The following is a 115,343-nucleotide window of genomic DNA, read 5'->3' as shown; positions in this document are numbered from 1 at the left end:
CGCGCAGCTCGCCGCCACCTAGGTCAGGAATAACTGTCTCTTCTAACAGCTTTTTGGTGGCTTTGTAGTCACCTTTCGCGACGGTAAAGGTAAAATCGGTGTAGTCGCCAGCCGGAGCCACATTCTGGACGATCATATCGACTTCAATATTGGCATCCGCAATGGGGCCCAAAATACGCGACGCAACGCCAGGCACATCGGGTGTGTGCAGCAGCGTCAATTTGGCTTCGTTTTTGGTAAAGGCGATACCGGAGATTAGCGGTTCTTCCATAGAATCCTCGTCTTGGTCTGAGTCTGCAACAATCAGGGTGCCTGGGCCGTCTTCAAAACTCGACAGTACCCGCAGCGGCACGTTGTACTTACCGGCGAATTCAACAGCGCGAATTTGCAGCACTTTAGAGCCCAAGCTCGCAAGCTCGAGCATTTCCTCTACAGTGATGCTTTCAAGGCGCTGTGCTTTGGAACATACCCGTGGGTCGGTGGTGTAAACACCGTCGACATCGGTATAGATTTGGCACTCATCGGCACCCAGAGCGGCCGCCAGCGCCACACCCGTGGTGTCGGAGCCGCCACGACCCAGCGTGGTGATGTTGCCGTTTTCATCAACCCCTTGGAAACCGGCGACAACCACCACTTTACCTGCATCGAGATCCGCTTTGAGGTCATCGGTTTCAATGCGCTGGATACGTGCTTTGGTGTAAGCACTGTCGGTATGAATCCCTACCTGAGCACCGGTGTGAGAGGTTGCCGATACGCCGATTTGCTGCAGCGCCATGGCCAGTAGGGAAATTGTCACCTGCTCCCCTGTTGAGAGCAGCATATCCATTTCACGGGGGGCTGGATCTTCGTTAAGGGCGTTGGCCATATCGGTCAGGCGGTTGGTCTCGCCACTCATGGCGGAGACCACTACCACTACCTGATGACCCTGGTCGCGAAAGCCTTTAACTTTTTCCGCCACGGCCTTGATACGGTCGACAGAGCCCACCGAGGTGCCGCCGAACTTCTGTACGTATAGTGCCATATGCCGTTTTTCCTTTACGTTCGGGAATGGAGGGTGAATATTATTATTGCTAACTTTCCTAACTAGCAAAAAGGCCGGTAGCAAATAATGCCACCGGCCTCTCTATTTAGCGAAGCGTGTTTTCCAACCAAGCCGGTACGCTGTTCAACGCACCCGGCAGGGCCTCTGGCTGGCTGCCGCCTGCTTGCGCCATATCCGGGCGACCGCCTCCTTTACCGCCCACTTGGGAGGCCACATGGTTGACCAGCTCGCCCGCTTTCACACGGCTGGTTAAATCGGCAGTAACACCCGCAATCAAGCTGACCTTGCCAGCAGCTTTATCAGAGGTGCCCAGCATAATAACCCCGGAGCCGAGTTTGTTTTTCAGCTGATCCAACACGCCGCGCAGGTCTTTACCAGAGACGCCTTCTAACTCCGTCACCAGCAGTTTTACGCCGCCCACTTCCTGCACTTGGCTAAGCATATCGCTGCCTGCCGCGCTGGCGAGTTTGGCTTTGAGCTGCTCTAACTCTTTTTCCAGGCTGCGGTTACGCTCCACAAGCGATTCAACACGTGCTTCCACCTGCTCGGGCTTGGTTTTTAAGCGTTCGCCAATCCGCTGCACGCGAGCTTCTTGCTCACGGAAATACGCCAGCGCGTTTTCGCCGGTGATGGCTTCAATACGACGCACACCCGAGGCAATACCTACTTCGCTCACCACGTGGCAGCAGCCAATGTCGCCACTGCGGTTAACATGCGTACCGCCACAAAGCTCGATAGAGAAGTCATCGGCACCAATGGTCAGTACGCGCACATTATCCGCGTATTTCGCTTCAAACAGCGCGGCGGCCCCTTTGGCTTTAGCGTCGGCCAAACTCATTTGCTCAGTCTTGGTCGGCGCGTTCGCGAGGATCTGCTCGTTGACGATACGCTCTACTTCAGCAATCTGCTCGGCGGTCATCGGCTCAAAGTGGCTAAAGTCGAAACGCAAACGCTCGGCGTTAACCAGCGAGCCTTTCTGCTGCACGTGGTCACCCAGCACCATACGCAGCGCTTTATGCAACAGGTGAGTTGCGGAGTGGTTACGAATGGTCGCGCCGCGCAGGCTGGCATCTACCTCACCGCGCACGTTAGCACCCACGTTCAGCACGCCTTCCACCATCACACCCTGGTGAAGGTGGTGGCCGCTCTGCTTCTGGGTATCGGTGACCTGGAAACGGCCGCCATCGACGTGCAGGTAACCGGTGTCGCCCACCTGACCGCCGGACTCACCGTAGAACGGGGTGCGATCCAATACCACAGTGCCTTTTTGGCCTGCTTCCAGGGCTGTTAAGGCATTGCCTTCACCGTCCACCAGCGCGGTAACGGTGGCTTGATCAGCAAGCAGCTCATAGCCGGTAAACTGGGTCTCGCCCTCTAGATCAATCGAGGCCGTGTAGTCAGCACCAAACTGGCTGGCCGCACGGGCGCGCTCGCGCTGCGCTTCTAGCTCACGCTGGAAACCTGCCTCATCCAAGCGCACTTCACGCTCACGACAAACATCGGCGGTTAAATCGAACGGGAAACCGTAGGTATCGTAGAGCTTGAACACGGTTTCACCGGGCAGCACGTCGCCCTGAAGCTCTTCAAGCGCCGCATTCAGCAGACCCATACCGTGATCCAGCGTGCGCGCAAACTGCTCTTCTTCTTTTAGCAGCACGCGGGCGATCTGGTCGCTGGCATCGCGCAGTTCGGGGTAGGCATCGCCCATCTCGGCGTCCAGCGCGCTAACCAGCTTGTGGAAGAACGGCTCAGACGCGCCCAGCTTGTGGCCGTGACGAATGGCGCGACGAATAATCCGGCGCAGCACGTAGCCGCGGCCTTCATTGGAGGGCAGTACGCCGTCGGCAATTAAGAAGGCGCAAGAGCGAATGTGGTCGGCGATGACGCGCAGCGACGGTGTGGAAGTATCGCTGTGACCCGTGGCTTCTGCTGCCGCTTTGAGCAGATTCTGGAACAGATCAATTTCGTAGTTGGAGTGCACGCCCTGCATCACCGCCGCCACGCGCTCTAAGCCCATACCGGTATCGATAGAGGGCTTTGGCAGCGGGTTGAGGGTGCCTTGGGCATCGCGCTCGAACTGCATGAAAACGAGGTTCCAGATTTCGATGTAGCGGTCGCCATCCTCTTCCGGGCTTCCGGGCGGGCCACCCCACACTTCCGGGCCGTGATCGAAGAAGATCTCAGAACTGGGGCCGCAGGGGCCGGTGTCGCCCATCTGCCAGAAGTTATCTTCATCCAGCTTGGAGAAGCGCTCCGGGTCGATGCCAATCTCATCTTTCCAGATGCGTTCGGCTTCATCGTCGCTGATATGCACCGTGACCCACAGTTTCTCTTTAGGTAAGCCCAGGGTTTCAGTCAGGAAGGTCCAGGCGAAGCGGATAGCGTCACGCTTGAAATAGTCGCCAAAGCTGAAGTTACCCAGCATTTCGAAGAAGGTGTGGTGGCGAGCGGTGTAGCCAACGTTATCTAAGTCGTTGTGCTTACCCCCCGCACGGACGCAGCGCTGGGAAGAGGTGGCGCGTACATAGGGGCGCGGGTCACGGCCCAAGAACACATCTTTAAAGGGCACCATACCGGCGTTGGTGAACAGTAGCGTCGGGTCATTACCCGGCACTAGCGAGCTGGACGGCACCGTGGTGTGGCCGTGCTCTTCAAAAAACGTTAAAAAAGCCTGTCTGATCTCTGCGCTTTTCATAGGGTATCCGTAACAAGAAAGCGTGATGCCCCAGGGCGCTGTCGCCGCCACCCGCTGGGGTCGCAAAGGATCCATTATAACGCAGTTGTCAAACGACTAAAGCCGCAGTTAGTGGCAGAACCCAAACAGACTGCGCAAACCAAGGAGAAGTGGGCATCACCATAGGGCGACACGTCTCAGTAGAAACCACTATTGAGGAGGAGCGTAAAACGCCCAGAGGGAACTACAAGCAGGAGAGCGCGTAGCGAATTTGCTCGAAATTGAAGCCGCGTGTTGCTAAAAAACGCTCGCGCTTGGCGCGCTCTTTCGGTGTCTCGCCTGGGGAGTCATAGCGCCTTGCCAGCGTTTCTTTGGCAAGTTCAAACCAGTCGATGGCCTCACGCTCTTCAACGGCGGCCAACGCCTCTGAGAGCGTTTCCTGATCCACGCCCCGTTGGCGCAACTCGCCTTTAATACGAATCACGCCCTGCCCCCGCGCAATCCGCGAGCGCACAAAACTTTCAGCAAATCGCGTATCCGACTGCAGCGACTGCTCTGCCAAGGCATCCAAGCAGGCGTCAATGTCATCGGCTTCAAACGATTTTTGCTGCAGCTTACGCGCAAGCTCGGCGCGAGAATACTCGCGCCGAGCCAGCAGTTGTATCGCCACTTCTCGTGGTGAGGCGTCTGCATTAGAGGAGAACATTGCACCCTCCTCTTGGCTCAGGCCTCAATAGATATAACTTAGAGCAGATCATCATCGCCATCAGCGGCCACATCGGCAGCAGGGGCTTCTTCTTTTTTCGGCTCAGCTTTGGCCAGCAGCTGCTCACGAATCTGGGTTTCGATCTCGTTCATGATCTCAGGGTGCTCTTCCAGGTACTGGGCTGCATTGGCTTTACCCTGACCAATTTTGCTGCCTTTGTAGCTGTACCAAGCGCCCGCTTTATCCACCAGGCTGCACTGAACGCCCAGGTCGATCACTTCGCCCGCATGGTAAATACCTTTGCCGTAAAGGATCTGGAACTCCGCCTGACGGAACGGCGGTGCCACCTTGTTTTTGACGACTTTAACGCGCGTTTCGTTACCGGTGACTTCATCGCCTGACTTCACGGAGCCCGTGCGGCGAATATCCAGACGCACGCTAGCGTAAAACTTCAGCGCATTACCGCCGGTAGTGGTTTCGGGGCTACCGAACATCACACCGATCTTCATACGAATCTGGTTGATGAAAACCACTAAGCAGTTGGCGTTTTTGATGTTACCAGTGATTTTACGCAGCGCCTGGGACATCAAGCGTGCCTGCAGGCCCACGTGGGAATCCCCCATTTCGCCTTCGATTTCTGCACGCGGCGTCAAAGCAGCAACGGAGTCGATGATAATCACATCCACACCACCGGAGCGCACCAGCATGTCGGTAATTTCCAGCGCTTGCTCACCGGTATCCGGCTGGGAAACCAGCAGGTCATCCAGGTTCACGCCTAGCTTCTCAGCATAGCTGGGGTCCAGCGCGTGCTCGGCATCAACAAACGCACACACCTTGCCCTGCTTTTGCGCTTGCGCAATCACCGAGAGGGTCAAGGTAGTTTTACCTGACGACTCTGGGCCAAAGATTTCGACGACACGACCAAACGGCAGACCACCAATGCCGAGGGCGATATCCAGCCCCAGTGAACCGGTGGAGACAGACGGCATGACGACGCGGGGCGCATCGCCAAGGCGCATAACGGTCCCTTTACCAAACTGGCGATCAATCTGGCTGAGTGCAGCATTAAGCGCTTTTGTGCGGTTGTCTTCCTGAGCCATGCAGAGATTCCTCATAACAAGCTGTATAATTAGCCAGTAGTATGCCAAAGATTAGCGGCTAAACAAATCCTCAGCGGCAACTTTAACGATTATTTCTTTTGCGCCTGGGCACTCAGACGAGCCACTAATCCTGCCAGCGCCTCACGCACGGCCTGTTCACGCACGGCTTGGCGGTCGCCAGGGAAGTGGAAGCACTCGGCCTGCTGCTGCTCAGAGGAGCCCCAGGCAATCCATACAGTGCCTACCGGCTTTTCATCGCTGCCGCCGTCTGGCCCGGCGACACCGCTCACCGCGACAGCAACGTCCGCGCCACTCTCCTGGCGGGCACCCGCCACCATGGCGTTAACCACTTGCTCGCTGACAGCCCCATGGGCATCAAGCAGGGCAGGCTCTACGCCCAGCAGGCGGGTTTTAGCGGCATTGGAGTAGGTGACATAGCCCGCCGTAAAATAGGCAGAACTACCGGCCACCGACGTAATGGCACTGGCAATCCCACCACCCGTGCAGGATTCTGCGGTGGTGACCTCGACGCCAAGCTGAAGGCATTGCCGACCCAGCCGCTGAGCAAGCAGCGATAAATCGAGATTCTTGAGGCTTGAAACGCTGGGGGCCATGGTGACTCCTTCATGTAAGACCTTAGGGTAGCGTAGAATACTGCGTTTAGCTTTCTCAACGAAATTGCCCAACGAACATGCCGTAAGCCAATGCTTGCGCCACGCTCAATCAGGACGCCCATGTCACAGGCCAGCCCCGCCCATACGCCAATGATGGCGCAATACCTAAACATTAAGCGCGACCACCCCGAAGTACTGCTGTTTTACCGCATGGGGGATTTTTACGAGCTGTTTTTCGACGACGCCAAACGCGCCGCGGCGCTGCTGGATATCACGCTTACTCAGCGCGGACAGTCAGGCGGCAAGCCCATCCCAATGGCGGGCGTGCCCTACCACAGCGCGGAAGGCTATTTGGCTCGCTTAGTAGCAGGCGGCGAGTCGGTCGCCATTTGCGAGCAAATCGGCGACCCGGCGACCAGTAAAGGCCCGGTAGAGCGCCAAGTGGTGCGCATTGTCACGCCAGGCACGCTGCACGATGAGGCGCTACTGGACGCCCGCCGAGACAACGTCTTGGTGGCCGTTGCCCCCGATAAAGCGGGCTGGGGGCTTGCCTGGCTAGAGCTCTCTAGCGGACGTTTTAATGTGCTGGAGGTAGAGAGCGAAGCGGAAATGCTGGCGGAACTCACCCGCCTCTCCCCTGCCGAGCTGCTGGTGCCCGAGAGCCTCACGCTACCTGATGCGTGGTCACAAAAACGCAGCCTGCGCCGCCAGGGCGAGTGGCTGTTTGATTTAGACAGCGCCACCCGCAGCCTATGCGACCAGTTTGAAGTCAGCGACCTGCGTGGCTTTGGCTGCGCGCACCTCTCTAGCGCGCTGATAGCGGCAGGCGTACTGATTGACTACGCTCGCGACACCCAGCGCTCGCGCCTGCCCCACGTGACTGCCATCAGCGTGGAAAACCGCGACGATGCCGTGGTGATCGACGCCGCCAGCCGCCGTAACCTGGAAATCGACATCAACCTGGGGGGCACCAGCGACAACACCCTGGCCAGCGTACTGGATACCTGCACCACGGCCATGGGGTCGCGGCTTTTAAAGCGCTGGCTGAATCGCCCGCTGCGCCAACGTGAGATTGTCGAGGGCCGCCAGGCAGGCGTTGCCCTGCTCTCTATTGATGCGGCTTATATGAGCCTGCGAGATACGTTGAGCGATGTGGGCGACGTGGAGCGCATACTTGCCCGAGTCGCGCTCTACAGCGCGCGCCCACGAGATTTAGCACGCCTGCGGGACGCGTTAACTACGCTGCCTGCGCTGGAAACACTGCTGGCCGATATTGATAGCGGCAGCGCACTGGATAGCCTGAAGCCGCACATTCGCCCCTATCCAGAACTAGCCGACACCCTGACACGCGCCCTGGTGGAAAACCCACCCGTGGTCATTCGTGATGGCGGCGTCATCGCCAACGGCTTTGATGAAGAGTTGGATGAACATCGTGGCATGGCCGAGAACGCTGGTGACTACCTGGTTCAGTTGGAACTGCGCGAACGCGAGCGCACGGGGCTTGCCAACCTGAAAGTGGGCTACAACCGAGTGCACGGCTACTTTATTGAACTGCCACGCAGTCAGGCCCAGCATGCCCCCGCTGACTACATTCGCCGCCAAACGCTGAAAAATGCCGAACGCTTTATCATCCCTGAACTAAAAGAGTTCGAGGACAAGGCGCTTTCCGCTAAGTCTCGCGCCCTCACCCGGGAAAAATGGCTCTACGACCAGCTGCTGGCCGAGCTCAATGCTCAACTGCATACGCTGCAAGCCACTTCGAGAGCGCTGGCCGAGCTGGATGTACTGTGCGCCTTCGCCGAGCGTGCCGACGCCCTCAACTGGGTGCGCCCGCAGTTGGTGGACGCCACCGGCATCACGATTACCGCAGGCCGCCACCCGGTCGTGGAGCAGGTCAGCGACAAGCCGTTTGTACCCAACGATGTGCTACTAACACCCGAGCAGCACATGCTGATTATTACCGGCCCTAACATGGGCGGTAAATCGACCTATATGCGCCAAACTGCGCTGATTGCGCTGCTGGCCCATAGCGGCAGCTTTGTCCCCGCCGATGCCGCCGAAATCGGCCCGGTCGACCGGATCTTTACTCGTATTGGCTCCTCTGATGATCTGGCGGGTGGGCGTTCGACCTTTATGGTGGAAATGACCGAAACTGCCAATATTCTGCACAATGCCACTGAACACAGCCTGGTGTTAATGGATGAAATTGGCCGTGGCACCAGCACCTTCGACGGGCTCTCCTTGGCCTGGGCAAGCGCCGAGCACTTGGCCAGTGCCAAGGCACTGACGCTATTTGCGACTCACTATTTTGAAATGACCGCGCTGCCCGAGCAGGCGGAGGGCGTCGCCAATATTCACCTGACAGCGACAGAGCACGGCGACGGCATTGTGTTTATGCACCGCATCGAAGCGGGCCCCGCCAGCCAGAGTTACGGCTTGCAGGTAGCCCAACTGGCGGGGGTGCCTAACCATGTTATTCGCCGCGCGCGTGAAAAACTGATGATGCTAGAGCAGCGGGATGTGGACGAGCAGCAGCGCCCCTCCCCCCGCATGGACGCACCGCAGCAAAATGACCTGTTCGCAAGCGGCCCCCATCCGGTGGTAGAAGCGCTCGATAAAGCCGATATTGACGATTTGTCGCCCCGTGAAGCGCTGGCGTTGCTGTATCAGTGGCGCGAGCTGCTATAGACAATGGGTATAAATAGACAATGGATATAAAAAGCGGCGGTAATCGCATCAACAGATAAGCGCGAGCGCTTGCCGCCGGGTAAGGGCACCACTAGAATGTCGCCCATACTTTTTTATCTTATAAAAAACCGCTGATTTATAACCATTCACGATTGACCACGACCGAGAGTCTTCTCGGTCTCGCAAGAGGGATAGCAAGATGACGTTTGTCGTTACCGAGAACTGCATCCAATGCAAATACACCGACTGTGTGGAAGTGTGCCCGGTCGACTGTTTCTACGAAGGCCCCAACTTCCTGGTCATTCACCCAGACGAGTGCATCGATTGCGCGCTGTGTGAGCCAGAGTGCCCGGCTGAGGCGATATTCTCCGAAGATGAGCTGCCCGATGGACAGGAGCAGTTTATTGAGATTAATGCTGAGCTGGCCGATGTGTGGCCCAATATCGCTGAGAAGAAAGACCCGCTGCCCGATGCCGAAGAGTGGGACGGCAAAACCGGCAAGCTGGAAAAGCTGGAGCGTTAATCGCTGCAGATCGCCAGCCAACAAAAAACCAGCGTTCGCGCTGGTTTTTTGTTGGCTGGCAGATAGGATACTGACCATTCGGCAAATGGCAGGCATAAAAAAAGGCGGCCCGTAGGCCGCCCGCTCCAAGCACTTCCTCTGACCACTCCCTGTGTCAACCTCCTCAGGTGACGTCCTTGCCAGGGCTCACATCACTGTGTCACCCGGCGCACCTACCTGCATCCCGTTGCATCCTGCCTGAAGCATCCTTGCCTCCCCTTGTCCTGCATGCATTGTGGCAGAACAGCGTGAGTTCTCAAGCTGACCCAAAACGCAAAAGGCGAACCCAAGCGGCTCGCCTCCTCTTCACTAAAATATTTAATATCAACCACTTAAATTAAGATTAGTGAAAAATTTCGCTTTTTCTTACATGGTTCCGAGCGAATGTCGTCGGCATTTGTAAGAGATCTCTTACAAATTTTTGAGAGATCTCTTACACGCGGAGGCTATTTTCTCCGCTTACTGACCTTTAATCGCTTTCAAACCGGGGTAGCTAACGTTGCCAAGCTCAGCTTCAATCACCAGCAGGCGGTTGTACTTCGCGACACGGTCAGAGCGGCACAGCGAGCCGGTCTTGATTTGACCCGCACAGGTACCCACCGCCAGATCAGCAATGGTGGTGTCTTCGGTTTCGCCACTGCGGTGAGAGATGACCGCTGTAAAGCCCGCATCCTGGGCCATTTTGATCGCGTCCAGGGTTTCAGACAGCGAGCCAATCTGGTTGAACTTGATCAGAATGGAGTTACCAATCTGCTCATCGATACCGCGCTTGAGGATTTTGGTGTTGGTCACGAACAGATCATCACCCACCAGCTGAACTTTATCGCCCAGCTTATCGGTCAGCGCTTTCCAACCTGCCCAATCAGACTCATCCATACCGTCTTCAATCGAGACAATGGGGTAATCTGCACACAGGCCTGCTAGGTAGTCCGTAAATCCTTCGGCGTCGTAGCTCTTGCCTTCGCCGGAGAGGCTGTACTGGCCATCCTTGTAGAACTCGGAAGAGGCGCAGTCCAGTGCCAAAGTAACGTCGCTACCCAGGGTGTAGCCCGCATCGGCAACGGCCTGCTTGATCACCGCCAACGCGTCGGCGTTAGACGCTAAGTTAGGCGCAAAGCCGCCTTCGTCACCGACGGAGGTAGACAGCCCTTTCGCGGACAGCACCTTTTTCAGCGCGTGGAAAATTTCCGCGCCCATCCGCAGGCCTTCACGGAAGTTAGCGGCACCCACCGGCTGCACCATGAACTCTTGAATATCGACATTATTATCCGCGTGCTCGCCGCCGTTAATAATATTCATCATCGGTACCGGCATGCTGTACTGGCCCGGCTGACCGTAAAGCTCGGCAATGTGCGCGTAAAGCGGCACACCCTTCGCATTGGCTGCCGCTTTGGCCGCTGCCAGGGAAACCGCCAGAATCGCGTTAGCCCCCAGAGTGGCTTTGTTTTCAGTGCCATCCAGCGCCAGCATGGCGTTATCTAGGCCACGCTGGTCCCGCGCATCCATTCCCAACAACGCATCACGGATCTTGCCATTCACGGCCTCAACGGCTTTCAAAACGCCTTTGCCAAGGTAGCGTGATTTGTCGCCATCGCGCAGCTCAAGCGCCTCGCGGGAACCTGTTGAGGCACCGCTTGGTGCACAGGCCTCACCCACGGCACCGCTTTCTAAACGCACGGTCGCATGAACGGTCGGGTTGCCGCGCGAATCGAGCACTTCCAGCGCACTGATTTCAACAATTTTAGTCATGACAGAGTCCTTTGGTTGTCGGTCTAATAGATGATAGGCCCAATGGTTACGACGTTTTAGCGGCGCAATTAACGGATGGTTAAGGAGTCAAATCCCTTCACCAGCGTATCCAACTGCGACAGCTGTGTTAAGAACGGCTCTAACTGGTCCAGCGGCAGCGCACAGGGGCCATCGCATTTCGCGTTATCTGGGTCGGGGTGAGCTTCTAAAAACAGCCCCGCCAACCCTACCGCCACCCCGGCACGCGCAAGCTCTGCTACCTGCGCACGGCGACCGTCTGCGCTATCTGCCCGCCCGCCAGGGCGCTGCAGCGCGTGGGTCACATCGAAGAACACGGGATAGCCAGTCTGCTTCATATCACCCACACCGAGCATATCCACCACTAGGTTGTTATAACCAAAGCTGGTGCCTCGCTCGCACAGCATCAGGCGGTCGTTACCGGCTTCCTGAAACTTGCTGAGAATATGGCGCATTTCGTGGGGCGCTAGGAACTGGGGCTTTTTGATATTGATCGCCGCACCGGTTTTCGCCATCGCCATAACCAGGTCGGTTTGGCGGGCTAAAAACGCCGGCAGCTGGATAATATCAGCGACCTCGGCGGCAGGCGCGGCCTGACAGGGCTCGTGCACGTCAGTAATGATCGGCACGTTGTAGCGGGCTTTTATATCGGCCAGGATCTGCAGGCCTTTCTCTAATCCTGGCCCGCGATAAGAGTGGATCGAGCTGCGGTTCGCCTTGTCGAAACTGGCCTTAAACACATACGGCATACCCAGCTTTTGCGTCACATTCACGTAGGCCTGTGCCACTTCGTCAGCAAGCTCCGCCGACTCCAGCACGTTCATACCGCCCAATAACATGAGCGGCAAAGAATTGCCGGCGGTTAAGCCGGCAACGTTAATGTGATGCTCTGGGAATTGAGACTGAGAAGACATGCTTCCCCCTTTATTCCTGAGGTGCGGCGTGTGCACGGGTGCGTGCAGCTTTATGCTCAAACGCAGCGTTCACAAACCCTGAGAACAGCGGGTGACCATCGCGGGGCGTGGAGGTAAATTCCGGGTGGAACTGACACGCCACGTACCAAGGATGGTCGGCAAGCTCGACCACTTCAACCAGCGACTGGTCAACGCTCTTACCGGAAATCACCAAGCCGGCGGCTTCAAGGTCGTCAATAAACTGGTTATTGACTTCGAAGCGGTGACGGTGGCGCTCAACAATTTCGTCGGCGCCGTACGCTTCACGGGCTTTGCTACCCGATGTCAGGTGGCAAACTTGCCCGCCCAGACGCATGGTGCCGCCCAGGTCAGAGGCCGCATCACGCAGCTCGATTTTGCCTTCAGCGTTGATCCATTCGGTGATCAAGCCCACCACCGGGTGCTTGGTGTCATGAGTGAACTCGGTAGAGTTGGCGTCTTTCCAGCCAGCCACGTTGCGGGCAAACTCAATGACCGCCACCTGCATGCCTAAACAGATACCCAGGTAAGGGATGTTGTTTTCACGGGCATATTGGGCGGTCAGAATCTTGCCTTCCACGCCGCGCTCGCCGAAACCGCCGGGCACCAGAATGGCATCTTTACCTGCCAGACGCTCGGTGCCGTGACGCTCGATGTCTTCAGAGTCGATGTAGTCGACGTTGACCTTAATACGGCCTTGAATGCCCGCATGGATCAGCGCTTCGTTTAGCGACTTGTAGGCATCCAGCAGCTCCATGTACTTGCCGACCATGGCGATGCTGACCGACTTCAGCGGGTTCAGCTTGGCGTCCAGCACCTTCACCCACTCAGAAAGATCGGCGGGCTCGGCTTCCAGGCGCAGCTTGTCGCAGACGATATCGTCCAGGCCGTGCTCGTGAAGCATCAGCGGAATGCGGTAGATGGTGTCGGCGTCTTGCAACGGAACCACCGCACGCTCTTCCACATTGGTGAACAAGGCGATCTTGCGACGCTCGCTCTCCTCAAGCTCCACTTCGCTGCGGCAAATCAAAATATCCGGCTGGATGCCGATAGAGCGCAGCTCTTTGACGCTGTGCTGCGTCGGCTTGGTTTTAGTTTCGCCAGCGGTCTTGATGTACGGCACCAAGGTGAGGTGCATGTAAATGGCGCGGCTTGCGCCCAGCTCGCTGCGGATCTGACGAATAGATTCTAGGAAAGGCAGCGATTCGATATCGCCCACCGTACCGCCGATCTCTACCAGCGCCACGTCAAAGCCTTCACCACCGGCATAAACGCGCTGCTTGATCTCATCAGTGATGTGCGGAATGACCTGCACGGTGCCGCCCAGGTAGTCGCCACGGCGCTCTTTGCGCAGTACGTGTTCGTAAACACGGCCCGTGGTGAAGTTGTTGCCCTGGGTCATTTTGGTACGAATAAAGCGCTCGTAGTGACCTAAGTCCAAGTCCGTCTCGGCGCCATCCTCGGTGACGAACACCTCGCCGTGCTGGAAAGGACTCATGGTGCCCGGGTCCACGTTGATGTACGGGTCGAGCTTGAGCATGGTGACCTTAAGGCCGCGGGCCTCGAGAATCGCCGCCAGCGAGGCCGACGCGATGCCCTTGCCAAGAGAGGACACAACGCCGCCGGTCACGAAGATATATCGTGTCATGGAAAACCTGTCGAAACGTGATCAAAAGGCGTAACAGAAAGCCACACCAGGATGGGACGACAGAATAGCAGAAGACGCCTTAAGGCTCAATTTGAACTGCAACGGCGACAGCTCTCGGTCGCGAGCTAAAGCTGCCTCCCACTCTAGCCACTGGCTGCACATAAGCAGTGGGAGGCCGATTTATCGGGCGAAGGGGTGCCGCAGGCACCCCTTTCCAGCCACCACTTTACAAGCTTAAACGCCCAGGTAGTCCAGAATGCCTTCAGCGGCCTGACGCCCTTCATAAATAGCGGTGACCACGAGATCAGAGCCGCGCACCATATCGCCACCGGCAAAGATTTTCTCGTTGCTGGTTTGGAAAGCGTACTGGCCGTGCTCGGGGGCTTTGACCAGATCCCATTCGTTGACGTCGATATTGGCGCTATCGAACCACGGTGCTGGGCTTGCCTGGAAACCGAAGGCCACCACCACCGCGTCGGCAGCAATGATCTCCTCAGAACCGGGCACCACCTCAGGACGGCGACGGCCGTTCTCGTCTGGCTCGCCAAGGCGAGTGCGTACAACCTTAACGCCTTCGACTTTCTCTTCACCGACTACCGCGACGGGCTGACGGTTGAACAGGAACTCAACGCCCTCTTCCCGCGCGTTCACCACCTCACGGCGCGAACCCGGCATGTTCTCTTCATCGCGACGATAGGCGCAGGTCACGCTGGAGGCACGCTGACGAATCGAGGTACGGTTACAGTCCATCGCGGTATCACCACCGCCCAGCACAACAACGCGCTTGCCTTCCATCGAGATAAAGTCGTTAGGATCTTTCTCAAAACCCAGACGACGATTGACGTTGGCAATCAGGAAATCCAGCGCTTTGTAGACACCGGGCAGGTCTTCACCCGGGAAGCCGCCCTGCATGTACTTATAGGTGCCCATGCCCAGGAATACGGCATCGTACTCCTGCAACAGCGTCTCGAATTCAATGTCGGTGCCGATCTCGGTATTCAGACGGAATTCGATGCCCATCTCTTCAAATACCGCACGACGGCGCTCCATGACGTTCTTTTCCAGCTTGAACTCAGGAATCCCAAAGGTCAGCAGGCCGCCAATTTCCGGGTACTTATCAAAGACCACCGGCTTGACGCCGTTGCGCGCCAGAATATCGGCACAGCCCAGGCCCGCCGGGCCCGCGCCTACAATCGCAACCTTTTTATCGGTCCACACCACCTTGGACATATCAGGGCGCCAGCCCATGGCAAAGGCGGTATCGGTAATGTACTTCTCAACCGAGCCAATGGTGACCGCGCCGAAGCCGTCGTTCAGGGTGCAATCGCCTTCACACAGGCGGTCTTGCGGGCACACGCGGCCGCACACTTCCGGCAGCGAGTTGGTTTTGTGAGACAGCTCGGCCGCTTCAATGATGTTGCCTTCCACTACCAGCTGCAGCCAGTTGGGAATGTAGTTATGTACCGGGCACTTCCATTCGCAGTAGGGGTTACCACAGTGCAGGCAGCGGTGCGCTTGGCTCGCGGCATCAGTCGGTTTGAAGGGCTCGTAAATCTCCGCGAACTCTTTTGCACGGGTATGCGCCAGCTTTTTTTGTGGGTCTTTACGACCCACGTCGACAAACTGAAAATCGTTATTTAAACGGTTGGCCATGATCTCTCTCCTCGAAGCGTAGGGCGCTGACGGTTATTGCGGCTGACGCCGAGACTGATCCAGCAGACTGCCAAGGCTTGCCGCCTTTGGCTTCACCAGCCAGAAGTGGCGCGCGTAGTCGCTGAAGTCTTCCAGAATCGCCGCACCGCGTGCGGAACCCGTCGCGGCCACGTAGGCCTCGATCATCTCGCGCAGGTGGCGGCGATAGGCTTCCATCGCTTCGGTGTTGACTCGGTGGATCTCGACCAGCTCGTGGTTGTACTTGTCCACAAAGCTGCGCGCTTCATCCAGCACGTAGGCAAAACCGCCGGTCATGCCCGCACCAAAGTTAACGCCCGTTTCACCCAGCACGCAGACCAAACCACCGGTCATGTACTCACAGCAGTGGTCGCCAGCACCCTCGATCACCGCGGTCGCACCGGAGTTACGCACGGCAAAGCGCTCGCCAGCGGTACCGGCAGCAAACAGCGTGCCGCCCGTTGCCCCGTAGAGGCAGGTGTTACCAATAATGGCCGTTTTGTGGCTCTCAAACTGGCTGACTTTCGGCGGCACAATCACAATGCTGCCGCCGTTCATGCCTTTACCGACGTAGTCGTTGGCATCGCCTTCCAGGTAAAGATTCAGGCCGCGGGCGTTCCACACCCCAAAGCTCTGGCCTGCCACACCGGTAAAGCGTGCGGTGACCGGCGCAGCTTCCAGGCCATCTTCACCGTAACGCTTGGCAATCGCCCCGGAGGTGAGCGCCCCAACGCTGCGGTCGCAGTTGGTGATCGTGAAGTCGAAGGTGCCACCCGACTGAGACTCAATGGCCTCTTTCAGCGCCGCCAATACTTCCTGGTTTTTGGCACCCGGATCGTGGGGCACGTTGCGGCTCACTTCGCAGAACTGCGGTGCATCTTTGGGTACAAAATCGTTGGCCAGCAGCGGCGTAAGATCCAGCTTGCGCTGAGACGCCGTACTGCCTTCGACTACTTCCAACAGATCCGTACGGCCAATCAGATCAGTCAGTTTGCGAACGCCCAGCATGGCCATCAGCTCGCGCACTTCTTCCGCGATAAAGCGGAAGTAGTTCTTCACCATATCCACAGTGCCGCGGAAGTGCTCGCCGCGCAGGAAGTCATCCTGCGTGGCAACACCGGTGGCGCAGTTATTCAGGTGACAAATACGCAGGTACTTACAGCCCAGTGCCACCATCGGCGCGGTGCCAAAGCCAAAGCTTTCTGCACCCAGAATCGCGGCCTTGATTACATCCAGGCCGGTTTTCAGGCCACCGTCGGTTTGCAGGCGAATTTTGTCCCGCAGGCCGTTAATGCGCAGCGCCTGATGCACCTCGGGCAGACCCAGCTCCCAAGGGGAACCGGCGTGCTTGATGGAGGTTAATGGGCTGGCCGCCGTGCCGCCGTCGTAGCCAGAAACGGTGATTAAATCCGCGTAGGCTTTGGCGACGCCGGTTGCAATAGTGCCAATCCCTGGCTCGGAGACTAGTTTTACCGAGACCTGTGCTTCTGGGTTGACCTGCTTAAGGTCAAAGATCAGCTGCGCCAAATCCTCGATGGAGTAAATATCGTGGTGCGGCGGTGGTGAAATCAGCGTCACGCCGGGCACCGAGTAGCGCAAGCGGGCAATCAGCTGATTGACCTTACCGCCAGGCAGCTGGCCGCCTTCGCCCGGTTTCGCGCCCTGGGCTACTTTAATCTGCAGTACTTCAGCGTTCACCAAGTAGGCCGGCGTCACGCCAAAGCGGCCAGAGGCGATCTGCTTGATTTTGGAGCTACGGATGGTGCCGTAACGGGCTGGGTCTTCGCCGCCTTCACCAGAGTTGGAGCGACCGCCCGCCTCGTTCATGGCCTGTGCCAGCGCCTCATGGGCCTCAGGCGACAGCGCACCCAGCGACATACCGGCGCTATCAAAGTGCGGGATTAGCGCTTCGATGGGCTCGACCTCCTCCAGCGGCACCGGCGACTCAGAAGGCTTGAGCTTCAGCAGGTCGCGAATGGTGGCTACCGGGCGCTCATTGACCAGTTGGGCAAACTTCTTCCACTTGGCGTAGCTACCCTCCTGCACGGCGGCTTGCAGCGACTTCACCACGTCCGGGTTATAGGCATGGTACTCATGGCCATGCACGTACTTGAGCATACCGCCTTGAGAGATGCCTTTACGGGGAATCCACGCGTCCTTAGCCAGCAGCTCTTGCTGCAGCTGCAGCTCGGCAAAGCCCGTGCCCTGAATACGCGAAGCCATGCCCACGAAACAGGTGTCCATGATTTCATCAGACAGGCCTACCGCTTCGAACAGCATAGAGCCACGGTAGGAGGCCAGCGTCGAGATGCCCATCTTCGAGAGAATCTTGAACAGCCCTTTCTGAAGGCCTTTACGGTAGTTCTCGCGGGCGTCTGCCGGGTTGCCGGTCAGCTCGCCGGTGCGGTGCATATCCGCCATGACTTGATATGCCAGCCACGGGTAGACCGCCGTGGCGCCTACGCCGAACAGCACGGCCATCTGGTGAGCATCGCGGGCGTAGCCGGTCTCTACCACGATGTTGGCATTGGGACGCAGCGCCAAGCGGCCAAGGTGGGAGTGAACGGCGCCCACCGCCAGCGCCGCCTGAATGGGCAGTTGGCCTTTGGGCAGCTCCGCATCGCTCAGCACCAGGATCACTTTACCCGCTTTTACCTGCGCTTCGGCTTCTTGGCATAGCGCAGTAATCGCCTGCTGCAAGCTGGTCTGCTCAGGGTCGTAGCCCAGCGGCAGCATGTGGCTGGCAAAGGCCGGATCATCCTGGCTTACCAGGGCGGTGAATTTACGCGGCGAAAGCACCGGCGTGGTCAAAATCAAGCGGTGAGCGTGTTCCGGCGTGGCCTTGAAGACGTTCAGCTCGGCACCACAGCAGGTTTCCAACGACATCACGATCGCTTCGCGCAGCGGATCGATCGGCGGGTTGGTGACCTGAGCAAACTTCTGGCGGAAGAAGTCAGTCAGCAGACGCGGACGGCTCGACAGCACGGCCATGGGCGTATCATCCCCCATGGAGCCCACCGCTTCCTGGCCGCTCTCTGCCAGCGGGCGCAGCACCTGGTCGCGCTCTTCGAAGGTGACCTGGTACATCTTCTGCTGCACGTTCAGTGCATCAGTGTCCATGGTCTGGAAGCGCGCCAGTTCGGTCAGCGCCGACTCTAGGTAGTTCGCTTCCTGCTTCAGCCAGCGCTTGTAGGGGTAGGCCGACTTCAGGCGGTCATCGATATCCTGAGTGTGCAGCACTTCGCCTGTTTGGGTATCCACGGCAAGCATTTGGCCGGGGCCCACGCGGCCTTTTGCTACGACGTCTTCCGGCTTGTAGCCGTAGGTGCCGATTTCGGAGGCCAGCGTGATGTAACCGTTTTTGGTAATCACCCAACGCGCCGGGCGCAGGCCGTTACGGTCCAACATACATACCGCTTGGCGTCCGTCGGTCATCACCACACCCGCGGGGCCGTCCCACGGCTCCATGTGCATGGAGTTGTACTCGTAGAACGCGCGCAGCTCGGCGTCCATGGTCTCGACGTTTTGCCAAGCGGGCGGCACCATCATGCGCACGGCGCGGTGCAGCTCCATGCCGCCGGTCAGCAGCACTTCCAGCATGTTATCCATACTGGAGGAGTCGGAGCCGGTGGTGTTGACGATTTCGTCCAGCTTGGCGATATCCGGCAGACGCTCGTTAACGAAGTTCGCCTTACGCGAGTTCGCCCAGCCACGGTTGGCTTCGATGGTGTTGATTTCACCGTTGTGCGCCAGCAGGCGGAACGGCTGCGCCAGCGGCCAGCGCGGTGCGGTATTGGTCGAGAAGCGCTGGTGGAAGACGCAAATGGCGGTTTCCAAACGCGGGTCGTTCAGGTCTTTGTAAAACGCCGGTAGATCTTCCGGCATCACCAAACCTTTATAGGAGACCACCTCGGTGGAGAGCGACGCCACGTAGAAATCTTCATCGCTGCGCAGCGCCTGCTCGGCGTAGCGGCGACCCATGAAGAGGTCGACATCGAAGTTTTCGCTGCTGCCAGGGGCTACAAATATCTGTTCAATGCGGGGCAGGCAGTCCAGCGCCATGGGTCCACAAACGCTTGAATCAGTAGGCACTACACGCCAGCCGAGTACTTCCAAACCACGAGCACTCAGCTCGCGGGCCATAGTCTCTTTGGCTGCGCTTGCACGGGCGTCATCGTTGGGCAGAAAAACTGACCCAACGGCAAAACGCTCGCCTAGCTCAACATCAAGCGCTTCTTTAGCAGCGGCACGCATGAACTGCGCGGGCATTTTCAACAGCAGACCGCAACCGTCACCGGTTTTGCCATCTGCCGCGATGCCACCGCGGTGGGTCATGCAGGTAAGTGATTCAATAGCCGTTTTCAGCAAGTCGTGGCTGGCCTGCCCTTCCATATGGGCAATAAGACCGAAGCCACAGTTATCGCGAAACTCGCCTGGCTGGTGAAGACCTCTATTCATGGGCGTGCCTCTAGTCAGCGTATTTTGTCAGCAGCGTTTTTATGGTATTGTTGCGGGTTTTTCTTTTTTTATGGGTCTTGTTACCCGCCCAAAATAGGGTGTTTTCCGCATTCGCTGCTGCAAGAAAATGGTCGCTCAGCATAGCGATTTGCCACCGCGTAGCGCAATCGTCCGGCGCGCGCCAATCACCCAAAACCCTTGGCAAAACCCGTATTTGCATTACCGTTCAATAAAAAAACGGTTACACTTCAATAGCTTGCACACATAAGAAACGATTTTTTAACGACAAAATTGCATAATTAGACTTTAGTCTAATTATGCAACAAAACCCCATGCCGATAGCGCATAAGGCATACGGATTACATCACTCGACCTTTCAAGCGACGGTTTGAGCATAAAAAAACCCGCCGTTAAAAGGCGGGTTGTTAACGATCAGGCGACCCCTTGCCCTCGGGGATAGTGGTCAAGTAGCTGGCGCAGCGTTTCTGCTGGCGTTGCATCACTCACACAGGCATCCCCCAGGTCGTTAAGCAGCACAAGACGCAGACGCGCATCCACGTTCTTTTTATCCAGCCGCATACGTGCCAGGAAGTCATCAGGCGACATTCCCGTTGGCGCGACCAGCGGAAGGCCCGCGCTTTCAATCACCTTTTTTGTGCGCTCAAGCGCATCAGCGCTGATCCAGCCAAGCTGGTGAGAGAGCGTGGCGGCCATGGCCATGCCTGCCCCCACCGCTTCACCGTGCAGCCAGTTGCCGTAACCTTGGTGCGCTTCAATGGCATGGCCAAAGGTGTGGCCAAGGTTGAGCAGTGCTCGCACGCCCTGCTCAGTTTCATCTTCCGCCACAATATCGGCTTTGATTTGGCAGCTTCTGGCAATCGCTTCTGCAATAACGTCAGGCTCCACTTGGCGCAGGGCGTCCATGTTCTGCTCCAGCCACGCTAGGAAGGCAGCATCACGGATAAAGCCGTACTTCACCACTTCTGCAAGCCCAGCAGAGAGCTCTCGGGCGGGCAGCGTGGTGAGCGTGGCAATATCCACCACGACCGCTTTTGGCTGCCAAAACGCACCAATCATGTTCTTACCCAGCGGATGGTTCACGCCGGTTTTGCCGCCTACCGAGGAGTCCACTTGCGACAGCAGCGTCGTAGGCACTTGAATAAATGCTACACCCCGCTGATAGGACGCCGCCGCGTAACCCACCATATCGCCAATCACGCCGCCGCCCAGCGCAATTAGAGTGCAGCGGCGGTTAAAGCCTGCTTCCAATAGCGCATCCCAAATGCGGCCAACCTGTTCAATGGTTTTATACTGCTCGCCATCCAGCAGCACCACGGTACGCACATCCAAATGATCGGGTAGCGTGTCTTCCAGCGCCTTTAAATAGTGCGGCGACACCGTCTCATTGGTCACAATCATGACCTGACTACCCGCGAGGTAGGGCACAAAGCTATCTGAGCGATTGAGCAGCCCCACGCCAATATGGATGGGGTAGCTACGCTCACCCAGCTCAACGGTTAACGTACGCTCATGGGCTTGCTCGGTCATTGGGATACCTTTTTGTGCGTGGCGCTGACGGCTTCTAACGGATCAACCAACCGGTATACGCGTCGTAGGATTTCATTTACAACGGCACGCGGGCTGCGTCGATCCGTGCGTACCGTAATATCAGACGTGGCGCGGTAAAGCGGGTCGCGGGCGGCAAACATATCGTTGAGCACCTGTTCGCGATTCGCGCACTGTAACAGCGGACGATTGCGGTCTTTGGCCGTACGTTTTAGCTGCTGCTCGACGGTTGTCATCAAATACACCACCGTGCCGCGCTCGCGCAGCGCCCGGCGATTCTCCTCTCGCAATACGGCACCGCCGCCGGTGGCCACCACCACGTCAGAGAGCTGAGTCAGCTCGCCAATCATCTGAATTTCTCGCTGACGAAAACCGGGCTCACCCTCGACATCAAAAATCCAAGGGATATCGGCACCGCAGCGGTCCTGAATGGCGTGGTCGCTATCGTAAAACGGGCGCGATAGCTCTGCCGCCAACAGGCGGCCTATCGTGCTCTTACCAGCCCCCATAGGGCCTATTAAAAAAAGATTGGGTAAATCCTGCATCAGCGAACCGCCAAACCATCATCAAGTAGTCGTGGAGTAATAAAGACCAGTAACTCTACCTTTTCATTGCTCTCTTCGGTATAGCGGAACAGTCGTCCCAACACCGGAAGGTCACCGAGAAGCGGCGTTTTGGCCATCTGGCTAAGCTGCTCTGTGGTCAAAATACCGCCTAACACCACCGTCTGGCCATTATCGACCAGCACCTGGGTTTCAATTTGGTTGGTATCAATGGGCGGCTCACCGCCAAATTCACTCTCGCGGAAGCTGTCGTTTTTGATCACCAAATCCATAATGATGCGGTTATCGGGGGTAATTTGCGGCGTTACTTCCAGCGACAGCTCTGCCTCTTTAAATTCGGTATCGGGATTGCCCTGGGCATCCACACTCTGGAACGCTCGCTCTTCACCCTGGCGAATCGTAGCGGTGCGCTGGTTGGCGGTAATAACGCGGGGCTGGGAGATCGTCTGGCTCTTGCCTTCGCTCTCCAGCGCTCGCAGTTCCAGGTCGAGCAGAATGTCCCCTGAGAGGTAGCCAAAGCTAAAGCCGGTGTTGGCCGCCGCCGTAGAGCCTAAATCCACCGCTAAGCCGCCCTGGGCCCGATTGATGCTATTAGGGTTGATGTCACGACGTGAGAACGTGCCGTCGTCGTTTTCTAGAAAGCCACGGGTACTATCAATTCCCCAGTTGACGCCCAGCTCCCGAGAGGCGGTATCCCGTGCAATCACGATGCGTGCTTCAATTTGTACCTGACGTACCGCTACATCGAGCCGGTCGAGGGTGCGCATAATATCGCGCACCTGATCCGCGGTATCTTGGATCAACAGCGTATTGGTACGCTGATCAACGCTGACACGGCCGCGATCCGTCAACAACCCAAAACCTTCTGCCCCACGCAGCAGTTGGGCTAGATCTTCGGCTCGTGCGTATTTGACTTCAATAAACTCTGTCACCAGCGGGGCCAGGGTTTGCTGCTGATTGCGCGCCTCGATTTCCTGGCGCTCAATATCCGCCAGCTCGCCAGCGGGAGCGACCACAATCACGTTGCCCTGCTCACGGCTAGAGAGGCCCTGGCTTTGTAAAATCAGCGCCAGCGCTTGGTCCCACGGCACATCGTTAAGATTCAGCGTTACCCGGCCGGTGACGCTGTCACTCGCGACTAAATTAAGCCCGGTAAACTCAGCCAGCGTTGCTAATACCGCGCGCACTTCGATATCTTGGAAATTGAGACTCAGGCGGTCACCCGTAAAGCTCTCACCCTGCTGTTGGCGGTCTTGCTGGGTAGATTGGCTAACCGGCTGTACTTCGACGGTCAGCGTGCGGCCGCTTTGCGACGAAATCATCGCGTAAGGGCCGTTGGTTTGCAGCTCCAGCAGCGTATCGCGCTGCCCAGAGCGGGGCGTGATGCGGGTAATGGGCGTCGCGAAATCGGTCACATCGTAAATTTGATTAAGCGAATCTGGAATATCGACATCGCGAAGCTCAGCCACGACCACGCCATTACTGCCTTCTCGCACTTGCGTCACAACGCCTTCGCGGTCAAAGGTGACCAGCAAACGGCCAGCGCCATCCGCACCCCGGCGAAAATCGATGTTGGTGACTTGTGGCCCTTCAGCGGTTTCTAGGCCGCTACTTAACGATTCAGGCAACGCGGTGTTCATAGCGGCTTGTGCGGATTGCGGCTCACTTGCCGCAGCACCCAAGGTAATCCGCAGTTGGTCCCCCTCCACGCGGGAGGTGTAGTCAAGAGGCTGGCTTAAATCGACCACCAAGCGCGTGCGCCCATTGCCTTCCAGCGCGGTAATGCGCTCAACGCCTGCGCTGTCCACGTTAATGCGGCGCTGTGGCAAACCGCTTTGCGTATCCGCCAAATCAAGCGCTAAACGCGGCGGGGAGTCCAACCGATACCCCTGCAGCTCGGCAACACCGCCGCTAAATTGCAGCACCAGCTCCACCTCACCGCCACTGGTTTGGCGCACATCTAGGTCGGTGAGCACAGACCCCAGCGCAACCGTGGGCATCAGGGCTAACAGTGACAGCGTAATTCGACGAAGCATGACGGCCATAGAGTGTTATCCGGTAACAAATAAATATAAGTGTGATCAGGGGTTCCGCTACTCACTCAGCGTGAGGGATGTTTGACGCTCCTGCCACCCTGCCTGCTGATTTAAAACGCGCTCTGTTATTTGTACTTCCTGCGGGCTAATCGCCGTCACCAACCCGTAATCGGTGCCCAGGTAATTGCCTTCACGTACGCTGGTGACACTACCATCTGGCGCACTGATTAGCGCTACTTGCTGCCCACCCATGCGCAGCGTGCCCACTAAGCGCAGCGTCTGGAGCTGAAACTGCTCTAGCGGCTCCGCTTCCCGCTGCTGGTCGGGCGCCAGCGCACTTTCAAAGACTTCCACTACATTAGCGCGCACGCTTTCGGGAGCCAGGAAAGGGCTGCGGGACTCACTATAGCGGTAATCCACCGGCTGATACTCGGGTATCGTCGGAATAATCACCGGGGGCTGGCCCACCGGCGTTCGCCGAATCTCTTCCATCACGGCATCTAACTGGCTCAGGTTGGCATCACTGCAGCCCGCTAAAAGCATCGCGATACTAATAGTGAGTAGACGCTTCATGGGGCAGGCGCCTCCCCTTCTTCTGCTTCTTCTATATAGCTATAGGTGCGAGCCACCAACGACATTCGCAGCGAATCGCCGCTCTGCTCGGCGGGCGCTAATGCTAAGTCGTGCTGGGTCACAATACGCGCTAGCTGGCTAATATCGGTGACAAACTGAGCCAGCTCGTGGTAACCGCCGCGCACCTGAATATCCAGGGGGTGCTCCACATAGTGGGTGTTACGCACGGTTGGCCGAAGACGAATCGTTTCGATACTTAAATTATTGTTCACCGCCGCATCGCTAATACTATCCAGCAGCGAGGGAATCTCGGCACTGGTGGGCAGCATGGCACGCATGGTCGCCATTTGCTCTTCAAGTGCTGTCAGTTGGTCACGTACCTCAGGCAAAAACGCCGCTTCAGAGACTTTGCTGCGGTATTCGCTCAAAAGGCGCGTCTCTTGCCGCTGCGCTGCTTCTAGCTCGGTGCGCTTTTCGCCCACCAGCCACCAGCTTAATGCGCCAAACGCCACGCAAAACGCCAACACACCGCAGAGCGCTTTCAGCAGCGTAGGCCACTCGCCGGCTTCTTTAACATCCAGCGCTTGCCAATCGAGTGTTTGCAGCCGTTGCCACTCCTCGCGCCAACGTTGTCGCCCCCAGATCATGGTGCCTCCTCACTTTCACGCGCATCCGCTACCGAAGATTGCACCACTTCAAACTGGAAAACGCGGCTATTGCCATCCTGACCGCTGGCCACTTCCGACAGCAGCGGCACGCCTAACCCCGGCATACTGGCGATCTGGCGCAGTTGATCCGACACTTGGCGCTCGCTGCCCGCCATGGCAGAAAAGCTTACCTGCTCCCCACTGCGGGTAAGGCGTTGATACACCACGCCATCAACGACGCTGGCAGCAATTTCATTAAATAGCTGAACAGTGCTCACGCGCTCCGCCTGTAGCGTTTGGAAAAGCGTTAGCTGTTCACCTAAGCGCGCAGCGGTTTGCTGGTAGCGCTGCACATCGGCGATTTCGTTATTTAAGCGCTCTATATGCTGGGTGATGTAGGCATTACGCTGCTGCTGCGCCGACAGCTGCTGCTGGTAAAGCTGCGAGACACCTAAGCCAAGCGCAACGCCCGCCAGCAGCATCAGACCTACCACCCCATAAAAACTCCGCGTACGCTTTTCGCGGCGTGCCTCCCGCCAGGGCAGAAGGTTGATATTGATGCTCATAGCCCGACCCTCATCGCTAAGCCTCCGGCGGTGAGCATGGCGGGGGCATCGTTGGTCAAGGCTTCCACGTTAAGGCGTTTATTGACGCGCATGCGCTGGAAAGGGTTGGCGATAGTCACCGACATACCGCTGTCTTCAGCAATGCGTTCAGCCAGGCCAGGAATGACGCTAGAGCCCCCCGCCAGCACAATGTGCTGCACCTCGTGCTGACGTCCGGCGGTATAGTAAAGCTGCAGCGAGCGCCCAACCTGCTGCACCACTGTTTCTAAAAAGGGGTTGAGCACTTTGTCATGGTAGTCGTCCGGCAGGCCGCCGCGCTTTTTAGCAAAGCCAGCTTCCTCATTACTCATGGCGTAGTGGTCGCGGATTGCATCGGTAAGCTGTCGCCCACCGAATACCGTGTCGCGGCTGTAGACGATATGGCCGCCGCGCACCACGTGAAAGGCATTCATATTCGCGCCAATATCCACCAACCCCACGCAGGCGGTGGGATCATTATCGACCTTTAACTGGCGGCGCAGCTCTGCCAGAGAACGCTCCATAGCAAAGGTTTCAACATCCACCGCGGCGGGCTCAAGCCCTGCGCGCTCCAAGGTTTCAGTGAGCTGCGAGACATCTTGCTGGCGGCACGCCACTAAAATAACCTGCTGCTGCTCTTCATCAAACGGCGCAGGCCCCAGGCAGTGGAAGTCGAAGGCCACTTCGCTGAACGGAAACGGAATATGCCGGTCAGATTCGGCGATAATGCGCTCCTCAATTTCATCTTCACTTAATGAGACGGGAAATTGGAGCGTTTTAGTAATGGCGGCACTGGCAGGCACCGCGACAGAGGCCTTCCGCGTGGAGGGTTTGGCATGTTCGACGGCACGGCTAAGCACGTTAGCCACGTCGTTAATGTCGCGAATACGCCGTTCCACTACCGCACCTTCGCGTAGTGGGCGTACGGCATAGCTCTCAACTTGGTAGTTATCGTTACACCGTTTGAGTTCAAGTAGCTTGACGGTGGCCGAGGTAATATCGACACCAATCAACCCTTTACTGGGTTTTAGTAAGCGCATGTTGAGTTCGGCTCCGCCTGCCTGTCGTGCGAGTTTCGAGGTTACATGATTTTTAGTTAAGGCACACGCCAATGCCTCTACGTCATATCAACACTGGTGGCCGCTGCCTCCCCTTCCTATAATGGCAGCCAATTGCGCGCTATGGCGGTTACACCACCATACCTACTCTTCTTTTCACGGGTGCCCACTGTTCATGACGTTTTTACGAACTCTTGTGCTGTCACTATTTTCGCTGGTTGTTGCGCTCTCAGGCGCGATCATACTGGCGGTGATTGGTGCCGCTATCTACTTCTCGCCGGGACTGCCCGACGTTCGCCAACTGCAGGATTTTGAACTGCACACGCCGCTGCGTATTTTCACCAACGACGGCAAGCTGATCGGTGAGTTCGGCGAAGAGCGCCGCATGGCCATTGATTTTGACGATATCCCCCAGGATATGATCAATGCGCTGATTGCTGCGGAAGATGCCAGCTATTTTGACCACGCAGGCGTCGACCCACGCGGCTTGGCACGCGCGATGGTCGAGCTGGTACAGAGCGGCGGCACCATTCAGTCGGGTGGTTCTACCATCACCATGCAGGTCGCGCGTAACTACATGCTGACCCTGGACCAGACCTTTACGCGGAAAATCCGTGAGATTCTGCTGGCCCTGCAAATGGAGAAAATCCTCAATAAAGAGGAAATCTTCGAGCTATACGTCAACAAAATCTTTCTGGGCAACCGCGCCTACGGCATCGCCGCTGCGGCCGAGACCTATTACGACAAGCCGCTGGCCGAGCTGAGCCTCGCTGAAACCGCCATGATTGCCGGGCTGCCCAAAGCGCCCTCGGCGTTCAACCCGCTGGCCAACTCTGAGCGCTCGCTGATCCGCCGTAACTGGATCCTGTTCCGCATGCGCGAGCTGGGCTATATCGACAACGACACGTATCAAAATGCCGTGCAGGCGCCGGTGACTGCCCGTCGTCACTACACCCAAACCGAAGTGGATGCGGCCTACGTGGCAGAGATGGCCCGCCAGTATGCGATTGAGCGCTTCGGCGATACCGCCTACACCGGCGGCTACCGTATTTACACCACCATCGACAGCGAGCTGCAGCCCTTTGCTCGCCAAGCGTTGGCCAACGGCCTGATTGCCTATGACCTGCGCCACGGCTGGCGCGGTGCCGAGCAAGAGGATATCGCTCCAAGCCTGCTAGAAGCCCAAGAGCAAACCAACACTCAGGGCCTGGAAGAGGAGCTGTCCGAGTCGCCTGAAATCCGCGAAACCGCCCGTCAAGCCGCCCAGCGCAGCCAAACGGAAGTGGACGGTGTTGAAGGCGATGTTAGTAATTGGCTACAGGTACTTGAGCGCACGCCTAACTATGGCCTGCTGCAGCCCGCCATTGTGGTAGAGAGCAGCGGCCGTGAAATGCAGGTGCTGACCCGTGGCGGCGAGCTGCAAACCATTGCCTGGAGCGGCTTAAGCTGGGCACGACCCTATTTAAGCCCGCGTAGCCGCGGAGCCGAGCCCAGCAGCGCGGCACAAATTGCCGAACGCGGCGATATGATTCGCGTCATCGAAGCTGACGACGGCACGCTGCGCCTCTCTCAGCGTCCGGATGCCGAGGGTTCTCTGGTCGCTCAAGACCCGCGCACCGGTGCTATTTTGGCGCTGCAGGGCGGGTTCGACTTCAACGCCAGTAAGTTCAACCGTGCCGTTCAGGCCCAGCGTCAGTCTGGCTCGATCTTCAAGCCCTTCATCTACCTTGCCGCGCTGCAAGATGGCGAAATGAACGCCGCCAGCGTGGTCAACGACGCACCGGTTGTACTGGATGACGGTAGTAACGCACTGTGGCGCCCGGTGAACTCTAGCCGTGATTTCCAAGGCCCGATGCGCCTGCGCCCGGCCCTGGCACGCTCGCGCAACCTAGTGACCATTCGCGTACTGCAAACCATGGGGCTAGATCACACTATTGAGTATCTGGAAGGTTTTGGTTTCGCTTCTGAGCGACTGCCCCGCGGCCTCTCGTTGGCATTGGGTAGCGCCAGCCTCACGCCAATGGAAATGACCAACGCTTACGCGGTGATCGCCAACGGCGGCTTCCAGGTCGCGCCTTGGTTTATCGAGCGCGTCACCCGCGATGATGATAACGAGCTTATCGATGAAGCCACTCCGCAGGTAGCCTGTGTAAGCTGTGCTGCAGGTCAGGAGACCGTCGAGATCGATGGCAAAACCTATCCGGTGGCCTCTCGCGTTGCAGACGCGGCTGCGGTGTACATCCTGCGCGATATGCTGCGCGACGTTATCACCTCGGGTACGGGCCGCGCGGCGCTGAGCCTGAACCGTGATGACATCGTGGGTAAAACCGGCACCACCAACAGCCAGCGTGATGCATGGTTTGCAGGCTTTAATAGCAACCTTGTCACCACGGTATGGGTGGGTAAAGACAGCAACGACACGATTGCCGAGTACGGCGCTAATGCGGCGCTGCCGATCTGGATTGAGTTTATGGGCGACTCGCTCGCGGGCACTCCGTCGGCACTTCCAGAGCGCCCCGCCACGATTGTGACCGCCCGCGTTGACCCGGAGACTGGCCGTCGCCTGCACGATGACCAGTCAGGCGGTATTTCTGAGCTGTTCCATCAGGATCACCTACCTGACTTCCAAACACGCCGTATTAGCCAAGAGCTTGAAGAGGCCAGCGGCTCTCAAGGCTCAGGCACCGCAGAGTCAATCTTCTAATTCACTAACAACCGGCTAGCCTACGGGCTAGCCACTTACGCAAAAGCCCGGAAACCTTAGGTTTCCGGGCTTTTTTATGCAGCGGCTTTTACGCTAACACCACGAGATTACCCCACGATGGGCGCCGCCTCACGCTTGCTGGCCTGCCAGTTGGCGGCAATGACAACCGTCATCACCACGACCCCGGCAATTTCTGTCCAGAGGTTTGGGTAGAACACCCCAAAAATCGCGCCGCCAATGGCCAAGCGCGGCAGCCAAGACATGCGCGTAAACAGGTAGCCCTCCAAAGATGCAGCAAACGCACAGAGCGCGAGCAAAGCAATGACCGCGTTCCAGGCCACCACCAGCACCGGCCCGCCAATAATGATCTCTGGGTTGAAGACCATAAACAGCGGAATCAGGTAGAGTCCTTTGGCAAACTTCCACGCCTGGAAGCCCGTCTCCATGGGTTTACTGCCTGCAATCGCAGCCCCGGCAAACCCTGCCAAGGCAATCGGTGGCGTCACGTTGGAGTCCTGGGAGTACCAGAACACCACCAAGTGAGCAATCAACAGCGGCACGCCAAACTCAGCGGTCAACGCCGGGCCAACCAGTACGATGAGGACGATGTAGCTCGCGGTCACTGGCAGGCCCATCCCCAGAATCAGGCTCGCTAACAGCACCATCAATAGCGCCAGCACCAGGTTACCGCCGGAGAACGCCAACATCATGGAGGAGAATTTCAGACCCAGTCCGGTTAGGCCTACCACCCCAACGATAATGCCCGCTACCGCACAGGCCATAGAGACCGCCACCGCATTGCGCGCGCCCAGCTCTAAGCCTTGCACCAGCTTCACCAGCCCCGCCCAAATCACCGACTTGGTGCGTTCAGCGGTTACCGGCTGGCCCTGCTTCGGTGCCACAAAGAAGTACCACAGTGCGTAGCGCAGCACCGCCACTGTCACCATGGTCACCACGGCGTAGTAACCCACCCGCATGGGCGACATGCTCATGGCGAGCAGCCAGACCAACACCGCTAGCGGTAGCAGAAAGTGCCAGCCATCTTTCATGACCTGACGCATCTGCGGCAGCTCGCTTTTCGGCAAGCCCTGCATGCCCTGCTTCAAGGCAATGATGTGCACGAACAGATAGACCGTCGCAAAGTACATGATCGCCGGCAAAATACTGATTTTGACAATTTCCAGGTACGGCGTATTGGTGTATTCCGCAATCAAAAACGCGCCTGCGCCCATCAGCGGCGGCATAATTTGCCCACCGGTAGAGGCTGCCGCTTCAATGCCACCCGCCTGTTTTGGCTGGTAGCCCAGCTTCTTCATCAGCGGAATAGTGAAAGCACCGGTAGTCACCACGTTAGCAATGGCACTGCCCGAAATAGACCCCATGCCCGCTGAGGCCAATACAGCGGCTTTAGCTGGGCCACCACGCTGGCGACCAGTGGCGGCATACGCCATATCAATAAAGAACTTACCCGCGCCGGTACTTTCCAGAAACGCGCCAAACAGCACGAAAATAAAGATATAGGTGGCAGCAACCCCCAGCGGCAGACCGAAGATGCCTTCTTGGCCCAGGTAAAGCTGGCCCGCTACGCGGTCAAGGCTATACCCACGGTGCTCCATAATCCCGGGCATCCACTCACCCAGCCAGGGCAACTCACCCCGTGGGCCAGCAAAGGCGTAGATAATGGCCAACAGGCCAATCACCGTCATACCGAAACCCACCGCACGGCGGCTGGCTTCCAGCACGGTCACCGTGGCAATACAGGCAACCAGAATATCGGTCTCGTTCCAGAACCCGGCGCGGCTGAAAATTGCATCCAGGTTGAAGACTAAGTAGCCACCGGTAATGAGCGCCCCGGCAAAAAAGATCAGATCAATCCCCCACCCCAACACACCGCGTTTACGGTTGGGCCCAAAGGCAGGGAACATTAAAAAAGCCAACAGCATAATCAGCGCCAGGTGAATACTGCGCTGGTAAAACAGACCCAACGGCTGGATGCCCGCTGAATAGAGTTGGAATAACGAAAGCCCCACCGCCACGATGGTGATACACCATAAAACGAAGCGGGGTTGAATCGCATTACCGCCCGGCATGACAACCGGTGGTGGCGTGGATTCGTTCATGAAGTCCTCGGAAGCGTTAGCTAACTTAGGGGGTTTAATACCCACTTAATTTTTATGAAACCGTAATGAGATAAGCGCTTAGTGATAAAGAGTAGCGGTTGATGCTTAGGATGCAGACAGCGCAATAGTGACGCGTTGCCCGGCAGCGCGCTCACTCAAACTTACCGTGATATGCTCGTGAGACGGCCATACCACGCGATGATTAACTGCCGTTGACCCCACCCGCAGCACGTAGCGGTTGTTGGCAACCGGCTCGTTAATCGCATTGATCCAGTACCCGCCCTCACCGTCGGATACCTGCTCACCACGCCCGTAAATATGCCCAAGCCCTGCGGCAAAATCCGGTTGATGGCTACGCTCTAGCTGCATCGTGCCGCCTGCGTTGCGGTAACAATCCAACACCGTGAAATGTTCCACAGAGTGCTGCCACTGGATGCACCAGCGGCTGCCGTCAGGCGCGGCTGCATCCACTAGCGTTTCGCCCTGCTCGGTCACCACCGTTAAGCGCATAGACGCAGCCGCCGAAGCGGGGGTAACCCCCGCTTCGGCGTACAAACCACTTACCACTAAGAGCGCCATCAGCAATCGCTGCCACTGCATGGCCGTGCTCCTTGGTCAATTACGGACGCAGACGGTCCGGAATCTCGGCACCAACTTCTTCAAAGTAGCGAACCGCACCTGGGTGCAGCGGTACAGGCGTTGAGTCCATGGTGAATTCAATGGTGGTGTCGTTAGCCGCCGGGTGAACAGCAATCAGCTCATCGGTGTTTTCAAACAGCAGTTGAGTCAATTGGTAGGCCAGCTCTTCATCCATATCAGAGTTCACAACCAGTACGTTGGGAATACCAATGGTCTGAACCGCTTCATCCATGCCGTCGTACATGCCTGCGGCCAGTTCGTAAGGAGCGAATACTGCTTCCTCCGCCTGGGCGTTGGCAATTTCTTCATCCGACAGGCCAATCAGGCGGATATCGCGGGTAGCAGCAAGGTTCAGAATAGAGCTGGTGGGCGGCCCAACGCTCCAGAAACCGGCATCGATATCGCCATCACGAATCGCATCGGCGGTTTCGTTGAAGTTCAGGCGCTGAGGAGTGAAATCTTCGTAGCTGACGCCGTTGGCTTCCAGCAGGGCACGGGCGTTTAGCTCGGTGCCGCTACCCGGTGCGCCTACAGAGACACGCTTACCGGCTAGGTCCGCAATGCTCTGAATGTCAGACTCCGCCAGGGTGACGAGCTGAACAGCATTGGGATACACAGACGCCAGCGCGCGGGTGTTCTCAATTTGGCGGCCTTCGAAATCGCCGGTACCGGTGTAGGCTTGGTAGACCGTATCGGCCAGAGCCAGCGCCATATCGGCATCGCCGCGCATGATCAGGCCCATATTCTCAACAGATGCACCGGTTACTTCGGCGGTCGCCTGAGCGCCTTCGATGTGGTTGTTGATCATTTCAGCAAAGCCGCCGCCGATGGGGTAGTACACCCCGCCGGTGCCACCGGTGGCAATCGAGAGCTGCTGTGCGCTGGCAGGCAGCGCCACGGCTAACATGGATGCAGCTACGGTATATTTTAGAGTTCGCATGAGCGTTTCCTCCGTCCTGCTTGGACTTATAGGTATGGTTGACGTAAAGGAGGTGTGAAGCCCCAGCCCCGGCTCGCCATTACGGCTGCCCGGGGCGGTGCCAAGAAGTTAGCACGGCTAGTGCGTGGGATGCTAATACAAGCCACGCTCTCAGCTTAGTTCACCAAGGTGTTGACCTGCTCCACTATATGGGCACCAATCGGCAGCGCCGAGGTCGCCGCAGGCGACGGGGCATTGCCCACGTTCACCGTACGTTTGGTATTCACAAACAGAAAATCATCCACCAGTTTGCCGTCGTTGGAGACCGCCTGAGCGCGCACCCCCGCTGGATAAGGCGTTAAATCTTGAAGCGTTAAGCTGGGGCAGTACTTGCGCACCAGCTCAAGATAACCGCGCTTATAAAGCGAGTTTTTCATCTCAAACAGCCCTGGTTTTAAATGCTTACCTAACACTTTCAAAATACCGGGATGGGTGAACATCTGACCCATATCGCTTAACGACATATCCTGCTTACGGTAACCCTCGCGCTTCAGCGCCAGCACTGCGTTAGGGCCAACGGTCACCGTGCCATCAATCATGCGCGTTAAATGAACGCCCAAGAACGGCATGGCGGGATCAGGAATGGGGTAAATCAGGTGGTTGACGATCTGGTTGTGGCGCTCGGGCAGCAGGTAGTATTCGCCGCGAAAGGGGCAGATCGTAAAGCCCGGGTCTTTGCCCAGCATACGAATCACCCGATCCGCCATCAGGCCAGAACAAGAGACCAGATAGCGGCCGGTAAACGTTTCCTGCTGAGTTGTCACCACCACTTCATCGGCGCGCTCTTCAAGGCCGGTCACGCAGTGGTTAAAGCGGATCTCACCGCCGAGGCGTGTAAACTCCGCCGCCATGGCGCGGGTCACCTCGGCATAGTTCACGATGCCGCTGGAGGGCACGAAAATGCCCGCCACGCCGGTGATATTAGGCTCGCGCTCTTTGAGTGCATCGGCTTCCAGCCACTCCCGCTCCAGCCCGTTGGCGGCGGTGCGCTCCCACAATGCCTCCATACGCTGCTTTTCAAGGTCATTGGTGGCTACCAGCAATTTGCCGCAAATGTCGTAGCGCACGTTGTGCTGGTCGCAAAACTCACGCGTGGCGCGGTTGCCTTCCAGGCAAAACTTCGCTTTCAGGCTGCCCGGCGTGTAGTACACCCCCGCGTGAATCACCCCGCTGTTGTGGCCAGTTTGATGCTGGGCCGCCCCCGACTCTTTCTCAACCACCAGCAGGCGCTTATCCGGATAGGCCTGTTGCAGCTGCATAGCGGTGGAGAAGCCCAAAATACCGCCGCCCACAATGATGAAATCCCACATGAATGTCGTTACCTGTGCCAAATTTTCAAAATTTATTGATAATAGCCGTTAATTCACGTTGATCGCCACGCCCCTACATTGGTCTAACACGTTGGTCTAAGGAGTTCTTATGGAGCACGATGCGCCGCGCCAAAACCTCGCGATTAGCGCCTACCACGCGCTTAAGCACGACATCATTCGCGGCCGCTACGCGCCTGAAGAAAAGCTCTTAATGAGCCGCTTAAAAGAGTATTACGGAGTGAGCACGGGGCCGCTGCGCGAAGCGCTTTCTCAACTGGTGGCTGACCGCTTAGTGGTAGCGATTAGCCAGCGCGGCTATCGGGTGGCGGCGATGTCGCTGGCCGAACTGAACGATATCTACGATGCCCGCGCCCAGTTAGAAGGGCTAATTTTGCGCTTAGCGATCGAGCGCGGCGATGACGATTGGGAAGCCAACGTGCTGGCTACCGCCCACCGCTTAGCCAAGGTAACCGAGGTTAGCTCCCCCGATGAATTGCTGGACGGCTGGGATTTACGCCACAAAGCATTTCACACCGCCATCGCCAGTGGCTGTAACTCGCCCCATCTGCTGCAAATGCGCGACACCCTGTTTGATCAGGTAGAGCGCTACCGCCACTTATGGCTGCAAGAGACCGTCATGTCGCCCCAAGCCCTTGACACCAAACGCCAAGAGCATGCCGCCCTGGTCGACGTGATTCTGGCGCGAAATGCTGAGCAAGCCGCCAACCTGATGCGTGACCACCTAATGACGCCGGTGCCAATCATTACTCGGGTACTTCAAGCGCGAGGCATCCGTTAAATTCTGCGTTTTAAAAAAATGTAGATATTTTTAAATAACGGCGATACATTGGGCTCAACAAGATCACTATTCGGAGTTCACGCCATGACACGCTTTAACTGGGACGACCCGCTACTGCTGGAAAGCCAGCTCACCGACGAAGAGCGCCAGATCCGCGATGCGGCTCACGACTACTGCCAGGAAAACCTGCAGCCACGCGTGCTCAGCGCGTTTCGTGAAGAGCGTTTTGACCGCGACATCATGTCGGAGATGGGTGAACTAGGCCTGTTAGGCGCGACGGTTTCCCCGGAGTACGGCGGTGCAGGCGTGAATCACGTGGCCTACGGCCTGATTGCCCGCGAAGTAGAGCGTGTCGATTCCGGCTACCGTTCTGCCATGAGCGTGCAGTCGTCGCTGGTGATGTACCCCATTGAAGCCTACGGCTCTGAAGAGCAGAAGCATAAGTACCTGCCCAAGCTTGCCAGCGGCGAGATGGTCGGCTGCTTTGGCCTGACCGAACCCGACCACGGCTCCGACCCGGGCTCCATGATCACCCGTGCGGAAAAAGTGGATGGCGGCTACCGCCTGACCGGCGCGAAAATGTGGATCACCAACAGCCCGATTGCCAATATTGCCGTGGTATGGGCGAAATCCGCCGCCCACGATAACCAGATTAAAGGCTTTATTGTTGAGCGCGGCACCGAAGGCTTTTCCACGCCCAAAATCGAAGGCAAAGTATCGCTGCGCGCCTCTATCACCGGCGAGATCGTGCTGGACAGCGCCTTCGTTCCCGAAGAGAACCTGCTGCCTAACGTTAGCGGCCTGAAAGGCCCCTTCGGCTGCTTGAACAAAGCCCGCTACGGCATTGCCTGGGGCGTGATGGGCACCGCCGAATTCTGCTGGCACGCCGCCCGCCAATACACTCTGGATCGCAAGCAGTTTGGCCGCCCGCTCGCCGCCAACCAGCTCATCCAGAAGAAGCTGGCCGATATGCAGACGGAGATCACCCTAGGCCTTCAAGCCGCCCTGCAGGTGGGTCGCCTGATGGACAGCGGCAACTGGGCGCCGGAAATGATCTCGCTGATCAAGCGCAACAACTGCGGTAAAGCGCTGGATATCGCCCGCGTTTCCCGCGACATGCACGGCGGTAACGGCGTGTCTGACGAGTACGGCGTGATTCGTCACATGGTGAACCTGGAGTCCGTGAATACCTATGAAGGTACCCACGATGTGCACGCCCTGATTCTGGGCCGCGCGCAAACCGGCATTCAGTCCTTCTTCTAATCCATACCGACTAACGCATACCAACGAATCGATCACCAGCAACGAGGCACCCGATGAGCACAGCCGCGAAGCCACTAGCAGGCATTAAAGTACTCGATATCTCTCGGGTACTGGCAGGCCCCTGGTGCGGGCAGATGCTAGCCGACATGGGTGCCGAGGTGATCAAAATCGAGCGCCCCCAAAGCGGTGATGACACGCGCCACTGGGGGCCTCCGTGGCTCTCCGGCAGCACGGAATCAGCGTACTACCTGTGCGCCAATCGCGGTAAGCGCTCGGTGACGGTAGATATGGCCAAGCCCGAAGGCCAGGCGCTGATCAAACAGCTTGCCGCTCAGTCGGATGTGGTGCTGGAGAACTTCAAAGTCGGCGGGCTAAAGAAGTACGGCCTAGATTACGCCAGTTTAAAGGCGCTCAACCCCGGCATTATCTACTGCTCGATTACCGGCTTTGGCCAGGAAAGCCCCTACGCCCACCGGGCGGGCTACGACTTTATGATTCAGGCCATGGGCGGCATTATGAGCCTGACTGGCAAGCCGGACGGCGAACCCGGCGGCGGCCCGGTCAAAAGCGGCGTGGCGTTTACCGATATCTTTACCGGTTTGTATGCGGCCAACGCAGTGCTGGCAGCGCTCTACCAGCGCCGCGACACCGGCGAAGGCTGCCACATTGATTTGGCACTGATGGATGTTCAAGTAGGCGTGCTGGCGAACCAGGCGCTTAACTATCTGACCTCCGGTCAGGTGCCTCAGCGGTTGGGCAACGCCCATCCTAATATCGTGCCCTACCAAGCGTTTGCCACGGCGGATGGCCATATGATTGTGGCGGTGGGCAACGACGAGCAGTTCAAGCGCTTCTGCCAGGTCATTGATCAACCCCAGCTTGCCTCAGATGAGCGCTTTGCGACCAACGGCAGTCGAGTACAGCATCGTGACGTTTTGGTGCCGCTACTGGAGCTCGCCCTCGCCGCGCAGCCAACCGACACCTGGCTCTCGGCATTTGAAACGGTAGGCGTGCCCTGCGGGCCGATTAATACGCTGGATCGCGTCTTTGACGACCCCCACGTGAAAGCTCGCGGCCTGAAGCAGACGCTGCCCCATCGCCAAGCAGGGGAAGTGCACTTAGTGGCGAACCCGATTCGCATTAACGGCGAATCCATCAGTGCCCAAACCGCACCGCCGACCCTCGGCGAGCACACCGACAGCGTGCTGGATGCCATCGGCATCACCGATGAACAGCGCTTAGCATTACGCCAGGCAGGCATTATTTAGCCACTTACGATTAGCACGCACTTCTCTTAAAACGCTCTGAAGGGCGTTTTTTTTGTTGGCTAAGCGTGCTTGAACAGCTCCCAACCTTTCTGTACAAAACCTATACAGGCAATCCTCAAAGCGCTAGACTGACAGTTATTGCAGTCATACTATTTCTTTAGAAAAAGCTAACGTACTCACGCTTTTTCATAGTCAGCACGTGTTTATAAATGGTTACGTATTTATACGACACTCAAAGGCATTCCCCGCCGCTAGGCAGCAGCGATCAAACACTTCAGGAGACGTTATGGGTAACTGCGCACGGGTGAACGGCACGTGTAAACGCTGTGAAGGAGAGCTCCCCTTTGAGTTCACCATGGCGTTCCAACCCATCGTAGATGTCGCGCTGGCCCGCGTAGTGACCCATGAAGCGCTGGTGCGGGGCGTCAACGGCGAGTCTGCCTGGAGCGTGATCTCTCAGGTCACTGATGAGCTGCTCTACCGCTTTGACCAAGCTTGCCGGGTCAAAGCCATCGAGCTTGCCAGTGAGCTGGGCATGGAAACGGATCTTTCCATTAACTTCCTGCCTAACGCCGTCTACGAGCCAGAAGCGTGTATTCAGGCCACCCTGGAAGTTTCCCAGCGGGTAGGCTGGCCAATGGACAAGCTAATCTTCGAGATTACCGAAACCGAGCGGGTACGCGACCGACAGCACCTGTGCAATATCATCGACGCCTACCGCACCATGGGCTTTAAAACAGCACTCGATGATTTTGGGAACGGCTACGCCAACCTGGATCTGCTCACCGACCTCGCCCCGGACAAGCTGAAAATCGACCGCGAGCTGGTCATGCAGTGCGACCACGATCCTCGTCGCCAGGCACTACTCAACGCCATTATTCTGCTCGCCGCCGAACTCGACATGACGCTGATTGCCGAAGGAGTAGAAACTCGCGCTGAAGCCCTGTGGCTTGCGCGGGCGGGGATTACTCGCCAGCAGGGTTTCTATTACGCCAAGCCCGCGATTGGCAAACTGGGCACTGAATTAACACCACTGCTAGAAGCGTTGCGGTCAGAGGCCCAGCTAAGCACGGAGAGCTGAATGACAAGCATGAGCACGGACCATCTTTATCAGTTGGTAAACCGTTCCAAGCGCAATACGGAGAACGTGATTAAGACCGCACCACTGGGTATCTGCATTACCGACCCTCACGGGCATTTCGAGATGGTCAATCCTGCCTACTGCCAATTCTATGGCTACCGCGAAGAAGAGTTGATTGGCCAGCACTTTACGCTGGTGGTGCCCGAGGCGTACCGCGCCCAAATGCGCCAGCTACACGATGAGTTCATCCAAGGGGATGAAACCCATGAGCTGCGCCAGGAGTGGGAAGTACGCTGTAAAAACGGCGAAACCCGCACGATCATCGCCGAAGCTGCCCGCATCGAGGGCGACGACGCCGCCTCGCGCAAGGTCACCTTTATTGTCGATATTACCCAGCGTAAGCAGCTCGAAGAGCGCTTGAAACAGGCCAACGAGCGCCTTGAGTATCTCGCTCATCACGATGAACTTACTGGGCTGCTCAACCGTCGCCAGGGGCTTACCAAGCTGGAAGAAGCCCTTGAACGCTGCCGCCGCTACGGTAATCAGCTGAGTATCGTGCTGTTCGATCTGGATGATTTTAAGAACATCAACGACACCTACGGCCACAGCACTGGCGACAGCGTGCTGCAAGAGCTAACTCGGGTCGTCAATCAACAGCTGCGGGAAACCGACTTCCAAGTACGCTTGGGGGGCGAAGAGTTTCTGGTCATCATGCCGGAAGTAGATGCCGATTCGGCGTATACCGCTATGGAACGTATTCGCCAAAAGGTCGAGCAAACGCCTTATACCGAACATGAGCTGACCGTGACGCTATCAGCAGGCATCGCATGTTACATTGAAGCGTCGAGTACTCGAATGCTTGATCGCGCTGATAAAGCGATGTATCAGGCTAAACAGGCAGGGCGCAACCAAATTGTCATCGCATCGTCATCAGTGTGATCAACGCTATTGCGCACTATGCTAAAGCAACACCTATCCTTGAAGGAGCTGAGTCATGAGCAATGCCGAGCTAAACGAACTAAAGCAGAAATACGTCGCCGCGGGCGCTGCAAGCCCCGCCACCGCCTTTGCGGACCGCGCCGAAAACGCTGAGATCTGGGACGCCGACGGCAACCGCTTTATCGACTTCGCTGGCGGCATCGGCGTCTTAAACGTAGGGCATCGTCACCCGAAAGTTGTGGCCGCTGTGAAAGCCCAGTTGGATAAGGTGATGCACACCTGCCAAACGGTCATGCCCTACGAAGGCTACGTCAAAGTGGCTGAAAAGCTGAGCCACATCGTTCCCGTGCGTGGTCATGCCAAAGTCATGCTGGCCAACTCCGGTGCCGAAGCGCTGGAAAACGCGGTAAAGATTGCCCGTGCCGCCACCGGCCGTTCTAACGTGATCTGCTTTGACGGCGGCTACCACGGCCGTACTTTCTACACCATGGCGATGAACGGCAAGGTTGCGCCTTACCAAACCGATTTCGGCCCGATGCCGGGCACCGTATTCCGCGCCCCCTACCCGGTTCCTTACCACGGTGTCAGCGAAGACGAAGCCATTCGCGGCCTGAAGATGACGCTGAAAACCGATGCCAACCCGAAAGACACCGCAGCGATCATTCTTGAGCCAGTACTGGGTGAAGGTGGCTTCTACCCCGCACCGACCAGCTTCCTGAAGAAGATTCGCGAAATTTGCGATGAGCACGGCATGCTGATGATCATCGACGAAGTGCAGTCTGGCTTTGGCCGTACCGGTAAGATGTTTGCCATTGAGCACAGTGGCGTAGAGCCGGACATGATGACCATGGCCAAGAGTATGGCCGACGGCATGCCGATCTCTGCCATCGTGGGCACAGATAAAGTGATGGACGCCTCTGGCCCGAACTCACTGGGCGGCACCTACACCGGCAGCCCCACCGCCTGTGCGGCGGCGCTGGCCGTGATGGAAATCTTCGAAGAGGAAAACATCCTCGAGAAGAGCCAGGCGCTGGGCGAAAAACTGGCAGCCCGCTTCAACGAGTGGCAAGGCAAGTTTGATTGCATCGACCACGTGCGCAACATGGGCGCAATGGCAGCATTTGAGCTGGTCAACAACAAAACCGACCGCACGCCGAACCCGGAACTGGCGGCAGCGCTGTGCAAAAAAGCCCGCGAAGAGGGCCTGATCCTGCTCTCGTGCGGTATGTACGGCAACACCATCCGCTTCCTGATGCCGGTCACCATCGAAGACGACGTGCTGAACGAAGGCCTGGATATCATCGAATCCTGCCTGGAATCGCTGATCTAAGCGCTCTGCACCAACCACAACGCCGCCCTATTGGGCGGCGTTTTTTTTCTTACACGACGAAGATCATGCATGACATTTAATAGCGCGTAGTGCTTAAAAACCGCGTTTCAATGCTAGAGGAGATTGAAGGCTCATCTAACGCAGTGATATGCAGCACCACCGGGTGACTCGGCTGGGTCAGCGCTGACGCGTCAGCATTGAGCGCCACGCGTAACTGCCTCGTTTCATTAGCGGCCAAGACGAATGTGCTGGCACCTTGTAAACGCAGGCCGGGCAAGCCGGTAGCGGACAAGGCGTACTGGTGCTCCTTCGTATCTTGATTGCGCAGCGTCACGGTGTAGTAGTTGATAATGCGCCCCTCGGCCGTGCTTTCAAACAGCGCCTGACGATCTCGGGCAATGTCTACATCAATAGGCACCCGGGCATTCAAAAAACTGATCAACAAAACCACCATAGAAAGCAGCGCCACCGTATAGGCCAACAGCTGAGGACGCCAAAACCGCGTAGGTTTGCCCTCTAGCGCGCGCTCGGTGGTGTAGCGAATCAAACCCAGCGGCTTATCGATACGCGCCATCACGCTATCGCAGGCATCAATACACGCCGCACAGCCAATACACTCATACTGCAGGCCATCACGAATATCGATCCCTGTGGGGCACACCTGAACGCACAGTTCGCAATCAATACAGTCCCCAGCAGCCGCTTCCGCAACCTCTTTTCGGTGGCCACGACGCGGCTCACCACGGGCGGGGTCGTAAGAAACAATCAGCGTATGGCTATCAAACATGGCCGACTGAAAGCGTGAATAGGGGCACATATGCAGGCACACCTGATGGCGCAACCAGCCAGCGTTCAGGTAGGTAAACAGGGTAAAAAAGCCGATCCAGAACAGCGCCCAAGGATGCGCCTCGAGACTGAGTAGATCCCTCACGAGCTCACCCACCGGCGTAAAATAGCCCACGAAGGTGACGCCCGTTACCAATGCGATCAGTAGCCAAGCGGTATGTTTAGCGCCTTTTCGCCATAACGACCCCAGCGTGTTAGATGCGTTGTCGCGGCGTATCCGACGGTGCCGTGGCCCCTCCAGGCGGTGCTCGAACCAAATAAACAAAAACGTCCATACGCTTTGCGGGCAGCTATAGCCACACCACACTCGCCCCGCCGCCACCGTGATCAAAAATAGACCAAACGCGCACAGCACCAGAATCCAGGTCAGTAGAATAAAGTCTTGGGGATAAAACGTCGCAGCAAAGAGATGAAACTCCTGGGCAGAGAGGTCAAACCACACCATGGGGCGGTCACCCCACTGAATCCATGGCAAGCCCACATAAAGCGCTATCAGCAGCCAGTTGGAATAACGCCTTATGCGCTGAAAAAAGCCCTGTATTTCTCGCACATAGATATGCCCCGATTTAGAGGGCGAGCGACCCGTAGGTTTCGCCTGAGGCGAATGGTGTTCAACGGCTGCATCGGTGGTTAGGTCTTGCAGTGGAATGCGTTGCGTCATACCGATATCCAGAAAAGAGGGAGTGGCGATCTATACGGTCGAGGGGCGTCACCGAATGAGCCGCTACTATGCCCTCCCAGCCAATCACTAAAACAGATGCAGTTTTAGAGAAAAAAGCCATATCAGTTTTGATATGCTTTTGATTGAGAGTATCGAGTCTGTTGATCCCACTAAGCACCCGCGCCAAGCACCAGCGAGTTTATGCCATGAAACGCTATGAACAGTTTGCCGATGAAATAGCCGCGCTGATTCGCCAAGGCGTACTGGGCCCAGGCGAGCGCATTCCGTCAGTGCGCCAAGCGAGCCGCCATCACGGCATTAGCCCCTCGACGGTGTTTCAGGCGTACTACTTACTGGAAAACCAGGGGCTGATCAGCGCTCGGGCGCGCTCGGGCTACTTTGTTCGTGAACATGCGCGGCGATTGACCAACGAACCCCGCGTCACGCTACAACCCACCGACCCAGCGGAAGTGAAGGTCAGCGAGCTGGTGTTTTCGGTGCTGGACTCACTGCAGGATGATCAAACGGTGCCCTTTGGCTCGGCCTTCCCTAGCCCTGAGCTGTTTCCACTCTCTCGCTTGAGTATCAGCATGACACGCGGCTTGCGGGCGCTTTCGCCCCAACAGGTAGTGGCCGATATGACCACCGGACATACCGACCTGTGCCGGCAGATTGCTCTGCGCTACATGCTGGGCGGCATTCAACTGCCGATGGACGAACTGGTGATTACCAATGGCGCAATGGAGGCGCTCAATCTAGCCCTACAGTGCGTGACCCAGCCGGGGGACTTGGTAGCAGTTGAGTCGCCTGCTTTTTATGCCAGCCTGCAGGTGCTGGAGCGGCTCAAACTACGCGCGGTGGAAATTCCGGTTCACCCCCGGGAAGGGATTGACCTAGAAGTGCTGGCAGAGCGATTAGCGACGCTGCCCATCAAAGCCTGCTGGTTTATGAGCCATCTGCAGAACCCCATCGGCGCCAGCCTAAGCAACGAGCGCAAGCAGGTGCTTTACCAATTATTAAAGCAGCACCAAGTGCCCATGCTAGAGGATGACGTGTATGCCGAGCTCTATTTTGGCAGCACGCCGCCCGCTCCCGTTAAGGCCTTTGATGATGAAGGCTTGGTGATTCACTGCAGCTCTTTCTCGAAGTGCTTGGCACCCGGCTATCGGGTGGGTTGGGTAGCGGGCGGCCGTTATGCCCAGGAGATCTCGCGGCTAAAACTAATGACCACCATTTCCCCCTCTATCCCCGCCCAGGCCGCCATTGCTGACTATTTACAACACGGTGGCTACGACCGCCATATGCGCAAGCTTCGCCATGCCTTAGAAGCCCAGCAAACCAGTATGCTGGCAGCGGCAGATCGCTACTTCCCAGCGCATACGCGCATTACGCGCCCTGCGGGCGGTTATTTCCTTTGGGTGGAGTTTCCCGAACACGTGGATTCGCTGCAGCTGTTTCGCACAGCACTCGACCATGGCGTTAGCCTCGCGCCAGGGCCGATTTTCTCCGCGACCCAACAGTTTCGCCACTGCATTCGCTTGAGCTATGGCTACCCTTGGACCCAGCGTAGCGAGCGGGGAATGGAAACGCTGGGCAAGTTATTGAGCCGTTTTTAGCGCGATAAAGCACATCACACGCGTGATGGCGTTATTTACCGGGGCCGCCGGTCACCTTCTAAAAAGTTAGCGGTAAACACGGCTTTGCCGTGGGTCTCGAACGACCACTTCATCACGTCGCTCAGTGCCGCCATCACCTCATCGAACTCACCAAATACCTGGGTGCTCATTCGGTTGGGGTGAACCTCCAGCCCGGTGGCCTCTAAACGTTTGACCACCTCTTTCACCACGGGCTTGAAATCATCGGCCAGCGGGTAGTAGCTCAGCTGTACGGAAAGATACATATCGTCTCCTTAATCGCCTCTATGGCTGCATCGCCTCTAAGGCTACGCTGTTTGAAACTGCTGCCACGCGGCCAGTATCGCCGAGCGCGTCTCTTCTGGGTGCTCCATGGGGAACATGTGCGTGCCGGGCACCGTGCTGACCGGCAGCCCGCGACGAGCGATGCGCTTGAGCCGTGAAGGCGTCATCAAGTGCGACTGCTGCCCTGCCACCAGTTGAATGGGTACGCCTACGCGCTGCGGCAGGTTGGAGAGGTGATCCGGTAAGTGGCGGAAAATCTCCAGCTCGATGCGCGGGTCAAAGGTCAGCTCGGCGCTACCGTCATCTAAAAGCCGCGTGCCTGCTTCAATGTAGTCGTTGAGCGCCTCAGGGGTAAAGCCACGAAACAGCCCCCGCCGCCGTAGCGAGTTCGCCATCGCTTCACGGCTGGGCCACACGCTGCGCCGCCCTTTGGTTTTACCTGCTGGCGTAATGCGGTCCATCAGCCCAAACCGCTTAGCCGCTTTCATGGCCCAGGCATCTGGCCCCAGCATCAGCGGTGGGTCGAGCATAATCACGCCACCAAAGCGCTCCGGCTGCTTCTCGGCGGCCATGGCCATCAGCGTGCCGCCCAGCGAATGCCCGACGCCCAGCAGTGGCGCGTCGGTATCGGGGAGGTAGCTAATCAGTTCATCCACCAAATTGCCCCAGTTGTGGTTCACCGGGTAATCCGGGTGGTGGCCCAGGCGGTCTAGCGGGTGTAAATCGAACGACTCTGCCAACGGGTCTAACAGGCTGCGGTAGCTCAAGCCGGGAAAGCCGTTGGCATGGGCAAACACTAAACGGGGGCGTTGGATGGCATCGGCAGGCATAGCAGGCTCGCGGTTAGGCTAACGGGAAGAAGCGCTATCTATCATACGTCTGTTTTAACGCGAGCACGGAAACCCGTCAATCCACCCAAGGGTTAACAGGCTAATTAAAACAGCGAGAGCTGCTGGGCAGCGGTCTCTTCCGCCAAGCGGTAGCCGACACCCAGCAGGCGCACGGGGCGCTCGCCCCTTGCCCAGCCCACGTTAAGCAAGGTTTCAAACTGTTCCAAGTTAGGAGCAGGGTCGGCGTGTTCGACGGTGGTTTGGGTGAAGTCGTTGAATTTGACCTTCACCATCACCCCGCGCACGGCGGGTGCCGGGTCTAGGCGAGCGTAGCGGCGTTCTAAATCGCTAATCAGCTCGGGGAGCTGGCGGCGGCAGGCTTCCAGGGTGGGTAAATCTTGAGAGTAGGTTAGCTCGGTGCTGATTGATTTACGCTCGCGGTGAGTTTTGACCGGGCGCTCATCCCGCCCGTGGCTGAGTTCATGCAGGCGATGGCCAAAGCGGCCAAAGCGCTCCACCAGCTCGGTCAGTGGCCGTGCGCGCAGATCCGCGCCGGTCTGAATGCCCAGCTCCGCCAGCTTTTCAGCGGTGCGCGGCCCTACGCCGTGGATCTTTTTCACCGGAAGCTGCTGCACGAAGGCGTCTATATCGTCTGGCGTGATGACAAACAGCCCATCGGGCTTGCGCCAGTCACTAGCAATCTTGGCGAGAAACTTGTTGGGTGCCACACCCGCCGAGACGGTAATGCCCACTTCCTGCTTCACCCGATGGCGAATGGCTTCGGCCATACGGGTGGCGCTGCCGTGGTGGAGCGTGACCTCCGAAACATCCAGAAAGGCTTCATCCAGCGAGAGCGGCTCGATCAGTTCGGTCACATCTCGGTAGATAGCAAACACCTGGCGGGCAACATCTTTGTACTTCGCCATATCGCCACGAATCACCGTGAGGTGGGGGCAGCGTTTGAGCGCCTGAGCCATGGGCATGGCGGAGTGGATGCCAAACTTGCGCGCAGGGTAGTTGCAGGTGGCGACCACCCCGCGCTGCTCCACACTGCCGCCAATGGCAATGGGGATATCAGTTAACGCGGGGTTATCGCGCATCTCTACCGCCGCATAGAAGCAGTCACAGTCGCAGTGGATAATTTTGCGCACAGGCCGACCTTGCCTCCCCCCTTACCTGTAAAAAAGCACAGTTTATCACAGGGTGTGCTACAGCGCTGATGCGCAGCAAAACCCTAGGCGGGGGCGCTGTGAATCCCTCCCTGGACGCTACTTTCGCCATCCATGGCGAAAGACCCCCGCTACGGGTTTTCCGCCCATACTCGCCGGTCTAAATCACGTACCACAAAAGGTGCGCAACACCTGTTCGCTTTCCGTGGCCGGGGCGGCCAAGCGGCGCGCTTCTTCGGATTCATCAAAGGGCTGCGTGACCGCCGCGAGCAGCGTGTGGAAAGGCGCGAAATCGCCTTCTACCGCCGCATCGATGACCTCTTGAATGCGGTGGTTGCGGGGAATCACCACTGGGTTGGCGTGGCGCATGGCCTCTAGGCGTTCACTCTGCTGGCTCGCTTGCTGGGCGTTTTCCCACTCGGCCAGCCAAGCGGTAAGGCCATCAGGCTGAGTGGTCAGCGCTAGCAGCGCCTCTTTGTGGGAATGGGCTGACGAGTCCTTTCTCAGCGCTTGCGCATAGTGCGTTAGCGCGTCGAACGTCGCGGTCATATCCATGCGGCCTTGATGCATATGAATTTCCAGCGCTTCCATCAGCGGCGCGGCGTGGTCGCTTTCTGGGGCAAGGCCCAGCTTGTTAGCTTGCAGGCGGCGCTGCTCGGCGCTAAAGCGGGAGGTAAAACCGCGAAGCACTTCGGTGGCCTGCTCTACCACGGCATCGCCCTCTTCCCGCATGAGCGGCAGCAAGGTTTCGGCAAAGCGGGCCAGGTTCCATTGGGCAATGCCCGGCTGATTGTTGAAGGCGTAGCGCCTGCCCTGGTCAATAGAGCTGTACACCTTCTGTGGGTCGAACTGTTCCATAAAGGCGCAGGGGCCGTAATCGATGGTCTCACCGGCAATGCTGCAGTTGTCGGTGTTCATCACGCCATGAATAAAGCCCAGGCTCATCCAACGCGCCACCAGCGTCGCTTGGCGGGCGGTCACCGCTTCTAACAGCGCAAGGTACGGATCGTCAGCGTTGGCCGCTTCTGGGTAGTGGCGGGTAATCACATGATCGGCCAGCGCTTTGAGCGCGCTTTCATCGCGGCGAACGGCGGCAAACTGGAATGTACCCACGCGAATATGGCTGCTCGCTACGCGGGTAAGCACGGCCCCCGGCTCGGCCATTTGGCGCACCACGCGCTCGCCCGTAGCGACGGCAGCCAAGGCGCGAGTGGTAGGCACACCCACGGCGGCCATAAATTCACTCACCAGATATTCCCGCAGCACCGGGCCAAGGGGCGAACGGCCATCGCCACCGCGAGAAAACGGCGTGCGGCCGCTTCCTTTTAGCTGCACATCACGGCGCAGGCCCTGCTGGTCCACCACTTCGCCCAACAGCAGCGCGCGGCCATCGCCTAGCTGCGGCACGAAGTTGCCGAACTGGTGCCCGGCGTAACCCAGCGCTTTAGGCTCGGCACCCGGCGGCAGCTGGTTACCGCTGAACCACTGGGCCAGCGTGACGTCGTCGGGCTGGGTTTGCATACCTAGCTCCGCGGCCAGGGCATCGTTAAACGCGATCAGGCTGGGCTGTGCCACGGGCGTAGGCTGGCAGGCCACCCATAGGGGCTCTGGCAGCGTGGCAAACTGGTGTTCAAAGGTCAGCACGGGCAACTCCGCTTTTCAATTAATGGCCTACAGAATACCCTAGCAGCTTACTCAAGTAATTGGCGATAGCATGCCGCATAGAGACGCGTTAACCCCTGTTACGTTACCGATTGAGCAAGAGGCGCTCACGCCCCTGCCCCAGGCCTTCTACAACCGCGATACGCTGGAAGTGGCCCGAGACCTGCTGGGCTGCTGGCTAGTGCGCCAGCTCGATGGCGAGTTAATGGCCGCGCGCATTGTGGAAACCGAGGCCTACCGTGGCTCGGAAGATTCCGCCTGCCATGCCCACCGGCGCAGAACCCCGCGCACCGAGGCGATGTTTGGCCCACCTGGCCACGCCTACGTCTATTTGGTGTACGGCATGCACTGGCTGCTGAATGTGGTCACCCAGCCGGAAGGCAACCCCTGCGCGGTACTAATTCGAGCGGTAGAGCCGGTGATCGGCGAGCCTGCCATGCGCGCATGGCGCAGCGTGGCGGGGCGCAACCTGAGCAACGGACCCGGCAAACTCACCCGTGCGCTGCGTATCGATAACGCCCTCTACGGCCACGATATGACGCAAAACGGCGATCAGGCGAACGGGCTGTGGATTACCTCTGGCGAGCCGCCCAGCGCGATTGCCAGCGGCCCAAGAGTCGGCATTGATTACGCCCAACCCGCCGACCGCGACGCCCCCTGGCGGCTATGGAGCGAGGGCAACCCGTGGGTGTCGAAAGCGCGTTAAGCGCCCTTCAGGCAGGCCACCGCCTGCTCCAGCACCGGCGTTAGCGGCGCGCGCCACTGGTGAGACAAAAACTCATCGGCGCGAGTCACACCCAGAGAGAGCGATGCCACGGGTAGGCCCATGGCATGGGCAGCGCGGCAGAAGCGGTAGCCGGAATAGACCATCAACGACGTACCCACTGCTAGCACCGCATCGGCTTGCTGCAGCGCCGCTTGGGCAGCCAACCGACGCGCCGGGGGCACCACATCGCCGTAGTAGACCACCTGCGGTTTGAGGATGCCCTTGCAGCGCGGGCAGTCCAGCACCTTAAAGGTGGAGAAATCGGTTTCCAGATCCGCATCGCCATCCGGCGCGTGGCGGGCATCCAGCGCGGCAAAGGCTGGGTTCATGCGCGCCATTTCACTGTGCATGGCGTGACGCATCATTTGATAGCCGCACGCCATACAGGCCACCACGTCCGCCCTGCCGTGAAGATCAATCACCTTTTTCGAGCCCGCCCGCTGGTGCAAGCGGTCCACGTTTTGTGTCACCAGCAGCTCCACATGCCCCATGTACTCAAGCTCTGCCAGCGCCCGATGCGCCCCGCTCACTTGGGCTTCGCGCATGGCTTTAAAGCCCACCAGCGCCCGCGCCCAGTAGCGCTGGCGTACGGCGAAGGAGCTCATGAAATCACCGTGCTGCACCGGTGGCGGGCGCTTCCACTGGCCATCGGCATCGCGGTAATCGGGAATCCCGCTGTCGGTACTTACCCCCGCCCCGGTAATCACCCAGAGTTTGGGGTGGCGTTTGATAAAAGCGGCCAGTGCTTCCCCGGCCACCTGGCTGCTCTCGCGTTTTTCTGTACTTTCCACGGCCTGCGTCAATGGATCACCCTAGGCAATACTGCGACAAGTCAACGATACTGTATGACAATATAAGCACATGCAATGTGCCCTCGATAGCGGAGTAAGGAGCCTCTCATGCAGTGGGATCACGAGATTATTATTGTCGGTGGCGGCATGGTGGGCGCGGCCCTGGCGGCAAGGCTAGGCCAGGCGGGCATTTCCGTAGGGCTCGTCGAGCGCGGCAGCGCCCCCAAACCCGCCAGCGGCGACTACGACCTACGTATTTCATCGCTCAACGCCCGTTCGCTGGCGTTCGTGAAAGCCAGCGGCGCGATACTGCCCGGCGAGCGCTGCTGCCCGTTCCGGCATATTGATGTGGCGAATCAGGATGGCACCGGCCACTCCGTGTTCTCCGCCGAAGAGAGCGGCATGAACGACTTCGGTATCTTTATCGAAAACCGCGCTTTGCAGTACGCCCTGTGGCAGCGCCTGGAAGCGCTTCCCAGCGTGACCTGCTATACCCAGTGCGCCCCGCTGAGCACCATGGCAGCCACCACCGCCCGCATGCTAGAGCTGGATAACGGCAAAACCCTAAGCGCCCGGCTGATTGTAGGGGCCGACGGCGCACGCTCTACGCTACGTGAACTGGCGGGCATTGGCGTGACCAGCTACGACTACCACCAGCGGGCGATGATTATTAACGTCGAGACCGAGCTGCCACAGCAGGACGTTAGCTGGCAGTGCTTTACGCCTAAAGGGCCGATTGCCATGCTGCCACTGCCCGGCCAGCGCGCCTCGCTGGTGTGGTACGACAGCGATGAAGCCACCAAAGCCCGCGAACAGCTCTCCGACAACGCGCTCCAGCACGCCATTGAAACCACCTTCCCCAAACGCCTGGGCAAGCTCACCCGTATTGTGGCGCGGGCAAGCTTCCCGATTAAGCGCCAGCACGCCAAGCGCTACATCGGCAAACGCCTCGCGCTAATTGGCGACGCCGCCCACGTAGTGCACCCGCTCGCCGGGCAAGGGTTGAACATCGGCCTACACGACGCCGACACCCTGGCCGAGCTGATCATCAAAGGCCGCGACCCCGGCGACCACATCAGCCTGCACCGCTTCGAATGCCAGCGCCGCCTCGCCAACCAAGCGATGATTGCCGCCACCGACAGCTTCCACCACCTGTTCACCGGCGCAAAACCGCTGCGCCAACTGGGCGATCTCAGCCTGCATTTGGCCGAGCGAGTGCCGTTTGCCAAACGTATGATGATGCAGCAGGCCAATGGGTTGAATCCGTTTAAAATCGGCTAACGCTGACTATGCTGAGGGAGAGGCTGCAATAAGCAGCCCTAAAACAATCACAATACCCCCTCAAAAAAGGAAAGCGCATGCGACGCAAGCAACCATTCGCGCTAGTGACAGCCGCCTCGTTTACCGGCCTTGGCCTGCTGTTGGCCACGCCCTTATGGGCCTGGGATGGCGTGGTCGAGAAGCAGACGTTCGAGATGGAGAGCTTTACCACTCAGGGCGGCGAGACGATCCCTAACGTGACGGTGGGCTGGGAAGCCTACGGCGAGCTTAACGAAGCCCGCGACAACGCGATTCTGATTACCCACTTTTTCTCCGGCACCAGCCATGCGGCAGGCCGCTATGGGGCTGATGGCGAGCCCACCGGCTATTGGAATGCCATTATTGGCCCCGGCAAGCCGCTGGATACCGATGAGTACTACATCATCTCCTCCGATACGCTGGTTAATTTGGGGGCGAATGACCCAAACGTAATTACCACCGGGCCAGCCTCCATCAACCCCGATACCGGCGAGCCCTGGGGCATGGATTTTCCTGTGGTGACCATTCGTGACTTTGTCGAAGTGCAGCGTGCCTTGCTGGAAAGCCAGGGCATTGAATCGCTGCATGCGGTGATGGGCGCTTCCATGGGAGCGCTGCAGGCCATTGAGTGGGCCAGCGCTTACCCTGAACGCGTTGAGCGGTTAATTCCTGTGATTGGCGGCGGTGTAGCCGACCCGTGGCTGCTGGCCACGCTCAGCGCGTGGGCCGCGCCGATTCGCCTGGATGCTAACTGGAACGAAGGCGACTACTACAACGGAGAGCCGCCCACCGAGGGGCTAAAAGAGGCGCTGAAGCTGGTCACGCTTAATGCCAACCACTGGCAGTGGGCCAACGAAGCGTTCAACCGTGATTGGGCGGATGACGCTCGCGACCCCGCCCAGGATATCAACGCCCTCTACGCCATCGAGCAAACCCTAGACGACATCGCAGGCGCACGGGCGAAGATCTCCGATGCCAACCACCTGCTCTACCTAGTGCGCGCCAACCAAACCTTTATGGCAGGCCACGGCGACTCCTTGGAAGCAGGCCTAGCCGCCATCGAAGCCCCCACGCTGATGCTGTATAGCGAGAACGATTTAGTCTTCGCACCCGAAGGCGTACGCCGCACCGCCGAGCTGATTGAGGCAGACGGCACCGAGGTAACCCTGGAAACGCTAGAAGGCAACCGAGGCCACCTGGATGGCGTCGTTTCCATCGAGCAAGCCAGCGATACACTGCGGGAGTTTTTGCAGTAAAGGAGAAAGCGCTGGCTTCTTTGGGAGCCAGCGCTAGTGAGTACCGCCCACCGTGTCATGGCTCAGAGGTTGATGAGCCGCTTCAGCTTGAAGACGCTCAACCAACCAAACTTTGATAATAGACTGGCGCGTAACACCAATTCTCGCAGCCTCACGGTCTAGTGACTCCACTACCCATGCAGGAAAATCTACGTTAATCCGTTTTTGCTCCTGATTCACACGCCGAGCCGTGGACAGGTCAAGATCGTCGATTATATCATTTTGATTTTCATCGAACTTTTTATCGAATTCTTTAGCTTTCATAGAGTTCTACCTCCTTTTTGCGAGAGCGCCTAACAGAAATTAATCGAATACGCCCCTCTCGGTAGGTGACGACCGCCGACCAGTGTTTTTCACTGATCATGCCTATTAGCAAAAATCTTGGTTCGCCCTCTGATTTTGCACGAATTTCTAGCAGATATGGATCCTTCCACAGCGCTTGTGCCGCTTCAAAATCAATACCGTGCTTTTCTAGGTTGGTCTGACTTTTATTATCGTCAAACTCAAACTCGTTCATGAGTATAAATTATTCCTTTTTTACTCACTCAACAAGATTTTAAAGCTAGGAATATGTGCAGCATACCTTTATGCCTAACCTCGCTCCAACGCCCGCTGAACCGCCTGCTCCGCGTGGATCTCGGTGGTATCAAACAGCGACACGCTCGTATCCGCTTGCTGAATCAACAAGCCGATCTCGGTACAGCCTAAAATCACGCCCTGCGCGCCGCGCTCAGCCAGCGAATCGACGATAGTTAGGTAGTCAGCTTTGGCATCTGCCTTCACCACGCCCAGGCACAGCTCTTGATAAATCACCGAGTGCACGCGCTCGCGCTGTGGCTCGGTGGGCACCACCACTTCGATGCCGTGGCGCTGAAGGCGCTCGATATAAAACGCCTGCTCCATGGTGAACCGTGTGCCGAGCAGCCCCACGCAGGTAATGTCCTGCTGTTGCAGCACCTGGGCCGTGGCGTCGGCGATATGCAAAAGCGGAATGGAGACCGCCGCTTCCAGCGGCTCGGCCACCTTGTGCATAGTGTTGGTACACAGCACCATGAAATCGGCCCCGGCCGCTTCGACCGCTTTGCCCGCTGCTGCCAGTATCTCAGCGGTGGCCTGCCAGTCGCCCTGATGCTGCAGCGTCTCTATCTCGGCAAAATCAACGCTGTACAGCACCACTTTGGCCGAATGCAGCCCGCCCATCGCCAAGCGCACATGCTAGTTGATGAGGCGGTAATACGTCTGCGTGGATTCCCAGCTCATACCGCCGATTAAACCGATGGTTTTCATGAGTGCTCTCTTAGAAGGCAGAGTGTCAAGCAGCACCGATAAGCTTGGTTTTCCCTACCGATGCTTAACGTTACGCAGCTTCTACAACGCTGCTTCGTAACTGATCAAATCGACGTCTGCTGCCTGGAGACGCAGCGGAATAAGCTGCTGATAAGCATCGGAGTGAAACCACTCATCAACAGACTCAATAGCGGGAAAGCGAATGACTACCGTGTCCGTGTGACGATGCTCTCCGCCTAACACAGCCTTTCGCTGCCCCCTCAGCACTAGCTCGCCCCCAAAGGGCACTATCGTCGCAGGAACCCCACGCTTGTACTCCGCCCATTTCTCAGCGTCTTTCACGCTGATATGGCCAATCACGTATGCCGCCATATCCTCTCTCCCAAGCTAACGTCGGCAACAACGCCGACGTGTAGCGAAAAGGTGCACTCAATGCACGGATGGGAATGTGCTGCTCTACCGACCCTCTGTCAGGCCAGTGCCGCTCCCCGATTAACGGCTGGCGTTCTCTTCGGCTACTTGGCGTAGCGCATCCACCAGTACGTCGGCGGGCTGGGCACCGGAAATCAGGTAGCGACCATCGAGAATAAATGCGGGCACGGCGTTTACTCCTGCGTCCATAAAGCGCTGCTCGGCTTCACGTACTTCCTCCGTGTACTGATCGGAGCGGGCGATGGCTTCAGCGGTGTCGCCGTCTAGCCCAACCTCAATGGCCTTCTCGCGAAGCACCGCTGGGTCGGCAGGGTTTTTCGCCTCACCGAAATAGGCCTCGAACAGGGCTAACTGAAGCGCCGTCTCTTGGTGTTGCGTTCCGGCCCACGCCAGCACGCGATGGGCAGCAAAGGTATTGTTCGCCCGGCGCTCCAGGGCACCCCGGAAATTTAGCCCAAGTTCTTCAGCAGCGGCCATAATCTCGCGCTGGGACTGCTCCATGGTGGCCGCGTCTTTGCCGTACTTGCGGCACAAGTGCTCCAGAATCGGCTCGCCTTCGGGCGGCATATCGCGGTTCAACTCAAAAGGCTGCCAGACCAGCTCAACGTCAATCTCGCCATTGAGTGTCTCTAACGCCTGCTCCAAGCGCCGGTAGCCAATCACGCACCACGGGCAGGCCACATCGGACACTAGGTCGATTCTTACCTTTTGCATTTTGTTTACCCCTTCGACATATCCCAAAATTCGATCAAACGAAAGAAAACATGGTACGTGTATATAGTGAGTAACGGCAGTACCGATTAAGGAGACCACCATGGAAAAAGCAGCGGTGTATAAAAGTAACCGAAGTGAAGCGTGGGACAGCTGGTTTGATGGTCAAAGTGTCATCGCAGACTTTATGAGTGAACGCGAGCAGCCTAAAGAACAGGAACGCGAGGCATTTGATGCTGAAGTCACTGCTTTCTAGCAGCAGTGCTAGGTCGATATAGGGCATATACGAGAAAGCTATTCGCCCGCCACTTCAGAAAAGTGGCCCGATTTATCCAGGGTGTATTCGCCAAAATCCCGCGCCAGGTAAAGCGAGCCTGAATAGACACGCTGGGCCTCTTTACGGATGTCTTCAATGGAAGGCGAGGCAAGTGGGTGAAGCTGGTAACGGGGGCTGAAGTGCGTCAGTACCAGGTTGGGTAGTTGTACCGACTCGGCAAACGCGGCGACAAGCTTTGCGTAGCTATGCCCCACATCACCGGCCTTCTGGGCCATCTCTTCGGTGTAGGTGGCTTCATGCACCAGTACGTGTGCCCCTGCGCACGCTTCAAACAACAAGTCAGGCTGGTCATTATCCCCTGCGATCACTACTTTTCTCGGCTTGTGTTTGAAGATCAGGTAGTCATGGCTTTTTAACCGCTCACCCTCCAACTCAATATCAAACCCTTGCTTCAACTGCCCCCACAACGGCCCTCTCGGAATGCCCTTTTGCGCTAACTTATCAACGTCCAAAGCAGCATCGACCTTTGTCTCCGTAAATCCATAAGCATAGGACGGCGCCCGGTGTGAAAGCCTGAACGTGGTCACCGCAATGCTCTCAAACTCAACGCTGGGCAGCTCGTCCGAGTCGATAAACTCCAGAGCAAAGGGCAAGCAGAGCTGCGTTACCTCACACGTGGCTTCCAGCCAGTCTTGAATCCCTTTTGGTGCCACAATAGTCAGCGGCGCTTTACGTCCGCCCATTGCTGCACTGGCCAAAATGCCCGGCAGCCCATAGCAGTGGTCGCCGTGCACGTGGGTAATCAAGATGGCTTTCAATGAATGAAACGACAGCTTCGTGTGCAAAACCTGATGCTGAGTCCCCTCACCGCAATCGATCAGGTACCAGCCCTTCCCTTTGCTCTCGCGCAAAGCGATGCCGGAGACGTTTCTTGTTTTGGTGGGTACACCGGCTGAAGTGCCGAGAAAGAGTAGGTTCATGGTGTTTTGTGGGGCCATGGAGATTAATAGCTATTCTCGGAAAATTGCTACAACGCCTACACCAAGGGCGCCTTGACCATGGAGGCGAAACAGCAATGGAAGAGAAGCCACCATGTTAAGCGCTCCTCAAGCGGCGTTAAATTCCAGTGGATGGAGGTCATCCAGATCGACCATACTCCGAGCCACCCAAAGATCATGCATATCTTGCATCGCCAACCAGCTCTCAGGGCTACGTCCCAGCACTTTGGAAAGGCGCAGCGACATTTCCGGGCTAATGCCACTTTCTCCTTTGAGCAGCCGGGACAACGTGGACGGTGAAACGCCCAGACTCGAAGCAAGCTGACGCGAGCTAATGCCAAAGGGTTCCAAATACACTTCCCGAATAAATTCACCAGGATGCGGCGGATTATGCATCGTCATTAGTGATAATCCTCATAATCAAGAATGTAGGCGTTGCCGTCCTGAAATTCGAACGTCATACGCCAATTTCCGTTCACCCAAATCGACCATCGCCCTTTGTCTTTCCCTTTCAATGGGTGAAGCCTAAAGCCAGGGATGTTCATGTCTTCGACTGAAATGGCGGTATCCAGAGCAATAAGCTGCATACGTAGCTTCTTGGCATGATCCGGCTGTATGCCAGCGGTGCTGCCAGTCGAGTAGAACCGTTTCAGCCCTTTGTGCCGGAATGATTTAATCATGAAGAAACCATAGCATGATGCGCATCGCGCAACAACAGTCTTGCGCTTATCGCCAAAATTGATATCAGCAACGCTTGGTCGAACATAGGGCACATCGACCGATAAGGCCTGTCAGCGAGGTGTCATGCGTTACGTTATCAAAGAAAAGCTTTGCCGGTGAGGCTGGTCTTGCAACAGATCTACATCTCGGGCTGAAGCGGATGCTGGTGATTCAACACCACCATGGCGTTCTGATCGTAGTTGTAAGCCTTGAAGCGCGGCTTGCTAACCACTCCTAGTGTGTTTGCCCGATCCTACTAACATCTGGCCGTCAACGGGATTTTTCTACAGCCTCAACGTTTGGTTAAGGGGCGGGCTTTAGCCCGTCCCAGCGAGCGGAGCGAGTGGTTTAAACCATTTGTTAGGCATCTGAGGCGCATAGTATGGCTAGAGCCTCTTTGAAGTTGTGCTTTTGCCACTCGCCCTCAAAGCGCTCTCTGACATATGTCAAGTCGAACTCAGCTGGCTGAGAAAGCACGTTTGTTGCTGTGGTTGTAGTTGTTTTGTATTTAAGTGTTCCGCTCAGGTGCTTGTGGTCTCTTAAAAACATAGCCTGCTCTTCTGCGTTGCTGAAGCTCCCTTCGAGCTCTCCTTGAAGAGTGACCAGTAGAGATGAGTTAGGTGCGAGAACAGCGGAGTTCTGTATTGGGCTGGAGTCTACTTTATTAAAAGCTTTCACTGGGGCTAGCAGTTTGATCTTGTATTTTTTATCTTCTTCTACAGTGAAGATAAGGTCACTTAGACTGGCCGGGGTGGATTGATTATTTATTATGCAGAGCTCTGCTTTTAAACTTGCCTTGTTGAAGGAGTGCCCATTACCACTTGAGAATCGCCCGCTTGCCTCCAGTATCTGCACTGTGAGCGTCTCAAATTTCTTAATTTGCTCTGACGACCATATTTTAAACGTAGCAAAATAGAAGCAGGCTAATGCTGCGAGATATGTTGCATAGGCTGCGTATACGCCTAGCTTTCCAAGCGATGGTGTTATGAGCGCAATTATAAAGCAGCATATGCCAAATTTCGCCGCGCCAACTTCAGATATTTTTATTAGATACTCTTTGTGTTGGTTCATATTCGGCCTTTGCCTAACAGTGATTATACGCCCTACCATGAAACCTCAATGAACGCGACATCACAATGACTGAGGTTTCATAGTGAATCGAACCTACCTCATTGATTCTATAGCGTGCAAAGAGAATTTCGGCGATATAGCCAACATTCGCATGCTGGCGCGTGTTGCTTTACCTCATCAAACCGCCATAAACGCACTGCACGGCCGATGCTCGACGCAAAGCCCAGGCAAGAGGCAAGCCGCTAACCAAACCCCACCGCCACCACGTCCCCCTCAAACCACTGCTGTTTGAGGCCGCGCTGTTTTTCCAGCAGCGTGAGATAGGGCCTTAGCGGGTGTTGGGGCGGTAGGCTGACGTGGAGTTGGCGCAGCCGCCGTTGATAGGGGAGCTGCCCGGCGGGCTGGTGCAGGGGGGTGGCATTCAGGGTTAGCCACTCTATGTCGGGTAGCAGCAGATGCGTGGCACCGCTATCCAGCGCCAAGGTGACGCCTTTGGCGTCGAAGTCACCTGCGTAGAGATGCGGCCTGCGAGTTTTGCGCCACACCTCGGCCAAGTGGGCAAAACCGCCGCCGTAGTGGCTGTCGCCGCGATAGACGACCAGTGGGTTTACGTAGCTATTTAGCGCGGGTAGTTCCGGCGAAAACTCATAGAAGCTATCCAGGTTTTCGACCTGAATCAGGGCGCTGAACGCGCTCGGTTTTAGCCCTAATACATCCACATCACGAATAGCGCGTGGTTCGTTGGCAAGCCCCGCTATTGGCTGCGGCGGAAAGCTGACGAGTACCCGCCGCGCGCGGGGGCTTTCGCGGGTTGCTTTGTCTTCTTCTACGCCCTCTTTCGCTTGGGCGCTGCTGGTTAGGCCGCTGAGTGAACGGCCTAGCGGCGCTATACGGGCGCTCTCTAATACGTCATTGATCTGCGCCAGCAAAGCCGCATCAAAGCGCAGCGCTTTACTGTTGATTCGCGTGGCTAGGTCAATGTCGTGCTGGTGGCACCAGGCCACTACGTCGTCTACCCACTGGCGGCGCGGCTTCTCCACCGTGGGCTGGCGGAGAAGTTCGCGGGCCACACCGTTAAGGCCATTGCGTGCGCGGCTGGGTAGATTCATACGGCCAGCTGCAGTTCTACATCGTGGATCAGGCGCAGGTGGTTGAATTGGCTCGCCTGGCTCTCCTGCTGTTTGAGTAGAAACGCCTTCTGATCGCTGCGCGGTAGGCCTTGGTATTCGGAAATCACCTGAAACAGCCATATCTCATCCGGCCATTCCAGCGGGCTTGCGTGCAGGTACTCAAGGGCGCTGACCGGCTCCGCCTGGGGCTGGTCGATCACGCTTAAATAGAAGTGTTCCACATCCTGCTTGAGCGCCTGCTGGCGGGCGGCGGCGAGGCTGCTTTCTTGCGCTTGGGCTGGGGCCGCGGCTTCAACGGTTTGCGTGGTGTGGCGCGGTTGGGGTAGCTGGTGCAGCAGTTCGGCGAGCAACCGGCACTCCAGGTTGCGATCCAGCGCCGGGGCGGCCGCCGCGCTTAGCGGTGTGGCTTGATTGACCAGCCCCGGCACCTCGCTGCGCCTTGCGTAGTTGCCGGGCACAAAGCCGGGGTGCTCGCGCATAAAGGCGGCCATGCCGCTAATCAGGCGGCTACGCGCCTGCTGCTTGCGAAAGCGCGCCATTAGTTCGATCAAGCGCCGCTGCACTTCGCGCAGGCCGGTGTAGTGGTGGCTTAGCTGCTGCTGTAGCTGGCTGATCAACAGTTTGCGCAGGCTGCCGTCGCTGCCCACTAGCTCGATCAGCTCGTCGAAGTCGATCAGCGCTAGGCCATCCAGCAGCCTGGCGATCTGATTCTGGGCGCGGTCGTTTTCGCGGATCTTGTCGTTGAGCTGGCTGACAAAACCAAAATCGCTATTCAGCCGCTGCCATAAGCTGTCGATGGCATCGGCGAAGCGCCCGTTCAGGTCGTCGACTTCCTGGCGCAGGCGCATTAACTGCTGCTCCAGCCGCCAATGTTCGCCGCGGCTGCGCGCCTCCCGGTAGCTGTGTACCAGGGCGCGAATCAGCTCCAGGGTTTCCGCTACGTCGGCATTCACATGGCGGCGGGTCTCGTCGGCGAGCATCTCGGCGATCAGTTCGCGCACCTTGGGCGCCAGTTTTACGCCGCTCTGCTCGTCCGGTCGCCATAGAGTGCGCGCCGCCAGCAGCTTGCGCAGCGCGCTATCGCTGAGCGATTCCAGCGGCACTTCATCGCGGGTGTAGGCCTGCATCAGCACATCGGCGTGCTTGCCCAGCAGCGCCAGCCGTTCGCTGCCGGTTTTGAGCAGGCGGCTTTCCAGAGCGTGCTCACTCACAACAGGGCCTCCTGGGAACCAGAGCCCTCCTCGCTACCGGATTCAATGGGCAGGTTCTCTTCATCGCGAATAAAGCGCACCAGATCCACCAGATAGTCGATCTTGCCGGTGACCACGAACACCTGCCGCTCGGCGTGGGGCTGGAGCAGGTAGCCGTGCTCTTTCAGGCGCTTGAAAACCTGCTTTACCTGGGCATCGAGCTGGTCACTTTGCGAGCCAAAAAAGCTGTCGGTGGCCAGGCGCTCCAAGCGTTCGCGCAGGCTTTGGTTGTCTTCGCACTTGGCGCTGAATTCGGCGGGTTTGAGCACATCGCCGGGGGCGGCCAGGGTATCGCGGCCCAGGGCCTCTTGCACCAGTTGCAGCCACTCCAGCAGCGGCAGCAAGCTATTGAGCGTATCGCCCAACTGGCGGGAGAGCTGATCCCGGGCGTTGTCATTGAGCTGACGCCAGGCCAGAAAATAGACGCTGCCGTCTTCGTTGCTGGCCAGGCGGCGGTTAAGCGGCCGCAGGTAGGTGTCGATCTCTTCCCGGGTCTCTTCATTGGTGAGATGACGATAGCCGCTTTCATCGCTGATCGGGCAGACAAACTCCCCGGCCAGCAGGCGCTCTAGCAGTGGGCCATGTTCGATCATACCGTCACCTCCTGCTGACGTTCCTGGAGCCTTTCGGCCAGGCGGCTTAGCCGTGGTTCGATGCGTTTTAACACCCGCTTGTTGGGGTTGGTCTCATCGCGGTCGATCAGGTAGCGGTTGGCGAACAGCAGCAGCACATCGGACTCGGGGTTGGGAAACGCGCCGACGATATGAATGCGGTTACTGTCGCAGGCGTCGAACAGTTTTTCGACGTTGTGGTACGCCAGGGTGCCAATCTCATCGATGGGCCAGTGGATGGCGATTTCCGCATCGCCGCGCAGCAGGCGGGTAAAGGCGAGCAGGAACTTACACAGAATCAAATACGCCATGCCGTGGCTGGAGGACTCCAGCAGTTGGCGGTCATTCTTGATCACTAGATCGGTGCCGCCTTCGTTCAGGTGCAGCTCCAGGCGCAGCAGGCTTTCGAAGCTGTACTGCTGGTCGCTGCGCAGCAAATCGACCACGTCCGCCAGGGCGTTGAGGTAGTCGTCGCTGGGCAGCGTCTGGCCGGATTCACGCCACTCTTTGTAGCGCTGGGCGAACAGCTTCAGCGGCTCCCAGAAGCCCAGCTCATCAATGGTGGACTGGATGCGCACTTCGGCCTTGGTGATGCCTTCCAAACGCAGGTCGTCGGCGACCTCTTCAGAAAGCCGGCGGCTTTGGGCGCTGATGCGCCGGTTCAAGTCGCGGAACACGGTGAAGAATTTATCCAGGTCGTCGCTTAGGTTACGACCTTCCTGAATCAGCTGCTGCTGTTGATCTTCGAGCAGTTTGAGCATGTCGCGCAGTAGCGGCAGCTGTAGGCGCGGGTTGTCGCTTTGCAGCTTGCTGCGTTCGCTCTCCAGCGCTTCGGCAAAGCCGCTGCTGGCGTCCTTGATCAGTTGGCTTTCGACTTCCAGGCAGCCACGGCGCAGCTGCTCGATAAGCTGGTGGCGATTGCCCAGTGCCTGGCGGGCGCGCTCGATGCGCTCGTCCACATCGCCCAGGGGCGTTCCGGGCGCTTGGCCGTCGGGTTCGATGGCAAGGCTTTCCAACTGGGTGAGCAGCGGCTTCAAGGCTTCCAGGCAGGCGACTTCGCTCTCCCGCTGGGTTTTTAGCGTGCTGACCGTGCTTTGGTGGGTTTTGCGCGCCGCCTGGAAGTCGTTTTTCAGGTGCTCTTTATCACGCTGCAGCTTTTGCTCCGCTTGCTCCAGCTCTGCCTCCTGGGCGACCAGCTGCGGCTTATGCTGCCCCCACTCGACGCGCATAAAGCGAGTGTATTCGGAGAGCTCATCCTGACGGGCGGCGGTGACGCGGATGCGCTCATCCTGGCTTGCCAGCCGCTCCTTGGTATCTTTTAGCTTGGCTGGGTCGACGCCCTGCTCGGCCAGTTCCTGGCTAAAGGCCTCCTCCAGTTCCGCGCGCTGGCGCTGGTGTTCGCTGTTGGCGTCGGTAAGCTGCTGCTTATATTGGCGCAGCTGGGCATCCAGGCTATCTACCTGGCTCTGGCCGTCGGCCTTGAGCTCCAATAGCTGGCTTTGGTGGGTCTCGCTAAGGGCGGCGAGCGCCTGCTGCTTCTCTTCACGCAGCTTCTTTTGTGCCTGCTCCTGGCTGGCTAACGCAGTTTGATGCGCGGCGCGTCGCTCCTGCTGGCGCTTGGTGTGGCGCTCTTGCTGCTGGCGGCGGGCCTCTATCGCAAACTCGACTTCCTGCTCGGCGCGCTTGTGGTCCATGCGGCCCTGATCTTGGGCTTCATCGGCCTGCTGCACCCGCTCGTTATGCTGTTTGAGCGATTTCTCGGCGGTTTGGCTCTCTGTTTGCACACGGCGCTTGGCGGTGTCCGCCTCTTCGATAGCGGCCAGCAGGCTGGCTTCATCCTGGGCGTAATCCGGCAGGGCAATGGCGGAGAGATCCAGCGCCAGCCCAAACAGATCATCGCTAGCGCCTTCTGCCAGTTGTGGGGCGAGGTCACGCCGCTCTAGCAGCTCTGGCGCAATCACCTTGCCTAACTGCTGCTCCCAACCGGGGCGGTGATAGCGCAGGAAATGGCGCAGGCTGCCCTGCTCCGGGTCGCGCTGCTGATAGAGCGCGAAGCAGCGCTGCTCGGCACGCTCCAGCTGCTGGCGAAGCTGCACCAACTGCTGTTCGGCACTGTCGCGTTCGCGTTTGCGGCTTTCAAACTCGCGGCGCAGGCCATCCAGGGTAGCGGCCGATGCGTTGCGCTCCTGCTGGGCCTGATCCAGGCGCGCCTGGGCAAGCTCCGCCTCGGAAGCCTCTTCGGCGGTCTGGGTCGAGAGCGAGAGCTGCGCTTTGAGTTCGGCTAGCTGTTCGACACCGAGTTCCAGCTGCGCCTGATACTCGCCCTCCAGGCGTTGGCGCTCCTGCTGGTAGCGTTCGTTGAGCTGCTGTTCGGACTCCCACTGCTGCTCCCGGCGCAGGGCTTTCTCTTCGACCAGGGCGTCGATCAGCTCCTGGGATTCACGGGTCTGGCGGGCCAGCGCCTCGGAAAGCTCGCGCAGCCGCCCGTCCAGGCGCGCCTGGCTCTCTTTTACCGCGTCCTGCATCACGTTCAGGTGGGTGCGCAGCTGGTCGCGCTGCTCCCGCCACTGGGGAAGCGCGTTGATGTCGCGCTCCAGGGCGGGCATGTCTGCATCAGCGTACTGCTCGTACTGGATTTGCAGATCATTCAGGCGGCGCTGGGTCTGCTGCAAATCGCTGACCACTTCGCTGTGGCGGTCGTTTAGCTTATCCCGCGCCTCACTATAATCGCTCTCCCGCTGCTGGAACTCGCGGTGATGGCGGGCCAGCTCAGCATCCACATCGGCCATCTGGCGCTCTGCTTTCTGGCGGTCCTCTTCTAGCTGGGGCTTCAGTTGCCACAGCGTGGCATCTAGGTCGGCGAGTTCGCGGTCGATACCGGCGAGCCGGGCGAGAGAGGCCTGCAGCGGTTCCAGGCGCATGGATTGGCGCATCTGGGCAATCCACTCCCGCGCCTTGGTATTGCGAATTCGAGTTACCGGCAGCTCGACGCCATCCTCTTCGAAAATCGCCGCCAGCATGGTTTTGAGGGTGTCCATCTTGCCCTCTTTGGCATGCACCGCCGAGACCAGCTTTTCGATATGACGGATGCGCCGCTCGGGCTTCACCAAGCTGAACTGCGACGCGATCTGGCGCAGCTTGAGGCCGTCGCGGCTGTTGCCGTGCAGTTGGGTAAAGTCGTTTTGAATCACCGAGCGAAATTCAGAGGTCGCGCCCAGCTTGGGGGAGACCGGCGTGCCGCTGCGTCGCAGGCCGCTGGCCCACTGGGTGTAGTCCAGAGCCGCTACGCCCGCCTCACTCTCCACCAGATAATCTTCCGGCTGGTAGGGCGCGCCGACAAAGCGATACTCCACCCCGCCTTCGGCTTTGCGGGTCAGCACCGCCTGGCAGATATTGCCCGCTTCGCGGCGGTATTCGTACACCAGGTAGCTGTTGCGGTTGGGTAGGTAGAACGCGTCGAACTTCATACGCGTTTTGGGCACTACCTTGTTGGGTAATTCGCCGTAAAACACCGGCACCAGCCGCTGTAGCGTGGTTTTACCGGAGGCGTTGGTGCCGCAAATATTGGTGTGGCCGTCCACACTGAGTTCGACCACCCCGTTTAAGTGGCCGTGAATCATCACGATTCGCAATAAGTGAGCCATGCCGTATCCTTGGACTGGTGTTGGTATTGCCGTTAATGCTTTCATTACTGTGTTAGGCGACAGTTTACGCTATCTGATTTGGAGACGTTATGCCCCGCTACCCCGAGCATCTCACAGGCGAAGGCCCCGTAAACCCTTTTCCGGGGATCAAAGTGCTAGAGCGTAAACTGGGCCGGGAGCTTCCGCACCGACTGGGCTCTAACGAGGGGTTAGATATGCCCCACCGCGCCCTGCGGGAGCACTTTGGCGATGCGGTGACGCAGCACGTTTACTGCTATGGCGATGCCGAGGCACTGGGGGTGCGCCAACGCTTGAGCGCACAGCAGAACATCCCCCTGGAGCACCTGCTAGTGGATGCCGGTGCCGATAGCCTGATTGCTCTGGCACTGCGCACCACCTGCACAGCGGGCGATGCGGTGGTGAGCACGGCGGGCACCTACCCTACCTTCGGTTACTTTGCGTTAGGCCAGGGCTGCCGCTTGATTGAGCCAAGTTATCACGAAGCGCCCGGAGTACTCGCCCCGGATTTAGAAGCGCTGGCGGCGGCGGCTCATCAAGAAGATGCGCGGTTGGTGTACTTAGCGAACCCCGATAACCCCAGCGGCCACCTGCACAGCGATAGCGCGATTCTCAAGCTGCGCGAGGCGCTGCCGGAGGCATGCTGGCTGCTGTTGGATGAGGCCTACGGCGATTTTCGTGATGATGCAGGAAGCGAGTTTCTCGGCCAGGCGCTGCCGGGGGTGATTCGCCTGCGTACGCTCTCCAAAGCCCACGGCCTTGCCGGGATGCGTATTGGCTACGCGATTACCGAGCCTGACGTGCTGGCGATGATGATGAAAGTGCGCATTCACTATGCGGTGTCGTCGTTCACCCAGGCTGCTGCTGAAGTCGTGCTCGATCACCCCGAGGAAGTACAGCAGCACATTGAAGCGGTGAAAGCCCGCCGCGAGCAGCTAGCGCTGCACTTTATCGGCCTGGGTGCCGACGTGCTGCCCAGCGCGACGAATTTCATCGGCATTCGGCTCTCCAGCGCGGAATTGGCAGCGGCGGTTCACCAGGAGCTGCTGGCCGAAGGTGTATTGGTGGCCCGCCTTGCGCACCCTGAACTAGCCAACGTGATCCGTATTACGGCAGTGGAAGCAGCGCTGGAGCCCGGCAGGTTGGCCGCGCTGGAGAAGGCAGTGACAGAGGGAGTGTGCTGATTCGGGGAGAGCGTTGATCAAAGCTAGCGTTGATAGAACCGCCAGCAGCGACGCATTGGTCGCCGCTGGCGTGATCAACTAGCGAACGCGGCGGTAACGCCTGGCTCAAGCGTCAGGCAGGGCTGCAATCACCATGATTTCCACTTTCCACTCGGGCTTGGCCAGTTTGGCTTCCAGCGCCGCGCGTACCGGCGGACGACCCGGCACCACCCAGGCTTCCCACACTTCGTTCATTGCCGCAAACTCGGCCATGTCGGTCACCCACACCTGAGCAGAGATCAGGTGCTCTTTAGAGGTGCCCGCCTGCGCCAGCAGCTCATCAATACGCGCCAACACCTGCTCGGTTTGGCCACGCATGCCCACCGTGGCATCCGCCGGCACTTGGCCCGCAAGGTAAACCGTTCCGTTATGAACAGCCACTTGGCTCATACGCGCATTGCTTTCGTGATAGGTCACGCCCATGGGGGTATCTCCAGCTAAGATGTGTATGTTGTTGAGTCGATGTGCACTTAAGCACCGCATTTATACGATGCTTGGCGGGATTCAACAATAGACATGGCGCGACTGGGTGGTGTTAGGTAAGGGGAATCGCGTGGGGAGCACAGTAAAAACCCCAGGCTGCCGGAAGACTGCCTGGGGTTTGCTTAGTTATACATTAGGTAATGATGGAGTAGTTGGTGTTCCAGTTTTCACCAGAATCAGAGAAACCATCCAGATTAATATTGTCGAAGGTTGCTAACACACCTAAGCTGTCGCCTGTAATACTATCACCTTCTCCCGCCTCTACTCGCAGTAATAAAGCATCATCAGAGTTGTCTACTGTATCGCTATTGCCTGCCAACAAATAAACCACTTCGCCAGTTTCAAGTCCAAGTTCGCTAAGCCAATCAGCGCCGTTTGCGCCAAATTCAGCAGTGGTAAAAACAGCAAAGGCTATGTCGTTATCACCCTGATTGAATGCTTGGGCATCAGCATACTTTGCGAAGTCAGCACTAATCCCACCTCGCAGACCTGGAATCTCTGTCGCCTCATCCCCAATTCGTAAGGAATCACCTGCCGCACCTACAGTGAAGTTGGTAATAAGATAAGGCGTGTCATCCGTTGAGGCAGAGGGTAATTCTCTAGGCGAACCAGACTCGACCACTTGGCCATCTATAGATTGATAGAGGTTGCCAAACGTATCAATCATCTCCTCATTTTGATTGCCGTTAATAGTATTATCGGTCAATCTAATCTGAGAGGCGTTTTGAACAACAAACTCTTGCTCTAAAGATCTAACATGAGCAAACTCATCCTGTATCTGCCACTTGAAGATGCTTGTTAAATCTTCAGCAAAATCACTTTGATTGATAGCGCCATCAATGATATTCACTATGTCGCTTCTAATTTCTTCGGCCTGACTAATCGACAGCCACTCGTAAACGACAGGAACGCTTGCATTGATAACATAATCACCACTGATATCTGCACCTGCCAGCGCTTCCTCCAAAGTGTATACATTATCAAAAACGAAGTTATCTAATTCACGAAGTTCTAAATACTGCGCCTCAGTCACGCCTGAGTTAGCCACTAAGCTAACACTTTCGGCCAGCACTACTGCATCTGTACCTATAGCATTTACTATCCTGTCAGGCTCATCAACAATATTCCATGTTGCAAACTCACGTACACTCCACTGCCCGCCTTCTGGAGGTTGATTAACAGCGTCGTCTAGGAACGCTCTAATATTCGTTATATCCGAATTTGCCCTTTGGACCGTTAAATTTCCTAAATCCAAGAAGTCTGTGTCTTCGTTAACATAATAAACCTCAGTAAGCTCTCGGGTTCCATCGACTATGCCCGAGGTCAACCTAAACTGCACAGGCGTGTCATCAATATCGAAGTTAAAAGCATCCGAGTCTCTTAATGTCACATAATCTTCAAAGGTTAGAAAATCACTCCCTTCGTCAAGATCAGCATAGACAACATCTGCGCCACTCAGCCATTCTTCATTTGAGCTCACCGAATCAAGCAGCACTGAAGCTACATCCCGAATGGTCCAATTGATTAAGCTATCAAGCTGAAGTTGATCACTATTGCTCGCACCACCAATCGCAATGTTAGTGTTTTGCACTAATGTTTGAGCACCTTGAACATCAAAGACACCAGCATCAAAAGGACTTTGAGGCACGACAATAGCATAACTGACAGCGTCGCCTTCGCCTGACTTATCAAGCGGCTCACTCGTCTCTAACACGCCCAAAGCTTGCTGAATGGTATAGAGCACTTCAATCGGATCAGATTGATAGTCATAATTATTTAGCGCAATTAACGATTGGTATTGCGCAAACGTAATTTGATCATCCGTAACAGTGACACTATCTGCCAATAAGACATGTGCCTGATTGATTTCCTGTATAATATTGCTGGCGGCATCATTAATCGTCCAATCGAATAATGCCTGAACGTTGCCATCGTTATTTTCGAGACCAGACGCTCCGTTTAGAACCGTTCGCACATCCGCCAGCTCTGCAGCAGCATTTTGCACAGATATCTGCCCGGCAGCGTAAGGCGCATCACTATCAACCAAAACAAAACTATCTATGGGCGCTAAAATATCAGCTTTTACCGCACGCACCGCATCAGACATGTCAGCGTATTCGACAACTGTCTCCCCTAACACGAATCCTTCAGAATCAGGATTATTACCTTCGACGAGGGTATAGGCATTCACTAAGCTTTCATAATCAGCAGACGCAATTGCTGAATCCGTCAACCTGATTCTGTAAGCCTCGACCAATACTTCTCTATTTAGATCAGCACTAATAGTCGCAAAACTATCAACAACGGACCACTGATAGATTGCCGTTAACTCCACTCCCCTATATTCAGGCACACTTCCTGCAATCAAATCCCTGACATCGCTAATATACGCTTCAGCAGTTGCTATATCGATTTCACTGCCAACGCCCAAACCCTCGTTTATATCGAACTGATCTTCAGCGAAGAAGTAGTCGTCGGCCAAGTCACCTGGAGCAGCAAAACTATTGTCTGTGTTATCGAACACATAAGCTAACGTGTACACCACTAAGTTATAATCAAAGCCGTCTACACCAAGAGCATCCGCCAAGCCATCGTACTCGGCGGCTAGAATATTTCCATTCGGCCCGCCATTAGCCGCAAAGATGCTATCTGCGCCTGCCAGCACTTTGTCGGGTACGCCGTTAGTGATGACCCCAAGAATATTGCCAGCAGAATCGGTGATGTTCCAATTATAAAAAGCTTCAAAATTGGCCGCGTCACGGTTGGTAGAACCTTCAAGAATGCTCTTGACGGTCTCAATCTCTGTCAGCGCATTGGCAACACTCAACGCCCCGTTGGGATTTGTGTAGGGCGTGTTGCCTGTAATGGAGTAAAACTCGCTGGGGGCGAGCACACCACCGGCCTCGGCACCCACGGCTGCTTCCAGGTTCGCATAGGTGACAGTGGTGCTGGCGGCACTGTCAGTTGCATCTAAGCGCAGCGTATTACCTAACAACTCCGACAGCTCTTCGTACTGAGCTTGCGTGATGGTGGTACCTGTCACACGCACCGTTTCAGCATTCACAATGGCATCGTCGCCAAACGCATCATCACCGGCGTTGACGTTACTGATACCGTTGAGCAAGTTGCTAATGGTGTCTTCGATTTGCCACACCACTGCATCGCTTGCCAGCAAAGCCGCCTGGTTCTCTGCGCCCGCAATGATGGCGAAATAGCTCTCTCCCTGGTCGACTGTCCATACGGCGTCGAATGCTGTATCCAGATCGATCACGTAGCTGTCGACGAGTGGACCATCGCCAGCATCGATGACGGAGATGGCGTTAGCCAGCGTGTACTCCACCAGCTCACCAAGACGAACGTAGTTAAATTCAGCGGCACTCAGCGCTTCGAACTGCGCAATCGTAATGATGTCGTCATTTACGTTCACTGCATCCGCACGGACAAGGTGGGGAACGTTACCCGCTTCTAAAATCGTGGAAGCGCTATCGACGACCGTCCAGTTGAACAACTCATCGGCATCGGGCGTTTGAGTGTTGAGCGCCCCATCGAGAATACGCTCAACCGCTGCCAGCGTTGTGGCGGCAACATCAATGCTGACCTCGCCTGCCTCAAAGGGCACGGAGGTATCGATGTCATAGTTGGCGGCTAAGCCATCCGCATTAACGGCATTTTCCAGCGTATAGCGAACGATGGTCGTGCCCAGCTCAAAGTTTTCCAGCGTATTGAGCTGGTCAAATTGAGCAGACGTGATCACCCGGTTGCTCGCTGACACTTGGTTGGCTTCAATCACATGGCCTTGATCCAGATCCGCAATAATCGCATCAACGTCATCGCGAATGATCCACTCGAACAGTGTGAGCGGCGGCTGGTTTTTCGCGCCTTCCAATACCCGGCTAACGTCTGCAAAGGCGGCTTCTGCCTCGGCCACGGTGACCGTGCCTGCGTTCAGCACTGCCTGAAGGTCGATGATGTAGTTGCTAGCGAGCGGATCAGCATCCAGCGCTTCGGCCAGCGTGTAATCCACCTCGGTCTCGCCAAGCACGAAATTCGCCAAGCCATTGAGCTGTACAAATTGAGCAGGCGTGATGATCGCTTCCGTCACGCTGATACTGTTGGCTTCGGCGATTTGCGGGCGCGCGGCGGGCGTTCCTAAAATCGTGTCGAGGCTATCGACGATGTTCCACTCTAAGAGCAAGTCACGAGAGAGGTTATCGCTGTCGGTGTTTTGGGCAAGATCCAGCAGTATGCGGGTGCTGTCGATCAGCTCGGCGGCTTCCCGCACGGTCAGATCACCGGCGGAGAAAGGAGTACTCGGGTTCAGCGCGTAGTTGGCGGGCATCACTTCGGTCGCTAGCGCTTCTTCCAGCGTATAAGGCACGACCGTGTTGCCCAGATCAAAATTTTCGAGGGTATTAAGGTCAGCAAACTGATCCGGACGGATGGTGGCATTGGTCAGGGTTACACTCTGCGCACCGACCACCTCCGGGCGACCTAAACCACCGCTCACTAAGACGTCCTCGGCATCCGCACGCACCGACCATGTATAGAGGTCAGCTAGAGCAATAGGCGCAGTCGCGACATCAAAATCCCCCGCTAGTACCGTTTCGACCAGCGCCAATTGGTTGCCTGCCGCCGTGAGCCCCAGCGTGCCAGCGGCAAATGGCTGGTCGGGGTTGATCAAGTACTGAGCCGGCAGTTCATCATTGGCTGCCAGTGCCACCGCTTGCTGCAGCGTTAAATAGGGTACGTCTGCACGGGCATCAATGGTTTCGGAGAGATCGCTGTTCGGGTCTTGGGCGTCTCGCTGCGCATCTCGCAGCGGGTTATTGTTCCCGTCGCGGTAGGCATCGATATTGAGGCCGTCACTGGCGTTATCAATCGCATCCAACGCTTGCCTTACTTGCCCTGCGATCGAGGGCAGGCCTAGCGCATCGGCCATTTCTTGATTGGTCAGTTCGCGGCCAGCTTCGCTGGCTTGATTGAAGGCGCTACCCAGCCGGGAGAGCGCATCGGCACTGCTGACACCCGCCGTGGCTGCCATCGCCAACAAGCTGGCCACTTTCACGCCCGCGATAAGCAAATCCAGATTCGGCGACGACTCTGCCAGCGGGTCGGTCGTCATCAGATCGAGCCGCTGGTCGAGCCCTAACGATGTTTTAATGGCCGTTTGGGCGTCAGCGTCGTTCAAGCCAAACTGCTGCGATAGCTGCACCATCAGCGTGGTCAGCGGTGTGATTACCGTCGCGTCTTCAGGGGCCCGCAGCACACCGGTAAACGGTAGACCCGTGGCAATATCGACACCGCCAGTCGCAGTCAAGATACCGCTGCCCTGTAGGCCGCTAAAGAAGCCATCGTCATTCGTAGTGACTTGGTTTGAATTAACGGCCCGGGTGACGGTTGCTCCAGAGATATAGCCATCGACCACATAGCCGCTAAGAGTGGCCGGGCCAGCATCACCACCGCCACCGCCGCCTCCACCGCCTGCAGCGGCAGCCCCCACGGCAATGGCACCACCCCCTATATAGAGCCAAGGCGGAATGTCACCAAACGAGCTGACCGGCTCGCTGCTACTACTGCTTGCGGTGCTATGGAAGCTGCTGGTGCTTGAGGTATCGGTTGCGAAAGAGGCGCTGGGCACAAACAACAAACTGCCGAAATCTTCGCCACTGGCGATACCTTGCTGCAGGGCATTGCTAGGGCTGATAAGAAATAAATCACCCTGCTGCACCAACGCGCCGCGCTCGATGACCATTTGCGTGCCGTCGGTGCGCGTGACCATCACGTTACCGTCAGGCAGTAGCTCCCAGGTTTGTACATCGGGCAGCTGGCTAAGCGGCACTAGCAATCCGCTTTCGTTACCTAGCATCTGCATAAGGGAGTCGATATCGACGACTACTCGCCCGTTTTCCAACGCTACATCGGCGGCTGCAATATCTATGCGCTGGCCGCTATTCATGATCAACGTCAGGCTGCCGTTGGGCTGGCGAATTACTTCTGCTACTCCTTGCAGGTCGTTCACTGCCACCATTTGATCCGCCAGCGCCTGTTGCGCCAGCAGCGGCAACACTAAGGTTGCAGCCATGCCACCCTGTTTCAATACTTTTTGATTTCTGGCCATCCAGCGGCGCACAAACGCCGCGCGCTCTTTGGGATCAGCGGGAATGTCGATACGCACCACGTCGTCGCGGGTCTCGGACAGGGTATCCCAGTCACGCTGGGTAGTTCTGTGGCTCACCCTTACGCCATTGAGTAGGTGGCCGCTTAGAACTCCGGGCTGCGTTGACTTAAGCATATCGGCTGATGACTTCGCCATTGAGCACATCTCCACTGAAGGTTCGCAAGCGCGTTGCGCCAAACGTTTTTATGAAAGACAGGCGTTGGCCGCCATAGCGCCCTCATCCATCGTGGATGACAAGAGGCGATTAAAAAATAGGCTCAAGTATTTCATAAAGAAGCAGGAAATAAACCTACAAAAAGGCGGGGTAATATACGGCTTCACGGGATTAGGCTTGTCATACAGCGATGAAAGCGCGCTGATTCTCAAACAGCAGGCACAAAAAAAGGGCCTAGCGATAAACGCTAGGCCCTTGAATTTGGTGCCGGTGGCCAGACTCGAACTGGCACACCCGTAAAGGCGGCGGATTTTGAATCCGCTGCGTCTACCAATTCCGCCACACCGGCAATGGATGCGCATTATACGGAGATAACCCCCCAGGTCAATCTCATCGACTGACTTTATCCACCTAAAGCGCTATCCTAGGCGGCTTGTTTGACCACTGAAAAGAGCTTCTTCACATGCAGCGTGCGGACTTCCATTTCGAGCTACCCGACGAGCTAATTGCCCGCTATCCGTCCGAACAGCGCAGCGACTGTCGCTTGCTGTGTGTAGATGGCCCGACGGGCACACTGGAGCACCGTCGGTTTCCTGACCTGCTCAACCTGCTTGAGCCAGGCGATCTGCTGGTCTTTAACGATACCCGAGTGATTCCTGCTCGCTTGCACGGTCATAAAGCCAGTGGCGGAAAAGTAGAAATGCTGCTGGAGCGTCCGCTGGATAGCCACCGAGGGCTGGCGCATATTCGCTCTAGCAAGTCGCCCAAGCCAGGCACCGAGCTGATCTTTGAGGGCAACATCCACGCCGTGGTAGAGGGCCGTCGTGATGCGCTGTTCGAGCTGCGCTTTTTAGGCGATACGCCGATGATCGCGCTGCTGGAAAAGCACGGCCATATGCCGCTGCCGCCCTACATCACCCGGGAAGACGAGCTGAGCGACCGCGAGCGCTATCAAACTGTCTATGCCCGCCGCGATGGCGCCGTTGCGGCACCGACCGCTGGGCTTCACTTCGACCAACCGCTTTTAGATGCCCTGGCTGAAAAGGGCATCAACAGCGCCTTTGTGACCCTTCATGTTGGCGCGGGCACCTTCCAGCCAGTGCGGGTGGACAACATCCTTGAGCACCATATGCACAGCGAATGGATTGAGGTGAGCGAGGCCACTTGCCAGCAGATTCGCGACACCCAGGCCGCCGGCAAACGCGTTGTTGCCGTGGGCACCACCAGCGTTCGCTGCCTGGAGAGCGCCTGCATGAAGAGCGGCGATGGCAAGATTGCCCCGTTCAGCGGCGACACGGATATCTTTATCTACCCAGGCTACCAGTGGCGCTGCGTGGATGCCCTGATTACCAACTTCCACCTGCCCGAATCTACTCTGCTGATGCTGGTGTCAGCGTTCGCAGGCTATGAACACATGATGCAGGCTTACCGTACGGCGGTAGAAGAGCGTTACGCCTTTTTTAGTTATGGCGACGCCATGCTGCTTACCCGCTAATTAACGAGTTATTGTGATGCGAAACGAATGCTTTATGCGCTTTGAGCGCCTAGCCGAAGACGGCCGCGCGCGCCGAGGCCGCCTGCACTTTCCCCGCGGCACGGTGGAAACCCCTGCCTTTATGCCCGTAGGCACCTACGGCACGGTAAAAGGCATGACGCCTGAGTCGGTCAAAGAGATTGGCGCCGAGATCATCCTGGGTAATACGTTCCACCTTTGGCTGCGCCCCGGTACGGATGTAATCGAAGCCCACGGCGATTTACACGACTTTGCCCAGTGGGACAAACCGATCCTGACCGACTCCGGCGGTTTCCAGGTGTTCTCGCTCGGTGAGATGCGCAAGATCACCGAGCAAGGCGTGCATTTCCGCTCGCCGGTGGACGGCAGTAAAGTGTTCATGGGGCCGGAAGAGTCGATGGCCGTGCAGCGCTCGCTGGGCTCTGATGTAGTGATGATCTTTGACGAGTGCACGCCCTACCCGGCCACGTTCGAAGAAGCCGAAAAATCCATGGAGCTGTCGCTGCGCTGGGCCAAGCGTTCCCGTGATGCCCATGGCGATTCGCCTTCCGCACTGTTCGGCATTATTCAGGGCGGCATGCACCCAGAGCTGCGCGAGCGCTCGCTCAAGGGGCTTATGGAGATCGGCTTCGACGGCTTAGCCATTGGCGGGCTTTCAGTGGGCGAACCCAAAGAGGAGATGATCAAGGTACTGGATTATCTGCCTACCTGGATGCCGGACGACACCCCGCGTTACCTGATGGGCGTGGGCAAGCCGGAAGATCTCGTTGAGGGCGTTCGCCGCGGTGTGGATATGTTTGACTGCGTGATGCCCACGCGCAATGCCCGCAACGGCCACCTGTTCACGTCAGATGGCACCGTTAAGATCCGCAACGCCAAGCACCGCTTTGACACGCGCCCGCTGGATGAAGAGTGTGATTGCCACACCTGCCAGAATTTCTCCCGTGGCTATCTGCACCACCTGGACCGCTGCAATGAAATGCTGGGTTCCATGCTCAATACCATCCATAACTTACGCTATTACCAGCGTGTGATGGCTGATTTGCGCGCGGCAATCGAAGCGGGTACATTGACGACCTTTGTGGAAAGCTTCTATGCAAGGCGCGGCCTCCCGGTCCCTCCCCTTGCGGAATCTGACACCTAAACAATAAAAGCCACTGGCTGAGGCGAGTGGCTTAATCCGTTCACCCATTGAGTGTTCTAACCCAGGAGTTCCCTGCAATGCTGGATTTCTTCATCTCACCAGCCCATGCCCAAGAAGCCGCTGCTGGCGGTGGCATCGCGCAAATTGTCATGCTGGTCGGTTTCGTACTGATTTTCTACTTCCTGCTGTGGCGTCCGCAAGCTAAGCGTGCCAAGCAGCACAAACAGCTGGTGTCTGGCCTCGCCAAAGGCGATGAAGTCGTGATCGGTGGCGGCTTGGTTGGCCGCGTATCCAAAGTCAGCGACGAGTTCCTGACCCTGGAAGTCTCTGAAGGTACCGAAGTGAACGTGCAGAAGAACGCCGTTGCCGCCGTACTGCCGAAAGGTACTATTAAGTCCATCTAACGCTTGCACTCCCCCCCTGCCGACCCAGTGCCAGCCACCCCGGCAGGGGTGACATGGTAGCGTCGATGGTGAACGTTGCTGTGCACAGCCTGTCTGTGCACAGCGATTCCGTTTGTAATTGAAGGCAGGGCTTGCATGCTCAACCGTTACCCCCTGTGGAAGTATCTGCTGATACTGGTCGTCCTGGTGGTTGGCCTTATCTACTCGCTTCCCAATCTATTCCCCGCAGATCCCGCCATTCAGGTGAGCGATGCCCAAGGCAACGCGCTTGATGAACGGCAAATAACCCGCGTTGAAGAAGCACTCGCTGAGCGCGATATCGCCATTAAAGCCATTGAAGAGACAAATGGTCAGTGGCTGATTCGCCTGCAAAGCGACGATGACCAGCTAGACGCGCGTGATATCGCCGCTGACGTGCTGGGCCCCAACGCAACCGTCGCGCTTAACCTGGCCGATGCCACCCCCGGCTGGCTACAAGCCTTTTCAGCATCTCCGATGACGCTGGGCCTGGATTTACGTGGCGGCGTTCACTTCCTGCTGGAAGTGGATATGGACGCTGCGCTGACACAGCGTCTTGAGGTGAATGCCAGCGCCATGCGCGAACTGCTGCGTGGCGAACGCATTCGTTACCGCAACACAACGCTTGAAGAGCGTTCGCTCTCTATCGACTTTGCTAGCAGCGAAGATCGTGACGCCGCCCGGCGCTTGATTAGCCGCGACTTCCCTAACTTCGAGTACACCAATGAAGGGGATGGCCGCGCCTCAAGCCTGGTTATGACGCTAAGCGACATAACGGTGAGCGAGATTCAGGACTACGCCATCAACCAGAACTTGACCACGCTGCGTAACCGCGTGAATGAGCTGGGCGTTGCCGAGCCCATGGTACAGCGCCAAGGCCCCAGCCAAATTGTGGTGGAGCTGCCCGGCGTGCAAGATACCGTGGCGGCTAAGCGGATCGTCGGTGCAACGGCTAACCTGGAGTTCCGTTTAGAAGCACGTAACGATACGCCAGACGTGGAAACCGAACGCTTTGAATTCCGCAACGACCCTGCCCGCTCAGCAGAGCTGATGCGCGATGTAATCATTACCGGTGACAGCGTTTCCAGCGCCAGCAATAGCTTTGATGAAAACGGTCGCCCTCAGGTCAATATCAACCTGGATGGTACCGGCGGCACGCTGATGAACCGCGCTACGCGCACCAACATTGGTCGCAATATGGCGGTACTGTTTATCGAGCATAAGAGCGAAGACCGCATCGAAGTAGATCCGGAAACCGGTGAAGAAACCATCATCCGCGAGCCCTACACCGAGCGCGGCCTGATTAGCTTAGCCACCATTCAAAGCGCACTGGGCAACAGTTTCCGCATCACTGGCCTAGACTCTCCTACCGAAGCTGCCGAGCTTTCGCTACTGCTGCGTTCAGGTTCACTGGCGGCACCGATCTACTTCGTGCAAGAGCGCACCATTGGGCCAAGCTTAGGCGCTGAAAATATTGAGCGCGGCCTGCTATCGGTGCAAATCGGTCTGCTGCTGGTCGTCCTGTTTATGCTGGTGCGCTACAAAGTGTTCGGCGTCTTTGCCAACATTGCGCTGGCGCTGAACCTGACGCTGCTGGTGGCGGTAATGTCGATGCTGGGTGCCACACTCACGCTGCCTGGTATTGCCGGTATCGTGCTAACGCTGGGCATGGCGGTGGATGCCAACGTGCTGATCTTTGAGCGGATACGCGAAGAGCTGCGCAACGGCATGTCGATTCAGCAAGCCATTTATGCGGGCTACGAGCGTGCCTTTACCTCAATCGTGGATGCCAATATCACCACGCTGCTAGTGGCGGTGATTCTGTTCTCGATTGGCACCGGCCCGGTGAAAGGTTTTGCGGTGACGCTCTCTATCGGCATCCTGACATCGATGTTCACTGCGCTGCTGGTGACGCGCGCCATGGTCAACCTGACCTATGGCAGCAAGCCCGTCAAAAAGCTGTGGATCTAATTTCAATGGGATCTCAACACGCGCTCAGCACAGAATTTAAGAGGTGGTAATGAAACCCCTATCACAACTGCGCATCGACTTTATGGGACGGCGCAATCTTGCGTTTATCGTCTCGGCCGTGATGCTGATTGTTTCTATTGGCGCCATTTTGTTTCAGCAGCTCAACCTGGGCCTGGACTTTACCGGCGGTACGCTGGTGGAAGTGCGCTACGGCGTGGCACCTTCACTGGATGCCATTCGCCAACTGCTGGAAGACAGCGGCTTCCAAGACGTGTCGGTACAAACTTTTGGCGCTTCAACAGAAGTATTGATTCGCCTACAGCAAGCGTTTGATGGCGACGTGGGTAACGAGGTTGTCAACCTTTTGCGTGCTGACGGCGACAGCGTTAACTTGGTTCGCGCTGAGTTTGTCGGTGCTCAAGTAGGCGACCAGCTGCGTGACCAGAGCGGCCTAGGCCTGCTGGTCGCGCTGGGCGTAGTCATGCTCTACGTGGCCTTGCGCTTCCAGTACAAGTTTGCACTCGGCGCACTGCTGGCCCTGCTGCACGATGTCATCATCGTTGTCGGGGTGTTTGCACTGTTCCAGCTCGACTTCGACCTGACGGTGCTTGCTGCCATTCTAGCGGTCATCGGCTACTCGCTGAACGACACGATCGTTGTTTACGACCGTATCCGTGAGACGATTCGCACCTCGCGCATCGACGATATGCCGCAAATCTTCAACGAAGCACTTAACGCCACGCTGTCGCGCACGCTGGCCACATCTGGCACCACCGTGCTGGTATTGCTGGCGCTGCTGCTGCTCGGTGGCGATATGATTGAGAACTTCGCGATTGCTCTGCTGGTGGGCATCGTGGTGGGTACGTTCTCGTCTATCTATATCTCTGGCGCCCTGCTGATTCCGCTTAAACTTTCTCGGGAAGACCTTATTCCTACCAAAAAAGAAGTGGATGAAGAGGAAGAAGAGCTGCCTTAAGCGCGTTAAAGCAGCCAACGAAAAGGCCCTGCCGGGTAACCCCGGCAGGGCCTTTTTACTAGCATTTGCTATTTACTACTCACTATTCGCTACTTACTACTTACTACTTACTACTCACTACTCACTATTCGCTACTTACTACTTACTACTCACTATTCACTACGCAGCACGATCGCGCCGCCAGTGATTAAAAGTGCGGAGCAAGCTGCTTAATCAGCGCCTTATAAAGACGCGGGCCAGCAGCCATCAATTGGCCTTCGGCATTCACGGTCGGCTTGCCGTCCGGAGTGCCCATCAGTGCGCCTGCTTCTTTCAGCAGCAGCGTACCGACCTGCATATCCTGCTCTTCCAAGCCAAGCACAAACACGCTATCAACGCGGCCAGTCGCTAACTCACACATATCCAGCAAGCCGCTACCGGTCGCTAGTAGGGTTTCTACTTGCGGGGCAAGCTGCTGGGCAATGGTTAAGTAAGCGGGGAGATGGTTCGGGCGCAGCCAAGCTTCCGGCAGGCTCATCGCCATACGCGTCGCGGGAATCGCGGTGGGCTTGCTAACCCGCATGCGCTTGTCGTTGTGCTGAGCGCCGCGGCCACGGCTGGCGATATATTCGTCATCACCAAAGGGAGAGATCACCACCGCGTGCTCGGGGCGACCTTTAACGAGACACACCACTGAGAGTGCAAAACCCTTACCTGCTACTGCCAAATTGGAGTAGCCATGCAGCGGTTCGATTTTCCAAACGATATCCTCGCCTTCGCCTTCACCCGCTTTGTAGGGTGTATAGCGACCGGAGAAACCATGGAGAGGATAACCACGCTGCAGTTGTTGAACGATGGTCGCCTCGGCTTTACGCGCTGTGTCTTCTAGCAAGCGGTCGAGGTTAAATTCTTCATGGGCGTTTTCGATACGTTCGCGAACGCGTAAAAAGTGTTCAACAGCGCCACGCGCGGCGCGCAGCGTAAATTGGACCATCGGATTCATGATCGGGCCTTGTCACAGTGATGTTAAAGAACGGGTCAGACGCAGGACGCCTTTTGGCGGGCAATTCTAACAGAGGCCCCTCGGGCATGCCATCGACTCATGCTAAACTGCGCGTTTTACGCACATGAACCGGGCCTACTATGCTTGAGCGCATCCGAATTGTTCTAATTGGCACCAGCCACCCTGGCAACATTGGCGGCGTAGTACGCGCCATGCACAACATGGGCTTGGCGGATCTCGCCTTGGTCGCGCCCCGCTGCGACGTGATTACCCAAGACAGCATTTCTCGCGCCTCAGGTGCCGACCACCTGCTTCACCAAGCCACCGTGCACGCTACGCTTGAAGAAGCGGTCGCGGACTGCACGCTGGCAGTGGGTGCCAGCGCTCGCTCACGCACGCTGCCCTGGCCAATGATCTCACCAAGGGAGCTTGCAGAACGCCTGCCCGGCGAATGCCAGCCTGAAAACGCCCGTGTGGCGCTGGTATTTGGTCGTGAAGACAGCGGCTTAACCAACGCCGAGCTGCAGCGCTGCCATGCTCACGTGCATATCCCTACCAACGCAGATTTCAGCTCGCTCAACCTAGCCGCAGCGGTTCAAGTAATCGCCTACGAGTGCCACATGGCGTGGCTCAGCCAAGCAGATACCCCAACGGCCCCCGACGACAATGATGAGCTGGCTACCCACGAGGAGCTTGAACGCTACTTCGAGCACCTGGAACGCACGCTGATTGCTATCGAATTTCATGACCCCGCCCAGCCCCGCCAGCTCATGGCTCGCCTGCGCCGCCTCTATTTACGGGCACGGCCGGAAAAAATGGAAATGAACATTCTGCGCGGAATTCTCTCAGCCACCGAGAAAGCGACCCAGCAACGTATTGAGAAATAGATAGCGGACACACGATACGCCAGCAAAGCGGCAATGACCTAAACTTGAAGTTACGGCAACTCGCCCCAACATCGGCTTTTCAATAGCCGCTTTGCACTCACTATATTCCAATACTGTATTGTTGCTGCCTCCCTTACCGCCCAAGGATCACCCATGTTTCAACGCCTGCGTGAAGACATCAATAGCGTTTTTGACCGCGACCCCGCGGCACGTAACTTTCTTGAGGTGCTGACTAACTACCCCGGCCTGCATGCCCTGCTGCTGCACCGCTGCAGCCACTGGATGTGGAAAAAGAACCTCAAGTGGTTAGCACGGACGCTATCGACCTTCTCACGCTGGCTGACCGGCATTGAAATTCACCCAGGCGCGACCATTGGGCGGCGTTTCTTTATCGACCACGGCATGGGCGTGGTCATTGGTGAAACTGCACTGGTGGGCGACAACGTGACGCTCTATCAAGGTGTGACCCTTGGCGGCACCAGCTGGAACAAGGGCAAACGCCACCCTACGCTGGAAGATGGCGTGATTGTGGGTGCTGGCGCCAAAATTCTAGGGCCGTTTACCGTGGGGGCAGGTGCCAAAATTGGCTCTAACGCAGTAGTTACAAAAGAGGTGCCCGCGGGTGCCACGGTGGTCGGCATCCCCGGCAAAATCGTCAAACGCGCCGACCCGGATGTGGAAGAAGCGCTGGATGTCGACCCGGCCCGCCGGGAAGCCATTTGCCAAAAATTTGGGTTCGATGCCTATGGCGTCAGCCAAGATATGCCCGACCCGGTAGCGCGCTCGATGCAGGCGATGCTGGATCATATGCACGCAGTGGATGAGCGGATTGAGCGCATGTGCTCAACGCTTCGCAAGCTGGATGCCAACTACCGCGACGGTCAGCTACCCGCACTGCGAGATGAAGACTTTGCCGATATTCTGGATGAGAACGACACCGGCTGCCCTGGGCTTGGGCGCACCGCTCAAACCCGCGCCAACGCATCCACGGAAAACAGCCCGACCCGCAATAGTTGACCAAAGCACTCAGGATTTCCATAATGGCGCAACATTTGCTGCCAGCGCGCTGAAAGCTCAGCGACGAGGTACCTGCTATGCGCTTGACGACAAAAGGCCGTTACGCCGTTACGGCCATGCTGGATTTGGCGCTTAACGCCCCCAGCGGCCCCACCAGCCTGGGAGACATCTCCCAACGCCAGGAGATTTCGCTCTCTTACCTGGAGCAACTCTTCGCCCGACTTCGCCGAGCGGGGCTGGTGAGCAGCGTGCGCGGTCCGGGCGGCGGTTACCTACTGGCCAAAGCGCCCGAGAATATCAGCGTTTCCCAGGTGATTGATGCGGTCAACGAAACCGTTGACGCGACGCGCTGCCAAGGGTTGTCCGACTGCCAGCAGGGTGACACCTGCTTAACGCACCATCTATGGTGCGAGTTATCCGGGCAAATTCGCAGCTTTCTTGACGATATTACGCTGGCACAGCTCATACAGCGGCCCGATGTGCTGCGCATTGCTACCCGCCAAAAGCAGCGGGTCGATGCAGGCATCCTCGCCTCTTCTCCTTGAAGGCCTTTACTGCACGCTGGAACCTATGACGATGACCGCTACTCCCTCGCTGCCTATTTATCTTGATTATGCCGCCACCACGCCGGTCGATGGTCGTGTGGCGGAGGTCATGCAGCGCTATCTAACGGTTGATCAGCTGTTTGCCAACCCCGCCTCGCGCAGCCATATGCTGGGCTGGCAGGCCGAGCAGGTGGTGGAGCAGGCGCGCCGCCAAGTGGCCGATATGATCGGCGCCGACCCGCGTGAAATCGTCTGGACCAGCGGCGCTACCGAAGCCAACAACCTAGCGCTGATTGGCTTTATGCGTGCTAACCGTGAGCGCGGCATGCACCTTGTGACCTCTCTGATCGAACACAAAGCGGTAGTTGATACGGCCAAGGCACTGGAGAGCGAAGGCTTCGAGGTGACTTGGCTGGCACCTGGGCACGATGGACGCATCACACCCGAACAGCTACGCGACGCCATGCGCGATGACACCGCGCTAGTATCGCTGATGGCGGTGAACAACGAGCTGGGCAGCATTAACGATATTGCGGCACTGGCAGAGGTTACCCACGAGTTTGGGGCGGCGTTCCATACCGATGCCGCCCAGGCGGTAGGGCGCATTCCGCTCGACGTGGTCGCTCAGCATATCGATTTGATGTCGCTATCAGGCCACAAAGCCTACGGGCCTAAAGGGGTCGGTGCTCTGTATGTCAAACGCCACCCCGACATTCGTGTCGAAGCACTCATTCATGGCGGCGGCCATGAGCGTGGCATGCGCTCTGGCACGCTGCCTACCCATCAAATTGCTGGGATGGGTGAAGCATTTAACGTCATGCAACAGCAGCAGGACGCTGATCAGGCCCATATTGCGGCGCTACGCGAACGCTTTTTAAGCGGCTTATCAGACCTTGAGGGCATCATCCCCAACTCCCCACTGGAGAAGGTGGTACCCAACATTCTGAATCTGGCTTTTGAAGGGGTAGATGGCGAGGCGCTGCTGATGGCCTTGCGCGATGTAGCGGTGTCAACGGGTTCCGCATGCAACTCGGCCAGCGTCGACCCGTCTTATGTCTTACTGGGGATCGGCACGCCTCGTCGGCTAGCGCTCTCATCACTGCGTATTAGCTTTGGGCGCTTTACCCAAGAGGCTGAGATCGACCACGCATTAACCTTACTGCGCCACGCGGTGAGCGGCCTACGTGCCAACGCACGTTAGGCGGCTGACGCTCTCCTGACGCACGGCTAACGACTCTTTAAAGGAGAACGCTCCATGGCAACACTGAACATTACGCCCGCTGCAGCTGAACAGATTCACCGCGTGCTAGACGAACGCGGCCAGGGGCTAGGCCTGCGGGTATCCGTTAAACCCAGCGGCTGCTCCGGCTATAGCTACGTGCTTGATTTTGCCGATGAAGCACAGGATGACGATGTGCGTTTCGAAGATCACGGCGCAAGCGTCTACGTGGCTCCTGATGCCGTCGAGATGCTAGACGGCAGCGAAGTGGACTACGTTAGCGAAGGGTTGAATCGCTTTTTCCGTTTCAACAATCCTAACGTCAAAGACGAATGCGGCTGCGGTGAAAGCTTTACGGTCTAAACCATCATCCGCCTCCATTGCGACTATCACCGGTATTCATCCCCCCCGGGAGGCGCTATAATCGCGCCCACTCGGCAGCCGGTGAAGCGCACGGCCTTAGCCGATCACTTTTTCCTGCGCCGCCCCGGCTTTCCGGTGCGGCAATTTCTGCTTTATCCCTTTTAAGGAGATTTCTGCATGGCGACTGAACGTACTCTTTCCATCATCAAGCCCGATGCCGTTGCTAAAAATGCCATTGGCGAGATCATTGCACGCTTTGAAAAAGCGGGCCTGAACGTCGTAGCCGCTAAAATGATGCACCTGTCTGAAGAAAAAGCGGGCGGCTTCTACGCCGAGCACAAAGAGCGTCCTTTCTTCAAAGACCTGGTTGGTTTCATGACCTCTGGCCCGGTGGTTGTACAAGTACTCGAAGGCGAAGGCGCCATCGCTAAAAACCGTGAGCTGATGGGTGCTACCAACCCGAAAGAAGCCGCTCCGGGCACTATTCGTGCAGACTTTGCGGAAACAATCGACGCCAACGCTGTCCATGGCTCTGATTCTCCGGAAAGCGCTGAGCGCGAAATTAGCTACTTCTTCGGTAACGACGAAATCTGCCCGCGCTAAACCAAGCGCCGCCGTTTCAACCTTCGTTGCCGGCCATTTTTGCGGGGGCCTGTGCCCCCGCCTCTTTCTGAACGCTGACCGCCATGACCACCACCGTAGCTCAACATACGCCTGCTCCCCAATCTACATCTGATAGCGCGACTGCCCCGCAAGCGGCACCGGCGCGGCAGAATTTGCTCGGGCTTTCCCGTGAGCAGATGGAAGCTTTCTTTTTATCTATTGGTGAAAAGAAATTCCGTGCCACCCAGATGATGAAATGGATTCACCAGGAAGGCATCGACGACTTCACGGCGATGACTAACCTGTCAAAATCGCTGCGCGACAAGCTTTCTCAGGTGGCGGAAATTCGCGGCCCTGGCGTTGTCTACGAAGGCACCTCCAGCGACGGCACCCGTAAATGGGTGTTGGAAGTAGAGGACGGCAGCTACGTCGAAACGGTGCTGATTCCCGCTGAAAACGGTAAGCGACGCACGCTGTGTGTCTCTTCCCAGGTAGGCTGCTCACTGGATTGCAGCTTCTGCTCTACGGGCAAGCAAGGCTTCCAGCGCAACCTCACCGCTGCGGAAATTATCGGCCAAGTATGGGTGGCCCAGCGCAGTGTCGGCCCGCGCCGTGATACCGCCAATCGCCCGGTGACCAACGTGGTCATGATGGGCATGGGCGAGCCGCTGCTCAATTTCGATAACGTCGTGCCCGCTATGAAGCTGATGCTCGACGATAACGGCTATGGACTCTCCAAGCGTCGCGTCACGCTCTCTACATCGGGCGTTGTGCCGATGATTGATAAGCTGGGCGATGAGATGGATGTCAGCCTTGCCATCTCGCTGCACGCTTCTACCGATGAGCTGCGCAACGAGCTGGTACCGATCAATCGTAAATACAATATTCGTGCGCTCCTCGACGCCTGCCACCGCTATCTGGCCAAGTGCCCTGATAACCGTCAGGTCACCATCGAGTACACGCTGATCAAAGACGTTAATGATCAGCAAGAGCACGCCGAACAGCTGGCCGCTTTGCTCAAAGAGCTGCCGTGCAAGATCAATTTAATTCCGTTTAACCCGTTTCCGAATTCAGGTTATGAGAAGCCTTCACGTAACCAAGTGATGCGCTTCCAACAGTGGCTGTACGATTTAGAGTACAACGCTACCGTACGTATGACCCGTGGTGACGATATCGATGCCGCCTGTGGTCAGCTAGTGGGCCGCGTAAAAGATCGCACCAAGCGCAGCGCACGCTATATCCAGTCCGTTCAGCTTGACGCTGACTAACCGCTGCTGTCTTGACATCCATCTGACACAGCGCTTTGATGGACACGTTTTTGCTGGGTGTATCCAGCGTATCGACTCAAGAGGGCGTAGATGATCGGTCACCGCAGGCGCATTATCCCTTTTCGGGTGCCCATGCTGTCCGTACTCGCTGGCAGCCTGCTGCTGGCGGGCTGCGCCACCTCAAGCCAAGGGGTTAGCGACGCCAACCCCGATGCTGCGGAAGCTTACACGCAGCTTGGCGTCGCCTACTTAGAGCGTGATAACCTGCCCCGCGCGTTGAATGCCCTTGATCGTGCACTGGAGCTGGACCCGCGTCACCCAGAGGCACTTCAAGCGCTGGCACTGGTCTACCAACAGCAGGGAGAGAGCGATCTTGCCAACCGCTACTTCCAGCAGTCATTGAGTGCATCGCCCTCGTTTACCCGCGCGCGTAATAACTACGCCGCGTTTTTGTATCAACAGGATCAGTTTGCGCAAGCCTGTGAGCAGTTAGAACTGGCATCTCAAGATGCCCAATATGCCAATCGCGCCCAGCTATTTACCAACCTGGGACAGTGCTATTTGGCCATAGACGAATTTGATAAAGCGCGCGAACGTTTGCAGCGCGCGCAGAGTATCGACCCGCGCAACCCACGCGGGTATTTAATTTTAGCCGAACTGGAAGTTTCACAGGGCAATTATGATCAGGCCTGGGCCCCGCTGCAGAACTATCTACAGTTGGCAGGCCCAGACCCATCAGCGCTGGAACTGGCGATTGATGTCGCCCTCGCCCGCGGAGATAACGCCGCGGCTGCCGACTACCAGCGCTTGTTAAACAACTGATTGCCGCCCTGATCACCACATTATTGAAGGATGCTCAGCTATGAGCGACACACAGTTACAAGATAGCGTTACTACGGCACACAGCACCGCGACTCCTGGTGAGCTGCTTTCCCGCCAACGGGAATCTCTCGGCGTTCCGCTCTCTGATGCCGCCCGGGCACTGAATCTGCGCCCCGCCGTTGTCGATGGTTTAGAGAAAGATAATTACGAAGAGATACCCGTCGCGGCTTACCGCCGCGGCTACCTGCGTGCCTATGCCAAATATTTAGGCATGGACGACCGTGTCGTGCTGGAGGCGTACCAAGCTCGCCACGGCGCTAGCGATAACGAGCGTAAGGTAGCCCCCGTTTCCGTCAGCAAACCACCGTCTAAAATGGGCGCATGGCTGTTTAAACTGGTCACTCTGCTAGTGATCGTAGGGCTTATTGCGGTCACCGTAGCCTGGTGGCAAAGCCGTGGCGGCAGCGAGCCACCAAGCATGGGTACCTCACCTGCCATAGAAGAAAGCGAAGCGCCGGCAAGTGACATCGAACCCGCGCAGGAGCCCATGCCGGCAATGGCCCCCGAGCCTGCCGTCACAGAAGAGCTGACAAACGACGAAGCCAGCGAGCCCGCTGAGAGCGTAAGCAGCGCACCGGCGGCAGCCACCGATGAGCCAGCGGCTCAAATCATCGATGCGGATGCCACCACCGAGGTAGCAGCAGCGCCGACGGCAGAGACAGAAACAGTAGAAACAGAAGAAGTTGCTGAAGAAGCCGCTGAAGCAGCTCCCGCTGCCGCGACGCCTAACTTACTAGAACTGACGTTTAACGAGCAGTCCTGGACAGAAATTTTTGATGCCAACAACCAGCGCGTCTTTGTCGGCCTGCAAACCCCCGGCACCACCGCAAGCGTTGAGGGCGAGCCGCCTTTTCGTCTAACTATCGGTAACGCCACCGGAGTAGAACTGCGCTATCAAGGCGAGGTTGTGAACCTTGCCCAGCGCGCCGGTGCCAATAACGTTGCCCGCTTTACCCTGGGAGAGTGACCCGTCTTATGCACGCCCCTTCTCCGATTAAACGCCGCCTGTCACGCCAAATTCATGTTGGCAATGTGGCCGTAGGCGGCGATGCGCCGATTTCTGTACAAAGCATGACTAACACCAACACCCTGGATGTGGACGCCACCGTCGGCCAGATCCAGCAGTTGGAAAAAGCCGGGGCGGATATCGTACGCGTCTCCGTACCGGATATGGACGCCGCCGAAGCCTTTGGCAAAATCAAACAGCGGGTGGACGTCCCCCTCGTTGCCGACATTCATTTCGATTACAAAATTGCCCTGCGCGTCGCCGAGCTAGGCGTTGACTGCCTGCGCATCAATCCCGGCAACATTGGCCGGGAAGATCGCGTACGTGCGGTCGTCAGCGCAGCACGGCACCATGGCATTCCGATTCGTATCGGGGTAAACGCCGGATCGCTTGAGAAAGATTTGCAGAAGAAGTACGGAGAGCCCACGCCGGCGGCACTGGTTGAGTCGGCCATGCGCCATATTGACCACCTGGATCGCCTCGACTTCCAGGAGTTTAAAGTTAGCGTAAAAGCGTCTGATGTGTTTATGGCCGTGGCCGCCTACCGCGATCTAGCCACCCGCATTGAGCAGCCGCTACACCTGGGCATTACCGAAGCAGGCGGTCTGCGCTCGGGCACGGTAAAATCCTCCATCGGCCTTGGTATGCTGCTGATGGACGGTATTGGCGACACTATCCGCGTCTCACTCGCCGCTGATCCTGTAGAAGAGATCAAGGTCGGGTTCGATATGCTGAAGAGTTTGAGGCTGCGCGCTAAGGGCATTAACTTTATCGCCTGCCCCAGCTGCTCGCGGCAGAACTTTGACGTCATCAGCACCATGAACCAGCTCGAAGAGCGCCTGGAAGATGTGATGACGCCGCTGGATGTTTCAGTGATTGGCTGTGTGGTTAACGGCCCTGGCGAAGCCAAAGAGACCGATATCGGCCTGACCGGCGGCTCGCCGGCCAACTTGGTATACATCGACGGCAAACCTGCCAGTAAGCTGCGTAACGATCACCTTGTGGACGATTTGGAAAAGCTGATCCGCGACAAAGTGCGTCAAAAAGAGCAGCAGCAAGAGAATATGATTGCGCGCAGCGTTTAACGTTTATGTTGCTTGCAAGAGGCGGTGCGCCCTTCCCGCCTCTTGTGCTGCCGCCTCTACAAGGAGTTTTCATTGAGCAAGTCCGCCGCTAAAAAGATTCAAGCCATCCGTGGAATGAACGACCTATTGCCCAGCGACAGCCCTCGCTGGCAATTTTTTGAGGCCAAGGTACGTCAGTTGATGCACCGCTACGGCTTCGATGAAATTCGCACGCCAATCGTGGAGCAAACCGCGCTGTTTGCCCGCTCGATTGGTGAAGTCACCGACATCGTTGAGAAAGAGATGTACACCTTCGACGATCGTAACGGTGACAGCCTGACACTGCGCCCCGAAGGCACCGCCAGCTGTGTTCGGGCAGCCATGGAACACGGCTTACTGCATAACCAAACCCAGCGGCTTTGGTATCAAGGGCCAATGTTCCGCCACGAGCGCCCTCAGAAAGGCCGCTATCGCCAGTTCCACCAGGTCGGCGTAGAGACGTACGGCTTTGATGGCCCAGACATTGATGCCGAAGTCATCTTGCTCTCGGCACGCCTGTGGCAAGAGCTGGGCTTGATGGAGCACGTCACTTTAGAGCTGAACTCCTTAGGCTCTTCAGAAGCGCGGGCCGCCTATCGCGACAAGCTGGTGGCCTACTTTGAGCAGCACCAGGACGTGTTGGATGAAGATTCCAAACGGCGTTTAACCAGCAACCCGCTGCGCATTCTGGATTCTAAAAATCCGGATATGGCGGAGATGCTCAACGCCGCCCCGCAGTTGATGGACCACCTGGACGACGAGTCTCGGGTGCATTTTGAGCAGTTAAAAGCGATGCTGGATGCTGCTCATATTCCTTACGTGGTCAACCCGCGTTTAGTGCGCGGCCTGGACTACTACTGCCGCACCGTATTTGAGTGGACCACCACTGCTCTGGGCAGCCAAGGCACCGTATGTGCCGGTGGCCGCTACGATGGCCTGGTTGAGCAGCTCGGCGGCAAGCCCACGCCAGCGGTTGGTTTTGCCATGGGCATTGAGCGTCTGGTACTGCTACTGGAAACGCTCAACTTGGTACCTGCCGATGCCATGGGCGGCTGTGACGCCTATCTTATGGCGATGGATGACAGTGCCACGGTTGCCGCTCTCACGTTGGCCGAGCAGCTGCGCAGTGCACTGCCCTCTTTACGCCTGCAGCTCCACTGCGGCGGCGGTAGCTTTAAAAGCCGCATGAAGAAGGCAGACAAGAGTGGCGCGCCGGTTGCGATACTCTTAGGTGAGGATGAGCTTGCCCACCAAACCGCCACGTTGAAGTTTCTACGCGATAACCGCGAGCAGCAGCAAGTGGCCCAGGCCGAGCTGGCCGACGCGCTTCATGCGTTACTGGCTAACGTACCGTCTCATTAACGTAACTGCCCCAGCACTGCCTGGGCAGCTGAATACTCGTTAGTCGCATAAGCGGCTGACCCATGGAATAGGAGGCCGCCCGTGGCGGAGCTGAGAAGCGAAGAAGAGCAGCTAGACGTTGTAAAACGCTGGTGGAAAGAGAACGGAACATCGCTGATTGCCGGTGCCGTGCTCGCGGCGGCCGGTGTCTTTGGTTGGAACGCGTGGCAAAACTACCAAGAGGGTAAGTCAGAGGCAGCTTCTGCCCGCTACCAGCAGCTCATCAACATGACCGCTGGCACCACCTTGGAAGGGGATCAGCTAAGCGCTGCACAAACGTTGATTGACGAGCTGACCGATGAGTATGGCAGCACCCTGTATGCCGAGCTTGCTCAGCTGCTGGAAGCACGTCTTGCGGTACAGCAAGACGATCTCGCCGCCGCTAAACAGGCGCTAGAGGACGTTGCTAGCAACTCCTCTCGCCGCTATGTGCAGAGTTTGGCCTGGCTGCGTCTGGCGCGCATTGAAGTGGCCGAAGGCAACCCTGACGCTGCGTTAGCTCTGCTCGACCAGCCCATTTCCGAGGCGCTGGCCGCTCAGCAAGCCAACGTGCGTGGCGATGCTTACCTAGCACTTAACCAGCCAGATCAAGCACGCGATGCATGGCAAACCGCCCAGTCACTCGCCCAAACGCAGAACCAGCCGCTTTATGGCGTGCAGTTCAAGCTTGACGATCTCGGCGCCGAGGAGGCAACACAGTGATGACGACTAGCCTGTCAAAACCGCTTTTTTCCAAACATCTGATGCGTACCACTCTGGGTGCCGTTGCGCTGGCACTGCTGGCTGGCTGTGCCAGCAAGGGTGAGCCAGCGTTCACGCCCAAAGAGCTGCGCAGCTTTGATGAAAGCTCATCGCTGGATAGCGTTTGGGATCGCCGCGTGGGTGATGGCTTTGGGCCCGCTCGCTACCCGATCGCTCCTTCCCGTGAAGGCGATACGATCTTTGCCGCAGACACCAACGGGTTAGTGGCCGCCTTTAATGCCAACAGCGGCGAACGCGAGTGGGAAGTCGAGCTAGACACAGCCATCTCAAGCGCCCTGAACGCCATTGCAGGCCAAGTATACCTGGGTACCAGCAACGGTGAAGTGATCGCCCTTGACCAGCGCGACGGCAGCGTTGCCTGGCGCTCGCGGGTCTCCAGCGAAGTACTCGCCGCTCCGCAGGCCAATCAGCAGCTGCTGCTGGTTCAAAGCGTTGACGGACAGGTGACGGCTCTGGATCGCGCCAGCGGCGAAGAGCGCTGGGTCTATACAAGCTCTCAGCCTGCTTTAACGCTGCGCGGCACCGGCACCCCGATGGTAATCGACCCGGTTTCGTTCGTTGGCCTTGCAAACGGTCGTCTTGCCACGCTGGATAACCGCAGCGGCCAAGCTTTATGGGATATGCAGATTGCTACACCGCGTGGACGCAGCGACGTTGAGCGCCTGGTAGACCTTTCTGGTCAGCCGGTGCTCAGCCCAGATGGCCGCCTGTTCGTGACCAGCTACAACGGCCGTGTGGTTGCGCTGGAAGCCACCCGCGGTGGCGTACTGTGGGAAACCACACTATCGAGCCGCCACACGCCCATTCTGGTGGGCGACTTCTTATTTGCAGTCACCGACGACAGCCACCTGGTGGCCCTGGATGCCAACAGCGGCCAGGAAGTCTGGCGTAACGATGATCTGGAAGATCGCTGGCTGACCGCCCCCGCCTTTGCCGATGGCCGTATCGTGGTCGGCGATTTTGAAGGCTATGTTCACCTGATCGACGCCCGTGAAGGCAACCTGGTAGGCCGTACCCGTATCGATGGTTCGGGTATTAGCGTGCGCCCGGTCACTGAAGGCAGCACCATTCATGTCCAGGCCAACAATGGTCGCCTGGAAACCCTGGAAGTAACTCCATGACACCCGTCATTGCACTAGTCGGTCGCCCCAATGTGGGCAAATCGACGCTGTTTAACCGCCTTACCCGCTCGCGCGATGCGCTGGTGGCAGATTTTCCTGGCCTGACCCGCGACCGTAAATACGGTAACGGCATGCTGGGTGGCAAAGCGTACACCGTGATTGATACCGGCGGTATCAGCGGTGACGAAGAAGGCATCGATGCCGCGATGGCTGAGCAGTCCCTCGCGGCCATTGATGAAGCGGATATTGTACTGTTCTTGGTAGATGCCCGGGCTGGGCTAAACGTCGCCGACGAAGCGATTGCCAATCACCTGCGAGTGAATCAGAAGAAAACCTGGCTGGTAGTTAACAAGACCGACGGCCTGGAAGAGCACTCGGCCATGGCCGACTTCTGGAAACTCGGCCTTGGCGACCCCTGGCCCATCGCGGCTGCTCACGGCCGCAACGTATCGCTGCTGATTGATACGGTGCTTGAACCGTTCCCCGAGCGGGACCCAAGCATTCCCGCAGATACCGGTTCGAAAGGTATCCGCATTGGCGTCATTGGACGCCCGAACGTAGGTAAATCCACGCTGGTCAACCGTTTGCTGGGTGAAGAGCGTGTGGTGGTATTTGATGAAGCGGGCACCACCCGCGATGCCATCGAAATTCCGTTTGAGCGCAACGGCAAGCCTTACGTACTGATCGATACGGCCGGTATTCGTCGGCGTAAAAACGTCAGTGAGATCGCTGAAAAGTTCTCCATCATCAAAACGTTGGATGCCATTAAAGAGAGCCACGTGGCGGTGATGGTACTGGACGCCCGCAGCGGCTTGGTCGAACAGGATTTGCACCTGCTGGACTACGTGCTCACCTCTGGCCGCGCGCTGGTATTGGCGGTGAACAAGTGGGATGGTCTAGAGAGCGAAGCCAAAGAGAAGATGCGCTCGGACATCAAGCGCCGTTTGGGCTTTGCAGACTACGCCGAGCTGCACTTTATCTCCGCGCTTCACGGCACGGCGGTGGGCGATTTGTACCCTTCCATTGAGCGGGCATTTAACGCCGCCAACGCACACTGGTCGACCAATCGTCTCACCACACTGCTGCAGGATGCGGTCAGCCAGCATCCGCCGCCCATGGTCAATGGCCGACGCATCAAGCTGCGTATGGCTCACCAAGGTGGCAGCAATCCGCCCATTATCGTGGTGCATGGCAACCAGACGGCATCGCTGCCTGAAGCGTATCGTCGCTACCTCACTAACACCTTCCGTAAAGTGTTAAAGGTGCAGGGTACGCCGATGCGCTTTGAATTCCGTTCTGGCGATAACCCCTTCGACCACATGTCGGGTGCCAGCGATAAAGAGAAAGCCAAGAAGCGCGAGCTTAATCGCACCAAAGAGGCGCGCAAAAGCCGCCGCTAAGCGATGCTCTTCTGCTCAACGCCCGCTGACGATTCAGCGGGCGTTTTTATTACCCTCTCCAACAGCAAATCTGCTTGACAGACACCCTCGCCCGCCCTCAAATAGCGGCGCTTTTCGGCACTCGCCACCTAGACTCTCTGCCCTTCTTAGGAGGGATATACATGCCCTACGTTTTTCGTCGCGGACGCGGCTTAGTTTTACTGCTGCTGGCCAGCTTACTAACCGGCTGCCTGGCGCTGCCCCAAACGGGGCTATTTGCGTTTCGTTTGGCGGTCACATCGCTGGGTATTGAAGACGTACGCATTGGTCCTTACAGCGTCAACGCCGGGCTGGATACCAGCGACCTTTCAGGCTTGCTGGCTTCTAGCCTGGGCGCAGGCAGCTTGCCGGTGCAGGCCACATTGGCCATGGGGCTTGGCTTACCTGTCGGCATGCCCCCAGTGGAGATGTCGGGCTTTGGCTGGACGCTGGATATGCCCGGAGTTGACCCGGTACAAGGCCAGTATGAGCAGGATGTCACTCTGACGTCTGGAGAAGACGCCAATCTTCGCCTGCCCGTAGCCTTTGATGTGCTGGCCGCCGACCATCAGCAAATGTCGCCGATGCTGGAGCTGGCGAGCCAACTCGCCAGCCAAGGCGAGCTACCTGCGGGCAGTGAGCTCGCCATCACCCCAGGCGACCTGCGCGGCCTGGGTATGACGCTACCTTCTGGCCTGCTCACTCCCACCATTCGCTTAAACGTCGGTGCCGATGGGCAGTTAATTCCCCAACGCTAAGTCTTAGCGCGCTATTCCTGGCGCTCATGCAGCCGTTTGCGGCCCACGTACTGGGCCGCAAACTGCCACGCCGTCCGGCCGCTTCGCCCGCCGCGCAGCGTAGCAAAACGAACCGCCTCCGCACGCGCTGCATCATCCCAGTCCTGCTTCTCGCCAATACGGCCCACCCAGTGTTCGCATACTTCAAGATAGGTCGCTTGGCTAAACGGATGGAAGCCGAGCCACAGGCCGAAACGGTCTGACAGCGAGATTTTCTCTTCCACTGCATCGCCGTGATGTAACTCTTCGCCTACCAACCGTGAACCGCTGTTGTCATCCATCGACTCCGGCAGCAGGTGGCGACGGTTGGAGGTGGCATAGAGCAGTACGTTGTCCGGCGGCCCCGTCAGCGCCCCATCCAGCACGCTCTTAAGCGCTTTATAGGCATCGTCGTTGCCTTCAAACGACAGGTCGTCGCAATACACCACAAAGCGGTGCGGCTGATGACGCAGTTGTTCCACCAGCAGCGGTAGGCTTGCTAGGTCATGGCGATCGACCTGGATCAACCGCAGGCCTTCACTGGCCAGCGAGTTCAGCAGCGCGCGTACCACTGACGACTTACCGCTGCCACGGGAACCCCAAAGCAGCGCATGGTTAGCTGGTAGGCCCTGCAAAAAGGCGCGGGTGTTGTCCACCAACGCCAGCTTCTGGCGCTCGATGCCCAGCAGGTCGTCCAGCGTCATGGTATCTCTTGGGGGCACCGGCACTAACCGCCCGCCCAGCGGGTGGCGCTGCCAAATCGCCGCGACATGGCTGTCCCATTCCACGGGTTCAGGCGCAGGTGGCAGCCAGTGGTCAACATGATCAAGTAACCGCGCTAGGCGCTGGCTTAATTCAGCATCCATTGTCATCCTCAGAGTGCGTTATGATAGGGGTTGATTTACCACTGTCAGTGGTTATCTTGTGTGCAAGGATCCCCACTCGTCTATAAGGAAACTGTCTATGCGTTGGCTTCGCCCATTAGCGGTTACGGCACTATGCGCTTCAATCGCGGCCTGTTCGACCTCACCTACCGGTCGCTCGCAGCTACTGCTGCTCTCCGAAGATCAGCTCAACCAAATGGGCCAGCAGGCCTTCGCGGAGTACCAGCAGAATATTCCAACCGCGGGCCAGGCGAGCCACCGCTACGTACAGTGCATTACCAATGCCATTGTCGATGTACTGCCCGACGAGCAGCGCAATCTTGACTGGCAAATTCGTGTGTTTGAGTCCGAACAGCCGAACGCCTTCGCCCTTCCTGGCGGCTACATGGGTGTAAACACCGGCATGCTGGATATCGCCACCAGCCAGGACCAGTTAGCCTCCGTGGTCGGTCATGAAATTGGCCACGTGCTGGCGCGCCACGCCAACGAACGCGCCTCCACCCAAAGCGCTACGTCATTGGGTCTTTCAGTGATCTCCAGCACCTCCGGCATGCAAACACCGGCAGGCCAGCAGATGATGGGGGTTCTGGGTATGGGCGCTGAGTACGGCATCGCGCTGCCTTTCTCACGCCGTCATGAAAGCGAAGCCGATGTGATTGGCCTGCAATTAATGGCGCAAGCGGGCTTTGATCCGCGTGACAGCGTTACCCTGTGGGAAAATATGCAGGCAGCCTCTGGCGGCGGCTCGCCTCCCGCGTGGATGTCGACGCACCCCAGCCAAGGCCAGCGGATTCAAGGCCTGCAAGCCAATATGGAGCAGGCACTGGCTACCTACGAGCAGGCTCGCTCTAGCGGCCGCACACCCAACTGCCCGCGACCGTAGCGGCCACCCGAGGTTTCAATGATCCGATTGGGTTTACTGCTGTTAGTGCTGCCAATTCTGGTGCTACTGGGCGTCTATTTTTGGGAGTTGGGCGACGTACGCGCCTGCCAGCTTGAAGGCGGCTACTGGAACTATCTAGACAGCACCTGCAACAATACGCCACAGCCTTTTGTATCGTGGTTAGAGCGCTCACCGCTACTGGTCAACGGCGGTATGCTGCTCTCGGTGGTGGGGTTGGTGATGTGTATGGTGGGATTTTATACCAAGCCGCGTTAGCGCGACCCGATTCACTCGATCAAGCTAGCTAGATTAAGTAACGATGGGGGCACTCGCCCCCATCGCCATATCTAGTAGTTGGGTGTCTTAATAGCTGAGCGTCTTAATAGTAGAGCAACTTAATAGTTGAGCGACTGCCGCAGCTGCGTGCGCACGCTGGCCGTTTCAGGCCGCACGTTGCGCCATAGGAAAAACGACTCGGCAGCCTGTTCGACCAGCATTCCCAAACCATCCAGCAGCTTGGCTCCTCGCGGCCCCGCCCACTGAAGAAACACCGTCGGCTCTGCGCCGTACATCATGTCATAGGCCCACGCGCCTTCGGCAAACAGCGCTTCCGGAAGCGGCGGCAACTCGCCGGAAAGGCTAGCACTGGTGCCGTTAATCACCAAGTCAAACGGCCCTTTCACCGAGGCAAAACCACCGCCTTGGATACTTCCCAGATCAGCGAATGCTTCAGCCAACTGTTCGGCTTTGTCGGCGGTGCGGTTTGCCACCACCACCTCGCTGGGTTGCTCTGCTAACAGCGGCTCTAGAATGCCACGCACGGCTCCGCCTGCGCCGAGCACCAGCACGCGCTTGCCCGCTAATGCTACGCGGTGATAAGCCAAATCCCGTACCAGCCCAACGCCATCGGTCGTGTCACCGTAGGTACGCCCATTGCCGCCTACAATCAGCGTATTGACTGCCTGAGCGCGCTTGGCACGGTGGCTAAGCGTATCGCACAGGGCAAAGGCATCACTTTTAAAGGGTACGGTCACGTTCGCGCCCCGGCCACCATCGGCGACAAACGCTCGCCAAGCGTCAGCGAAACCCTCCACAGGGGCAAGCTCTGCGGTGTAGGCCATGGCTTGCTGGGTTTGGCTGGCAAACTCGCCGTGAATCAGGGGCGATTTCGAGTGCTTAATAGGGTTGCCAAATACGCAGTAACGGTCAGTCATCGAAGCTCCTTAGGCGTTGCTCTGCTGGGCAGCCTCAGCCAGCCAATCGCGTGGTAACAAGTAGTCGTGCAGCGCTGCTTCGCGGCTACCAGGCTCCGGAGTAAAGGCGTACTCCCAGCGGGCCAGTGGCGGCATGGACATCAAAATCGACTCCGTACGCCCGCCGCTTTGCAGGCCAAACAGCGTGCCACGGTCCCAGACTAGGTTGAACTCCACGTAGCGACCGCGGCGATAAAGCTGGAAGTCACGCTCGCGTTCGCCCCACGCATCCTGCTTGCGGCGCTCGACAATCGGAAGGTAAGCATCCAGAAAGCTGTCGCCCACCGCGCGCTGAAACGCGAAGCACTCTTCAAAGCTGCCTTCGTTCAGGTCATCAAAAAATAGCCCACCAACGCCGCGGGTCTCTTCGCGGTGTTTTAGATAGAAGTAGTCATCGCACCAGGTTTTATAGCGCTCATAAACGCCTTCACCAAAGGGCGCGCAGGCGTCTTGGGCCACTTGGTGCCAGTGCACCACGTCTTCAAATACCGGGTAATAGGGGGTTAAGTCAAAGCCGCCGCCAAACCACCATACCGGTGGCTCTCCCTCTTTTTCGGCAATAAAGAAGCGAACGTTGCCGTGGCTCGTAGGCACGTTGGGGTTTTCTGGATGCATCACCCAAGAAACACCCACTGCGTGAAAGCTGCGCCCGGCTAACTCCGGCCGTGCCGCCGTCGCGGAAGGCGGCAACTGGGCGCCAAACACATGGGAAAAATTGACCCCGCCTTTTTCAAAAATAGCGCCTTCCACCATGACGCGGGAGCGCCCACCGCCGCCCTCTTCACGCTGCCAGCTATCCTCCTTAAACGCGGCACGGCCATCGGCAGCGGAAAGGCCTGCACACAGCCGCTCCTGCAGGTCGAGAAGGTAGGCTTTAACGTCGTCTAGGTGCTCGTGAGCCACAGTAACTCCTGGTGAGGTGAATCGTGAATGGTGAGTCGTTGGCGATGATTACAGGTAGTGCGCGGGGCGCTAGGCGCGCATGACTTTACCCGTCACTAGATCTCTGATGGTGCTGGGCTTGGCATTGCCACCAAGTTCACCTGCCGTAATAGCAGCGACCTCATCACCAAAAATGGTGTCGACTTCTTCTGCGCTCATGGCAGGAGGGTCGCCAGCTCGGTTGGCGGAGGTGGAGACAAGCGGCCCACCGAAGGCTTCGCAGAGTGCTTTCATTAACGGGTGGTCGGTAACCCTCAGGGCAACGCTTTGGTGGGCACCTCGCACTAGGCCGTGGCTTCTGCCGTTATCCGGTACAAGCCACGTATTCGGGCCAGGCCAGCTGGCGGCCAGCGGGGCATGAAGCGATAGCGGCAGCTGCGTTAACCAAGGCTGGAACTGCTGAATACTGGCCGCGACGAGAATCACGCCCTTGGCAGGGTCGCGCTCTTTCATACGCATGAGATGCGCCAGCGCTTCATCGTTATCAGGGTCACAGCTGAGCCCCCATACGGCTTCTGTGGGGCAAGCAATCACACCGCCTGCACGTAGCGCACTTACCGCTGCATTCACGTCAACCGCCGCTTTCATAGACGCTCCTGAATAAGCTCTTAGACGATTAAAAAGTGGAATAGGCATCTTACCACGGCGCTGCGAGCCTCACCCAGCCACCCGCCTGCTGTGCCACCTTGCCATCCAGCTCTAGCATGAGAAGCCGCTGTTGGCACTCACTCACGGACACTCCCGTGTGCTGAACCAGCGTATCAATCGGCGTAGGCACCGGGCCAAGGGCGTTTAACAAGCTATCGCCAGGTCGAGCCTCTATATCGGATGATTCCTCGGGCAGTTCAGGCGCTGGCTCTGCGCTGTTTACCGTCTGCGCCGTGGATAGCCCTTTGGATAGCCCTGTAGGTAAATAGTGCGGCACCCAGTGCTGCAACTCCTCGATGATATCGTCCACATGGCGTACTAAGGTGGCCCCTGTTCGCAGCAATTGCAGGCAGCCACGGGCTTGCACATTGTGCAACGACCCCGGCAGCGCAAACAGCTCGCGGCCTTGCTCAAGCGCTAGGCGCGCGCTGACCAGTGAGCCACTTTTCTCGGTAGCTTCTACCACGAGTGTGCCTAACGAGAGGCCCGTCACAATTCGGTTACGGCGGGGAAAGAAGGCTGGCCTGGCCACCGTGCCCGGTGGATGCTCAGAGAGCAAAAGGCCACCGGGCAACGACCCTAACTGCTCATGTAAATCTCGATGGCGGGCAGGGTAAATCACATCGACCCCGCAGCCCAGCACGGCAATCGAGCGTCCACCGGCGGCTAACGCGGCACGCTGGGCAACGCCATCTATCCCCAGCGCCATACCGCTCACCACGCACCAACCGCGATTGGCTAACTCGCGGGCAAACGCTTGGGCATGGCCACTCCCTTCAGACGTTGGGCGGCGCGTTCCTACCATGGCAAGCCCAGGGCCTTCTAATGCACTCAGATCCCCTTGAGCCCACAACACCACCGGCGGGTCAGGCAGTTGGTTGAGCAGTGCGGGCCACGCAGGATGGTCGCGATGCAGTAAGTGGCGGCGTGGTGCTTTCTGCAGCCAGGCAAGCGTTTCATCCACCGCCTGTTGCAGCGGGCTGCGCTCTGGCTGCGACAGCCACAGTCGCAGCGCATTGGCGGCATTGCTGGGTAGAGTCGCTAGCCAACCCTGTGGCCATTGGGGCTTGCGTGCCACCATTTGCGCAATTCGCGCAGCGCCCATACCGGGCAAAGCATTGACCGCCAGCCACTCCTTGGCGTCCATAGAGTTCCCCTTATATTCTGTTATGTCACGATGCCTATTGCGTGGGCGTGCGCACGCTGTCGCCTACCTCCAGCACCCGCGAGGCCTGCATTACCAAGGCGTAGCTCATATGGTTATAGGGCCTGAACACCATCACCAAGCCAGCTTCTGTTTCGGGTAACCGGAGCAATTCCTGGGTGCGCGGGTCGTTAACCAGCTCCCCTTGCTGGTTCACACGCAGCACATGCCCTGGCTGAAGGCCATCTTGCGAACCGAGATCCAACGCTACTATCTGCAGGCGTCCAATAAATCGCACTCCGCCGGGTACCGCAACAATCTGACCCGCCACATCATTCAACGGTGCCCGGGGCATAAAGGTATCGCTGAGCTCGCGGTCCTCAAGCGGCAGCAAGATGTCGTTATTACGCACCTCTTGGTAAGCGCTAAGCACTTCTATACGGGCAATATCCCCTTCGCCACTCACATAGCGCGCTTCACCAATATTGATCAGTTCGTCGCCCAGCAGCGTGCCATCGGCCGCGATATAAGGCTCACCTGGGCGGTAAATCCCCAGCGTCCCTCTTGCTGGCACCTGCCCACGGACATACAAGGTATCGCCCGCTCCGCTAATTAAGCGCTGATTATCACCACCGACCACATATGCAAGTTCCTGCAGGTTTTCGCCTGGTTCGACCACCCGGTGCTCGCGCAGGAAAGAGCGCACCACCTCCATCGGAATCGGCGTGATGGCTTCGCGCTCCGGCACGGTACGCATTTGCGGCGAGAGTTTGACGATGCCCTGGCCGCGCTCCAAGCTTAAGCACGGCTGGCCTTGGCAAGTTCCCAGTAGCAGCACGTCGCCGGGGTAAATGAGGTGCGGATTACGCACCTGCGGATTCGCCTGCCACAAAGAGGGCCACTGCCAGGGAGAGTGTAAATAACGGGCCGAGATGTCCCAAAGCGTATCGCCTGGCACCACCTCATAGCGCTGCGGGGCATCATGGCGCAGCCCTTCCAAAGCCGAGGCTGCCTGACTGGCCAGCATCGCCCACGTTAAGAGCACGCCAAAGACGCTATAATAAAGAGGCTTTCGGGCCACCATCCGGTTCTCCCCAGGCAGTCGTTGATGAAGCGATTGAAGAGGGCCACACGGTGTCACGCGTGCCCAGGAACGCTATCAGCATGATATAGTGGCTAATAGTAAAGCAGTTAGGCGCGCTGACACAGGTTAGCCGCTAGCTCATCTTAAAGACTCAGCATAACGGTGATTGTAACGCCATGGCCAAACTTCCTATTCTCGAATTCCCCGACGAGCGCCTGCGCACCAAGGCGGTACCGGTGGAAACCGTTGACGACGAGGTCCGCCAGCTCGTCGACGATATGTTGGAGACCATGTACGACGCGCGCGGCATCGGCCTTGCCGCGACGCAAATCGATGTGCATCGCCGCGTGGTGGTGATGGATGTCAGCGACGATAACTCCCAGCCGCTGGTGCTGATTAACCCGCGCTACGAGCCTATTGGCGATGCCAAAGAGCCGCTCTCTGAGGGCTGTTTGTCGATCCCTGAGTACTACGCCGAAGTGCCGCGCTACCTGAAAGTGAAGCTCAATGCGCTGGACCGTAACGGCGTGCCTTACGAGCTGGAAGCGGATGGCCTGCTGGCCCATTGCATTCAACATGAGTACGACCACCTGGAAGGCGTACTGTTTGTGGATTACCTCTCGCCGCTCAAGCGCGACCGGGTGATGAAAAAAATGCAAAAACGCCACAAGCTGATCAACGACGCCTGATCTACGTTTGCCATAGGCGACTGGCCGAGCTGACACGCTGATACCCGTAGGCCTTTCTCTGCGGGCTACAGCGCTGCCTCTCGGCCTTTATGCGTTTCATACCCGGCATCTTTCTCTCGTCATCCTCTCGTCACTTAAGGGCTCACCACCATGTCACCGTTACGCGTTGTTTTTGCTGGTACGCCAGACTTCGCCGCCTCAAGCCTTGCTGCCGTACTCGACAGCGAGCACGAAGTCGTCGCGGTTTACACTCAGCCAGATCGCCCCGCAGGCCGTGGGCGTAAGCTCACCCCCAGTCCCGTCAAACAATTGGCGCAAGAGCACGGGCTGCCGGTGTACCAACCCGCTAGCCTAAAAGACACCGACGCCCAAGCCGAGCTTGCCGCGTTAAACGCCGATGTAATGGTCGTTGTTGCCTACGGTCTGCTGCTACCCCAAGCAGTGCTGGACACGCCGCGCTTAGGCTGCATTAACGTGCACGCCTCGCTGCTGCCCCGCTGGCGCGGCGCGGCGCCGATTCAGCGAGCCATTGAAGCCGGTGACAGCGCCTCCGGCGTCACGATTATGCAAATGGATGCAGGGCTGGATACCGGCGCCATGCTGTACGAAGTGCGCACTCCAATCACCTCCCGCACCACGGGCGGCGACCTGCATGACCGGCTAGCGATTCAAGGCGCCAATGCGCTGGTGAACGTGTTGGACCAGTTGGACAGCGACAGCCTAGCAGCCACGCCGCAGCCAGACGAAGGGGTCACCTACGCCGCCAAGCTCAGCAAAGCCGAGGCCGAGCTAGACTTTACCCAGCCCGCCGAGCAGTTGGCGCGTAAAATCCGTGCCTTTAACCCGTGGCCGGTGGCCTGGTGCACGCTGGGCAGCGACCGCCTGCGGCTTTTAATGGCCAGCGTAGAAGACGGCGAGCAGCCGCCTTCGCCCCCCGGCACGCTGCTGGAGCATGGCGATGAGCACCTGCGCATTGCCTGCGGTGAACAGGGCCAGCAAGTACTGTGCGTTAGCCGCGCTCAACTGCCAGGCGGCAAAGCCATGGCCGTACGCGACTTATTAAACGCTCGCCAAACGTCTCTCACCGTAGGCACTCGTCTCGGGCAACCCTCACCCTCACAAGGAGCTCACCCATGAGCCAGCAACGTCCAGCCAAAGGCGGCAGCGGCATCGATGTTCGCGCAGCGGCCGCCCGCAGACTCGTCCCGGTGCTCACCGATAAGGGCTCACTCGCTGGGCTAGATGAGCATAGCGTTGTGGCTCGTGACCGCAGCCTGTTAAAAGAGCTCTGCTACGGCACTTGCCGCCGCTTACCGCGCTTACAGGCGCTGGCCAATCAGTTGCTCAAGCAACCATTTAAAAAGCGCGATGCGGATGTTCACGCCCTGCTGTTAGTGGGCATCTATCAGCTGCTCTACATGCGTATTCCTGCCCACGCGGCGGTGGGCGAAACCGCTGGTGCTGCCCGCCTGCTGGGTAAAGAGTGGGCTACAAGAGTGCTTAATGGCTGCCTACGCCGCCTACAGCGTGAAGCCGAGGCGCTGCAAGCGGTCGTTGATCGCGATGAAAGCGTGGCTCTGGAACACCCACCCTGGCTGCTGGACGCCTTGCGCACGGCTTGGCCCGAACAGTGGCGTGCAATTGCCAAGGCCAATAATGAACCCGGCCCGATGACACTGCGCGTCAATCAGCACCATAACGACCGCGAAGCTTACCTACAGCAGCTCACCGAGCAGGGCTTAGAGGGTCATCTCTGTTTGCACGCCCCCGATGGCATTACCTTGACCACTCCCTGCGATGTGTCGGTGCTGCCCGGTTTTGAACAGGGCCACGTGAGCGTTCAAGATGAAGCCGCTCAGCTGTCGGCCGCGCTGCTTGGGCCCACCCTGGCACCTCGCCCTGGCGCTCACGTGCTAGACGCCTGCTGCGCCCCTGGCGGCAAAACCGCCCACTTGTTAGAGCAGTTTGATATTGCGCTAACCGCCCTTGATAGCGATAACCAACGGCTGGCGCGGGTGGACGATACGCTTAACCGCCTAGGACTTAGCGCCGAGCTGAAGCATGCCGATGCGACTACCCACGACTGGTGGGGCGGCACGCCGTTTGACGCTATCTTGCTAGACGCACCCTGCTCGGGCACCGGCGTGATTCGTCGTCATCCGGATATCAAAACGCTGCGTCGCAAAGAAGACATTCGTCAGCTGGCTAAGCTGCAGCGCCAGCTGCTGGATAATTTATGGACGCTGCTGCGCCCCGGCGGCACGCTGCTGTACGCCACCTGCTCGGTGCTGCCCGAAGAGAACGCCGCGCAAATCGATGCCTTTGTTGCCCGCACGCCGGATGCACGGGTCACCACGCCCCATGATGTGGCGTGGGGTGAGCCAAGCGGGCACGGTCGCCAACTGTTTCCGGCCGAAAGCAGTCACGATGGCTTTTTTTATGCCAGACTAGAAAAGCGCACTGCCTAGGCGGTTGCCCGGCAGTGAATTCATGACAAGGATGGAGCAAACATGAGTCATCACACGTACAAACATATTGAGCTTACTGGGTCTTCCGAGAAAGGTATTGAGGAAGCCGTACAGAACGCACTCGCGAAAGCATCAGAAAGCGTTCACAACATGCGCTGGCTCGAAGTCACCGACACCCGTGGTCATATTGAAGATGGCCGTGTCGCCCACTGGCAGGTAACGGTGAAAGTCGGCTTTACGATGGAGTAATCCCTACCTGCTTTTCGACGGCGGCTGGTTTACACTGGCCGCCGTCTTTATTGCAGCGCACACCTCCTGCCGAGAATGCGCTGGCGCTTATAACGGAACCGATGCTCAGCAATGAAAATCATCATTCTTGGCGCCGGCCAGGTCGGCGGCACCCTAGCGGAGCACCTCGCCCGCGAGGAGAACGACATCACCGTCGTCGATACCGACGGCGCAAAACTGCGCGAACTGCACACCAAGCTGGATATCCGCACGGTGACCGGCGCGGGCTCCTACCCTATTGTGCTGCGCCAAGCGGGCTGTGAAGACGCCGACATGCTAATCGCGGTGACCAACACCGACGAGATCAACATGATCGCCTGTCAGGTGGCCCACACGCTGTTTCGCACGCCCACCAAAATTGCCCGGGTGCGCTCCACCGCTTACCTCACTCGTAAAGGGCTGTTCGCCCACGAAGCCATTCCCATCGACGTGCTGATCAGCCCCGAGCAGGTGGTCACCGACCATGTGCGCCGCTTGATCGAACACCCTGGCGCGCTACAGGTGCTGGAGTTTGCCGGGGGTTTAGTGCAGCTGGTGGCGGTGAAAGCCTTCTACGGCGGCCCGCTGGTGGGTCAGGATCTGGCTTTTCTGGGCAAGCATATGCCTAACGTGGAAACCCGCGTGGCGGCGATTTACCGCCGCAACCGGCCAATCATTCCCCGTGGCGACACGGTGATTGAAGCTGACGACGAGGTGTTCTTCCTGGCCGCCCGTCGGGATATCCGCGCCGTAATGAGCGAGATGCGCAAGGTCGAGCGGGATTTTCGCCGGGTAGTGATTGCCGGGGGGGGCAATATCGGCGAGCGGCTGGCGGAGCACTTAGAGCACAGCCATCAGGTGAAGATCATCGAGCACAGCCTGGAGCGCTGCACCACGCTTTCCGAGCGGCTGGATCGCACCGTGGTGCTCCACGGCAGCGCCACCAGCAAGCGGCTGCTGGAAGAGGAGAATATCGAAGACTGCGATATCTTCTGCGCACTGACCAACGACGACGAAGTGAACATCATGTCGTCGCTGCTCGCGAAACGGCTTGGGGCGAAGAAGGTACTTACGCTGATCAACAACGCGGCCTACGTGGATTTGGTGCAGGGCGGCGATATCGACATCGCCATTTCCCCTCAGCAGGCAACCATCGGCAGCCTGCTGACCCACGTGCGCCGGGGCGATATCGTCAATGTGCACTCGCTGCGCCGGGGCGCGGCGGAGGCCATTGAGGCCATCGCCCACGGCGATAAGCAGTCGTCGAAAGTGGTGGGCCGTACGATTGCCGAGATCAACTTGCCTGAAGGCACCACCATCGGTGCCATTGTGCGGGGCAAAGAGGTCATTATCGCCCACGGCGATGTGCTGGTAGAGAGTGGCGACCACCTGATTCTGTTTGTGATCGATAAACGCCGCATCCGCGATGTGGAGCGCCTGTTCCAAGTGGGCCTAACGTTTTTCTAAGGATCGTGCCAGCGTGATGATACAGCTAATACTGAGACAGCTAACACTATGAGCTTGCGGGTTATTTTACGTATTCTGGGCCTGCTACTGATGCTCTTCAGCTTAACAATGCTGCCGCCCATGCTAATGTCCCTCTGGTTTCGAGATGGGGTTTGGCACGCATTCATGAGCGGCATCGCCATTAGTGTGATGACCGGCCTACTGCTGTATTTGCCTAACCGCAAAGCGCGTAAAGAGCTGCGTATTCGCGACGGTTTTATCATTGCTGCGATGTTCTGGACGGTACTAGCGCTGTTTGGTTCGCTACCGCTTATGCTGTTTGGGGAAGGCTCGCTAAGCATTACCGACGCCGTTTTTGAATCGTTTTCGGGCCTCACCACCACCGGCGCTACGGTGATTACCGGCATCGACTTTTTACCTGAATCCGTGCGCTACTACCGCCAGCAGCTGCAATGGCTGGGCGGCATGGGGATTGTGGTACTGGCCGTGGCCATTTTGCCCACCTTAGGGGTCGGGGGCATGGCCCTGTACCGCACCGAAATTCCAGGCCCGCTGAAAGACTCCAAACTCACCCCGCGTATTACCGAAACCGCGAAAGCGCTTTGGTATATTTACGCCACCCTCACGTTTGCCTGTTTTGTGGCTTATATGCTGGCAGGCATGAGCTGGTTTGATGCCATTGGCCACAGTTTTTCCACTGTGGCGATTGGCGGCTTTTCTACCTACGATGCCAGCATTGGCTACTTTGATAGCGCGGCCATTGAGCTGATCTGTATTAGCTTCATGCTGATTTCAGCGGTCAGTTTCAGCCTCCATTTTATTGCCTGGCGAGAAAAACGTCTGCTGCACTACTTCGAAGATCCTGAAGCCCGCTTTCTGATGCTGTTTTTAACAGGTCTCACCACCATTGCCGTCATCACCCTGTGGTTGACCGACACCTACGACGACATTGTGGGTCTACGCCATGCGCTGTTTGAAGTGGTGTCTGTCGCCACTACCGCAGGCTTCGCCGTTGCCGATTTCTCTGGCTGGCCAGGCGCCCTGCCCTTTTTACTGTTTGTGGCCGCGTTTGTCGGTGGCTGCTCTGGCTCCACGGCAGGCGGCATGAAGGTCATCCGCATTATCTTGATTTTGAAGCAGGGCATGCGCGAAGTCATGAGGCTGATTCACCCCAATGCGGTGATTGCGGTCAAAGTGGGTAAAGTCAGCGTGCCGGACAGCATTGCCCAAGCCGTGTGGGGCTTTTTCTCGGCGTACGTCATGCTGTTTTTCTTAATGCTAGTGGGCGTCATGGCCACCGGTGTGGATCAGGTCACCGCTTGGTCCACCGTCGGCTCAGCGCTCAATAACTTAGGCCCAGCTCTGGGGGAAGCCAGCAGCCATTACGGCGACCTACCCAGCCTTGCCAAGTGGATTTTAGTCCTTGCTATGCTGCTAGGCCGCCTGGAAATTTTCACGGTCCTGGTGCTCTTTACTCCCGCTTTTTGGCGTCGCTAAGCCAGTGCTCACGTTACTTTTATTGAGATTTATTAATGACCCAAGATGACACTACCCCGCTGACCCAGGCACCCAATGCGCTGCCAACGACCAGCGGCCCTATGAAAACCATCACCGTCGGTGACACACAATACACTCTACTGGGCACCGCCCACGTGTCAGCGGAAAGCGCCAACGACGTTCGCCAACTGATCGACAGCGGTCACTTCGATGCCGTTGCCATTGAGCTGTGTGACGCCCGTCACCACAGCATGAACAACCCAGACGCCATGGGCGAGCAGGACTTGTTTCAGGTGTTCAAGCAAGGCAAGGCCGGCATGGTGGCGGCGAGCCTGGCGCTCGGTGCCTTTCAGCAACGGATCGCCGAACAATCCGGCATTCAGCCGGGGGCCGAAATGCGCGCGGCGGTGGAAGAGTGCCGTACCCGCAATTTGCCGCTGCTGTTGGTCGATAGGGACGTAGGCATCACCCTGAAACGCATTTATCGCAACGTGCCTTGGTGGCAGCGCTTCTCGCTCTTCTCAGGGCTGATTGGCAGCGTGCTTTCTCGCCAGGATGTCTCCAAAGAGGACATCGAAAAGCTCAAAGAGGGCGATATGCTGGAGGCCACGTTCAGCGAGTTTGCCGCTGAATCCGAAGCGCTCTACACGCCCTTAATTCGCGAGCGTGACCGCTATATGGCGCTACGTTTGGCGGAAGAAGCGCCGCCAGGGCGCTACCAGCATGTACTGGTGGTATTAGGGGCTGGGCACCTAAAAGGCACCAGTGAACACTTAGAAACGCCGCTGCCGGAAAACCCCAATGTCGAGCGCGAATCGCTTGAAGCCTCGCCGCCGCCCTCCAAGCTGTGGAAAGCTGCCCCTTGGTTGATTACCGCCCTGGTCATTACCGGTTTTGTGGTGGGCTTTTCACGCAATACCGACCTTGGCTGGCAGCTGGTCATCGAGTGGTTCTTGATTAACGGCATTCTGTCTGGCGGTGCGACGATTGCGGCGCTTGCTCACCCGGTCACGGTGATTGCTACCTTCTTCGCTGCACCGCTCACATCGCTTAACCCCACCATTGGCGCGGGCTTTGTAGCGGCGGGGGTCGAGCTGTATATGCGCAAACCCAAAGTGCGCGACTTTTCGACCCTGCGCCACGATGTGACGCAGTTAAAAGGCTGGTGGCAGAACCGTGTCTCTCGCACCCTGCTGGTGTTTATCTTAGCCACCGTGGGTTCTGCCATTGGTACCTGGGTGGCTGGCTTTAGGATCGCAGGCGCGCTATTTGGCAGCGGCGCGGCGTGAATAGTGTTAAACAAGCCCCCTGGCAAGCAGATGCGCTGCTTCTGCTCGTCACCGCCTTAGCTGCGGGTGGCTGGATATTTTCTAAAGAAGCGCTGGCGGGCATGCCGCCCCTACTGTTTATAGGGACGCGCTTTTTATTGGCGGGGTTGATCTTACTGGGATTTGCTTGGCCAGCGCTGCGTAAGATGCCCGCTCGTCGAATACAGCGCGGGCTGCTGGTGGGCGTGTTATTTAGTGCCGCCATTGCGTTTTGGGTATTAGGGCTGCACCACTCCAACCATTTAGGCGAAAGCGCGTTTATCAATAGCCTCGGTATCTTATTGGTACCGGTGGTGGCACGGCTGCTGTTTGGCGACCGCCCGCCTCGCTCCACCTGGGTCGCGCTACCCGTGGCGCTGCTTGGGTTTGCCCTGCTATCGCTCAACGCAGGCTTTAATATCGAAGCCAGCCAGCTGCTGATGGCCTGCGCCGCCCTCTGTTTTGCACTGCTGATCAATGTGAATACCCGCGTGGTGCGTAACGTCCCTGCCTTACCGCTCACCACGCTTCAGCTTATTTCTGTTGGCGTGGTGCTGACAGGGCTATCGCTGGTGGTGGAGCACCAACCGCTGGCCATGAACACCTCCATTCTCGGCTGGTTTATAGCCAGCGTCCTGCTGGCGAGCTCACTGCGCTTCTTCTTGCAAATTAAAGCTCAGAGCATGACCACCCCAAGCCATGCAGCGGTCATTTTGATGTTAGAAGCGGTATGGACTGCGCTGCTGGCAGCGTGGTGGTTTAGCGAAACCATGACTCTACTTCAGCTGCTGGGCTGCAGCCTGATTTTCGCCGCGCTGCTGATTAACCGCTGGTACTGGGTGCGCAAAGTACTGCTACGCTGGCTGCCGGGCCAAACCCCTTAGCGTTCCGACTGTTGCCTGTCTAACAGCCGCTGCATCGCAGGGGTAGGCTCGGCAATCTTGCGATAGTAGCGGCTTTCCGCATAGCTATCGTTGAACACGTCAAAGTAATCATCCAACACGCTTGCCGCTGTTTCATCACCGCTCTGGCGCAGCAGCTCAATGGCCACCTCGGCGGTGCACAGATGCGCTTTAGAGGCGGGCTTGCGCAGCCGATAGCGGGTTTCACGCTCAGTGCGCAGCGGCAGCACCGGTAGCGTATCCAGGTAAGGGCTTTTGCGGAACATGCGCCGCGCCTGACGCCACGTGCCATCCAAAATAATAAACACCGGTATGCGCGCCTGCTGCTTGGCAGCATGCACTGCGCCAATATCCACCACACGGTCGGCGTAATCCGGCTGGTCGTCCGGGAAAATCACAAACGGCGCGTAGCGCGGGTCTACCAACAGCGCCGCCAGCGTGTCGTCCGGCGCGGTGCGATACCAGGTAAACACGCGGGTATTGGTCAGCACATCGCCAATCAAACGCCCGGTATTAGTCGGTTTGTAGTGTTCAATAGAGTGGGTCAACAGCCACACCTGGGCGTCGCTCTCCGCCTTGACCTGATACGGGCAGAGGCAGTTCAGCTCGGGCAGATTGCAGCCTTCGCAGCGCTTGACGAAGCTGCCCCGCGCTTTGAATTCACGCCGAGGCGGGCGCGGATGCCCGGTGGCCGGGTCGCGGTCGGTCAATGCATCGTGCTCAGGGGGCAGCGAGGTCGCGTCAGGCATCTGCGCTCCAGTGGGTCGTCAAAGGGCGCAGAGTATAAAGCAGCGTGGGGTTGAACAGCCAGATGCTATTCCGGCCGCTATCTTTCAAATGTCAGCGACAGCTTTTGGCCAATACGCTCAAGCATAGCCACCAAACTAGGCACAGATTCAATGGCTAGCATTAATATCGCTGCATTTTTATCTGGGTCGTCTGGATACTCATGGGCGAAGCGATTGCGAAGCATCCGTAAGGACTGCCACTGTTCACTCTCTTCCAAATAGCCCAATTTCTCTAAACGATGGAGCTTATCCAACATTGGGCGATCTTCGTAGGGCTCTTGAAGGTAAAGCAGTACCGAGGGGAACAGCCGAGTCCCCATCGCATCTTGTAATTTACCGAATCTTAGTACGAATTGATCCAAGCTTTGAATCTGCGCATCGTCCAGCGCCGCTAATTGACTCCCCGACAGCGGCAAGCATGGTGTAAGAGACGAGAGCGCATAGTCAATAAAATGCATATGCCGTTGGCACTCACGCCATGCTTCTTGCAAACGTAGTAGTGCAATATCCTGAGTCATAATGGAAGTCCTGCCCGCTCAGCAATGCTAAAAATGGCCGGATAATTCTGGCGGCTGGGATAATCAATCAGCATATCGATTTTTTGCTCGCCGAGTAGCTGCTGAAGCTTTACTTGGCAGCGCATTTCAGCACGTACTATGTCATTGACATCGTGGATATCCGTTGTGATCAGAAGATCAATATCGCCACCTTTGGCTTGATCATCCGTGCGGGAGCCAAACAGCTTTACGTTCGCTTGCGGCCCAAAACACGACTTCACGGCGCTGACGATGGCCTGACGCTGAACATCATTTAAGCGCATCGTTGACCTCCTTAGCCTACGCACTAGCCATTTATTACTTTCAAAAGGCTAGCATATTTTAGCCTTTCTTTTTCCTACTCATGGTAAACCAACTCTCTTCAAAAAGTTGACACCTTCAGCGCAGCCCCGCTAGAGTCCTGTCAACTTTCAAAAGAATATAGGTTTACCCGTGACCGCTACCTCGACTGCTTCTCACGCGGCGGATGCCGCGCCGCGCCACGACTGGACGCTTGACGAGATCAACGCGCTGTTTGCGCTGCCCTTTAACGACCTGCTGTTTCAAGCCCAGCAGGTTCACCGGGCGCATTTCGATGCCAACGCGGTGCAGGTGTCTACTCTGCTGTCGATTAAAACCGGGGCCTGCCCGGAAGACTGCAAGTACTGCCCGCAGTCGGGCCACTACAACACCCAGTTGGAAAAAGAGAAGCTGCTAGAAATCGAGAAGGTAGTGGCCCAGGCCCAGGCGGCCAAAGAGGCAGGTGCCAGCCGCTTCTGCATGGGGGCCGCGTGGCGCAGCCCGCGGGATAAAGATTTAGTGGTGGTGGAAGAGATGGTGCGCCAGGTAAAAGCGCTGGGGCTTGAGACCTGTATGACGCTGGGCATGGTCGACGGCGAGCAGGCCACCCGGCTGGCCGCTGCCGGGCTCGACTACTACAACCACAACCTCGACACTTCCCCCGATTACTACGGCGAAATCATCACCACCCGCACCTACAGCGACCGCTTAGAGACCCTAGCCACCGTGCGTGACGCCGGTATGAAAGTGTGCTCTGGCGGTATTTTGGGCATGGGCGAAGGCGCACAGGATCGCAGCGCGCTGCTGCAGCAATTGGCTAAGCTCTCTCCGCACCCTGAATCCGTGCCTATCAACATGCTGGTTAAAGTGCCGGGAACGCCGCTGGAGAACGTCGAGGATTTAGACCCGCTGGAGTTTATCCGTGCCATTGCCGTGGCGCGCATCATGATGCCCCAGAGCCACGTGCGCCTCTCCGCAGGCCGTGAGCAGATGAGCGAATCCACCCAAGCGCTCGCCTTCCTGGCCGGTGCTAACTCCATCTTCTACGGTGACAAGCTGCTGACCACCGGCAACCCCCAGGCAGAGCGCGACCGCGCGCTGTTTGCCAAGCTGGGCCTGCACCCCGAGCGCCGCGATACCTGCGAAGACGATACACAGCGCGCCGAGCGGCTGGCCCAACAGGCGCAGCGTAACGCCCAGGCCGAGCGCGCTGCCGCGCTGGCGGTGGATGCCAGTGTCTGAGGTGTGGCACCAGCGCTTAGCGGCAGCCCGCGATGAGCGTGAGCGCCAGCAGCGCTGGCGCAACCGCCGCGTCTCTGCCCATGGGACACTCGACTTTGCAGGCAACGACTATCTGGGTCTTGCCCAAGACCCACGGGTCCAGGCGGCTCAGGCGGAAGGCGCGAAACGCTTTGGCGCTGGGGCCGGCGCGTCTCACTTAGTCAGCGGGCACCTGGGCATTCACGATGCACTGGAAGAGGCGCTGGCGGAGTGGACCGGACGAGAGCGGGCGCTGCTGTTCTCCACGGGCTATATGGCAAACCTGGGCGTACTGCAGGCGCTAGCGGATTCGAACACCGCGATATTTCAGGACCGACTTAACCATGCCTCGCTGCTTGATGGTGGCGCGCTGAGCGGCGCTCGCTCCCGGCGCTACCACCACCGGGATGTCCACGACTTACGGCGTTTGCTTGCGCGCAGCACGGCCACCCATAAGCTGGTAGTGAGCGACGGCGTGTTCAGTATGGATGGCGATATCGCTGACGTCGGCGAACTTGTCCACATTAGCCAGCAGCACGGCGCTTGGCTGATGATCGACGATGCCCACGGGCTCGGCGTGCTAGGGGAGAGCGGCGCGGGCTGCGTGGAGGGATTTAACAGCCAGGACGTGCCGATCTTGGTCGGCACATTGGGCAAAGCGCTGGGCACCGCAGGCGCATTTGTGGCGGGCGACGCCGCGCTCATCGAGCACCTGATTCAGTTTTCCCGTAGCTATGTGTACACCACCGCCCAACCGCCCAGTATTGCCGCCGCCACGCTAGAAACGCTCACCATCGTGCAGCGGGAACCGGAGCACCGCCAGCGGCTCGCTCGCCATATTGACTACTTTCGCCAGCAAGCCATCGCCTTGGGGCTGCCCATCGGCCACTCCCACACGCCGATTCAACCTCTGCTGCTGGGAAGCGAGCAGCGCACCCTGGCCTGGGCGGCCACGTTCGATGAGCACGCTATCCAGGTAGGGGCGATTCGACCACCCACGGTGCCCAACGGCGAGGCGCGCCTGCGTATCACGTTAAACGCCCGCCATACTCAACGGGATATTGATCGGCTACTGGAGGTGGCCACTGCCTGCCTGAACGAGGAGCAGCGATGAAGCTCATCCTACTCTCGGGCTGGGGCGTCGACCGCCGTATATGGCAGACGCTTTCGGAGTACTGGCCCAATACGGTCAAACCCAGCGCAGTGGAGTGGCCCGGCTACGGCGAATCTCCTGCGCTACCTACCCCCACACACATTGAAGCGCTCGCCGAACGGATGGCACCCGAGCTACCCAGCGATGCCGTATGGGTGGGCTGGTCACTGGGTGGGCTGCTGGCCACAGCGCTGCTTGATTACCTGCCGCCGCCTAAGGCCCTGCTGCTACTGGGCGCAGGCAGCCGTTTTTGTAGTGACGCGAAGAATGAGGGCGGTGTGAGGAGTGACGAGCTTGCCAGCTTTCAGCGCGCCTTCCACCGCGACCCCATTGCCACGTGGCGGCACTTTCTGCGCTGGCAGGCCCAGGGCGAACCTGATGCCCGCGAGGCTCACCGCCAGCTACGAGCACAGTTAGGCGATACTCCCCAAGCCAATGCCGCCACGCTCGCGCAAGGGCTCATGTGGCTTGAAACGCTGGATAACCGGGCACTGCTCGCTCACCCTCCCTGCCCTATCCACCTATTGGCGGGAGCACACGACCCGCTGCTATCGAGTAGCACTCGCCAGCAAGCGCTAAGGCTGGAAGTCGCAGGACACTGCCCCATGCTCTCTCAGCCCTCCCAACTGACGGCACGGCTGGCCGAGCAGGCCACGCGCGCGCTTCAGGAGCCGCGATGAACACACCGGCCACCTCGCTGCCACTGCCCCGCTGGCAGGAGCGTGTTGCTCAGGCTTTTTCCCGAGCGGCACCACGCTACGATGCCCTCGCTAGCGCCCAGCGCGACATTGGCGAGGCGCTCTGGCAAACGCTACCGGAGAGCGCCCAGCATGTGCTCGACCTTGGCTGCGGCACCGGCTACTGGACCCAGCGGCTGGCGAGCCACTACCCAAACGCCACCACCACCGGGCTCGACCTGGCGCCGGGTATGCTCGCCCACGCCCAGGCGCAGTATGGCGATGCTATACGCTGGCAACAGGGGGACGCCGCCGCGCTGCCGCTGAACGACGCAAGCGTGGATCTTGTGTTCTCTAACCTAGCCATTCAGTGGTGCCCGGATATCGGTGCAGTGATGCGGGAGTTGGCACGGGTGCTCGCCCCTGGCGGGCAAGCGCGAATCACCACCCTGCTGCCCGGCACGCTGAGCGAAGTTGCCACCGCCTGGCAGCGGCCCGAGGCGCTGCTGCAAACGCCGGATGTCAGCGCCGTGCAGCAAGCGATTCAGCAAAGCGGCCTGCACCTCACCCAGCACGACTGCAATCAGCGGCGCTTTTTTTATCCCGACCTGAACGCCGTAATGGCCTCTATCAAAGGCGTGGGTGCCCAAGTGGCAAGACCCAACGCTCGGCTGAACCGCCAAGCGCTTGCCACCGCCCAGGCCCGCTATGAGTCGATACGCACGCCGCAGGGGCTACCGGTGAGCTACCACTGCCTGACGCTACAACTGGAAAGCGCGCGATGAACAACACCTATTTTGTAACCGGCACCGACACCGATGCAGGCAAAACCCTGGCCACCAGTGCGCTGCTGTGCGCCGCCCGCCAGCGCCAGCTCACCACGCTAGGGTTAAAGCCCATCGCCTCTGGCAGCGAGGCCACGCCCAGCGGCTTGCGCAACCGCGACGCCCTGGCGCTACAGGCGCAAAGTTTCCCGCCGGTGGAGTACCCAACGGTCAACCCCTGGGCCTTTGCTCCCGCCATTGCGCCGCATCTCGCTGCTCTGGAAGCAGGTGCGATGCTTAACGTG

102 protein-coding genes and 1 tRNA gene (2 of these 103 cut by a window edge) are annotated in these 115,343 nt (G+C 57.8%); 50 read left to right on the top strand and 53 right to left on the bottom strand.

Annotation, left to right across the window (positions count from 1 at the left end; all coding sequences use genetic code 11):
- The 5 genes from R0J87_RS02295 to R0J87_RS02275 form a co-directional block, all read right to left on the bottom strand.
- Window positions 1-1,021, bottom strand: partial view of an aspartate kinase gene (locus R0J87_RS02295; protein WP_188637731.1) — the 5' portion only. Its footprint begins 230 nt before the window's first position; only the first 1,021 of its 1,251 coding nucleotides appear in the window; the start codon lies at window positions 1,019-1,021; the stop codon falls past the left edge of the window.
- A gap of 106 nt (window positions 1,022-1,127) precedes the next feature.
- On the bottom strand, window positions 1,128-3,737 hold the full coding sequence (gene alaS, locus R0J87_RS02290) for an alanine--tRNA ligase (RefSeq protein WP_498884104.1): 2,610 nt from the start codon (window positions 3,735-3,737) through the stop codon (window positions 1,128-1,130).
- Window positions 3,738-3,960: 223 nt separating this feature from the next.
- A complete protein-coding gene (locus tag R0J87_RS02285; RefSeq protein WP_498884102.1) occupies window positions 3,961-4,422 on the bottom strand; it encodes a regulatory protein RecX in 462 nt (153 codons plus the stop codon).
- Window positions 4,423-4,460: 38 nt separating this feature from the next.
- Window positions 4,461-5,522 (bottom strand): recombinase RecA, encoded by a 1,062-nt coding sequence (gene recA / locus R0J87_RS02280; RefSeq protein WP_188637728.1) that lies wholly within the window; start codon window positions 5,520-5,522, stop codon window positions 4,461-4,463.
- A gap of 89 nt (window positions 5,523-5,611) precedes the next feature.
- Entirely contained in the window at window positions 5,612-6,136 is a 525-nt protein-coding gene (locus R0J87_RS02275; protein ID WP_498884100.1) for a CinA family protein, read from the bottom strand.
- 120 nt (window positions 6,137-6,256) lie between these two features.
- On the opposite strand from R0J87_RS02275, the gene mutS reads away from it, so the two are divergent.
- Together mutS and fdxA are read left to right on the top strand one after the other, a co-directional pair.
- On the top strand, window positions 6,257-8,824 hold the full coding sequence (gene mutS / locus R0J87_RS02270) for a DNA mismatch repair protein MutS (RefSeq protein ID WP_404344872.1): 2,568 nt from the start codon (window positions 6,257-6,259) through the stop codon (window positions 8,822-8,824).
- A 199-nt stretch (window positions 8,825-9,023) separates the two neighbouring features.
- The gene (fdxA, locus tag R0J87_RS02265) at window positions 9,024-9,347 is read left to right on the top strand and encodes a ferredoxin FdxA (RefSeq protein ID WP_009722190.1); all 324 of its coding nucleotides are present in this window, start codon (window positions 9,024-9,026) and stop codon (window positions 9,345-9,347) included.
- Between the two features lie 498 nt (window positions 9,348-9,845).
- On the opposite strand, the gene eno is transcribed toward fdxA, so the two are convergent.
- The 12 genes from eno to pilM all read right to left on the bottom strand — a co-directional run bounded on the left by eno (window position 9,846) and on the right by pilM (window position 26,871).
- Window positions 9,846-11,135 carry a phosphopyruvate hydratase gene (gene eno, locus R0J87_RS02260; protein ID WP_498884096.1) on the bottom strand — a complete coding sequence of 430 codons (1,290 nt, stop codon included), beginning with the start codon at window positions 11,133-11,135 and terminating at the stop codon, window positions 9,846-9,848.
- 68 nt (window positions 11,136-11,203) lie between these two features.
- Entirely contained in the window at window positions 11,204-12,067 is an 864-nt protein-coding gene (kdsA, locus tag R0J87_RS02255; RefSeq protein WP_498884095.1) for a 3-deoxy-8-phosphooctulonate synthase, read from the bottom strand.
- Window positions 12,068-12,077: 10 nt separating this feature from the next.
- Complete coding sequence (pyrG, locus tag R0J87_RS02250) at window positions 12,078-13,733, bottom strand: CTP synthase (protein ID WP_404344869.1); 1,656 nt, start codon at window positions 13,731-13,733, stop codon at window positions 12,078-12,080.
- Window positions 13,734-13,967: 234 nt separating this feature from the next.
- Window positions 13,968-15,386: an FAD-dependent oxidoreductase gene (locus tag R0J87_RS02245; protein ID WP_404344868.1), complete on the bottom strand. Its 1,419-nt coding sequence runs from the start codon at window positions 15,384-15,386 to the stop codon at window positions 13,968-13,970.
- Between the two features lie 33 nt (window positions 15,387-15,419).
- Complete coding sequence (gltB, locus tag R0J87_RS02240) at window positions 15,420-19,862, bottom strand: glutamate synthase large subunit (RefSeq protein WP_498884092.1); 4,443 nt, start codon at window positions 19,860-19,862, stop codon at window positions 15,420-15,422.
- Window positions 19,863-20,294: 432 nt separating this feature from the next.
- A complete protein-coding gene (aroB, locus tag R0J87_RS02235) occupies window positions 20,295-21,410 on the bottom strand; it encodes a 3-dehydroquinate synthase (RefSeq protein ID WP_498884091.1) in 1,116 nt (371 codons plus the stop codon).
- The gene (aroK, locus tag R0J87_RS02230; RefSeq protein WP_404344865.1) at window positions 21,407-21,973 is read right to left on the bottom strand and encodes a shikimate kinase AroK; all 567 of its coding nucleotides are present in this window, start codon (window positions 21,971-21,973) and stop codon (window positions 21,407-21,409) included. The genes aroB and aroK overlap by 4 nt, the downstream gene beginning before the upstream one ends.
- Window positions 21,973-24,036 (bottom strand): type IV pilus secretin PilQ, encoded by a 2,064-nt coding sequence (locus R0J87_RS02225; protein WP_498884089.1) that lies wholly within the window; start codon window positions 24,034-24,036, stop codon window positions 21,973-21,975. The genes aroK and R0J87_RS02225 overlap by 1 nt, the downstream gene beginning before the upstream one ends.
- 48 nt (window positions 24,037-24,084) lie before the next feature.
- Complete coding sequence (locus R0J87_RS02220; RefSeq protein ID WP_498884087.1) at window positions 24,085-24,600, bottom strand: pilus assembly protein PilP; 516 nt, start codon at window positions 24,598-24,600, stop codon at window positions 24,085-24,087.
- The gene (locus R0J87_RS02215; protein WP_498884085.1) at window positions 24,597-25,247 is read right to left on the bottom strand and encodes a type IV pilus inner membrane component PilO; all 651 of its coding nucleotides are present in this window, start codon (window positions 25,245-25,247) and stop codon (window positions 24,597-24,599) included. The genes R0J87_RS02220 and R0J87_RS02215 overlap by 4 nt, the downstream gene beginning before the upstream one ends.
- Window positions 25,244-25,813, bottom strand: a complete 570-nt coding sequence (locus tag R0J87_RS02210; RefSeq protein ID WP_404344861.1) for a PilN domain-containing protein — start codon at window positions 25,811-25,813, stop codon at window positions 25,244-25,246. The genes R0J87_RS02215 and R0J87_RS02210 overlap by 4 nt, the downstream gene beginning before the upstream one ends.
- Window positions 25,810-26,871, bottom strand: a complete 1,062-nt coding sequence (gene pilM / locus R0J87_RS02205) for a type IV pilus assembly protein PilM (protein ID WP_404344860.1) — start codon at window positions 26,869-26,871, stop codon at window positions 25,810-25,812. The genes R0J87_RS02210 and pilM overlap by 4 nt, the downstream gene beginning before the upstream one ends.
- Window positions 26,872-27,064: 193 nt before the next feature.
- On the opposite strand from pilM, the gene R0J87_RS02200 reads away from it, so the two are divergent.
- On the top strand, window positions 27,065-29,593 hold the full coding sequence (locus R0J87_RS02200; RefSeq protein ID WP_498884082.1) for a penicillin-binding protein 1A: 2,529 nt from the start codon (window positions 27,065-27,067) through the stop codon (window positions 29,591-29,593).
- Window positions 29,594-29,700: 107 nt separating this feature from the next.
- Here the strand turns inward: R0J87_RS02200 and R0J87_RS02195 are convergent, their stop codons facing one another.
- The 4 genes from R0J87_RS02195 to lhgO all read right to left on the bottom strand — a co-directional run bounded on the left by R0J87_RS02195 (window position 29,701) and on the right by lhgO (window position 34,641).
- Window positions 29,701-31,713 (bottom strand): TRAP transporter permease, encoded by a 2,013-nt coding sequence (locus R0J87_RS02195; protein WP_498884080.1) that lies wholly within the window; start codon window positions 31,711-31,713, stop codon window positions 29,701-29,703.
- Window positions 31,714-31,818: 105 nt separating this feature from the next.
- The gene (locus R0J87_RS02190) at window positions 31,819-32,313 is read right to left on the bottom strand and encodes a DUF1850 domain-containing protein (protein WP_498884078.1); all 495 of its coding nucleotides are present in this window, start codon (window positions 32,311-32,313) and stop codon (window positions 31,819-31,821) included.
- Window positions 32,314-32,332: 19 nt separating this feature from the next.
- The gene (locus R0J87_RS02185; RefSeq protein ID WP_498884076.1) at window positions 32,333-33,292 is read right to left on the bottom strand and encodes a TAXI family TRAP transporter solute-binding subunit; all 960 of its coding nucleotides are present in this window, start codon (window positions 33,290-33,292) and stop codon (window positions 32,333-32,335) included.
- A 155-nt stretch (window positions 33,293-33,447) separates the two neighbouring features.
- Window positions 33,448-34,641 carry an L-2-hydroxyglutarate oxidase gene (gene lhgO / locus R0J87_RS02180; protein WP_498884074.1) on the bottom strand — a complete coding sequence of 398 codons (1,194 nt, stop codon included), beginning with the start codon at window positions 34,639-34,641 and terminating at the stop codon, window positions 33,448-33,450.
- 109 nt (window positions 34,642-34,750) lie between these two features.
- Here lhgO and csiR point away from each other — a divergent pair, with 109 nt between their 5' ends.
- The 6 genes from csiR to gabT all read left to right on the top strand — a co-directional run bounded on the left by csiR (window position 34,751) and on the right by gabT (window position 41,321).
- Window positions 34,751-35,440: a DNA-binding transcriptional regulator CsiR gene (gene csiR, locus R0J87_RS02175; protein ID WP_498884072.1), complete on the top strand. Its 690-nt coding sequence runs from the start codon at window positions 34,751-34,753 to the stop codon at window positions 35,438-35,440.
- Between the two features lie 84 nt (window positions 35,441-35,524).
- On the top strand, window positions 35,525-36,703 hold the full coding sequence (locus R0J87_RS02170) for an acyl-CoA dehydrogenase (RefSeq protein WP_498884070.1): 1,179 nt from the start codon (window positions 35,525-35,527) through the stop codon (window positions 36,701-36,703).
- A 53-nt stretch (window positions 36,704-36,756) separates the two neighbouring features.
- Window positions 36,757-37,971, top strand: coding sequence for a CaiB/BaiF CoA transferase family protein (locus R0J87_RS02165; protein ID WP_404344854.1), 1,215 nt, complete (start codon window positions 36,757-36,759; stop codon window positions 37,969-37,971).
- Window positions 37,972-38,257: 286 nt separating this feature from the next.
- On the top strand, window positions 38,258-39,052 hold the full coding sequence (locus tag R0J87_RS02160; protein WP_498884068.1) for an EAL domain-containing protein: 795 nt from the start codon (window positions 38,258-38,260) through the stop codon (window positions 39,050-39,052).
- Complete coding sequence (locus R0J87_RS02155; protein WP_404465246.1) at window positions 39,053-39,991, top strand: GGDEF domain-containing protein; 939 nt, start codon at window positions 39,053-39,055, stop codon at window positions 39,989-39,991.
- Between the two features lie 55 nt (window positions 39,992-40,046).
- Window positions 40,047-41,321: a 4-aminobutyrate--2-oxoglutarate transaminase gene (gene gabT / locus R0J87_RS02150; protein WP_039180144.1), complete on the top strand. Its 1,275-nt coding sequence runs from the start codon at window positions 40,047-40,049 to the stop codon at window positions 41,319-41,321.
- Between the two features lie 76 nt (window positions 41,322-41,397).
- On the opposite strand, the gene ccoG is transcribed toward gabT, so the two are convergent.
- The gene (gene ccoG, locus R0J87_RS02145) at window positions 41,398-42,828 is read right to left on the bottom strand and encodes a cytochrome c oxidase accessory protein CcoG (protein ID WP_498884065.1); all 1,431 of its coding nucleotides are present in this window, start codon (window positions 42,826-42,828) and stop codon (window positions 41,398-41,400) included.
- Between the two features lie 206 nt (window positions 42,829-43,034).
- On the opposite strand from ccoG, the gene mapR reads away from it, so the two are divergent.
- Entirely contained in the window at window positions 43,035-44,444 is a 1,410-nt protein-coding gene (gene mapR / locus R0J87_RS02140; RefSeq protein WP_498884063.1) for a GntR family transcriptional regulator MpaR, read from the top strand.
- 35 nt (window positions 44,445-44,479) lie between these two features.
- On the opposite strand, the gene R0J87_RS02135 is transcribed toward mapR, so the two are convergent.
- The 4 genes from R0J87_RS02135 to R0J87_RS02120 form a co-directional block, all read right to left on the bottom strand.
- A complete protein-coding gene (locus R0J87_RS02135) occupies window positions 44,480-44,728 on the bottom strand; it encodes a YkoF family thiamine/hydroxymethylpyrimidine-binding protein (protein ID WP_008958845.1) in 249 nt (82 codons plus the stop codon).
- Between the two features lie 42 nt (window positions 44,729-44,770).
- Window positions 44,771-45,577, bottom strand: a complete 807-nt coding sequence (locus tag R0J87_RS02130; RefSeq protein WP_498884060.1) for an alpha/beta fold hydrolase — start codon at window positions 45,575-45,577, stop codon at window positions 44,771-44,773.
- A gap of 104 nt (window positions 45,578-45,681) precedes the next feature.
- Window positions 45,682-46,728: a DNA polymerase IV gene (gene dinB / locus R0J87_RS02125; RefSeq protein ID WP_404344846.1), complete on the bottom strand. Its 1,047-nt coding sequence runs from the start codon at window positions 46,726-46,728 to the stop codon at window positions 45,682-45,684.
- Window positions 46,729-46,911: 183 nt separating this feature from the next.
- On the bottom strand, window positions 46,912-48,390 hold the full coding sequence (locus R0J87_RS02120) for a protein adenylyltransferase SelO (RefSeq protein ID WP_498884058.1): 1,479 nt from the start codon (window positions 48,388-48,390) through the stop codon (window positions 46,912-46,914).
- Window positions 48,391-48,460: 70 nt separating this feature from the next.
- Between R0J87_RS02120 and R0J87_RS02115 the strand changes: the two genes are divergently transcribed.
- Window positions 48,461-49,114, top strand: coding sequence for a DNA-3-methyladenine glycosylase (locus R0J87_RS02115; RefSeq protein WP_498884056.1), 654 nt, complete (start codon window positions 48,461-48,463; stop codon window positions 49,112-49,114).
- On the opposite strand, the gene R0J87_RS02110 is transcribed toward R0J87_RS02115, so the two are convergent.
- Window positions 49,111-49,977, bottom strand: coding sequence for an NAD-dependent protein deacetylase (locus tag R0J87_RS02110; protein WP_498884054.1), 867 nt, complete (start codon window positions 49,975-49,977; stop codon window positions 49,111-49,113). The two genes, R0J87_RS02115 and R0J87_RS02110, sit on opposite strands and share 4 nt — an antisense overlap.
- 96 nt (window positions 49,978-50,073) lie before the next feature.
- On the opposite strand from R0J87_RS02110, the gene R0J87_RS02105 reads away from it, so the two are divergent.
- A complete protein-coding gene (locus R0J87_RS02105; RefSeq protein ID WP_498884052.1) occupies window positions 50,074-51,246 on the top strand; it encodes a UbiH/UbiF/VisC/COQ6 family ubiquinone biosynthesis hydroxylase in 1,173 nt (390 codons plus the stop codon).
- A gap of 77 nt (window positions 51,247-51,323) precedes the next feature.
- Window positions 51,324-52,520 (top strand): E22 family MetX-like putative esterase, encoded by a 1,197-nt coding sequence (locus tag R0J87_RS02100; RefSeq protein WP_498884050.1) that lies wholly within the window; start codon window positions 51,324-51,326, stop codon window positions 52,518-52,520.
- Between the two features lie 33 nt (window positions 52,521-52,553).
- Here R0J87_RS02100 and brnA read toward each other — a convergent pair whose 3' ends face one another.
- The 5 genes from brnA to R0J87_RS02075 form a co-directional block, all read right to left on the bottom strand.
- Window positions 52,554-52,823, bottom strand: coding sequence for a type II toxin-antitoxin system BrnA family antitoxin (gene brnA / locus R0J87_RS02095; RefSeq protein ID WP_399846518.1), 270 nt, complete (start codon window positions 52,821-52,823; stop codon window positions 52,554-52,556).
- Entirely contained in the window at window positions 52,813-53,076 is a 264-nt protein-coding gene (locus tag R0J87_RS02090; RefSeq protein ID WP_498884048.1) for a BrnT family toxin, read from the bottom strand. Before R0J87_RS02090 ends, brnA begins: the two co-directional genes overlap by 11 nt.
- Before the next feature lie 74 nt (window positions 53,077-53,150).
- Window positions 53,151-53,759: an aspartate/glutamate racemase family protein gene (locus R0J87_RS02085; RefSeq protein WP_498884046.1), complete on the bottom strand. Its 609-nt coding sequence runs from the start codon at window positions 53,757-53,759 to the stop codon at window positions 53,151-53,153.
- Window positions 53,760-53,927: 168 nt separating this feature from the next.
- Window positions 53,928-54,218, bottom strand: coding sequence for a DUF1330 domain-containing protein (locus R0J87_RS02080; protein WP_498884044.1), 291 nt, complete (start codon window positions 54,216-54,218; stop codon window positions 53,928-53,930).
- 120 nt (window positions 54,219-54,338) lie between these two features.
- Window positions 54,339-54,992 carry a DsbA family oxidoreductase gene (locus R0J87_RS02075; RefSeq protein ID WP_498884042.1) on the bottom strand — a complete coding sequence of 218 codons (654 nt, stop codon included), beginning with the start codon at window positions 54,990-54,992 and terminating at the stop codon, window positions 54,339-54,341.
- Between the two features lie 100 nt (window positions 54,993-55,092).
- Here R0J87_RS02075 and R0J87_RS02070 point away from each other — a divergent pair, with 100 nt between their 5' ends.
- Window positions 55,093-55,245, top strand: a complete 153-nt coding sequence (locus R0J87_RS02070) for an AbrB/MazE/SpoVT family DNA-binding domain-containing protein (RefSeq protein ID WP_485752188.1) — start codon at window positions 55,093-55,095, stop codon at window positions 55,243-55,245.
- A 38-nt stretch (window positions 55,246-55,283) separates the two neighbouring features.
- Here the strand turns inward: R0J87_RS02070 and R0J87_RS02065 are convergent, their stop codons facing one another.
- The 8 genes from R0J87_RS02065 to R0J87_RS02030 form a co-directional block, all read right to left on the bottom strand.
- Window positions 55,284-56,246 (bottom strand): ribonuclease Z, encoded by a 963-nt coding sequence (locus R0J87_RS02065; RefSeq protein WP_498884113.1) that lies wholly within the window; start codon window positions 56,244-56,246, stop codon window positions 55,284-55,286.
- Between the two features lie 126 nt (window positions 56,247-56,372).
- Window positions 56,373-56,666 carry a HigA family addiction module antitoxin gene (locus R0J87_RS02060; protein WP_498884040.1) on the bottom strand — a complete coding sequence of 98 codons (294 nt, stop codon included), beginning with the start codon at window positions 56,664-56,666 and terminating at the stop codon, window positions 56,373-56,375.
- A complete protein-coding gene (locus R0J87_RS02055) occupies window positions 56,666-56,944 on the bottom strand; it encodes a type II toxin-antitoxin system RelE/ParE family toxin (RefSeq protein ID WP_498884038.1) in 279 nt (92 codons plus the stop codon). The genes R0J87_RS02060 and R0J87_RS02055 overlap by 1 nt, the downstream gene beginning before the upstream one ends.
- Before the next feature lie 400 nt (window positions 56,945-57,344).
- Complete coding sequence (locus tag R0J87_RS02050) at window positions 57,345-58,055, bottom strand: hypothetical protein (RefSeq protein WP_498884036.1); 711 nt, start codon at window positions 58,053-58,055, stop codon at window positions 57,345-57,347.
- A 242-nt stretch (window positions 58,056-58,297) separates the two neighbouring features.
- Window positions 58,298-59,164, bottom strand: coding sequence for a DUF7281 domain-containing protein (locus tag R0J87_RS02045; RefSeq protein WP_498884034.1), 867 nt, complete (start codon window positions 59,162-59,164; stop codon window positions 58,298-58,300).
- Complete coding sequence (locus R0J87_RS02040) at window positions 59,161-60,396, bottom strand: hypothetical protein (protein ID WP_498884032.1); 1,236 nt, start codon at window positions 60,394-60,396, stop codon at window positions 59,161-59,163. Before R0J87_RS02040 ends, R0J87_RS02045 begins: the two co-directional genes overlap by 4 nt.
- On the bottom strand, window positions 60,393-61,028 hold the full coding sequence (locus R0J87_RS02035; RefSeq protein WP_498884030.1) for a hypothetical protein: 636 nt from the start codon (window positions 61,026-61,028) through the stop codon (window positions 60,393-60,395). The genes R0J87_RS02040 and R0J87_RS02035 overlap by 4 nt, the downstream gene beginning before the upstream one ends.
- Complete coding sequence (locus R0J87_RS02030) at window positions 61,025-64,690, bottom strand: ATP-binding protein (RefSeq protein WP_498884028.1); 3,666 nt, start codon at window positions 64,688-64,690, stop codon at window positions 61,025-61,027. The genes R0J87_RS02035 and R0J87_RS02030 overlap by 4 nt, the downstream gene beginning before the upstream one ends.
- Before the next feature lie 89 nt (window positions 64,691-64,779).
- Here R0J87_RS02030 and R0J87_RS02025 point away from each other — a divergent pair, with 89 nt between their 5' ends.
- The gene (locus tag R0J87_RS02025) at window positions 64,780-65,892 is read left to right on the top strand and encodes a pyridoxal phosphate-dependent aminotransferase (RefSeq protein WP_498884026.1); all 1,113 of its coding nucleotides are present in this window, start codon (window positions 64,780-64,782) and stop codon (window positions 65,890-65,892) included.
- Between the two features lie 105 nt (window positions 65,893-65,997).
- Here R0J87_RS02025 and R0J87_RS02020 read toward each other — a convergent pair whose 3' ends face one another.
- From R0J87_RS02020 to R0J87_RS02010, 3 genes are all read right to left on the bottom strand, one after another.
- Complete coding sequence (locus tag R0J87_RS02020; protein ID WP_498884024.1) at window positions 65,998-66,354, bottom strand: RidA family protein; 357 nt, start codon at window positions 66,352-66,354, stop codon at window positions 65,998-66,000.
- Between the two features lie 193 nt (window positions 66,355-66,547).
- Entirely contained in the window at window positions 66,548-72,649 is a 6,102-nt protein-coding gene (locus tag R0J87_RS02015; protein WP_498884022.1) for a calcium-binding protein, read from the bottom strand.
- A gap of 359 nt (window positions 72,650-73,008) precedes the next feature.
- A tRNA-Leu gene (locus tag R0J87_RS02010) sits at window positions 73,009-73,095 on the bottom strand.
- A gap of 114 nt (window positions 73,096-73,209) precedes the next feature.
- Between R0J87_RS02010 and queA the strand changes: the two genes are divergently transcribed.
- From queA to secF, 5 genes are all read left to right on the top strand, one after another.
- The gene (gene queA / locus R0J87_RS02005) at window positions 73,210-74,241 is read left to right on the top strand and encodes a tRNA preQ1(34) S-adenosylmethionine ribosyltransferase-isomerase QueA (RefSeq protein WP_498884020.1); all 1,032 of its coding nucleotides are present in this window, start codon (window positions 73,210-73,212) and stop codon (window positions 74,239-74,241) included.
- A 34-nt stretch (window positions 74,242-74,275) separates the two neighbouring features.
- Window positions 74,276-75,403: a tRNA guanosine(34) transglycosylase Tgt gene (tgt, locus tag R0J87_RS02000; protein ID WP_472980890.1), complete on the top strand. Its 1,128-nt coding sequence runs from the start codon at window positions 74,276-74,278 to the stop codon at window positions 75,401-75,403.
- Between the two features lie 77 nt (window positions 75,404-75,480).
- A complete protein-coding gene (gene yajC, locus R0J87_RS01995; RefSeq protein WP_188637668.1) occupies window positions 75,481-75,807 on the top strand; it encodes a preprotein translocase subunit YajC in 327 nt (108 codons plus the stop codon).
- Window positions 75,808-75,942: 135 nt separating this feature from the next.
- Window positions 75,943-77,796 carry a protein translocase subunit SecD gene (secD, locus tag R0J87_RS01990; RefSeq protein ID WP_498884018.1) on the top strand — a complete coding sequence of 618 codons (1,854 nt, stop codon included), beginning with the start codon at window positions 75,943-75,945 and terminating at the stop codon, window positions 77,794-77,796.
- A gap of 49 nt (window positions 77,797-77,845) precedes the next feature.
- Entirely contained in the window at window positions 77,846-78,772 is a 927-nt protein-coding gene (gene secF / locus R0J87_RS01985) for a protein translocase subunit SecF (protein WP_404344819.1), read from the top strand.
- A gap of 187 nt (window positions 78,773-78,959) precedes the next feature.
- On the opposite strand, the gene R0J87_RS01980 is transcribed toward secF, so the two are convergent.
- Window positions 78,960-79,754: an inositol monophosphatase family protein gene (locus tag R0J87_RS01980; RefSeq protein WP_404344818.1), complete on the bottom strand. Its 795-nt coding sequence runs from the start codon at window positions 79,752-79,754 to the stop codon at window positions 78,960-78,962.
- 140 nt (window positions 79,755-79,894) lie between these two features.
- Here R0J87_RS01980 and R0J87_RS01975 point away from each other — a divergent pair, with 140 nt between their 5' ends.
- From R0J87_RS01975 to R0J87_RS01905, 15 genes are all read left to right on the top strand, one after another.
- Complete coding sequence (locus R0J87_RS01975) at window positions 79,895-80,641, top strand: RNA methyltransferase (RefSeq protein WP_498884016.1); 747 nt, start codon at window positions 79,895-79,897, stop codon at window positions 80,639-80,641.
- A 153-nt stretch (window positions 80,642-80,794) separates the two neighbouring features.
- Window positions 80,795-81,658 (top strand): serine O-acetyltransferase, encoded by an 864-nt coding sequence (gene cysE, locus R0J87_RS01970; RefSeq protein WP_498884014.1) that lies wholly within the window; start codon window positions 80,795-80,797, stop codon window positions 81,656-81,658.
- Window positions 81,659-81,735: 77 nt separating this feature from the next.
- A complete protein-coding gene (gene iscR / locus R0J87_RS01965; protein WP_404344815.1) occupies window positions 81,736-82,203 on the top strand; it encodes a Fe-S cluster assembly transcriptional regulator IscR in 468 nt (155 codons plus the stop codon).
- Between the two features lie 25 nt (window positions 82,204-82,228).
- A complete protein-coding gene (locus tag R0J87_RS01960; protein ID WP_498884111.1) occupies window positions 82,229-83,404 on the top strand; it encodes an aminotransferase class V-fold PLP-dependent enzyme in 1,176 nt (391 codons plus the stop codon).
- Window positions 83,405-83,458: 54 nt separating this feature from the next.
- On the top strand, window positions 83,459-83,785 hold the full coding sequence (locus R0J87_RS01955) for a HesB/IscA family protein (RefSeq protein WP_404344813.1): 327 nt from the start codon (window positions 83,459-83,461) through the stop codon (window positions 83,783-83,785).
- Between the two features lie 177 nt (window positions 83,786-83,962).
- On the top strand, window positions 83,963-84,388 hold the full coding sequence (gene ndk, locus R0J87_RS01950) for a nucleoside-diphosphate kinase (RefSeq protein ID WP_404344812.1): 426 nt from the start codon (window positions 83,963-83,965) through the stop codon (window positions 84,386-84,388).
- An 83-nt stretch (window positions 84,389-84,471) separates the two neighbouring features.
- Window positions 84,472-85,656, top strand: coding sequence for a dual-specificity RNA methyltransferase RlmN (rlmN, locus tag R0J87_RS01945; protein WP_404344811.1), 1,185 nt, complete (start codon window positions 84,472-84,474; stop codon window positions 85,654-85,656).
- Window positions 85,657-85,746: 90 nt separating this feature from the next.
- Window positions 85,747-86,478: a type IV pilus biogenesis/stability protein PilW gene (gene pilW, locus R0J87_RS01940; protein WP_498884010.1), complete on the top strand. Its 732-nt coding sequence runs from the start codon at window positions 85,747-85,749 to the stop codon at window positions 86,476-86,478.
- 40 nt (window positions 86,479-86,518) lie between these two features.
- Window positions 86,519-87,505, top strand: coding sequence for a RodZ domain-containing protein (locus tag R0J87_RS01935; protein ID WP_498884008.1), 987 nt, complete (start codon window positions 86,519-86,521; stop codon window positions 87,503-87,505).
- An 8-nt stretch (window positions 87,506-87,513) separates the two neighbouring features.
- Window positions 87,514-88,629 carry a flavodoxin-dependent (E)-4-hydroxy-3-methylbut-2-enyl-diphosphate synthase gene (gene ispG / locus R0J87_RS01930; protein ID WP_311063396.1) on the top strand — a complete coding sequence of 372 codons (1,116 nt, stop codon included), beginning with the start codon at window positions 87,514-87,516 and terminating at the stop codon, window positions 88,627-88,629.
- Between the two features lie 72 nt (window positions 88,630-88,701).
- Window positions 88,702-90,009, top strand: a complete 1,308-nt coding sequence (gene hisS, locus R0J87_RS01925; RefSeq protein ID WP_498884006.1) for a histidine--tRNA ligase — start codon at window positions 88,702-88,704, stop codon at window positions 90,007-90,009.
- Window positions 90,010-90,090: 81 nt separating this feature from the next.
- Complete coding sequence (locus R0J87_RS01920) at window positions 90,091-90,750, top strand: YfgM family protein (protein ID WP_498884004.1); 660 nt, start codon at window positions 90,091-90,093, stop codon at window positions 90,748-90,750.
- The gene (gene bamB, locus R0J87_RS01915) at window positions 90,750-91,931 is read left to right on the top strand and encodes an outer membrane protein assembly factor BamB (protein WP_498884002.1); all 1,182 of its coding nucleotides are present in this window, start codon (window positions 90,750-90,752) and stop codon (window positions 91,929-91,931) included. Before R0J87_RS01920 ends, bamB begins: the two co-directional genes overlap by 1 nt.
- Window positions 91,928-93,331, top strand: coding sequence for a ribosome biogenesis GTPase Der (gene der / locus R0J87_RS01910; protein WP_311063400.1), 1,404 nt, complete (start codon window positions 91,928-91,930; stop codon window positions 93,329-93,331). The genes bamB and der overlap by 4 nt, the downstream gene beginning before the upstream one ends.
- A 161-nt stretch (window positions 93,332-93,492) precedes the next feature.
- Complete coding sequence (locus R0J87_RS01905) at window positions 93,493-94,107, top strand: hypothetical protein (protein WP_498884000.1); 615 nt, start codon at window positions 93,493-93,495, stop codon at window positions 94,105-94,107.
- 11 nt (window positions 94,108-94,118) lie between these two features.
- Here R0J87_RS01905 and R0J87_RS01900 read toward each other — a convergent pair whose 3' ends face one another.
- Entirely contained in the window at window positions 94,119-94,991 is an 873-nt protein-coding gene (locus tag R0J87_RS01900) for an ATP-binding protein (RefSeq protein ID WP_498883998.1), read from the bottom strand.
- A gap of 97 nt (window positions 94,992-95,088) precedes the next feature.
- Between R0J87_RS01900 and R0J87_RS01895 the strand changes: the two genes are divergently transcribed.
- Window positions 95,089-95,892 (top strand): M48 family metallopeptidase, encoded by an 804-nt coding sequence (locus R0J87_RS01895; protein WP_404344803.1) that lies wholly within the window; start codon window positions 95,089-95,091, stop codon window positions 95,890-95,892.
- Between the two features lie 18 nt (window positions 95,893-95,910).
- Complete coding sequence (locus R0J87_RS01890) at window positions 95,911-96,168, top strand: hypothetical protein (protein ID WP_404344802.1); 258 nt, start codon at window positions 95,911-95,913, stop codon at window positions 96,166-96,168.
- A gap of 119 nt (window positions 96,169-96,287) precedes the next feature.
- On the opposite strand, the gene aroE is transcribed toward R0J87_RS01890, so the two are convergent.
- The 5 genes from aroE to R0J87_RS01865 form a co-directional block, all read right to left on the bottom strand.
- Window positions 96,288-97,106: a shikimate dehydrogenase gene (gene aroE / locus R0J87_RS01885; protein ID WP_498883995.1), complete on the bottom strand. Its 819-nt coding sequence runs from the start codon at window positions 97,104-97,106 to the stop codon at window positions 96,288-96,290.
- Window positions 97,107-97,115: 9 nt separating this feature from the next.
- Window positions 97,116-98,048: an oxygen-dependent coproporphyrinogen oxidase gene (hemF, locus tag R0J87_RS01880; protein ID WP_498883993.1), complete on the bottom strand. Its 933-nt coding sequence runs from the start codon at window positions 98,046-98,048 to the stop codon at window positions 97,116-97,118.
- Between the two features lie 69 nt (window positions 98,049-98,117).
- The gene (gene tsaC, locus R0J87_RS01875; RefSeq protein WP_498883991.1) at window positions 98,118-98,675 is read right to left on the bottom strand and encodes an L-threonylcarbamoyladenylate synthase type 1 TsaC; all 558 of its coding nucleotides are present in this window, start codon (window positions 98,673-98,675) and stop codon (window positions 98,118-98,120) included.
- 49 nt (window positions 98,676-98,724) lie between these two features.
- Window positions 98,725-99,882 carry a DNA-processing protein DprA gene (gene dprA, locus R0J87_RS01870; protein WP_498883989.1) on the bottom strand — a complete coding sequence of 386 codons (1,158 nt, stop codon included), beginning with the start codon at window positions 99,880-99,882 and terminating at the stop codon, window positions 98,725-98,727.
- A gap of 34 nt (window positions 99,883-99,916) precedes the next feature.
- On the bottom strand, window positions 99,917-100,963 hold the full coding sequence (locus R0J87_RS01865; RefSeq protein ID WP_498883987.1) for a LysM peptidoglycan-binding domain-containing protein: 1,047 nt from the start codon (window positions 100,961-100,963) through the stop codon (window positions 99,917-99,919).
- Window positions 100,964-101,139: 176 nt separating this feature from the next.
- Here R0J87_RS01865 and def point away from each other — a divergent pair, with 176 nt between their 5' ends.
- The 8 genes from def (at window position 101,140) to R0J87_RS01825 (ending at window position 109,542) form a co-directional block, all read left to right on the top strand.
- Window positions 101,140-101,652, top strand: a complete 513-nt coding sequence (gene def, locus R0J87_RS01860) for a peptide deformylase (RefSeq protein ID WP_498883985.1) — start codon at window positions 101,140-101,142, stop codon at window positions 101,650-101,652.
- A 150-nt stretch (window positions 101,653-101,802) separates the two neighbouring features.
- Window positions 101,803-102,789: a methionyl-tRNA formyltransferase gene (fmt, locus tag R0J87_RS01855; RefSeq protein ID WP_498883983.1), complete on the top strand. Its 987-nt coding sequence runs from the start codon at window positions 101,803-101,805 to the stop codon at window positions 102,787-102,789.
- Window positions 102,786-104,120 carry a 16S rRNA (cytosine(967)-C(5))-methyltransferase RsmB gene (rsmB, locus tag R0J87_RS01850; protein WP_498883981.1) on the top strand — a complete coding sequence of 445 codons (1,335 nt, stop codon included), beginning with the start codon at window positions 102,786-102,788 and terminating at the stop codon, window positions 104,118-104,120. The genes fmt and rsmB overlap by 4 nt, the downstream gene beginning before the upstream one ends.
- Window positions 104,121-104,162: 42 nt before the next feature.
- On the top strand, window positions 104,163-104,369 hold the full coding sequence (locus R0J87_RS01845; protein WP_188637640.1) for a dodecin: 207 nt from the start codon (window positions 104,163-104,165) through the stop codon (window positions 104,367-104,369).
- Between the two features lie 111 nt (window positions 104,370-104,480).
- The gene (trkA, locus tag R0J87_RS01840) at window positions 104,481-105,854 is read left to right on the top strand and encodes a Trk system potassium transporter TrkA (protein ID WP_404344793.1); all 1,374 of its coding nucleotides are present in this window, start codon (window positions 104,481-104,483) and stop codon (window positions 105,852-105,854) included.
- A gap of 48 nt (window positions 105,855-105,902) precedes the next feature.
- Window positions 105,903-107,351 (top strand): TrkH family potassium uptake protein, encoded by a 1,449-nt coding sequence (locus R0J87_RS01835; RefSeq protein ID WP_404344792.1) that lies wholly within the window; start codon window positions 105,903-105,905, stop codon window positions 107,349-107,351.
- 35 nt (window positions 107,352-107,386) lie between these two features.
- Entirely contained in the window at window positions 107,387-108,640 is a 1,254-nt protein-coding gene (locus tag R0J87_RS01830; protein ID WP_498883978.1) for a TraB/GumN family protein, read from the top strand.
- Window positions 108,637-109,542 (top strand): DMT family transporter, encoded by a 906-nt coding sequence (locus R0J87_RS01825; RefSeq protein ID WP_498883976.1) that lies wholly within the window; start codon window positions 108,637-108,639, stop codon window positions 109,540-109,542. The genes R0J87_RS01830 and R0J87_RS01825 overlap by 4 nt, the downstream gene beginning before the upstream one ends.
- Here the strand turns inward: R0J87_RS01825 and R0J87_RS01820 are convergent.
- From R0J87_RS01820 to R0J87_RS01810, 3 genes are all read right to left on the bottom strand, one after another.
- Window positions 109,539-110,309 carry a tRNA-uridine aminocarboxypropyltransferase gene (locus R0J87_RS01820; RefSeq protein ID WP_498883974.1) on the bottom strand — a complete coding sequence of 257 codons (771 nt, stop codon included), beginning with the start codon at window positions 110,307-110,309 and terminating at the stop codon, window positions 109,539-109,541. The genes R0J87_RS01825 and R0J87_RS01820 overlap by 4 nt on opposite strands.
- 77 nt (window positions 110,310-110,386) lie before the next feature.
- Complete coding sequence (locus R0J87_RS01815) at window positions 110,387-110,866, bottom strand: hypothetical protein (protein WP_219862808.1); 480 nt, start codon at window positions 110,864-110,866, stop codon at window positions 110,387-110,389.
- On the bottom strand, window positions 110,863-111,168 hold the full coding sequence (locus R0J87_RS01810; protein WP_081136616.1) for a nucleotidyltransferase family protein: 306 nt from the start codon (window positions 111,166-111,168) through the stop codon (window positions 110,863-110,865). The genes R0J87_RS01815 and R0J87_RS01810 overlap by 4 nt, the downstream gene beginning before the upstream one ends.
- Window positions 111,169-111,337: 169 nt before the next feature.
- On the opposite strand from R0J87_RS01810, the gene bioB reads away from it, so the two are divergent.
- The 5 genes in view from bioB to bioD are tightly spaced (each overlapping or abutting the next) and all read left to right on the top strand, a layout consistent with a single transcriptional unit that may run on beyond the window.
- Window positions 111,338-112,426: a biotin synthase BioB gene (gene bioB, locus R0J87_RS01805; RefSeq protein ID WP_498883971.1), complete on the top strand. Its 1,089-nt coding sequence runs from the start codon at window positions 111,338-111,340 to the stop codon at window positions 112,424-112,426.
- The gene (gene bioF / locus R0J87_RS01800; protein ID WP_498883969.1) at window positions 112,413-113,558 is read left to right on the top strand and encodes an 8-amino-7-oxononanoate synthase; all 1,146 of its coding nucleotides are present in this window, start codon (window positions 112,413-112,415) and stop codon (window positions 113,556-113,558) included. Before bioB ends, bioF begins: the two co-directional genes overlap by 14 nt.
- Window positions 113,555-114,277 carry an alpha/beta fold hydrolase gene (locus tag R0J87_RS01795; RefSeq protein ID WP_498883967.1) on the top strand — a complete coding sequence of 241 codons (723 nt, stop codon included), beginning with the start codon at window positions 113,555-113,557 and terminating at the stop codon, window positions 114,275-114,277. Before bioF ends, R0J87_RS01795 begins: the two co-directional genes overlap by 4 nt.
- The gene (locus R0J87_RS01790) at window positions 114,274-115,059 is read left to right on the top strand and encodes a methyltransferase domain-containing protein (RefSeq protein WP_498883965.1); all 786 of its coding nucleotides are present in this window, start codon (window positions 114,274-114,276) and stop codon (window positions 115,057-115,059) included. The genes R0J87_RS01795 and R0J87_RS01790 overlap by 4 nt, the downstream gene beginning before the upstream one ends.
- Window positions 115,056-115,343: the beginning of a dethiobiotin synthase gene (gene bioD, locus R0J87_RS01785; RefSeq protein ID WP_498883963.1), read on the top strand. The gene runs 435 nt beyond the window's last position; only the first 288 of its 723 coding nucleotides appear in the window; it begins with the start codon at window positions 115,056-115,058; its stop codon lies beyond the right edge, outside the window. The genes R0J87_RS01790 and bioD overlap by 4 nt, the downstream gene beginning before the upstream one ends.

Source organism: Halomonas sp. SIMBA_159, from assembly GCF_046536035.1.
Lineage (GTDB): Bacteria > Pseudomonadota > Gammaproteobacteria > Pseudomonadales > Halomonadaceae > Vreelandella > Vreelandella venusta_A.
Note: the sequence above shows the minus strand (reverse complement) of the source record. Positions and strands in the feature narration are given on the sequence as shown.

Bases quoted from the DNA above. Each gene is read 5' to 3' on its own strand.
- R0J87_RS02060 (WP_498884040.1), bottom strand. From the start codon at position 56,666: ATGACGATGCATAATCCGCCGCATCCTGGTGAATTTATTCGGGAAGTG.
- R0J87_RS02275 (WP_498884100.1), bottom strand. From the start codon at position 6,136: ATGGCCCCCAGCGTTTCAAGCCTCAAGAATCTCGATTTATCGCTGCTT.
- aroK (WP_404344865.1), bottom strand. From the start codon at position 21,973: ATGCAGGATTTACCCAATCTTTTTTTAATAGGCCCTATGGGGGCTGGT.
- R0J87_RS02215 (WP_498884085.1), bottom strand. From the start codon at position 25,247: ATGATCTGGGGGCGACAACGTTGGCGCGAGGAGTGGCAACGGCTGCAA.
- aroB (WP_498884091.1), bottom strand. From the start codon at position 21,410: ATGACCGAGCAAGCCCATGAGCGTACGTTAACCGTTGAGCTGGGTGAG.
- R0J87_RS01820 (WP_498883974.1), bottom strand. From the start codon at position 110,309: ATGCCTGACGCGACCTCGCTGCCCCCTGAGCACGATGCATTGACCGAC.
- R0J87_RS01890 (WP_404344802.1), top strand. From the start codon at position 95,911: ATGATCCGATTGGGTTTACTGCTGTTAGTGCTGCCAATTCTGGTGCTA.
- R0J87_RS01975 (WP_498884016.1), top strand. From the start codon at position 79,895: ATGCTTGAGCGCATCCGAATTGTTCTAATTGGCACCAGCCACCCTGGC.
- R0J87_RS02130 (WP_498884060.1), bottom strand. From the start codon at position 45,577: ATGCCTGCCGATGCCATCCAACGCCCCCGTTTAGTGTTTGCCCATGCC.
- mutS (WP_404344872.1), top strand. From the start codon at position 6,257: ATGTCACAGGCCAGCCCCGCCCATACGCCAATGATGGCGCAATACCTA.
- R0J87_RS01810 (WP_081136616.1), bottom strand. From the start codon at position 111,168: ATGCGCTTAAATGATGTTCAGCGTCAGGCCATCGTCAGCGCCGTGAAG.
- R0J87_RS02030 (WP_498884028.1), bottom strand. From the start codon at position 64,690: ATGGCTCACTTATTGCGAATCGTGATGATTCACGGCCACTTAAACGGG.
- fdxA (WP_009722190.1), top strand. From the start codon at position 9,024: ATGACGTTTGTCGTTACCGAGAACTGCATCCAATGCAAATACACCGAC.
- R0J87_RS02195 (WP_498884080.1), bottom strand. From the start codon at position 31,713: ATGAACGAATCCACGCCACCACCGGTTGTCATGCCGGGCGGTAATGCG.
- R0J87_RS01845 (WP_188637640.1), top strand. From the start codon at position 104,163: ATGAGTCATCACACGTACAAACATATTGAGCTTACTGGGTCTTCCGAG.
- R0J87_RS02225 (WP_498884089.1), bottom strand. From the start codon at position 24,036: ATGGCCGTCATGCTTCGTCGAATTACGCTGTCACTGTTAGCCCTGATG.
- R0J87_RS01795 (WP_498883967.1), top strand. From the start codon at position 113,555: ATGAAGCTCATCCTACTCTCGGGCTGGGGCGTCGACCGCCGTATATGG.
- R0J87_RS01960 (WP_498884111.1), top strand. From the start codon at position 82,229: ATGACGATGACCGCTACTCCCTCGCTGCCTATTTATCTTGATTATGCC.
- alaS (WP_498884104.1), bottom strand. From the start codon at position 3,737: ATGAAAAGCGCAGAGATCAGACAGGCTTTTTTAACGTTTTTTGAAGAG.
- R0J87_RS02160 (WP_498884068.1), top strand. From the start codon at position 38,258: ATGGGTAACTGCGCACGGGTGAACGGCACGTGTAAACGCTGTGAAGGA.
- R0J87_RS02035 (WP_498884030.1), bottom strand. From the start codon at position 61,028: ATGATCGAACATGGCCCACTGCTAGAGCGCCTGCTGGCCGGGGAGTTT.
- bioF (WP_498883969.1), top strand. From the start codon at position 112,413: ATGCCAGTGTCTGAGGTGTGGCACCAGCGCTTAGCGGCAGCCCGCGAT.
- R0J87_RS02200 (WP_498884082.1), top strand. From the start codon at position 27,065: ATGACGTTTTTACGAACTCTTGTGCTGTCACTATTTTCGCTGGTTGTT.
- R0J87_RS02190 (WP_498884078.1), bottom strand. From the start codon at position 32,313: ATGCAGTGGCAGCGATTGCTGATGGCGCTCTTAGTGGTAAGTGGTTTG.
- R0J87_RS02100 (WP_498884050.1), top strand. From the start codon at position 51,324: ATGCGACGCAAGCAACCATTCGCGCTAGTGACAGCCGCCTCGTTTACC.
- R0J87_RS02020 (WP_498884024.1), bottom strand. From the start codon at position 66,354: ATGGGCGTGACCTATCACGAAAGCAATGCGCGTATGAGCCAAGTGGCT.
- R0J87_RS02045 (WP_498884034.1), bottom strand. From the start codon at position 59,164: ATGAATCTACCCAGCCGCGCACGCAATGGCCTTAACGGTGTGGCCCGC.
- secF (WP_404344819.1), top strand. From the start codon at position 77,846: ATGAAACCCCTATCACAACTGCGCATCGACTTTATGGGACGGCGCAAT.
- R0J87_RS01895 (WP_404344803.1), top strand. From the start codon at position 95,089: ATGCGTTGGCTTCGCCCATTAGCGGTTACGGCACTATGCGCTTCAATC.
- csiR (WP_498884072.1), top strand. From the start codon at position 34,751: ATGGAGCACGATGCGCCGCGCCAAAACCTCGCGATTAGCGCCTACCAC.
- lhgO (WP_498884074.1), bottom strand. From the start codon at position 34,641: ATGTGGGATTTCATCATTGTGGGCGGCGGTATTTTGGGCTTCTCCACC.
- brnA (WP_399846518.1), bottom strand. From the start codon at position 52,823: ATGAAAGCTAAAGAATTCGATAAAAAGTTCGATGAAAATCAAAATGAT.
- R0J87_RS02075 (WP_498884042.1), bottom strand. From the start codon at position 54,992: ATGCAAAAGGTAAGAATCGACCTAGTGTCCGATGTGGCCTGCCCGTGG.
- R0J87_RS01815 (WP_219862808.1), bottom strand. From the start codon at position 110,866: ATGACTCAGGATATTGCACTACTACGTTTGCAAGAAGCATGGCGTGAG.
- R0J87_RS01980 (WP_404344818.1), bottom strand. From the start codon at position 79,754: ATGAATCCGATGGTCCAATTTACGCTGCGCGCCGCGCGTGGCGCTGTT.
- aroE (WP_498883995.1), bottom strand. From the start codon at position 97,106: ATGACTGACCGTTACTGCGTATTTGGCAACCCTATTAAGCACTCGAAA.
- R0J87_RS01905 (WP_498884000.1), top strand. From the start codon at position 93,493: ATGCCCTACGTTTTTCGTCGCGGACGCGGCTTAGTTTTACTGCTGCTG.
- R0J87_RS02090 (WP_498884048.1), bottom strand. From the start codon at position 53,076: ATGAACGAGTTTGAGTTTGACGATAATAAAAGTCAGACCAACCTAGAA.
- fmt (WP_498883983.1), top strand. From the start codon at position 101,803: ATGTCACCGTTACGCGTTGTTTTTGCTGGTACGCCAGACTTCGCCGCC.
- R0J87_RS02025 (WP_498884026.1), top strand. From the start codon at position 64,780: ATGCCCCGCTACCCCGAGCATCTCACAGGCGAAGGCCCCGTAAACCCT.
- ndk (WP_404344812.1), top strand. From the start codon at position 83,963: ATGGCGACTGAACGTACTCTTTCCATCATCAAGCCCGATGCCGTTGCT.
- iscR (WP_404344815.1), top strand. From the start codon at position 81,736: ATGCGCTTGACGACAAAAGGCCGTTACGCCGTTACGGCCATGCTGGAT.
- ccoG (WP_498884065.1), bottom strand. From the start codon at position 42,828: ATGACGCAACGCATTCCACTGCAAGACCTAACCACCGATGCAGCCGTT.
- R0J87_RS01835 (WP_404344792.1), top strand. From the start codon at position 105,903: ATGAGCTTGCGGGTTATTTTACGTATTCTGGGCCTGCTACTGATGCTC.
- R0J87_RS02085 (WP_498884046.1), bottom strand. From the start codon at position 53,759: ATGGGCGGGCTGCATTCGGCCAAAGTGGTGCTGTACAGCGTTGATTTT.
- ispG (WP_311063396.1), top strand. From the start codon at position 87,514: ATGCACGCCCCTTCTCCGATTAAACGCCGCCTGTCACGCCAAATTCAT.
- R0J87_RS02220 (WP_498884087.1), bottom strand. From the start codon at position 24,600: ATGAAGCGTCTACTCACTATTAGTATCGCGATGCTTTTAGCGGGCTGC.
- mapR (WP_498884063.1), top strand. From the start codon at position 43,035: ATGAAACGCTATGAACAGTTTGCCGATGAAATAGCCGCGCTGATTCGC.
- R0J87_RS02185 (WP_498884076.1), bottom strand. From the start codon at position 33,292: ATGCGAACTCTAAAATATACCGTAGCTGCATCCATGTTAGCCGTGGCG.
- pilW (WP_498884010.1), top strand. From the start codon at position 85,747: ATGATCGGTCACCGCAGGCGCATTATCCCTTTTCGGGTGCCCATGCTG.
- der (WP_311063400.1), top strand. From the start codon at position 91,928: ATGACACCCGTCATTGCACTAGTCGGTCGCCCCAATGTGGGCAAATCG.
- rlmN (WP_404344811.1), top strand. From the start codon at position 84,472: ATGACCACCACCGTAGCTCAACATACGCCTGCTCCCCAATCTACATCT.
- recA (WP_188637728.1), bottom strand. From the start codon at position 5,522: ATGGCTCAGGAAGACAACCGCACAAAAGCGCTTAATGCTGCACTCAGC.
- bamB (WP_498884002.1), top strand. From the start codon at position 90,750: ATGACGACTAGCCTGTCAAAACCGCTTTTTTCCAAACATCTGATGCGT.
- R0J87_RS02165 (WP_404344854.1), top strand. From the start codon at position 36,757: ATGAGCACAGCCGCGAAGCCACTAGCAGGCATTAAAGTACTCGATATC.
- tgt (WP_472980890.1), top strand. From the start codon at position 74,276: ATGCGCTTTGAGCGCCTAGCCGAAGACGGCCGCGCGCGCCGAGGCCGC.
- gltB (WP_498884092.1), bottom strand. From the start codon at position 19,862: ATGAATAGAGGTCTTCACCAGCCAGGCGAGTTTCGCGATAACTGTGGC.
- R0J87_RS02285 (WP_498884102.1), bottom strand. From the start codon at position 4,422: ATGTTCTCCTCTAATGCAGACGCCTCACCACGAGAAGTGGCGATACAA.
- R0J87_RS02055 (WP_498884038.1), bottom strand. From the start codon at position 56,944: ATGATTAAATCATTCCGGCACAAAGGGCTGAAACGGTTCTACTCGACT.
- R0J87_RS01865 (WP_498883987.1), bottom strand. From the start codon at position 100,963: ATGGTGGCCCGAAAGCCTCTTTATTATAGCGTCTTTGGCGTGCTCTTA.
- R0J87_RS02135 (WP_008958845.1), bottom strand. From the start codon at position 44,728: ATGTATCTTTCCGTACAGCTGAGCTACTACCCGCTGGCCGATGATTTC.
- R0J87_RS01935 (WP_498884008.1), top strand. From the start codon at position 86,519: ATGAGCGACACACAGTTACAAGATAGCGTTACTACGGCACACAGCACC.
- R0J87_RS01790 (WP_498883965.1), top strand. From the start codon at position 114,274: ATGAACACACCGGCCACCTCGCTGCCACTGCCCCGCTGGCAGGAGCGT.
- R0J87_RS02065 (WP_498884113.1), bottom strand. From the start codon at position 56,246: ATGAACCTACTCTTTCTCGGCACTTCAGCCGGTGTACCCACCAAAACA.
- def (WP_498883985.1), top strand. From the start codon at position 101,140: ATGGCCAAACTTCCTATTCTCGAATTCCCCGACGAGCGCCTGCGCACC.
- yajC (WP_188637668.1), top strand. From the start codon at position 75,481: ATGCTGGATTTCTTCATCTCACCAGCCCATGCCCAAGAAGCCGCTGCT.
- R0J87_RS02105 (WP_498884052.1), top strand. From the start codon at position 50,074: ATGCAGTGGGATCACGAGATTATTATTGTCGGTGGCGGCATGGTGGGC.
- gabT (WP_039180144.1), top strand. From the start codon at position 40,047: ATGAGCAATGCCGAGCTAAACGAACTAAAGCAGAAATACGTCGCCGCG.
- cysE (WP_498884014.1), top strand. From the start codon at position 80,795: ATGTTTCAACGCCTGCGTGAAGACATCAATAGCGTTTTTGACCGCGAC.
- R0J87_RS01900 (WP_498883998.1), bottom strand. From the start codon at position 94,991: ATGGATGCTGAATTAAGCCAGCGCCTAGCGCGGTTACTTGATCATGTT.
- tsaC (WP_498883991.1), bottom strand. From the start codon at position 98,675: ATGAAAGCGGCGGTTGACGTGAATGCAGCGGTAAGTGCGCTACGTGCA.
- secD (WP_498884018.1), top strand. From the start codon at position 75,943: ATGCTCAACCGTTACCCCCTGTGGAAGTATCTGCTGATACTGGTCGTC.
- R0J87_RS02115 (WP_498884056.1), top strand. From the start codon at position 48,461: ATGCCGCATAGAGACGCGTTAACCCCTGTTACGTTACCGATTGAGCAA.
- R0J87_RS02050 (WP_498884036.1), bottom strand. From the start codon at position 58,055: ATGAACCAACACAAAGAGTATCTAATAAAAATATCTGAAGTTGGCGCG.
- trkA (WP_404344793.1), top strand. From the start codon at position 104,481: ATGAAAATCATCATTCTTGGCGCCGGCCAGGTCGGCGGCACCCTAGCG.
- R0J87_RS02155 (WP_404465246.1), top strand. From the start codon at position 39,053: ATGACAAGCATGAGCACGGACCATCTTTATCAGTTGGTAAACCGTTCC.
- R0J87_RS02245 (WP_404344868.1), bottom strand. From the start codon at position 15,386: ATGGCCAACCGTTTAAATAACGATTTTCAGTTTGTCGACGTGGGTCGT.
- pilM (WP_404344860.1), bottom strand. From the start codon at position 26,871: ATGCGCTTACTAAAACCCAGTAAAGGGTTGATTGGTGTCGATATTACC.
- R0J87_RS02080 (WP_498884044.1), bottom strand. From the start codon at position 54,218: ATGGCGGCATACGTGATTGGCCATATCAGCGTGAAAGACGCTGAGAAA.
- queA (WP_498884020.1), top strand. From the start codon at position 73,210: ATGCAGCGTGCGGACTTCCATTTCGAGCTACCCGACGAGCTAATTGCC.
- kdsA (WP_498884095.1), bottom strand. From the start codon at position 12,067: ATGTCTTCTCAGTCTCAATTCCCAGAGCATCACATTAACGTTGCCGGC.
- dprA (WP_498883989.1), bottom strand. From the start codon at position 99,882: ATGGACGCCAAGGAGTGGCTGGCGGTCAATGCTTTGCCCGGTATGGGC.
- R0J87_RS02170 (WP_498884070.1), top strand. From the start codon at position 35,525: ATGACACGCTTTAACTGGGACGACCCGCTACTGCTGGAAAGCCAGCTC.
- pyrG (WP_404344869.1), bottom strand. From the start codon at position 13,733: ATGACACGATATATCTTCGTGACCGGCGGCGTTGTGTCCTCTCTTGGC.
- R0J87_RS01955 (WP_404344813.1), top strand. From the start codon at position 83,459: ATGGCAACACTGAACATTACGCCCGCTGCAGCTGAACAGATTCACCGC.
- R0J87_RS02070 (WP_485752188.1), top strand. From the start codon at position 55,093: ATGGAAAAAGCAGCGGTGTATAAAAGTAACCGAAGTGAAGCGTGGGAC.
- rsmB (WP_498883981.1), top strand. From the start codon at position 102,786: ATGAGCCAGCAACGTCCAGCCAAAGGCGGCAGCGGCATCGATGTTCGC.
- R0J87_RS02210 (WP_404344861.1), bottom strand. From the start codon at position 25,813: ATGAGCATCAATATCAACCTTCTGCCCTGGCGGGAGGCACGCCGCGAA.
- R0J87_RS01830 (WP_498883978.1), top strand. From the start codon at position 107,387: ATGACCCAAGATGACACTACCCCGCTGACCCAGGCACCCAATGCGCTG.
- eno (WP_498884096.1), bottom strand. From the start codon at position 11,135: ATGACTAAAATTGTTGAAATCAGTGCGCTGGAAGTGCTCGATTCGCGC.